121 protein-coding genes, 1 tRNA gene, 1 other RNA gene and 1 riboswitch (2 of these 124 running past the window's edge) are annotated in these 111,692 nt (G+C 60.6%); of the genes, 36 read left to right on the forward strand and 87 right to left on the reverse strand.

Features of this window, described 5'->3' with window-relative positions; translation table 11 throughout:
• The 15 genes from ftsZ to LA321_RS04480 form a co-directional block, all read right to left on the reverse strand.
• Positions 1-656 carry the 5' portion of a cell division protein FtsZ gene (gene ftsZ, locus LA321_RS04410; RefSeq protein WP_026456700.1) on the reverse strand. The gene continues 496 nt to the left of window position 1, outside the view, so only the first 656 of its 1,152 coding nucleotides appear in the window; the start codon lies at positions 654-656; the stop codon falls past the left edge of the window.
• A 39-nt stretch (positions 657-695) separates the two neighbouring features.
• A complete protein-coding gene (gene ftsA, locus LA321_RS04415; protein ID WP_026456699.1) occupies positions 696-1,955 on the reverse strand; it encodes a cell division protein FtsA in 1,260 nt (419 codons plus the stop codon).
• Complete coding sequence (locus LA321_RS04420; protein WP_026456698.1) at positions 1,936-2,688, reverse strand: cell division protein FtsQ/DivIB; 753 nt, start codon at positions 2,686-2,688, stop codon at positions 1,936-1,938. Before LA321_RS04420 ends, ftsA begins: the two co-directional genes overlap by 20 nt.
• 98 nt (positions 2,689-2,786) lie before the next feature.
• The gene (gene murC / locus LA321_RS04425) at positions 2,787-4,241 is read right to left on the reverse strand and encodes a UDP-N-acetylmuramate--L-alanine ligase (protein WP_042070820.1); all 1,455 of its coding nucleotides are present in this window, start codon (positions 4,239-4,241) and stop codon (positions 2,787-2,789) included.
• Between the two features lie 111 nt (positions 4,242-4,352).
• A complete protein-coding gene (murG, locus tag LA321_RS04430) occupies positions 4,353-5,435 on the reverse strand; it encodes an undecaprenyldiphospho-muramoylpentapeptide beta-N-acetylglucosaminyltransferase (RefSeq protein ID WP_042070822.1) in 1,083 nt (360 codons plus the stop codon).
• Positions 5,435-6,616, reverse strand: a complete 1,182-nt coding sequence (gene ftsW / locus LA321_RS04435; RefSeq protein ID WP_042070824.1) for a cell division protein FtsW — start codon at positions 6,614-6,616, stop codon at positions 5,435-5,437. The genes murG and ftsW overlap by 1 nt, the downstream gene beginning before the upstream one ends.
• A complete protein-coding gene (gene murD, locus LA321_RS04440) occupies positions 6,613-7,896 on the reverse strand; it encodes a UDP-N-acetylmuramoyl-L-alanine--D-glutamate ligase (protein ID WP_042070827.1) in 1,284 nt (427 codons plus the stop codon). Before murD ends, ftsW begins: the two co-directional genes overlap by 4 nt.
• Positions 7,897-7,900: 4 nt before the next feature.
• Positions 7,901-8,983, reverse strand: a complete 1,083-nt coding sequence (gene mraY / locus LA321_RS04445; RefSeq protein WP_026456764.1) for a phospho-N-acetylmuramoyl-pentapeptide-transferase — start codon at positions 8,981-8,983, stop codon at positions 7,901-7,903.
• Positions 8,977-10,332, reverse strand: a complete 1,356-nt coding sequence (locus tag LA321_RS04450) for a UDP-N-acetylmuramoyl-tripeptide--D-alanyl-D-alanine ligase (protein WP_042070829.1) — start codon at positions 10,330-10,332, stop codon at positions 8,977-8,979. Before LA321_RS04450 ends, mraY begins: the two co-directional genes overlap by 7 nt.
• A complete protein-coding gene (gene murE, locus LA321_RS04455) occupies positions 10,329-11,813 on the reverse strand; it encodes a UDP-N-acetylmuramoyl-L-alanyl-D-glutamate--2,6-diaminopimelate ligase (RefSeq protein WP_042070831.1) in 1,485 nt (494 codons plus the stop codon). The genes LA321_RS04450 and murE overlap by 4 nt, the downstream gene beginning before the upstream one ends.
• Complete coding sequence (locus tag LA321_RS04460; RefSeq protein WP_042025075.1) at positions 11,794-13,551, reverse strand: penicillin-binding transpeptidase domain-containing protein; 1,758 nt, start codon at positions 13,549-13,551, stop codon at positions 11,794-11,796. The genes murE and LA321_RS04460 overlap by 20 nt, the downstream gene beginning before the upstream one ends.
• A complete protein-coding gene (ftsL, locus tag LA321_RS04465) occupies positions 13,548-13,862 on the reverse strand; it encodes a cell division protein FtsL (RefSeq protein WP_026458062.1) in 315 nt (104 codons plus the stop codon). The genes LA321_RS04460 and ftsL overlap by 4 nt, the downstream gene beginning before the upstream one ends.
• Before the next feature lie 3 nt (positions 13,863-13,865).
• A complete protein-coding gene (gene rsmH, locus LA321_RS04470) occupies positions 13,866-14,804 on the reverse strand; it encodes a 16S rRNA (cytosine(1402)-N(4))-methyltransferase RsmH (protein WP_042070833.1) in 939 nt (312 codons plus the stop codon).
• Positions 14,805-15,263: a division/cell wall cluster transcriptional repressor MraZ gene (gene mraZ, locus LA321_RS04475; RefSeq protein ID WP_042070834.1), complete on the reverse strand. Its 459-nt coding sequence runs from the start codon at positions 15,261-15,263 to the stop codon at positions 14,805-14,807.
• Between the two features lie 237 nt (positions 15,264-15,500).
• Positions 15,501-15,797 carry a hypothetical protein gene (locus LA321_RS04480; protein WP_042070837.1) on the reverse strand — a complete coding sequence of 99 codons (297 nt, stop codon included), beginning with the start codon at positions 15,795-15,797 and terminating at the stop codon, positions 15,501-15,503.
• 105 nt (positions 15,798-15,902) lie between these two features.
• Between LA321_RS04480 and LA321_RS04485 the strand changes: the two genes are divergently transcribed.
• Positions 15,903-16,901, forward strand: coding sequence for a lytic transglycosylase domain-containing protein (locus LA321_RS04485; protein WP_201941460.1), 999 nt, complete (start codon positions 15,903-15,905; stop codon positions 16,899-16,901).
• Here the strand turns inward: LA321_RS04485 and LA321_RS04490 are convergent.
• From LA321_RS04490 to lfgB, 24 genes are all read right to left on the reverse strand, one after another.
• Positions 16,843-17,304, reverse strand: a complete 462-nt coding sequence (locus LA321_RS04490; RefSeq protein WP_026456516.1) for a PilZ domain-containing protein — start codon at positions 17,302-17,304, stop codon at positions 16,843-16,845. The genes LA321_RS04485 and LA321_RS04490 overlap by 59 nt on opposite strands.
• A complete protein-coding gene (gene lafU / locus LA321_RS04495; protein ID WP_026456515.1) occupies positions 17,285-18,238 on the reverse strand; it encodes a lateral flagellar motor protein LafU in 954 nt (317 codons plus the stop codon). Before lafU ends, LA321_RS04490 begins: the two co-directional genes overlap by 20 nt.
• Positions 18,238-19,095: a lateral flagellar motor stator protein LafT gene (gene lafT, locus LA321_RS04500; RefSeq protein WP_026456514.1), complete on the reverse strand. Its 858-nt coding sequence runs from the start codon at positions 19,093-19,095 to the stop codon at positions 18,238-18,240. The genes lafU and lafT overlap by 1 nt, the downstream gene beginning before the upstream one ends.
• A gap of 52 nt (positions 19,096-19,147) precedes the next feature.
• Entirely contained in the window at positions 19,148-19,840 is a 693-nt protein-coding gene (gene lafS / locus LA321_RS04505; RefSeq protein ID WP_407929451.1) for a lateral flagellar system RNA polymerase sigma factor LafS, read from the reverse strand.
• Between the two features lie 27 nt (positions 19,841-19,867).
• The gene (gene lafF, locus LA321_RS04510) at positions 19,868-20,314 is read right to left on the reverse strand and encodes a lateral flagellar basal body-associated protein LafF (protein ID WP_269469380.1); all 447 of its coding nucleotides are present in this window, start codon (positions 20,312-20,314) and stop codon (positions 19,868-19,870) included.
• Positions 20,315-20,363: 49 nt separating this feature from the next.
• Positions 20,364-21,476, reverse strand: coding sequence for a flagellar hook-length control protein FliK (locus tag LA321_RS04515; RefSeq protein ID WP_042070843.1), 1,113 nt, complete (start codon positions 21,474-21,476; stop codon positions 20,364-20,366).
• The gene (locus LA321_RS04520) at positions 21,467-21,763 is read right to left on the reverse strand and encodes a LafX (RefSeq protein WP_156140985.1); all 297 of its coding nucleotides are present in this window, start codon (positions 21,761-21,763) and stop codon (positions 21,467-21,469) included. Before LA321_RS04520 ends, LA321_RS04515 begins: the two co-directional genes overlap by 10 nt.
• 180 nt (positions 21,764-21,943) lie before the next feature.
• Complete coding sequence (gene lafC / locus LA321_RS04525; RefSeq protein WP_042025072.1) at positions 21,944-22,336, reverse strand: lateral flagellar export chaperone LafC; 393 nt, start codon at positions 22,334-22,336, stop codon at positions 21,944-21,946.
• A gap of 42 nt (positions 22,337-22,378) precedes the next feature.
• Entirely contained in the window at positions 22,379-23,662 is a 1,284-nt protein-coding gene (gene lafB / locus LA321_RS04530) for a lateral flagellar capping protein LafB (protein WP_026456510.1), read from the reverse strand.
• Positions 23,663-23,774: 112 nt separating this feature from the next.
• Positions 23,775-24,614, reverse strand: coding sequence for a lateral flagellin LafA (lafA, locus tag LA321_RS04535; protein ID WP_026456509.1), 840 nt, complete (start codon positions 24,612-24,614; stop codon positions 23,775-23,777).
• A gap of 182 nt (positions 24,615-24,796) precedes the next feature.
• Positions 24,797-25,072 (reverse strand): hypothetical protein, encoded by a 276-nt coding sequence (locus tag LA321_RS04540; RefSeq protein WP_042070847.1) that lies wholly within the window; start codon positions 25,070-25,072, stop codon positions 24,797-24,799.
• Entirely contained in the window at positions 25,072-26,355 is a 1,284-nt protein-coding gene (locus LA321_RS04545; RefSeq protein ID WP_042070849.1) for a motility associated factor glycosyltransferase family protein, read from the reverse strand. Before LA321_RS04545 ends, LA321_RS04540 begins: the two co-directional genes overlap by 1 nt.
• Before the next feature lie 43 nt (positions 26,356-26,398).
• The gene (locus tag LA321_RS04550; protein ID WP_224212245.1) at positions 26,399-27,406 is read right to left on the reverse strand and encodes a hypothetical protein; all 1,008 of its coding nucleotides are present in this window, start codon (positions 27,404-27,406) and stop codon (positions 26,399-26,401) included.
• A 13-nt stretch (positions 27,407-27,419) separates the two neighbouring features.
• Positions 27,420-28,319 (reverse strand): lateral flagellar hook-associated protein LfgL, encoded by a 900-nt coding sequence (lfgL, locus tag LA321_RS04555; RefSeq protein WP_026456963.1) that lies wholly within the window; start codon positions 28,317-28,319, stop codon positions 27,420-27,422.
• 11 nt (positions 28,320-28,330) lie between these two features.
• Positions 28,331-29,647, reverse strand: coding sequence for a flagellar hook-associated protein FlgK (flgK, locus tag LA321_RS04560; protein WP_042070851.1), 1,317 nt, complete (start codon positions 29,645-29,647; stop codon positions 28,331-28,333).
• Positions 29,647-30,045 (reverse strand): rod-binding protein, encoded by a 399-nt coding sequence (locus tag LA321_RS04565; protein WP_042070853.1) that lies wholly within the window; start codon positions 30,043-30,045, stop codon positions 29,647-29,649. Before LA321_RS04565 ends, flgK begins: the two co-directional genes overlap by 1 nt.
• A gap of 8 nt (positions 30,046-30,053) precedes the next feature.
• On the reverse strand, positions 30,054-31,166 hold the full coding sequence (gene fgIL / locus LA321_RS04570; protein ID WP_026456966.1) for a lateral flagellar basal body P-ring FlgIL: 1,113 nt from the start codon (positions 31,164-31,166) through the stop codon (positions 30,054-30,056).
• Positions 31,167-31,174: 8 nt separating this feature from the next.
• Positions 31,175-31,843, reverse strand: coding sequence for a flagellar basal body L-ring protein FlgH (gene flgH, locus LA321_RS04575; RefSeq protein WP_042025065.1), 669 nt, complete (start codon positions 31,841-31,843; stop codon positions 31,175-31,177).
• Positions 31,843-32,628 carry a lateral flagellar basal-body rod protein LfgG gene (gene lfgG / locus LA321_RS04580; RefSeq protein ID WP_026456968.1) on the reverse strand — a complete coding sequence of 262 codons (786 nt, stop codon included), beginning with the start codon at positions 32,626-32,628 and terminating at the stop codon, positions 31,843-31,845. Before lfgG ends, flgH begins: the two co-directional genes overlap by 1 nt.
• Positions 32,629-32,691: 63 nt before the next feature.
• Positions 32,692-33,426 carry a lateral flagellar basal-body rod protein LfgF gene (lfgF, locus tag LA321_RS04585; RefSeq protein ID WP_042070855.1) on the reverse strand — a complete coding sequence of 245 codons (735 nt, stop codon included), beginning with the start codon at positions 33,424-33,426 and terminating at the stop codon, positions 32,692-32,694.
• Positions 33,427-33,435: 9 nt separating this feature from the next.
• The gene (gene flgEL / locus LA321_RS04590) at positions 33,436-34,629 is read right to left on the reverse strand and encodes a lateral flagellar hook protein FlgEL (RefSeq protein WP_042070857.1); all 1,194 of its coding nucleotides are present in this window, start codon (positions 34,627-34,629) and stop codon (positions 33,436-33,438) included.
• A 19-nt stretch (positions 34,630-34,648) separates the two neighbouring features.
• Positions 34,649-35,359, reverse strand: coding sequence for a flagellar hook assembly protein FlgD (locus LA321_RS04595; RefSeq protein ID WP_042070859.1), 711 nt, complete (start codon positions 35,357-35,359; stop codon positions 34,649-34,651).
• Positions 35,360-35,362: 3 nt separating this feature from the next.
• Positions 35,363-35,788: a lateral flagellar basal body rod protein FlgCL gene (flgCL, locus tag LA321_RS04600; RefSeq protein WP_042025062.1), complete on the reverse strand. Its 426-nt coding sequence runs from the start codon at positions 35,786-35,788 to the stop codon at positions 35,363-35,365.
• A 2-nt stretch (positions 35,789-35,790) separates the two neighbouring features.
• Positions 35,791-36,180 (reverse strand): lateral flagellar basal body rod protein LfgB, encoded by a 390-nt coding sequence (gene lfgB / locus LA321_RS04605; protein WP_026457765.1) that lies wholly within the window; start codon positions 36,178-36,180, stop codon positions 35,791-35,793.
• 49 nt (positions 36,181-36,229) lie between these two features.
• Here lfgB and flgA point away from each other — a divergent pair, with 49 nt between their 5' ends.
• The 3 genes from flgA to lfgN all read left to right on the forward strand — a co-directional run bounded on the left by flgA (position 36,230) and on the right by lfgN (position 37,821).
• Positions 36,230-37,027, forward strand: a complete 798-nt coding sequence (gene flgA / locus LA321_RS04610) for a flagellar basal body P-ring formation chaperone FlgA (RefSeq protein WP_052445728.1) — start codon at positions 36,230-36,232, stop codon at positions 37,025-37,027.
• A 78-nt stretch (positions 37,028-37,105) separates the two neighbouring features.
• Positions 37,106-37,381 (forward strand): flagellar biosynthesis anti-sigma factor FlgM, encoded by a 276-nt coding sequence (flgM, locus tag LA321_RS04615; RefSeq protein ID WP_026458467.1) that lies wholly within the window; start codon positions 37,106-37,108, stop codon positions 37,379-37,381.
• Positions 37,378-37,821, forward strand: a complete 444-nt coding sequence (gene lfgN / locus LA321_RS04620) for a lateral flagellar protein LfgN (protein WP_042070861.1) — start codon at positions 37,378-37,380, stop codon at positions 37,819-37,821. Before flgM ends, lfgN begins: the two co-directional genes overlap by 4 nt.
• A 23-nt stretch (positions 37,822-37,844) precedes the next feature.
• Here lfgN and lfiJ read toward each other — a convergent pair whose 3' ends face one another.
• From lfiJ to rsmI, 16 genes are all read right to left on the reverse strand, one after another.
• The gene (lfiJ, locus tag LA321_RS04625) at positions 37,845-38,258 is read right to left on the reverse strand and encodes a lateral flagellar protein LfiJ (RefSeq protein WP_026458465.1); all 414 of its coding nucleotides are present in this window, start codon (positions 38,256-38,258) and stop codon (positions 37,845-37,847) included.
• Between the two features lie 6 nt (positions 38,259-38,264).
• The gene (gene lfiI / locus LA321_RS04630; RefSeq protein WP_042025061.1) at positions 38,265-39,596 is read right to left on the reverse strand and encodes a lateral flagellar FliI-like assembly ATPase LfiI; all 1,332 of its coding nucleotides are present in this window, start codon (positions 39,594-39,596) and stop codon (positions 38,265-38,267) included.
• Positions 39,589-40,281, reverse strand: coding sequence for a lateral flagellar assembly protein FliH (lfiH, locus tag LA321_RS04635; protein ID WP_026458388.1), 693 nt, complete (start codon positions 40,279-40,281; stop codon positions 39,589-39,591). The genes lfiI and lfiH overlap by 8 nt, the downstream gene beginning before the upstream one ends.
• Before the next feature lie 12 nt (positions 40,282-40,293).
• Positions 40,294-41,322 (reverse strand): lateral flagellar motor switch protein FliGL, encoded by a 1,029-nt coding sequence (fliGL, locus tag LA321_RS04640; RefSeq protein ID WP_042070863.1) that lies wholly within the window; start codon positions 41,320-41,322, stop codon positions 40,294-40,296.
• Complete coding sequence (gene fliFL, locus LA321_RS04645) at positions 41,309-42,979, reverse strand: lateral flagellar M-ring protein FliFL (RefSeq protein WP_042025058.1); 1,671 nt, start codon at positions 42,977-42,979, stop codon at positions 41,309-41,311. Before fliFL ends, fliGL begins: the two co-directional genes overlap by 14 nt.
• A 77-nt stretch (positions 42,980-43,056) precedes the next feature.
• Positions 43,057-43,383, reverse strand: coding sequence for a lateral flagellar hook-basal body complex protein LfiE (gene lfiE / locus LA321_RS04650; protein WP_026457266.1), 327 nt, complete (start codon positions 43,381-43,383; stop codon positions 43,057-43,059).
• Between the two features lie 3 nt (positions 43,384-43,386).
• Positions 43,387-44,754: a sigma-54-dependent transcriptional regulator gene (locus tag LA321_RS04655; protein ID WP_042070865.1), complete on the reverse strand. Its 1,368-nt coding sequence runs from the start codon at positions 44,752-44,754 to the stop codon at positions 43,387-43,389.
• 142 nt (positions 44,755-44,896) lie between these two features.
• Positions 44,897-44,984: riboswitch (cyclic di-GMP riboswitch) on the reverse strand.
• Between the two features lie 186 nt (positions 44,985-45,170).
• Positions 45,171-47,246, reverse strand: a complete 2,076-nt coding sequence (gene lfhA, locus LA321_RS04660) for a lateral flagellar biosynthesis protein LfhA (RefSeq protein ID WP_042070867.1) — start codon at positions 47,244-47,246, stop codon at positions 45,171-45,173.
• A 3-nt stretch (positions 47,247-47,249) separates the two neighbouring features.
• Entirely contained in the window at positions 47,250-48,386 is a 1,137-nt protein-coding gene (flhB, locus tag LA321_RS04665; RefSeq protein ID WP_042070869.1) for a flagellar biosynthesis protein FlhB, read from the reverse strand.
• Entirely contained in the window at positions 48,383-49,165 is a 783-nt protein-coding gene (lfiR, locus tag LA321_RS04670) for a lateral flagellar biosynthetic protein LfiR (protein WP_026456146.1), read from the reverse strand. Before lfiR ends, flhB begins: the two co-directional genes overlap by 4 nt.
• The gene (fliQ, locus tag LA321_RS04675; protein ID WP_042025053.1) at positions 49,162-49,431 is read right to left on the reverse strand and encodes a flagellar biosynthesis protein FliQ; all 270 of its coding nucleotides are present in this window, start codon (positions 49,429-49,431) and stop codon (positions 49,162-49,164) included. Before fliQ ends, lfiR begins: the two co-directional genes overlap by 4 nt.
• Before the next feature lies 1 nt (position 49,432).
• Complete coding sequence (gene fliP / locus LA321_RS04680) at positions 49,433-50,167, reverse strand: flagellar type III secretion system pore protein FliP (RefSeq protein ID WP_042025052.1); 735 nt, start codon at positions 50,165-50,167, stop codon at positions 49,433-49,435.
• A complete protein-coding gene (lfiN, locus tag LA321_RS04685; RefSeq protein WP_026456147.1) occupies positions 50,167-50,544 on the reverse strand; it encodes a lateral flagellar motor switch protein LfiN in 378 nt (125 codons plus the stop codon). Before lfiN ends, fliP begins: the two co-directional genes overlap by 1 nt.
• An 8-nt stretch (positions 50,545-50,552) precedes the next feature.
• On the reverse strand, positions 50,553-51,431 hold the full coding sequence (lfiM, locus tag LA321_RS04690; RefSeq protein WP_026456148.1) for a lateral flagellar motor switch protein LfiM: 879 nt from the start codon (positions 51,429-51,431) through the stop codon (positions 50,553-50,555).
• 226 nt (positions 51,432-51,657) lie between these two features.
• An RNA gene (gene rnpB / locus LA321_RS04695) (RNase P RNA component class A) lies at positions 51,658-52,043 on the reverse strand.
• A gap of 61 nt (positions 52,044-52,104) precedes the next feature.
• A complete protein-coding gene (gene rsmI / locus LA321_RS04700) occupies positions 52,105-52,938 on the reverse strand; it encodes a 16S rRNA (cytidine(1402)-2'-O)-methyltransferase (RefSeq protein ID WP_041210140.1) in 834 nt (277 codons plus the stop codon).
• 199 nt (positions 52,939-53,137) lie between these two features.
• On the opposite strand from rsmI, the gene LA321_RS04705 reads away from it, so the two are divergent.
• The 4 genes from LA321_RS04705 to dolP are packed head-to-tail and all read left to right on the forward strand — an operon-like array spanning position 53,138 to position 56,421.
• Positions 53,138-54,925: a penicillin-binding protein activator gene (locus tag LA321_RS04705; RefSeq protein ID WP_042070871.1), complete on the forward strand. Its 1,788-nt coding sequence runs from the start codon at positions 53,138-53,140 to the stop codon at positions 54,923-54,925.
• Positions 54,867-55,238, forward strand: a complete 372-nt coding sequence (locus LA321_RS04710; protein ID WP_026456150.1) for a YraN family protein — start codon at positions 54,867-54,869, stop codon at positions 55,236-55,238. Before LA321_RS04705 ends, LA321_RS04710 begins: the two co-directional genes overlap by 59 nt.
• A gap of 9 nt (positions 55,239-55,247) precedes the next feature.
• Complete coding sequence (locus tag LA321_RS04715; RefSeq protein ID WP_026456151.1) at positions 55,248-55,838, forward strand: D-sedoheptulose-7-phosphate isomerase; 591 nt, start codon at positions 55,248-55,250, stop codon at positions 55,836-55,838.
• Between the two features lie 4 nt (positions 55,839-55,842).
• Positions 55,843-56,421, forward strand: a complete 579-nt coding sequence (dolP, locus tag LA321_RS04720; protein WP_026456152.1) for a division/outer membrane stress-associated lipid-binding lipoprotein — start codon at positions 55,843-55,845, stop codon at positions 56,419-56,421.
• Positions 56,422-56,462: 41 nt separating this feature from the next.
• Here the strand turns inward: dolP and LA321_RS04725 are convergent, their stop codons facing one another.
• The 8 genes from LA321_RS04725 to zapE form a co-directional block, all read right to left on the reverse strand.
• A complete protein-coding gene (locus tag LA321_RS04725; RefSeq protein ID WP_042025050.1) occupies positions 56,463-56,888 on the reverse strand; it encodes a ClpXP protease specificity-enhancing factor in 426 nt (141 codons plus the stop codon).
• Complete coding sequence (gene sspA, locus LA321_RS04730; protein WP_026456153.1) at positions 56,885-57,514, reverse strand: stringent starvation protein SspA; 630 nt, start codon at positions 57,512-57,514, stop codon at positions 56,885-56,887. Before sspA ends, LA321_RS04725 begins: the two co-directional genes overlap by 4 nt.
• Positions 57,515-57,601: 87 nt before the next feature.
• A complete protein-coding gene (locus LA321_RS04735; RefSeq protein WP_042070873.1) occupies positions 57,602-58,336 on the reverse strand; it encodes a cytochrome c1 in 735 nt (244 codons plus the stop codon).
• Positions 58,333-59,550 carry a cytochrome b gene (locus tag LA321_RS04740; RefSeq protein WP_042070875.1) on the reverse strand — a complete coding sequence of 406 codons (1,218 nt, stop codon included), beginning with the start codon at positions 59,548-59,550 and terminating at the stop codon, positions 58,333-58,335. Before LA321_RS04740 ends, LA321_RS04735 begins: the two co-directional genes overlap by 4 nt.
• Positions 59,551-59,552: 2 nt before the next feature.
• On the reverse strand, positions 59,553-60,143 hold the full coding sequence (gene petA / locus LA321_RS04745; protein ID WP_042025048.1) for a ubiquinol-cytochrome c reductase iron-sulfur subunit: 591 nt from the start codon (positions 60,141-60,143) through the stop codon (positions 59,553-59,555).
• Between the two features lie 294 nt (positions 60,144-60,437).
• Positions 60,438-60,830 carry a 30S ribosomal protein S9 gene (gene rpsI, locus LA321_RS04750; protein ID WP_005336286.1) on the reverse strand — a complete coding sequence of 131 codons (393 nt, stop codon included), beginning with the start codon at positions 60,828-60,830 and terminating at the stop codon, positions 60,438-60,440.
• 15 nt (positions 60,831-60,845) lie between these two features.
• Complete coding sequence (rplM, locus tag LA321_RS04755; RefSeq protein WP_026456103.1) at positions 60,846-61,274, reverse strand: 50S ribosomal protein L13; 429 nt, start codon at positions 61,272-61,274, stop codon at positions 60,846-60,848.
• A 266-nt stretch (positions 61,275-61,540) separates the two neighbouring features.
• A complete protein-coding gene (gene zapE / locus LA321_RS04760; RefSeq protein ID WP_042070877.1) occupies positions 61,541-62,635 on the reverse strand; it encodes a cell division protein ZapE in 1,095 nt (364 codons plus the stop codon).
• Between the two features lie 139 nt (positions 62,636-62,774).
• Here zapE and LA321_RS04765 point away from each other — a divergent pair, with 139 nt between their 5' ends.
• The 3 genes from LA321_RS04765 to degS all read left to right on the forward strand — a co-directional run bounded on the left by LA321_RS04765 (position 62,775) and on the right by degS (position 65,792).
• Complete coding sequence (locus LA321_RS04765) at positions 62,775-63,155, forward strand: YhcB family protein (protein ID WP_042070879.1); 381 nt, start codon at positions 62,775-62,777, stop codon at positions 63,153-63,155.
• A gap of 81 nt (positions 63,156-63,236) precedes the next feature.
• Positions 63,237-64,598, forward strand: a complete 1,362-nt coding sequence (locus LA321_RS04770; RefSeq protein ID WP_026456105.1) for a Do family serine endopeptidase — start codon at positions 63,237-63,239, stop codon at positions 64,596-64,598.
• A 90-nt stretch (positions 64,599-64,688) separates the two neighbouring features.
• Complete coding sequence (degS, locus tag LA321_RS04775) at positions 64,689-65,792, forward strand: outer membrane-stress sensor serine endopeptidase DegS (protein WP_026456106.1); 1,104 nt, start codon at positions 64,689-64,691, stop codon at positions 65,790-65,792.
• Positions 65,793-65,913: 121 nt separating this feature from the next.
• Here the strand turns inward: degS and npr are convergent, their stop codons facing one another.
• From npr to LA321_RS04825, 10 genes are all read right to left on the reverse strand, one after another.
• Positions 65,914-66,186 carry a PTS phosphocarrier protein NPr gene (gene npr, locus LA321_RS04780; protein WP_026456107.1) on the reverse strand — a complete coding sequence of 91 codons (273 nt, stop codon included), beginning with the start codon at positions 66,184-66,186 and terminating at the stop codon, positions 65,914-65,916.
• A gap of 20 nt (positions 66,187-66,206) precedes the next feature.
• Positions 66,207-67,073: an RNase adapter RapZ gene (gene rapZ, locus LA321_RS04785; protein WP_042070881.1), complete on the reverse strand. Its 867-nt coding sequence runs from the start codon at positions 67,071-67,073 to the stop codon at positions 66,207-66,209.
• 45 nt (positions 67,074-67,118) lie between these two features.
• On the reverse strand, positions 67,119-67,565 hold the full coding sequence (ptsN, locus tag LA321_RS04790) for a PTS IIA-like nitrogen regulatory protein PtsN (protein ID WP_005336322.1): 447 nt from the start codon (positions 67,563-67,565) through the stop codon (positions 67,119-67,121).
• Between the two features lie 2 nt (positions 67,566-67,567).
• On the reverse strand, positions 67,568-67,855 hold the full coding sequence (gene hpf, locus LA321_RS04795) for a ribosome hibernation promoting factor (protein ID WP_005336323.1): 288 nt from the start codon (positions 67,853-67,855) through the stop codon (positions 67,568-67,570).
• 21 nt (positions 67,856-67,876) lie between these two features.
• Complete coding sequence (locus LA321_RS04800; RefSeq protein ID WP_042070883.1) at positions 67,877-69,316, reverse strand: RNA polymerase factor sigma-54; 1,440 nt, start codon at positions 69,314-69,316, stop codon at positions 67,877-67,879.
• A 65-nt stretch (positions 69,317-69,381) separates the two neighbouring features.
• Entirely contained in the window at positions 69,382-70,107 is a 726-nt protein-coding gene (gene lptB / locus LA321_RS04805) for an LPS export ABC transporter ATP-binding protein (RefSeq protein WP_026456111.1), read from the reverse strand.
• A 3-nt stretch (positions 70,108-70,110) separates the two neighbouring features.
• Positions 70,111-70,638 (reverse strand): lipopolysaccharide transport periplasmic protein LptA, encoded by a 528-nt coding sequence (gene lptA, locus LA321_RS04810; RefSeq protein WP_026456112.1) that lies wholly within the window; start codon positions 70,636-70,638, stop codon positions 70,111-70,113.
• Positions 70,625-71,185 carry an LPS export ABC transporter periplasmic protein LptC gene (lptC, locus tag LA321_RS04815; protein WP_026456113.1) on the reverse strand — a complete coding sequence of 187 codons (561 nt, stop codon included), beginning with the start codon at positions 71,183-71,185 and terminating at the stop codon, positions 70,625-70,627. Before lptC ends, lptA begins: the two co-directional genes overlap by 14 nt.
• On the reverse strand, positions 71,182-71,736 hold the full coding sequence (gene kdsC / locus LA321_RS04820; protein WP_042070885.1) for a 3-deoxy-manno-octulosonate-8-phosphatase KdsC: 555 nt from the start codon (positions 71,734-71,736) through the stop codon (positions 71,182-71,184). The genes lptC and kdsC overlap by 4 nt, the downstream gene beginning before the upstream one ends.
• Complete coding sequence (locus tag LA321_RS04825; RefSeq protein WP_042070887.1) at positions 71,736-72,731, reverse strand: KpsF/GutQ family sugar-phosphate isomerase; 996 nt, start codon at positions 72,729-72,731, stop codon at positions 71,736-71,738. Before LA321_RS04825 ends, kdsC begins: the two co-directional genes overlap by 1 nt.
• A 207-nt stretch (positions 72,732-72,938) precedes the next feature.
• On the opposite strand from LA321_RS04825, the gene mlaF reads away from it, so the two are divergent.
• From mlaF to murA, 7 genes are read left to right on the forward strand one after another with little or no spacing between them, the layout of a single operon-like run.
• Positions 72,939-73,739 (forward strand): phospholipid ABC transporter ATP-binding protein MlaF, encoded by an 801-nt coding sequence (gene mlaF / locus LA321_RS04830; RefSeq protein ID WP_026456358.1) that lies wholly within the window; start codon positions 72,939-72,941, stop codon positions 73,737-73,739.
• Entirely contained in the window at positions 73,739-74,518 is a 780-nt protein-coding gene (gene mlaE, locus LA321_RS04835; RefSeq protein ID WP_042025039.1) for a lipid asymmetry maintenance ABC transporter permease subunit MlaE, read from the forward strand. Before mlaF ends, mlaE begins: the two co-directional genes overlap by 1 nt.
• A 7-nt stretch (positions 74,519-74,525) precedes the next feature.
• Positions 74,526-75,017, forward strand: a complete 492-nt coding sequence (mlaD, locus tag LA321_RS04840) for an outer membrane lipid asymmetry maintenance protein MlaD (protein WP_026456359.1) — start codon at positions 74,526-74,528, stop codon at positions 75,015-75,017.
• Between the two features lie 9 nt (positions 75,018-75,026).
• Positions 75,027-75,659: a phospholipid-binding protein MlaC gene (gene mlaC / locus LA321_RS04845; protein ID WP_026456360.1), complete on the forward strand. Its 633-nt coding sequence runs from the start codon at positions 75,027-75,029 to the stop codon at positions 75,657-75,659.
• Entirely contained in the window at positions 75,656-75,928 is a 273-nt protein-coding gene (locus tag LA321_RS04850) for an STAS domain-containing protein (RefSeq protein ID WP_026456361.1), read from the forward strand. Before mlaC ends, LA321_RS04850 begins: the two co-directional genes overlap by 4 nt.
• On the forward strand, positions 75,928-76,185 hold the full coding sequence (gene ibaG, locus LA321_RS04855; protein ID WP_026456362.1) for a BolA family iron metabolism protein IbaG: 258 nt from the start codon (positions 75,928-75,930) through the stop codon (positions 76,183-76,185). Before LA321_RS04850 ends, ibaG begins: the two co-directional genes overlap by 1 nt.
• Before the next feature lie 18 nt (positions 76,186-76,203).
• Positions 76,204-77,460, forward strand: a complete 1,257-nt coding sequence (gene murA, locus LA321_RS04860) for a UDP-N-acetylglucosamine 1-carboxyvinyltransferase (RefSeq protein ID WP_042070889.1) — start codon at positions 76,204-76,206, stop codon at positions 77,458-77,460.
• Between the two features lie 94 nt (positions 77,461-77,554).
• On the opposite strand, the gene pmbA is transcribed toward murA, so the two are convergent.
• A complete protein-coding gene (pmbA, locus tag LA321_RS04865) occupies positions 77,555-78,898 on the reverse strand; it encodes a metalloprotease PmbA (protein WP_042070891.1) in 1,344 nt (447 codons plus the stop codon).
• Positions 78,899-79,011: 113 nt separating this feature from the next.
• Here pmbA and yjgA point away from each other — a divergent pair, with 113 nt between their 5' ends.
• Together yjgA and LA321_RS04875 are read left to right on the forward strand one after the other, a co-directional pair.
• Complete coding sequence (gene yjgA, locus LA321_RS04870) at positions 79,012-79,536, forward strand: ribosome biogenesis factor YjgA (protein WP_026456364.1); 525 nt, start codon at positions 79,012-79,014, stop codon at positions 79,534-79,536.
• Between the two features lie 385 nt (positions 79,537-79,921).
• Positions 79,922-80,701 carry a gamma-glutamyl-gamma-aminobutyrate hydrolase family protein gene (locus LA321_RS04875; RefSeq protein ID WP_042070893.1) on the forward strand — a complete coding sequence of 260 codons (780 nt, stop codon included), beginning with the start codon at positions 79,922-79,924 and terminating at the stop codon, positions 80,699-80,701.
• Positions 80,702-80,707: 6 nt separating this feature from the next.
• On the opposite strand, the gene LA321_RS04880 is transcribed toward LA321_RS04875, so the two are convergent.
• The gene (locus LA321_RS04880) at positions 80,708-81,136 is read right to left on the reverse strand and encodes a hypothetical protein (RefSeq protein WP_156140987.1); all 429 of its coding nucleotides are present in this window, start codon (positions 81,134-81,136) and stop codon (positions 80,708-80,710) included.
• Between the two features lie 99 nt (positions 81,137-81,235).
• On the opposite strand from LA321_RS04880, the gene LA321_RS04885 reads away from it, so the two are divergent.
• Positions 81,236-82,762, forward strand: coding sequence for a mechanosensitive ion channel family protein (locus LA321_RS04885; RefSeq protein WP_042070897.1), 1,527 nt, complete (start codon positions 81,236-81,238; stop codon positions 82,760-82,762).
• A 59-nt stretch (positions 82,763-82,821) separates the two neighbouring features.
• Here LA321_RS04885 and LA321_RS04890 read toward each other — a convergent pair whose 3' ends face one another.
• From LA321_RS04890 to lptM, 6 genes are all read right to left on the reverse strand, one after another.
• Positions 82,822-83,532 carry an HAD-IA family hydrolase gene (locus LA321_RS04890; RefSeq protein ID WP_042070899.1) on the reverse strand — a complete coding sequence of 237 codons (711 nt, stop codon included), beginning with the start codon at positions 83,530-83,532 and terminating at the stop codon, positions 82,822-82,824.
• 77 nt (positions 83,533-83,609) lie between these two features.
• Complete coding sequence (gene xerC, locus LA321_RS04895; protein WP_042070901.1) at positions 83,610-84,566, reverse strand: tyrosine recombinase XerC; 957 nt, start codon at positions 84,564-84,566, stop codon at positions 83,610-83,612.
• Positions 84,559-85,239: a DUF484 family protein gene (locus LA321_RS04900; protein ID WP_042070902.1), complete on the reverse strand. Its 681-nt coding sequence runs from the start codon at positions 85,237-85,239 to the stop codon at positions 84,559-84,561. Before LA321_RS04900 ends, xerC begins: the two co-directional genes overlap by 8 nt.
• Before the next feature lie 106 nt (positions 85,240-85,345).
• Positions 85,346-86,176 (reverse strand): diaminopimelate epimerase, encoded by an 831-nt coding sequence (dapF, locus tag LA321_RS04905; protein ID WP_026457066.1) that lies wholly within the window; start codon positions 86,174-86,176, stop codon positions 85,346-85,348.
• Between the two features lie 134 nt (positions 86,177-86,310).
• On the reverse strand, positions 86,311-87,561 hold the full coding sequence (lysA, locus tag LA321_RS04910; RefSeq protein WP_042070904.1) for a diaminopimelate decarboxylase: 1,251 nt from the start codon (positions 87,559-87,561) through the stop codon (positions 86,311-86,313).
• 20 nt (positions 87,562-87,581) lie between these two features.
• On the reverse strand, positions 87,582-87,758 hold the full coding sequence (gene lptM, locus LA321_RS04915) for an LPS translocon maturation chaperone LptM (RefSeq protein ID WP_082043393.1): 177 nt from the start codon (positions 87,756-87,758) through the stop codon (positions 87,582-87,584).
• 73 nt (positions 87,759-87,831) lie between these two features.
• Here lptM and cyaY point away from each other — a divergent pair, with 73 nt between their 5' ends.
• Complete coding sequence (gene cyaY / locus LA321_RS04920; RefSeq protein WP_026457068.1) at positions 87,832-88,146, forward strand: iron donor protein CyaY; 315 nt, start codon at positions 87,832-87,834, stop codon at positions 88,144-88,146.
• 14 nt (positions 88,147-88,160) lie between these two features.
• Positions 88,161-88,814 (forward strand): alpha/beta hydrolase, encoded by a 654-nt coding sequence (locus tag LA321_RS04925; protein WP_042070906.1) that lies wholly within the window; start codon positions 88,161-88,163, stop codon positions 88,812-88,814.
• An 80-nt stretch (positions 88,815-88,894) separates the two neighbouring features.
• Here LA321_RS04925 and LA321_RS04930 read toward each other — a convergent pair whose 3' ends face one another.
• The gene (locus tag LA321_RS04930) at positions 88,895-91,414 is read right to left on the reverse strand and encodes a class I adenylate cyclase (protein WP_042070908.1); all 2,520 of its coding nucleotides are present in this window, start codon (positions 91,412-91,414) and stop codon (positions 88,895-88,897) included.
• Between the two features lie 324 nt (positions 91,415-91,738).
• Here LA321_RS04930 and hemC point away from each other — a divergent pair, with 324 nt between their 5' ends.
• Genes hemC through LA321_RS04950 form a run of 4 tightly spaced genes read left to right on the forward strand, consistent with a single transcriptional unit; the run spans position 91,739 to position 95,619 of the window.
• Positions 91,739-92,668: a hydroxymethylbilane synthase gene (gene hemC / locus LA321_RS04935; protein ID WP_042070910.1), complete on the forward strand. Its 930-nt coding sequence runs from the start codon at positions 91,739-91,741 to the stop codon at positions 92,666-92,668.
• Entirely contained in the window at positions 92,665-93,399 is a 735-nt protein-coding gene (locus LA321_RS04940) for a uroporphyrinogen-III synthase (protein ID WP_042070913.1), read from the forward strand. Before hemC ends, LA321_RS04940 begins: the two co-directional genes overlap by 4 nt.
• A complete protein-coding gene (locus LA321_RS04945) occupies positions 93,396-94,445 on the forward strand; it encodes a uroporphyrinogen-III C-methyltransferase (RefSeq protein ID WP_042025021.1) in 1,050 nt (349 codons plus the stop codon). The genes LA321_RS04940 and LA321_RS04945 overlap by 4 nt, the downstream gene beginning before the upstream one ends.
• Before the next feature lie 10 nt (positions 94,446-94,455).
• Complete coding sequence (locus LA321_RS04950) at positions 94,456-95,619, forward strand: heme biosynthesis HemY N-terminal domain-containing protein (RefSeq protein WP_042070915.1); 1,164 nt, start codon at positions 94,456-94,458, stop codon at positions 95,617-95,619.
• 67 nt (positions 95,620-95,686) lie between these two features.
• On the opposite strand, the gene LA321_RS04955 is transcribed toward LA321_RS04950, so the two are convergent.
• Both LA321_RS04955 and glpX read right to left on the reverse strand, forming a co-directional pair.
• On the reverse strand, positions 95,687-95,938 hold the full coding sequence (locus LA321_RS04955; protein WP_026457182.1) for a YkgJ family cysteine cluster protein: 252 nt from the start codon (positions 95,936-95,938) through the stop codon (positions 95,687-95,689).
• Positions 95,939-96,096: 158 nt separating this feature from the next.
• Positions 96,097-97,107: a class II fructose-bisphosphatase gene (gene glpX / locus LA321_RS04960; protein WP_026457183.1), complete on the reverse strand. Its 1,011-nt coding sequence runs from the start codon at positions 97,105-97,107 to the stop codon at positions 96,097-96,099.
• 219 nt (positions 97,108-97,326) lie between these two features.
• Here glpX and LA321_RS04965 point away from each other — a divergent pair, with 219 nt between their 5' ends.
• The 5 genes from LA321_RS04965 (at position 97,327) to LA321_RS04985 (ending at position 103,837) form a co-directional block, all read left to right on the forward strand.
• Entirely contained in the window at positions 97,327-98,388 is a 1,062-nt protein-coding gene (locus tag LA321_RS04965; protein ID WP_042070917.1) for a porin, read from the forward strand.
• Between the two features lie 327 nt (positions 98,389-98,715).
• The gene (gene pbpG, locus LA321_RS04970) at positions 98,716-99,627 is read left to right on the forward strand and encodes a D-alanyl-D-alanine endopeptidase (RefSeq protein WP_042070919.1); all 912 of its coding nucleotides are present in this window, start codon (positions 98,716-98,718) and stop codon (positions 99,625-99,627) included.
• A gap of 224 nt (positions 99,628-99,851) precedes the next feature.
• Positions 99,852-100,889: an acyltransferase family protein gene (locus LA321_RS04975; RefSeq protein WP_042070920.1), complete on the forward strand. Its 1,038-nt coding sequence runs from the start codon at positions 99,852-99,854 to the stop codon at positions 100,887-100,889.
• A 220-nt stretch (positions 100,890-101,109) separates the two neighbouring features.
• On the forward strand, positions 101,110-103,152 hold the full coding sequence (locus LA321_RS04980) for a TonB-dependent receptor (RefSeq protein ID WP_042071014.1): 2,043 nt from the start codon (positions 101,110-101,112) through the stop codon (positions 103,150-103,152).
• Between the two features lie 4 nt (positions 103,153-103,156).
• Positions 103,157-103,837, forward strand: a complete 681-nt coding sequence (locus LA321_RS04985; protein ID WP_224212262.1) for a PepSY-associated TM helix domain-containing protein — start codon at positions 103,157-103,159, stop codon at positions 103,835-103,837.
• 229 nt (positions 103,838-104,066) lie between these two features.
• Here LA321_RS04985 and LA321_RS04990 read toward each other — a convergent pair.
• Positions 104,067-104,152 (reverse strand) — tRNA-Leu (locus LA321_RS04990).
• Positions 104,153-104,295: 143 nt separating this feature from the next.
• Here LA321_RS04990 and LA321_RS04995 point away from each other — a divergent pair.
• Positions 104,296-104,829 (forward strand): RDD family protein, encoded by a 534-nt coding sequence (locus tag LA321_RS04995; RefSeq protein WP_042070924.1) that lies wholly within the window; start codon positions 104,296-104,298, stop codon positions 104,827-104,829.
• A 64-nt stretch (positions 104,830-104,893) separates the two neighbouring features.
• On the opposite strand, the gene lptG is transcribed toward LA321_RS04995, so the two are convergent.
• Together lptG and lptF are read right to left on the reverse strand one after the other, a co-directional pair.
• Entirely contained in the window at positions 104,894-105,964 is a 1,071-nt protein-coding gene (gene lptG / locus LA321_RS05000; protein WP_042070927.1) for an LPS export ABC transporter permease LptG, read from the reverse strand.
• Between the two features lie 257 nt (positions 105,965-106,221).
• Complete coding sequence (gene lptF, locus LA321_RS05005; protein ID WP_042025011.1) at positions 106,222-107,334, reverse strand: LPS export ABC transporter permease LptF; 1,113 nt, start codon at positions 107,332-107,334, stop codon at positions 106,222-106,224.
• A gap of 172 nt (positions 107,335-107,506) precedes the next feature.
• Between lptF and pepA the strand changes: the two genes are divergently transcribed.
• The 3 genes from pepA to LA321_RS05020 all read left to right on the forward strand — a co-directional run.
• Positions 107,507-109,015 carry a leucyl aminopeptidase gene (gene pepA, locus LA321_RS05010; protein ID WP_042070929.1) on the forward strand — a complete coding sequence of 503 codons (1,509 nt, stop codon included), beginning with the start codon at positions 107,507-107,509 and terminating at the stop codon, positions 109,013-109,015.
• Between the two features lie 174 nt (positions 109,016-109,189).
• Entirely contained in the window at positions 109,190-109,645 is a 456-nt protein-coding gene (locus tag LA321_RS05015; protein ID WP_042070931.1) for a DNA polymerase III subunit chi, read from the forward strand.
• A 65-nt stretch (positions 109,646-109,710) separates the two neighbouring features.
• Positions 109,711-111,692, forward strand: partial view of a valine--tRNA ligase gene (locus tag LA321_RS05020; RefSeq protein ID WP_042070933.1) — the 5' portion only. Its footprint extends 883 nt past the window's final position; the window shows 1,982 of its 2,865 coding nt (coding positions 1-1,982); it begins with the start codon at positions 109,711-109,713; its stop codon lies beyond the right edge, outside the window.

Consider the following 111,692-nt stretch of genomic DNA (forward strand, 5'->3'; position numbering starts at 1 on the left):
CGCATGACGGTACGCACGTCCGCGAAGTCGACGTTGATCAGGCCCGGACGGGTGATCAGCTCGGCGATGCCCTGTACCGCGCCCAGCAGCACGTCGTTGGCAGCCTTGAAGGCGTCCAGCAGGGAGATACCGCGGCCCAGCACTTTCAGCAACTTGTCGTTGGGGATGGTGATCAGGGAGTCGACATTCTTGGACAGCTCTTCGATACCATGCTGGGCAAAGCCCATCCGCTTCTTCCCTTCGAAGGAGAACGGTTTGGTCACCACGGCCACGGTCAGGATGCCCATCTCGCGGGCCACTTCGGCCACGATCGGCGCAGCACCGGTACCGGTACCGCCGCCCATGCCGGCTGCGATGAAGACCATGTCGGAACCGGTCAGCAGCTCACGCAGTGCTTCCCTGTCTTCCATGGCGGCGTCACGACCCACTTCCGGGTTGGCGCCAGCGCCAAGACCCTTGGTGATGCCACCGCCGATCTGCAGGGTGGTGTTGGCACTGGAGTTGCGCAGTGCCTGGGCGTCGGTGTTCACCGTGATGAACTCTACGCCCTCGATGTTCTGACGCACCATGTGTTCGACGGCGTTGCCACCGCCGCCACCGACACCGATCACCTTGATGACGGCTTCGTCAGTATGGCTATCCATGAATTCAAACATATCGTCTCTCCGCTTTATTTGCTGACTTCAGCAAAATTCTTAGAACTCGCCACGCAGCCAGTTGCTGACCCGTTTGACCAGACCACCGACACTTGCCTTGGCGGCATATTCTTTGTTGCTACCTGTCGCCTGATGAGTACGGCCGTACTGCAACAACCCGACCGCAGTCGAGTAGACAGGCGCCTGCACGTAATCGCTCAAACCACGTATATTCATGGGCTCACCCACCCGGACCTGGCACTGGAAGATCTGCTCTGCGCACTCCACCACGCCTTCGATCTGGGCCGCACCACCGGTCAGAACCACACCGGCAGCCAGTTGATGCTTGACCCCTTGCGCTTTCAATTCGCTTTGTACCCGCACCAGCTCGTCATTCACCATGGAGAGCAACTCGGTGTAACGGGGTTCGATCACTTCAGCCAGTGTCTGCCGCTGCAGGCTGCGCGCCGGACGGCCGCCGACACTGGGTACTTCAATATTGTCTTCCTTGCTGACCAGTCGGCCGAGGGCGCAGCCGTAGCGCACCTTGATCGCCTCGGCGTCCAGCGGCGGTGTGCCGAAGGCGTAAGCGATATCGCTGGTGACAGTGCTGCCGGCATACGGGATCACCTTGGTGTGACGCAGGGCACCGCCGGTAAACAGCGACATGTCCATGGTGCCACCGCCGATGTCCACCACGCAGACACCAAGCTCCTTCTCGTCTTCGGTCAGCACCGCATAGCTGGAGGCCAGGGCGGAGAAGATCAGCTGATCTACCCGCAGACCTACCTTCTCCACGCATTTTTCGATGTTGCGAGCCATGTCGTTGTGGCAGGTCACCAGATGGACCTTGGCCGCCATCCGCACGCCGGAGAGGCCGACCGGGTTCTTGATCCCTTCCTGGTAATCGATGGCGAACTCCTGGGGCAGCACGTGCAGCACCCGTAGCTCATCAGACAGGCGCACCGACTTGGCGGTATGGATCACGTTGTCCACATCCTCCTGGGTCACCTCCTCGTCGGAGATGGGCACCATGCCGGTCTCGTTGCGACAATCGATATGCTTGCCGGACAGACCGAGGTAAACCGAGCTGATCTGGCAGTCGGCCATCATTTCGGCCTCTTCCACGGCACGACGCAGAGACTTGACCACGGAGTCGAGATCGTTGACCCCGCCCTTCTCCATGCCGCGGGATGCGTGACTGCCCATGCCGATGACGTTCAGTTCGCCGTCCGGCAATACTTCCCCGACCAGAACCGCCACCTTGGTAGTGCCGATATCCAGTCCGACAATCAAATTCCTATCTGCGGTGTTGGTCATGCACTTTCTCTTCGCTCTTCTTCCAGCCAACCGCCATTCCGGTGTCGTATCGAAGATCCACGTACGCAACCTGCGAACGGGGTTCGATCACCGGGAAGGCATCGATAAACCGCTGCAACCGGAGCGCGATGTCGTTGCGTCCGAGGAACAGCTTGATATTGCCATCCAGGGTCAGTTCCCAGGCATGGCGGGGAGTCAGATTCACTCCCAGCAACTTGTATCCTTTGGCAGCCAGTTGCGACTCGTACTGCCGGCTCTCTTTCAATACCCGAGCCGCCTGGTCATCCGGTCCTGACAGCTGCATCAGCGCTACCTTGACCCGATCCGGAGCACTGAACACCTTGCCCTGGGTATTGACGAAGCGGTTGCCATTCCAGCGCGCCGCCACATCCTGTTCGGTGAGGTAGACCTTGATCTTGTTCGGCCACTTCTTGCGGACCGACACCGAGGCCACCCACGGCAGGGCATTCAACCGCCCCTGCAATTCGTTCACATCCAGCTCGAAGAAGTTGCGCGACTCGGCGCCATCCAGCACGGCCTGCCGCAACTCCTCTGTCTGCAAATACTGATGTTGCCCCTGCAGCAACAACTCGCTCATGGGCAACCGATTGGCGTCAGTCAGCCAACCTTTAACATCCAGCGCCGTCCGGTAGCAGCCCCATATCACCAGCAGGAAAAACGCCACTCCTGCGATGAAGCCACCCTTGGTGCGCCCCTGTGCCCTTGACTCCACCCGATCGATCCCCGTGTAACGCGCTAAACCGGCCTTTTGGCAGACCGGTTCGCCATTATATAGGCCCCGGCTTGGCGGTCAAAATACTCATTGGGCCCTCAAGCACCAGATTTCATGCTCTCTATGCTCAATTTCATCTCACCGAGACGACGTGCCAGGGCACCGACGTTGCCGGCCCCCTGGGTCAGCACCAGATCCCCCTCGCCAACCAGGTCGGCCAGCACCGCCGGCACGTCATCCGGCGTGGCCACAAAGATGGGTTCCAGGTTGCCACGAGAGCGGATGGAGCGACACAGGGCTCGGCCATCGGCGCCGGGGATCGGCTCCTCACCGGCAGCATAAACCTCCAGCATCACCAGCACATCGACCTTGGAGAGCACATCGGCAAAGTCTTCGTAGAGATCGCGGGTGCGGGTATAGCGATGTGGCTGGAACACCATCACCAGTCGCTTCTCGGGCCAGCCGGCACGAGCCGCGTTGATGGTCACCTTCACTTCGCTCGGATGGTGACCGTAATCGTCCACCAGCATGGCCTTGCCACGACCGGTCTCGAACTCGCCATATTGCTGGAAGCGGCGGCCCACCCCCTCGAACTTGGCCAGCGCCCGGATGATGGCCTCGTCGCTCACCCCGTCCTCGGTCGCGACAGCTATCGCCGCCGCCGCGTTCAGGGCGTTGTGGATCCCCGGCAGATTGAGGGTGACTTGCAGCTCGCCCGCCTCTTTGCGGCGTACCCGGAAGCAGCTGTGATTGGTTGTCTGGACAAAATCCAGCACCTGGACGTCGGCGTCATCCGACAGACCATAGGTCAGGGTCGGACGGGCAATCTCCGGCAGCAGGCCGCGGATCACCGGATCATCGATGCAAACCACTGCCAGTCCGTAGAAAGGCAGGTTGTGGAGAAACTCGATGAAGGTGGCCTTCAGCTTGGCGAAGTCGCCGCCGTAGGTGTCCATGTGATCCGCTTCGATGTTGGTCACGATGGATACCATGGGTTGCAGATGCAGGAAGGAGGCGTCGCTCTCGTCCGCTTCGGCGATCAGGTAACGGCTGCTGCCCAGGCGTGCATTGGTACCGGCGCTGTTGAGCAGGCCGCCGATGACGAAGGTCGGATCCCGGTCCGCCTCGGCATAAATGCTCGCCACCAGGCTGGTGGTGGTGGTCTTGCCGTGGGTACCGGCAATGGCGATGCCATGACGGAAACGCATCAGCTCGGCCAGCATCTCGGCACGGCGCACTATGGGGATGCGCAGCTCGCGGGCCGCCAGCAGCTCGGGGTTGTCCTGCTTGATGGCGGTGGAGACCACCACCACGCTCGCTCCGTCGACATGCTCGGCGCTGTGGCCGACGAAGATGTGGGCACCCAGCGACGCCAGTCGCTCGGTCACTGCATTGCGTGCCAGGTCGGAACCCGTGACCTGATAGCCCTCATTGGCCAGCACCTCGGCAATCCCCCCCATGCCGGCACCACCGATGCCGATGAAGTGGATGCGACGCACGCGGCGCATTTCGGGGATAACGGTACGCAGTTTTGCCAGTTCAACCTTGGTCATAATCGTCTCTTTATTCTGCCGCAAGCCACTTGCATTCACCGGCAACCCGCCCGGCGGCATCGCTATATTCGGGGATCGCACGGCACGACTCGGTCCGTGCAATCTTGTTCATCACGCGTGCTCGCCCTGTTTGGTGGCGAGTCGTTTGCATTCATCCGCAACCCGCTCTGCCGCATCGGTAATGGCGACGCGACGGGCGGCCTGGGCCATGTTAAACAGGGTTTCCCTGCGCCCGGCCAGCCAGGAGAGGCGCGCAGCCAGCGAGGCCGTGGTCAGCTCGGACTGGGGCAGGAATTCAGCCGCACCGCCGTCGACCAGGGTCAGGGCGTTGCGGGTCTGGTGATCGTCCACCGCATGGGGCAGCGGCACGAAAATGGCAGCTACACCGGCAGCGGCCACTTCGGAGACGGTCAGGGCCCCCGCCCGGCAGACCACCAGGTCGGCCCAGGCATAGGCACCCGCCATGTCCTTGATAAATTCACTCACGTCGGCGGTCAGGCCCTCGTTAGCGTAGGCCGCGCTCACTGCCTCGCCATTGCCCTTGCCACATTGATGGCGCACAGCAATGGGGATACCGGCAGCCGCCACCGCGGCAGGCACTTGCTCGTTCAGCACCCGGGCACCCAGGCTGCCGCCGACCACCAGCAGGTGCAGCGGTTCGCTGTCACTGCGCAGTTCGGGATCCGGCAGCGCCACCACTTCGGGACGCACCGGATTGCCAACAACGGCAGTGCGATGGCTCGGCGCAAAAGCCCCGGGGAAGGCCATCAGGACGCGTCTGGCGATGCGAGCCAGCAGCTTGTTGGTCATGCCGGCAGCGGCGTTCTGCTCGTGCAGCAGCAGCGGGATGCCGGCGAGCCAGGCGGCTACACCACCCGGGCCAGAGGCAAAACCGCCCATGCCGAGCACCACGTCAGGGCGCACCGTCTTGAGCACCCGGCGCGCCTGCAGGATGGATTTGATGATGCGATAGGGCGCCACCAGCAGCCGCTTGATGCCGTTGCCACGCACCCCCTGAATATCGATGAAGGAGATGGGGTAGCCATGGGCGGGCACCAGCTCGGCCTCCATCCGGTCGGCGGTACCGAGCCAGTGGATAGTCCAGCCCTGCTCTTTCAATCGATCGGCCACGGCCAGACCGGGGAACACATGGCCCCCGGTACCACCTGCCATCACCAACAGCGTCTTGCTCACTAAACCTCCCGCACGCGCGCCTGGGCAGTCGCCTGGCGCAATTCAAAATCGATTCGGATCAGCATGCTCACCGCCACCGTCATGATGATGAGACTGGAGCCGCCGTAACTGACCAGCGGCAGGGTCAACCCCTTGGTCGGCATCATGCCGCTGGCGGCGCCGACGTTGACGAAGGTCTGGAAGCTGAACCAGATGCCGATGCCGATGGCCAGATAGCCGTCATAGAGGCGGTCGGCCTGCAGGGCGCGATGGCCCAGCTTGAGCGCCTTGACCGCCAGGGCGAAGATGAGGAACAGGGCGCCCAGCACGCCGATATAGCCCAGCTCTTCACCCAGAATCGCAAACACGAAGTCGGTGTGGGCCTCCGGCAGGTACTCCATCTTCTGGATGGAGTTGCCGAGCCCCTCGCCGAACCAGCTGCCACGGCCAAACGCCATCAGCGACTGGGTCAGCTGGTAGCCGCTGCCGAACGGATCGGCCCAGGGATCCATGAAGGAGGTCACCCGGCGCATCCGGTAGGGCTCGACGATGATCAGCAGGATCACGCCCCCCAGACCGCCACCAATCAGGATCATGAACTGCCACAGCTTGGCACCGGCCAGAAACAGCATGCCGAACGAGGTGACAAACATCACCACGGTGGAGCCCAGATCCGGCTGCAGCAGCAACAGGATGGCCAGCACCCCGAACACCGCCAGCGGTTTCAAGAAGCCGAGCCAGGCCTCGCGCACCTCGTTCTGGCGACGCACCAGGTAGCCCGCCAGATAGACGAACAGCGCCAGCTTGCCGAATTCGGCAGGCTGCAGGTTGAACGGTCCGAGCGGTAACCAGCGCACCGCCCCGTTGACGTTGCGCCCCACCAGCAGCACCAGCACCAGCAACAGGATGGCCAGCAACAGCATGGGGCCGTTGTGCTGTTGCCAGCGCGCCATGGGCACCTGCAACACAAACCAGGAGATACCGAGCGCCATCACCAGGAACATGCCGTGACGCTTGACGAACATGAAGGGATCATCGCCCAGGGCAATCCCCTCCGGGATCGAGGCGGAGGCCACGATCACCACCCCGACCGCCATCAGCGACAGCGCCAGCAGTACCAGCTGCCGATCGTAGAGACCGGCGGGTCGCGCCGGCAACAACCAGCGCAGGAACAGGCCTGCGACTGCGCGAAGGGCGTTCATAGGGCCATCACCATTTCGGTGAAGCGGTCGCCACGCACTTCGAAGGATTTGAACTGATCCAGGCTGGCGCAGGCGGGCGCCAGCAGCACCCAGTCACCGGGCCTGGCATCGGCGGCCGCCTTGGCGACGGCGGCGTCAAGGTCCACCACCCGCTCGGTCTGCTCACCCAGGGCCAGCAGCACCTCGGCATCCTGACCGAAGCAGTACATGTGATCGATCTGGTTGCCGAGCAGCGCCTGGATGGGGCCGAAATCCTGCCCCTTGCCCTGGCCACCGGCCAGCAGCAGCAGACGCCCTTTTACGGATTCGCGCACCCCGGCCACAGCAGCCAGGGTCGCCCCCACGTTGGTGGCCTTGGAGTCGTTGATCCAGCGTACCCCGTTCACCTCGCGCACGAAGCGGGCACGGTGCGGCAAACCTTCGAAGCGGCGCAGCACGGTGAGCTGGGCATCGCGGGGGATGCCGACCGCATCGCACAGGGCCATGGCGGCCAGGGCGTTGGCCTGGTTGTGGGCACCGACGATCTTCATCTCGTCGACCGCCAGCAGGGGCTCACCATGGAGGGTGAGCCACTGACGGCCATCCAGCAGGCAGCGGCCGTAGCCGTTGCAGTCGAGGCCGAAACTCTGCCACACCTGACCCACATCGGGCAGAGTCTGGGCATCGTCACGGTTGACCAGAATGTGTTGGGAGTGCTGATGGATCTCCATCTTGGCGGCGCGATAGTCGGCCATCCCCTGATAGCGATCCATATGATCTTCGGAGAGGTTGAGCACCACGGAGGCCGCGGCGCGCAGGCTGTAGGTGGTCTCCAGCTGGAAGCTGGAGAGCTCCAGTACGCAGAGATCCATCGGCTGCTTGAGCAGCTCCAGCGCCGGGATGCCGATATTGCCGCCCACACCGACCTTGAGCCCGGCCTCGGCGATCATCTCGCCCACCAGGGTAGTCACCGTGCTCTTGCCGTTGGAACCGGTGATGGCGATGACCGGCACTTCGCTGTCGCGCACGAACAGCTCGATGTCGCCGATGATCTGCACGCCGCACTCGGCAGCGGCTTTCAGCTCGGGAGTCGCCAGCGCGATGCCCGGACTCGCCACTATCATGTGCGCCTGCTTGAGCAGCTCTGCATCGAGCCCCTGGACCAGCTCCACCCCGGGTGGCAGCTGATCCTTGCCCGGCGGGTTGGCGCGGGTGTCCATCACCAGCGGCGTGACGCCACGACCGAGGAAGTAATCGATGCAGGAGAGTCCGGTTTTACCCAATCCGATGATGATGACCATGGCCTTATCTCACCTTCAGGGTGGCAAGACCCAGCAGCACCAGCACGAGGGTGATGATCCAGAAGCGCACGATGACGCGCGGCTCCGGCCAGCCCTTCTTCTCGTAGTGGTGATGGATCGGCGCCATGCGGAAGATCCGCACGCCGCGCAGCTTGTAGGAACCGACCTGCAGGATCACAGAGACTGTCTCCATCACGAAGACCCCGCCCATGATCACCAGCAGGAACTCCTGGCGCACCAGCACGGCGATGGTACCGAGCGCGCCGCCCAGTGCCAGGGAGCCCACGTCTCCCATGAACACCTGGGCCGGATAGGTGTTGAACCAGAGAAAGCCCAGACCGGCCCCGACGATGGCGGTACAGACGATCACCAGCTCGGAGGTGTAGGGCACATAGGGGATATGCAGATAGCTGGCGAAGTTGACGTTACCGGTCGCCCAAGCTATTAGGGCAAAGCCCCCCGCCACCATCACGGTCGGCATGATGGCCAGGCCGTCGAGACCGTCGGTCAGGTTGACCGCGTTGGAGGTGCCGACGATGACGAAGTAGGTCAGCAGGATAAACATCAGGCCGAGCTGGGGCATCACATCCTTGAGGAAGGGTACTACCAGCTGAGTCTGGCCATCGTGGGTCGCCGTGGTATAGAGGACGACAGCCACGATCAGCGCGACCGCCGACTGCCAGAAGTACTTCCAGCGGGCGATCAGACCGTCGGTATTCTTGCGCACCACCTTGAGGTAGTCATCGGCAAAGCCGATGGCACCATAGGCTCCCAGCACGAACAGCACCAGCCAGACATAGGGGTTGTCGAGGCGGCACCAGAGCAGCACGGAGGTGAAGATGGCGGCCAGGATCATCAGACCGCCCATGGTGGGGGTGCCACGCTTGCTGAGGTGGGACTCGGGACCGTCGTTGCGGATCACCTGGCCGAATTTCAGGATCTGCAGGCGGCGGATGAGACGCGGCCCCAGCCAGAGCGCGACCCCCAGACCCGTGATGATCGACAGGATGGCGCGAAACGTCAGGTAGGAGAAGACATTGAAGAAGGTGAAGTGCGGGGTGAGCAGTTCCGCCAGCCAGACTAGCATGAGGCTGACTCCTGACGGTCTTTGACCATCTCGACGATATCTTCCATACGGGAGCCGCGGGCCCCCTTGACCAGAATTGAAATTTCCTGCTTTTTATCAATCATTTGCGCAAGCACTTCGAACAACGACGCCTTATTGTCAAAATGTCGGCCAGCCGCGGCATCTGCGGTATGGCGACTATGTTCCCCTACTGTCAGCACGGCATCCAGACCGCACTCGCGGGCATGACGGCCGACCCGGGCATGTTGCTCGGCAGACTCCTCACCCAGTTCCCGCATGTCACCGAACACCAGCACCTTGAAGCCACCCATGGCGGTCAGGGCATCGATGCCCGCCAGCACGGACTCCACGCTGGCGTTATAGGTATCGTCCACCAGGGTGAGGCCACCCCAGCGCAGGGCGCAGAAACGCCCCTTGACCGGCGCCATTTGCTCCAGGCCCGCCTTGACGGAGGCCAGTGATGCACCCAGCGCCAGGCAACCCGCCGCCGCCGCCAGGGCATTGGCCACGTTGTGGCGGCCCGGAATGGCCAGGGTCAGTGCCACTTCACCCTGTGGTGTCACCATCACGAATTCGGCACAGCCCTGCCCGTTGATCAGCAGATCGCGGGCATGGAATGGCTGGCTCTGATCGTCGATGGAGAAGGCACAGGTAATGCCGCGCTCGCGCCACTTGGGCCAGAACTCGTTGTCGGCATTGACGATGGCGGTGCCACCCTCGCCCAGCCCCTCGAAGATCTCGCTCTTGGCGTGAAACACCCCTTCCAGGGAGCCAAAACCCTCCAGATGGGCGGCCGCCACGTTGTTGATGAGGGCGGCGTCGGGTCTGGCAAGGGAGGTGGTCCAGGCGATCTCGCCCGGGTGGTTGGCGCCCAGCTCCATCACCGCGAACTGGTGTTGCGGTTCCAGGCGCAGCAAGGTGAGCGGTACCCCCACCTCGTTGTTGAAGTTGCCGGCGGTGGCCAGCACCTCCCCTTCGTGGCGCAGGATGGCGGTCGCCATCTCCTTCACCGTGGTCTTGCCACAGCTGCCGGTGATGGCCAGCACTTTCGGATTGATGCGCTCGCGCACCAGCTTGCCAAGTAGCCCCAGCCCCTTGAGGCTGTCGGCCACCACCAACTGGGGCACGGCCAGCGGCAGTTCACGCTCAACCAGCAGGGCGGATGCCCCGGCGGCAACGGCCTGCTCACAAAAATCATGGGCATCGAAACGCTCGCCACGCAGGGCGACAAACAGGGCTCCGCTACCCAGAGTGCGGGTATCGGTACTGACTGCGGTGATCTCACCATCTTCACCAATCAGACGGGCATCGAGCGCCTGCGCCAAGTCGGCAAGCCTGAGGGTCATCATGTGAATGACTCCAATAATGTATGCAAGGCGGCGGCGACGGTTTCCCGGTCGCTGTAGTGCCGCTTGTCGGTTCCAATAATCTGATAATCCTCGTGGCCTTTGCCGGCCACCAGGATGATGTCCTGCTTGCTCGCCTGTCCAAGTGCCAGGTTGATGGCCCTGACCCTGTCGTGTTCCACCGGCACCGTCGCGGGATCACGAAGACCCGCTACCATGTCGGCCATGATCCGGGCCGGATCCTCGGTGCGGGGATTGTCGTCGGTCAGGATCACCCGATCCGCAAACTGTTCAGCCACGGCGGCCATCATGGGACGCTTACCGCGATCCCGGTCGCCACCACAGCCCACCAGACACCAGAGTTGGCCCTTGCAGTGCACCCGCAGGGCCTGCAACGCCTTCTCCAGGGCATCCGGGGTGTGGGCATAATCGACCACGGCAAGCGGCGCATCGCCACCGCCGAAACACTCCATGCGGCCAGTCACTGGCTGCAGTTGCGACGCGGTGGCCAGCAGGGCGTCGAAGTCGTAGCCCAGCACCAGCATGACCCCCATGGCCGCCAGCACATTGCTGACGTTGAAGCGGCCGAGCAAGGGGGCGGATAATACACCATCCCCCCAGCTGGAGTTAATCCGTGCACGGAAACCTTGCTGATGAAAATCGAGTTGCTGCGCCGTTAACTGACGGCCAGGATGGTTCTCAACCGGGCCATGGACGCTGAAGGCGACTGCATCCGGGTATTTCGCCAGCCATTGGGCACCCAGTTCATCGTCCCGGTTGATCACCGCATGACGTTCATCCACCAGTTGCAACAGCAGCTCCTTGGCGGCGCCATAGGCCTCCATGGTGCCGTGGTAGTCCAGGTGATCCCGGCTCAGGTTGGTGAACACGGCGGCAGCAAATGGCAGGGCCGCGACCCGATATTGCACCAGACCGTGACTGGAGACCTCCATCGCTGCCAGATCCGCCCCCTGCGCCTGCAGGTCAGCGAGATTGGCCTGCACCTGGACGGCGCTGCCTGTGGTGTTTTCCGCCTCAATCAGCTCGCCAAACAGCCCGTTACCTATGGTGCCCATCACCCCGGCCTTGCCCCCCAGCAGGGTGCGCCAGTTGGCAACCAGCAACGCAGTCGTGCTCTTGCCGTTGGTGCCGGTGATCCCCACCAGTTGCAGCTTGTTCGCCGGCTGATCGTAGAAATAGCCCGCCAGCTCGGAGAGACGGGCAGGCAGATCCACCATGCCGATGCAGGGGATTGACGTCGCAGGAGCGACGAATTCACCGTCCTCCTCATACACAACAGCGGTCGCTCCCTGAGCCACCGCTTGTTCGATAAACCGTCTGCCGTCGACCTGATGCCCGCGAATGGCGATGAAGAGAGAGCCCGGGCCGACCCGCCGACTGTCCAGCTGGATGTCGGTCAGGGGAAGCGCCGGCGCCTCGATTCCGAATGGGCGCAGCAACAGATCAAGTGCGCGGGACTGCATTGTTAGCCTCCGTACGGGCAAGTTTGGTGGGAACTGATGGCGGTACTGCATCGGGACGAATATTGAAGAGCTGCAGCACCCCTCCCATGGCCTCGGCAAAGGGCGGCGTCGCCACGGCGCCACCATAGTAGGCCTTGCCTTTGGGTTCGTTGATCACCACCACCATGACGAAGCGGGGATCGCTGGCCGGGGCAAACCCGGCAAACCAGGCCATGTAATCCTTGCCATAACCGCCAGCCACGGCGACCTTGGCGGTACCACTCTTGCCGCCGACCCGGTAACCCGGGATCTTGGCCTTGGGAATGGCGTTGTCGACCACGTATTCCAGCGCCTGCAGCATGGCGGCGGCGTTGTTGTGATCGATGACCTGCTCACCCTTGGGCGGCTTGGTCACCTTGACGATGGAGATGGGTACCCGCTTGCCCTTGTTGGCCAGGGTGGCATAGGCGGACGCCAGTTGCAGCGGAGTGACCCGCAGACCATAGCCGAACGACAGGGTCGCCCGCTCGATATCGGACCAGCGACGACGCTGGGGCAGCATGCCGCTGCTCTCCCCCATCAGGCCGCTGCCGGTATCCATGCCGAAGCCGAACATGCTGAGGGTGTTGATCATCTCCTGGGCCGGCATCCGCAGGGCGATGCGTGACATGCCGATGTTGGAGGAGTAACGCAGGATGTCGTACAGGTTGGTCGCCTTGTGGATACTCACGTCACGGATTTGCTTGGCCCCGATATAGAGCGGCCCGCCCGGAATGAAATCCTTCCAGCTGGTGACGCCTGCCTGCAATCCACTCAGCAAGATCAATGGCTTGATGGTGGAGCCCGGCTCGTAGGTATCGGTCACCACCCGGTTGCGCACCCGGAAGCTCTGGTACTGACCGCGGTTGTTGGGGTTGTAGGAGGGGGTGTTGACCATGGCGAGCACTTCGCCGGTCTTGATGTCCAGCATCACCATGGAGCCGGAGGTCGCCTTGTTCTCGTCAGTGGCGCGCTTGAGGGCGCGATAGGCCAACGCCTGCACCCGCTGATCGATGCTCAGCTGCAGATCGTTGGCGTTCTTGCCCTCCTTGACGATCCCCAGCCGCTCGATGACCCGGCCCTGCCTGTCCTTGCGCACCCGCATCTCGCCCGGGGTGGCGGTCAGCCACTCGTTATAGCTGCGTTCGATCCCCTCGATGCCGCTGCCGTCGATGTTGGTCACCCCCACCAGATGGGCACTGATCTCGCCGGTCGGGTAGAAACGGCGTGACTCGGGACGCAGATAGACGCCCCCCAGCTTGAGCCCCTTGATGTACTCGGAGACCGCTGGCGTCACCTGCCGCTGCAGGTAGACGAAACGCTTGTTGGGGTTGGCGATGCGCCGCTTGAGAGTGTTGATGTCGAGCTTGAGCACGGCGGAGAGCGCCAGCCAGGCCCGCTCGTTGTTGATGGCGCCGGATTCGTGCACCGTTTTGGGATCCGCCCAGACCGCCTCGACCGGCACGGAGACAGCCAGCTGTTCGCCGTTACGATCGGTGATCATACCGCGCACCGCCTGGGTGGAGGTGGTACGCAGGGAGCGCATGTCCCCCTCCTGGCGCAGGCGATCCGGATTGATCACCTGGATCCACGCCAGGCGCAGGATCAGGCCGACAAACGCAATGCCGATGAAGACCACCAGAGTGCGAAAGCGCCATGGATAGATGGAGGGCGCCTTGATATTCGCTTTGGCCGATTTGGCTGTCGCCTTGCGTTTCATGGTTGGGTTATTACCTTCTCGGTGGTCACCAGCGGGCGAGCCATCTGCAACTTGTCCATGGCCAGACTCGCCACCCGGGAATGTTCCGCCAAAGTGCCCTGCTCCAGCAGGAGGTGACGCCACTCGATGTTGAGGCGATCCTCTTCCGCCATCAGATCGTTCTGCTTGGCGGTCAGGCCGCGAGTCATGTTGGTCACCAGGATCACGGCAAAGGCGGTCACCAGCACGGCGACCGACAGAAAAATCTGCAGCTTGTGCCGCCAGAGATCGCTTGCGATCTCCTTGGCCAGATGAACGCGCACCTCACTCATGGTTTAATCCGCCAGGCGCTCGGCCACTCGCAGCACCGAGCTGCGTGACCGGGTGTTTTCAGAGACTTCATGATCGGAAGGCTTGAGCGCCTTGCCAACCGACTTCAACTTGCGGCCACCCGCCAGCTGCGCCTCGGTGAGCGGGATACCGTGCGGCACCTCCGGGCCTTTCTCGTGCTTGCGGATGAAATGCTTGACCAGCCGATCTTCCAGAGAGTGAAAGCTGATCACCGACAGGCGGCCATGAGGTGCCAGCACCTCCAGCGCGCCATTCAGCGCAGTTTCAATCTCGTCCAGCTCGCTGTTGATATAGATGCGAATGGCCTGGAAGCTGCGGGTTGCGGCGTGCTTGCCCTTCTCCTTGCTGGGATTGACCCGGGCAATCATCTCCGCCAACTGGCGGGTGCGCACATAGGGTTCGGTGACCCGATCGTGCACGATGGCGCGGGCGATCTTCTTGGCAAAGCGCTCCTCACCGAAGGTCTTCAATACCCAGGCGATGTCATCCACGTCGGCCTTGGCCAGCCACTCGGCAGCGCTCTGGCCCGTGGTGGGGTCCATCCGCATGTCGAGGGGGCCATCTTTCATGAAGCTGAAGCCGCGCTCGGCGTCATCCAGCTGGGGAGAAGAGACACCCAGGTCGAGCAGGAAGCCGTCGACCTTGCCCAGCAGGCCACGCTCGGCCAGATAGCCGGTGATGCCGGAGAAGGGGCCATGCACGATCTCGAAGCGGGGATCCTGGATCTTGGCCGCCTCGGCGATGGCCTGGGGATCACGGTCGATGGCGATCAGCCGGCCATTGGGGCCCAGATGCTGAAGGATCAGACGGGAATGACCACCACGGCCAAAAGTACCGTCGACGTAGACACCGTCCGGCTTGATGGCCAGACCTTCGACGGCTTCGTGCAACAGCACTGTGATGTGTTCAGCAGCTTGGGTCATTTATAAAGAGAAATCCTGTAGTCGTGGCGAGCTTGCCCAATCGTCCCCGGGCAGTCCCAAGATGTCGTCATTGACCTGTTGTTGCCAGCGGGCTTCATCCCACAACTCAAACTTGTTGAGCTGGCCCACCAGCATGATCTTCTTGTCCAGCCCGGCGTGGTTGCGCAGCGGCTGGCTGAGCAGCAGACGGCCATTGCCGTCCAGCTCGCATTCAGTGGCATGTCCCAGCAGCAGGCGCTGCAAGCGGCGCTCCTGGGGGTGCATGCTGGAAAGGGTCCTGAGCTTGCGCTCGACCTCTTCCCATTCGGTCAGGGGATAAAGGAGCAGACAGGGGTGGGCAATATCGATGGTGCAGACCAGCTGGCCGTCGCACTCGGAGCGCAGCCAGTCACGAAATTTGGTCGGAATCGCCAATCGCCCTTTGCTGTCCAGGCTGATGGCGTGAGCGCCACGCAACAAATTGAAGTCCCTGAAAGGTAAATGAGTGGCTGGATGCCCCTCTAAAAACCACTTTGATCCACTTTTCCCCACCCTGAAGTTTAAGGACGTGCAGGGGGCTTTTCAAGCAAGGAGATGGGACAGGGGGAACATATTGACGCGGCGTTTCCGTAGTGCCGATTAAATGAGTTGATTTTTCACAAGTTATTTATTTGGAAACCGGTGAAGATTAATTTTTGCCAAGGAAGTCGCGACCACTCATGGCGCAATAATGAAGCGGAACAATACGACTGCACACAAAATAATGCTTACGCCTACGACCGGATAAATGATGTAACTATCACTGAGACGGCGGGCTCGCAGGCACACCAGCTGGCAGAGCAACAAGTTGTACACAATCAGCAGCAGGGTGAGCAGGATATTCACACCCAGAGTCAGTTCACCGGCATGCCAGATGTACAGCCCCATCAATACAAAATTGGCGAGGATCAGGTAGAGCAGGAACTTCTGGATTATTTTCCCCGCTTTGGGTGACTTTTTGACTCGTGCTATCATGTTTTACATCCTTGACTCCACATGACCTAGCGACTAAACCCATCAAAAACTGTTGAGATATATCATGTTTTTTCCATTATGCCTGCATTTCCCCGGCAACAGAAAATGACATTCCCAAGATTGTATCTGGCCCTGGGACTATTTTTATTCTCTTCAGTTTGTCTCGCTTACGATAAATATCACTGGCAAAGCGGCTTTCCTGCCCCGATCCAGGGGGAAGGAGCGACTCTGGTTGCCCAGCAGCACGAATATCTGCTGAAGCAGAAATCCTATTTGCAGCGCCGACTGGCGGACAACCAACCCGTGATCCGCTGGATATCCGAGCAGGTCAAAAACCGCCATCTTCCCCCCTTGCTGGCGTTTGTTCCCCTGATTGAGAGCAGCTATCGCCTCGATGTCGTCTCCGCCGCCGGCGCAGCGGGCCCATGGCAGTTGATGCCGGACACGGCGACCCGTTTTTCCGTGCCCATCACCCGCGAGTTCGATGGTCGCTACTCGCTCCCGCTGGCTACCGAGGCAGCCCTCACTTATCTGGGCTGGCTCTATCGTTTCTTCGGTGAAAACTGGCTGCTGGCGCTGGCAGCCTATAACGCCGGCGAGGGGCGTGTCTTGAAAGCGGTCATGAGGGCGGAGAGCCGCAACGTCTGGGAACTGGACCTGCCGACCGAAACCCGGCTATATGTGGCGCGGTTCGTCGCGCTCGCCAATCTGCTCGACCGGGCCGAACGTTTCCAGTTGCAACTGCCGCCCTGGCAAGCAGGAGCCGATGTGCAGGTATTCCAGAGAGTCGCCAATTGCTCTCTCATGGCGTGGGCTTCGGCAAAAGGCATCTCGATGAACCAGGCACTGCGCTGGAACCCGGCCTGGCAACTGCCAGAGGCCAGCGGCATCGGCAACTGTCCTGTGGTATATCGCAAGGAAGAGAAAGTCATGGTCGCCGGACAACCAGTCCGGCCGCAGGAGAGAAAGGCGGTCTCCCTCGAGAGCCTGCACGATCCCTTGTTGCTGCGGGCTGCCCGGGGATTGGACATGACCCGCAGCGAGATCAGGCTGCTCCCTTCTCCGGATCCGTTGGGGATGGGTCAGACGCGGCCTCTGTTCTGAGCGCCCTGAAGCAATGGCGCCAGTGGCTGAGCAAGGGAGCCAGATCCACCTGTTCGGGCTCGCTCCAGCGAGCGCCATAGAAACGCAGGTAGCGGCCGATACCCCGGCGATGAGTGATATGGCAGGTCAGGGTCATGGCGGGAGCCAGCTTCAGGGTCACCTGTTCGGGCAACTCGAAGCGGGCCGGCGCAAGAAAACCGACGCCTCCCGGCCCCAGATCCTTGATCACCGCCCGACCTATGCTGCGGTCAAACAACAGGCCCGATACCAGCAGACGGGCCGCGATACCGCAGCTCTGTGACTCCAGCGGCGTGGTGCCGTCGTGCAGGTACCAGCGCGGCAGCTTGCGTCTGGGATCATCACTGCTGTTTTGAAACAACAGATCAGTTTCTTGAATTTCCATGGTTAAGGGCATCCTTGGCCTGCTGGGCAGCAGCCTGGGTTTGGGAACTGAACAGTTGTTTCAGGCTGTTTTCCGCCTGGGTTGTCATGATCAGCAATTCGATACGGCGATTCTGGCTGCTGTGGGGATTCGCCCGATCTTCCAGCATGGTATCCGACATGGCGCTTACCTGGCCAACCCGATCGGGTGGCATGCCGCCTGCCTGCAGTACCCGTCTCGCCATCATGGCGCGATCCGACGACAACTCCCAGTTGCTGTAGTTGTCGCCCGCAAAGGGGGTGCTGTCGGTGTGGCCCGAAATCATGATCTTGTTCTCGATGCGCTGGAACACGGGCGCCAGCGCCAGCAGCATGTGGCGGAAGAAGGGGGTGATACGCGCGCTGCCGCGGCTGTACATCTCCCGCTGCTCGTCGTCCCGGATCAGGATCCGCAATCCCTGTGGCACCAGCTGCAGTTCAAGGTTGTTCTTGGCCTGCACCTCATCCGCCAGCGAGCCGATGAAACCGGCCAGCTGTTTCATCTGTGCTTCCCCTTCGATCTTGCCGACCAGCAGGCTCTCGTAGCCGTTCTTGCCTTCATCCGAGAAAATGCTCCTGTTGCCCGAGATATGTCTCGGCATCGGCTGGCCTTCGGTCTGGTATTTGGGCATGACTTCGTCAAGCACGGAGGGATTGCCCCCGAGATCGACCGGGTAGGGGCTGTTTCTGATATCGAAAGGGTTCGCCTCGCTGTCCATGATGCTGTAGTCGCGCAGACGACTGGCCACCACTTCCCGCTCCTCCTGGTTGGAGACGGCCAGGATCCAGAGCACCATGAAGAAGGCCATCATGGCCAGGGTGAAATCGGCGAAGGCAACCTTCCAGGCGCCCCCGCTCTTGGGACCGGTGTTGCGACGCTGCTGGCGCTTGACGATGATCTGTTCGTGATTGCGCATTACATCGCCCTGTTGGTCACCCAGTCTTCCAGCTCAAGGAAGCTGGGCTTGACCTCAGGCTCCAGGATCTTGCGACCGGAATCCACCGCCAGCAGGGGAGTCTTGCCGCGCAACTGGGCCAGCAGAATGGACTTGATGCACATCAGCAGGCCGATGCGACGCTTGACCATCTCCTCCATGGCGTTGCTGAGGGGTTCGAGCAGACAGTAACAGAAGAAGATGCCGAGGAAGGTGCCGACCAGTGCGGCAGCCACGTGCACGCCTATGTTGCTGAGCGGACCGTCCAGCTGCTGCATGGTGATTATGATCCCCATGACCGCCGCCAGAATGCCAAAACCCGGGCATGCCTCGCCGGTCTTGTGCAGGGCATGGGCCGGCTTGAGCATGTCTTCCTCGATGGCCATGATCTCCTGCTCCAGCAAGGTATCGAGCTCGTGAGGAGTGATCTTGCCCATCCCCAGCAGGCGCAGGTTTTCGACGATGAAGCCGAGCAGCTGGGGATCTTCAGAAACCTGGGGATACATCAAAAACACCGAGCTCTGCTGGGGATTCTCAATGTGTTCATCGAGGGCCTTCATTCCCTTGCTGCGGGTCTCTTCCAGCAACTGGTGCATCAGGGTCAGCAGCTCGCGGTAGACCTCTTTCTCTTCCTTGTTCGGCTTGAAGCACTGTTTGATCTGCCGCCACATCTCATGCATCACCTCCTTGGAGTTGCCCAGAAACATGGAGCCAGCCGCCGCGCCAATAATGATGATGAGTTCCGAAGGCTGCCACAGCGCGATCGGGTTGCCCCCGGCCATCATGAAGCCTCCCAGCACACATATTAAAGTGACACCGATGCCGATCTGTTTTTGCATGAATGCTCCCGCACAATTGAACGAACCCCACCCGCCAGGGGAAAGAGACTACTTATATGGAGTCGACCAGTCTCTGCTTTAGCTGAAGCACGCATTGCTTGTGCAGCTGACAAACTCTGGATTCCGTGAGCCCGAGCACCAGCGCAATCTCTTTCATGTTCAGTTCGTGCTGGTAGTAGAGGGAGAGCAGCAGCTGCTCGCGCTTGTCCAGCGACTTGAGCACCTTGCTGATGGTCATGGCGAGATCCGTGTCATCCGACTCGGCGGCCGGAGCCCGGCCACCGTTTTCGAGCCAGTCCTCGAGGCTCTGCAGAGCCTCCGCCTGACTGGCATAAGCCAGCTGGCGCACCTCGTCGACGGAGCAGTCGAGGGCCTGTGCCAACTCCTGTTCCGTCGGCACGCGCCCCAGGCGGTTGTGCAGCTCCCGCTGCATCTGGTTGTGGCCATGAACCTGCTGGCGCAGCTGGCGAGGGCGCCAGTCAAGTCTGCGCAATTCGTCCAGCATGGCGCCACGAATCCGTTTGAACGCATAGCTCTCAAACTGGGCATCCGGCTCACTGCCGTAGCGACGCCAGGCCTCCAGCAACCCCATCATGCCGACCTGCTCCATGTCTTCCTGGTCGAAGGCGGCCGTCACCTGACTGCGCAGGTGGCTGGCGGCACGCTTAACCAGCGGCAGATAACGGGTGAGGATGGTCTGTTCGCTCGTGGCCGGCGCACTGCTGGTGCCGAACTCGTGCTGCATATCCCAGGCGGAGTCGATCATGAGGGGTTACTGCACCAGTACCTTGGTGATCAGCACCTCGTCGAGATAGGGCTTGTAGCCATAGCTCTGCAGGGTTGTGACCAGTTTGCCCAGCAGGGAGGTCTGCAAGGCAGTGATATCCTTGAGCTCCTTCTGGACATCGTCATTGGAGCGGTGACTGAAGTACTGCACCATGGCGTTGCGGATAAGCGGGTTGAGCATACGCAGCTCCTCCAGCTGGGCGGGATTATGGGTCACCAGCGCCAGCTCCAGCACCAGGTAGTGGGACTGGGAATCCCCCTCCAGGCTTATCACGAACCGATCCAGCGGCTTGAACAGCGGCTTTTCGCTCAACTCGGGTTTGGGCTCTTCCAGCCCCAGCCAGACGGCGATCAGATCGCGCTTGAGATAAGCACCATAAGCCAGGGCGGCCAGCAAGACGATCGCCAGCACGACTATCATCAACCACTTCATCACTCGCCGAATCATATCAATCCACTCTCTCTTTGCCTGAAGGCAACGGTTACACCAGGGTATTCAACCAATCGGGACGGCTCTTGCCGCTCTGCTCCAGCTCATCGCGCCACTGCTGGCGTCCGGCCAGGATCTCGTCTCCCTGCCAGCGCTGTTTGGGGTTCTGCTCCCCCCCTTGCCCGACATTGACGTCGACGCCGCCAGAGTGGTGGGGAGCCAGGCTCATGCGCAGCCGCTCCATCGACTGGATCAGGGCATCGCGCACGGCGGGGTTGGTCGCATTGAGCTGCACGTTGAGGCGATCGCCCTCGACCCGCACGGTCAACTCCAGCCGACCCAGTTCGGGAGGATCGAGCCGGATATGCGCCTGCTTGACCTGCTGGTTCACCTGCAGCTCGACCTTGTCATGAAGCAGGCTCATCAGTTGCTGCCCCCACTGGGCCTGATTGTCCGGCAGCTTGACCGGGGCCCACTGGTATTCGGCAGGCTTGCTCGGCGCCAGCTGGCCAACCGGCAGCACCATGAGTTTCGGATCAAGCGCCACCGACTCCCGCTCGCCGCTCTGGGGCTGGGCATTGAGCATGGGTTGCAGGGTGCTGATCAGCCTGGCCTGTACTCCTTCCCGTACAGCCCCCTTGCCATCCCCTGCGACGCGAGCCTGCTCGGCCACGGGGGCTGCAGAGGCATCCTGACCGGGCAAGGCACTCTCCTTGAGCTGGGGAGCGGCATTGCTGAACACGACGCTCCCCTGTTCAGCCAGCAGGGTGCGCTGCGGCAGGCCACGAAACGAGAGCGGTGGCAGGGTCAGGGCAACCTCTTCCGCCATCTGTGCCGACGGCACGGCTCCCTGGGACGGGATCGGAGACGCGGCTCCGTTTGCCGACTGCTGGACACGCTCTTCCAGCAATAAGAAGGAGGGCAACATGCGGCTGAATGCCTGCAACTGTTCGCTCGCCCCCTCCAGCTGTTCCCCTTGCACTTCATCGGTCACTGGGGCCTGTACGAAGCCAGTCACCGGCTCCGCCTGCAACTCTTCCTGCGCCAGGGCATCCGCCTGCAGGTAGGAGTCATCCCCCTCCTGCGACGACTGGTTCAGTCTGTGTTTCGCAAATGATTCTCGGGTCGGTGCGAGTTCACCACCCGCCAGCGGGATCATTGCCATTGTTGTACCTCGTCATAGGCTGCCAACCCCTCGCGCTGACCATTGAGCGCCTGCCACGCCCCCTTGAGGCGATCGGTCTCGTGCTGGCAAAGGGTGATGGCACTCTGATAGAGGGTTCTGACCTCTGCTCTCGTGGTGGCCATCGCCGCCCAGCTTTGCGGGTGCTTGTCCGCCATCTGGCTGGCAAAACGTGCCAGCCTGGCATCCGTCTCTTTCAGGACTTCCCATTCCCCTGCCTGCGCCTGCTGCAACAGCAGACGCGCCAGTCCGAGCACTTGCAATGACAACCGCTCCTGTTCCTGAGGGGACAGGGGTCGTGCTGTATCAAGGGACATAAATGGGTACCAAATGAGATTCTTTTGCTGACATGCCCAGAGCTAAGCAAAGAGCACGCCAGAATGATATTGCGCCCCGCATCGCGGCGGAGCGCAAGATCCGGGGAACAGGCGGGAAACTGCACTTCCGCCTTAACGGGGTTGACGGGCCATGACTTCCCATCCGTCCTTCAGTTCACCCAGAATGCTGCGCACTTCGGCAAAACCGGCCACATTGTTGGACACGCTGATCTCGAACAGCTTCTGTCCGCAATAGTCATAGAGACGATGCAGATTGGCGGCCAGCTCACCCCCCTTCTCCATGTCCAGAGCGCTGTCGAGCCCTCCCAGGATCTGCAGGCACTTGCTGATCGCCTGTCCCTTGCGCTCAAACTGCTTGGCCAGAATGTGCCCCTCAGCCCTGGCAATCTCGTCCAGCAGGCCATCCATCAGCATCAGCACCAGCTGGTGCGGATCAGCGCTGGCCGCCTTGGCCTGGGTGGCAGCAAACTGGTAAGCATCATAACCATCTTGAGGTTCAAACATCTCGGACTCGCTCGATTAAGGTTCTGCGACAGAGTGGTGACGTCAGAACGCCCCCATGCTCTGCAGCATCTGGTTCATAGTGGTGAACTGGTTGAGGTAGCGTTTATACGCGGCTTCCATCTTGCGATCCAGCGCAGCCATCCGGTCATTGACCCGTTTTTCATTGGCATCCAGACCGGCGTTGCGCGACTTGAGCACGCCATCACGCTTGACGTAAGGGTCGAGATCCGTGCTCATCCGCTTGAGCAGACCATCATCCCCCAGCAGAGCCTTGCCCAGCAGCTCAGGATCCTTCTCCAGCGCCTTGTTGAAGTCGGTCTCGTTGAAGGAGAGTTTGCCGTATCGGTCGGTCTTGATCCCGAGCGAACCCAGGGTCATGCCGTTGGGCAGATCCCGCACGCTGTTTCCCAGCATGCTCTTGAGGCTGCGGATGCCGCTGTCCGAGGCCAGCGCTCCCGGTGATTTGGGGTCGCTCGAGGTCATCTTGGCCAGCTCGTCCACCAGCTCGTTGTAACTGTCGACAAACTTCTTGAGTGAACCGGTGACCGCCTCCTTGTCCTGGGCGACTACCACCTGCAGCGGCGCCTCCCCCGGCTTTTGCGCTTTGGTCAGCTCCAGGGTCAGGCCGTCGATGACATTCTCCACCTTGTTGCTGGCGGAGACTATGGTCAGCGGGTTGTCCCCCCCCATCTGCAGCTTGGCATCCTGCGCCTTGGTGATGTCGCGCTTGCCGGCCAGAGCCGTGCCCAGCATGTCGCCCGCATCGCCGGAATAGTTGATGGCGATGGCGTTTTCGGTACCGGTTTCGGTGCTGGTCAATACCAGGTTGACCTTGCCATCGGAGCGCACCAGGGTGGCCTTGACCCCGGGATTGTCCTTGGCGTCATTGATTTCGGACACCAGGTCCTTGACGGTGGAACCGGCGGGCAGGCTGGCCAGATCGATCTCCAGCTTCTTGCCCTTCACCTCCAGCGAGAGGGTGCCGGTGGCGGGCAGCTGGGCGCTCTCGCTATCCAGGGAGAGGCCGACCTGATGGGCCTGGGCAAGCTGTTCGACGAAGAGGTTGTACTGGCCTGAGCTGGCGGTGCCATCGCTGGTCACCTTCATGAACCCTTCTTGCGAGACCGTCCCCTTCTGGGCCTGCAGGTTGGAGGCCTTGTTGAGATCCTTGAGCATGGTCTGGAAGCTGGAGAGCTTGGTGTGCAGGGCTGTGAGCGCCTTGCGCTGACCCGTGATGCTGTCCATCTGCTTTTTCAGCAGCTTGTCCATGTTCTGCCGCTCAAGGGCGACCAGTTGCATCGCCGTGCTGGCGGGATCGATCTGCATTCTTCATACCCTTCTTGAAAGCTTGATGGCATGTCTGTGGCAAAAGGCCGGTTTCCCCTTTGCCCCAGACACGGCAAGAAAACGGGCCACCCGCAGGCGGCCCGCCACACCATTAACGCAGCAGGGAAGTTACCATGCCGGTCATCTGGTTGGAGTTGGACAGCACGGACATGCCAGCCTGCATCAGCATCTGGTTCTTGGTCATGCTGGTGGTTTCCTGGGCGAAGTCGGCATCCATGATGCGACCGTTGGCCATGTCGGTGTTCTCTTTCATGTTGGAGAGGTTGTTGATGGTGTGGTCCAGACGGTTGATGTTGGCACCGAAGGTGGAACGGGCTTCACCAATCTTCTCCAGCATGCCTTCCATCGCGGTGATCTGGGCAGAGGCAGTGCCAGCAGTCAGGTCGGCAGCGGCAGCGGTACTGATGGCGGTGTTGACGCTCTGAACCTTGGTGGAAGCGTCCATTTTCAGCACTTCATCCTTGCTGCCACCGATCTGGAAGGAAACGGCTTCTTTCTCGAACTTGCCATCTTTCTTCAGCAGAGCAGTGCCACCGAAGGTGGTGTTGTCACGGATGTTTTCCAGCTCTGCGCCCAGCTCTTTGAACTCGGCGTTCATGGCTTCGATGTCTTTGGTGCTGTTGGTGCCGTTGGCAGCCTGGGTAGCCAGATCTTTCATGCGCTGGGTGATGTTGGTCATCTCGTCCATGGCGCCTTCGGCGGTCTGCATCATGGAGATGGCATCCTGGGCGTTGCGCATACCGACTTTTTGACCGTTGGACTGGGCCTGCAGACGGGTGGCGATTTGCAGACCGGCTGCGTCATCGGCGGCGGAGTTGATACGCAGACCGGTACCCAGACGCTGCATGGCGGTGCCCAGCATCTTGTTGGTGCTGTTCAGCTGGCTCTGGGTGGTCATGGATGCGAAGTTGGTATGAATGGACAAGCCCATGGTGATTTCCTCTATGTGGGGCTGCGCAGCAGCTTGTTTGGTTGACAAAGAGTAAGGACGACCATGGCCCGCCAAAAATTGAGAATCCGGACCAGTTTTTTTTCACCCTGCGGCCGCACACGGCCTTCCAAATAAAAATGCCGGCACCGGGCCGACATTTTCTCTTCTTTGCCAATCCGTCCCTATGACAGCTCGGTGGCCAGCCGGTCCAGCAGCACCGGCAGTTCAAACTCCAGATAGTCGCACAGACCGAACCAGTCATGGCGCTCCTGACACTGTAGTAGCTGCTTGGAGAGGGCCAGCATCTCCCCCTGCACATCGGCAGACATCTGGGGCATGAAGGGGATCAGCAGTTGCAGCATGCGACCGCACTCATAGCAGGCGGCCTCATCCTGACCGGCCCGCAGCATGCCCGCCAACGCATCCGCCCCTGACTTGAAGCTCTCGATATCCAGCATCAGGCGAACTCCTCGTTATAGGTGGTACCCAGAATGCGGGCCCCTTCCCGGCTGCTGTTCATAAAGCGCACCCCGGGCTGCATCTTGATGTAGAGCTCCATATAGTTCAGATAGATACAGAAGCTCAGCAGGGTTTTTACCGGTGCACCATGACCGTTTGGTACGGTACGACGACCGTAATGGGACTGGGCCCCCAGCTGCCCCTCATCCCAGCCGGTGTGGCTCTTGTCTCTCGGATAGGCAAAGTCGGCCCCGAACAGGGTGATCTGCCGGGCTCCCATCTTCACCGCCAGATCGGTGGCGGGATGGATCACGCTGCCACCGGTAAACAGAGTGGCCCGTGGAGCGACCTTGTTGAGCTTGGCATAGCTATCCAGCTGTTCGTAGGCGCCGTAACGCGGCCCCTTCCAGCCGGAGAGTACGGCCTTGCTCACCATGGGGATGTAGACCAGGGCAATATCGTCAGACCATTCGGGGTGCAGGATCCCCTGATGAATGTTGATATCCACGCTGACCACTATGTCGGGCCGGATCCCGTGCTCCAGCAAGGGACGCAGGGCAGTATCCACGCTGATGAACAGGGGGCGGTTCGCCTGCTCCCTAATTTGCCTGAGCCTGGGCAGATGATCCGCCAGGGTGGGGCCGGTCGCCAGAACATAGACTTCCCGTCCCTTCAGGGTGTTGAACAGGCTGGCCACATCCCGATCCTGGCGCAGCAACTCGAGGTTGTCGTGCAGGCGATTGACGATCCTGTCGCTGGCATATTCGGCGTTGAACAGCTCGCGACGACTCTGGATCAACACCCGATCCCGGATCTTGGCGCTCTGTTCGTCGGCCAGCTCCAGCTCGGAGGCCAGGAACAGGAAGGGGGACATCACCAGCTCGTTCTCTTCCGGCAGCATCAGCCGTACCCTGGGGTCGGCCAGCCAGTCCCCCTGATCCGTCAGGTGCAGCACCAGCGCAAAGACGGCGGAGTTCATCACCTTGATGTTGAGCTGGCGCAGCCGTTTGCGGCGCAGCAACACCCTGGGCAGATCTCCGAGTCCGGTCCCGTACAGGGTCAGCTCGCCGAGATCCTCGGGAGCACCTGCGGCAATTTTTTCGGCCTCGCGTACCCTGTCATGACGGCTGGTCAGCTGGATGCCATTGATGACGAGGGTGGAGCTCAACCCTTCAATGAGTTCGGCCGGTACGGCATTGATGTCACAGCCTTGCAGATGGGCCAGCAGGCGCGGCCAGCGTCTGGCCAGCACCTCGGCGTGCTGCGGGAAGTAGTCAATCATGGTTTTGCTGCCACTTGATATGAGGTTTCGGAAGAGCGTCTCTTCAGCTCAGGAGTGCCACTACGTTCTGGCGGGAAACATTGGCCTGGGCCAGCAGGCCCGACATGGTGCCGGCAAAGCCCCCTTCCCTGAGCTGGCTGGCCAGCAGCGACTGGATCTGTTCCAGCTCCGCCGGGGTGGCCGACTGGGTGCGTGCCTTGACCTGAGCCAGCTGCTTGACCATCTTCTGGCGAAACTGCTTGAGATCGCGCACCGAGTGTTCGATCTCCGCCAGCATCCGTTGCAGCCGTTGCCGCTCCTGGCGCAGCTCACCCTGACTGATCCCCTCTCCCAGCCGGGTCAGCTGACCCGCGGCAGCCTTGAACTGGATTGGCACAGGGTTGCCCGCCGGGATGCGGATCCCTTCGCCACTGATCAGCACGGGTTCATCGAGCTTGCGCCGCTGGTTGTCGGCGATGGAGAGCTCCAGCTTGCCCAGCTCGTTGAGCCGGGCCTGGATATGCTCCTTGCGCAGCGCCTGATCGAGGCGACCGACGGCCTCCTTCTGGCTGGCGCCGGCAGGCAGTTGCACTTCCACCGCACTGCCACTCTGGGGAAAGGAGAAGACCAGTCGTTCGTTGCCATTGCGGGGGGAGAGCAGATCCAGCTGATCGGCACTGTAATTGATCCGGCTTTCGTTCGCCGACGCCAGCAGGCGCGGCTTGAGTTCTGCGGTCAGCGGCCCCTGGGGCTGGATGAGCTGGGCTTCCATCTGCTTGAGACGGCTGGCGATATCGCTGCCGGCCACGCTGCGTTGTGACAGCTGCTGCTCGACCCGCTTGAGCTCGCCCCAGATACGGCTGAGGGCCTGTTCGCCCCCCTGGGCATGGGCGATCCTTTGCTGGGCCACGCTCATCAGGGCCCAGCGATCCAGCTTGGTGACATCGGGGGCCCGAAAAGAAGATTTCTTGCCAGAATGAAGGGGTTGCTCAGCCTCCGTCCGCCCCTGTAATCTGGGGTGCGCGGGGGTCTCTGCTATCCCGCCGGCTCGGGTGGCCTGGATCTTCATCATGGTTTCTCACTTGTTACGGCATGTAGTTGAACAGGCTGAGCCCGTTCACTTTGACAAACGCCTGCTGCTGTACTTGCAATGCCATCAGGACATGAGCCTGCTTGGTCACCGCACTGGCATAGTCAAGGGACTCAATCTGGTTGCTGAGTTCCTTGCTGTAGATGCCCTTCTCTTCATGACCTTCATCGACCTGATCGAGCAAGTTCATGCGGGCGCCTATATTACTCACCATGTCGCTGATGTCATCCTGCAGGGTGGCACTGCGATCCAGCATGGCACCCGCTTTCTCTCCCGCATCCGGGGCACCGCTCTCCAGCGCCGCCACCGTCTCATCGAGCTGCTTGAAGAAGTCGCCATCATCGATGAACAGCTTGTCGGCGGTCTGGTTCAACCCTATGGTGACCCCCTTGGCGATAGTCACCTCGCGCACCAGGCCATCACCCTTGTAGCTGTAGCTGCCATCGGCCTCTTTCACTATGGTGGTGTTGTTCACCTGGCTGCCGGCAAACAGGCTGGAGCCACTCTCGTTGCGCGCGTTGGCCAGATCCAGCAGGCCATCCTTGATGATGGCCATCTCGCTGGCGGCGGCCCGGCGGTCCTCATCGGACATGGAGCCGGTGGCCGCCATCTGGGTCAGATCCCGCAGGCGCATCAGCATATTGGTCATGCTGTCGAGCTGGATCTCCCCCTGGGAGAGCTGGCTCTTGGCGTTGGCGATGTTCTTCTGGTACTGCTCCATCGCACTCTGTTCCTTGTGCAACCCCAGCAGGCGCACGCTGCCGACCGGATCGTCGGACGGCTGCAGAATCCGCTTGTTGCTGGCGATCTGGCGATCGAGGCGGGCATAGTCCCCCAGTCCCCGTTGCAGGTTGTCGAGCATGCCAAGCTGGATCTGGTTGGTACTCACGCGCATGACGATGCTCCTTAGAACAGGCTGAGGATGGAGCCGAACAGCTGGTCGGCGGTGCTGATCACCTTGGCATTGGCCTGGTAGAGCTGGGTGTAGGACATGATCTTCATCCCCTCTTCATCCAGGTTGACGCCACTGACGCTGCTGAGGTTGCGAGCCAGCTGCTTCTCCATGTTGGCGTCCGCCTCCATGGTGGCCTTGGCCTGACCGCTCTTGACCGCCAGGTCCCCCAGCAGGGAGCTGTAGGCGTCGTACTGGGCGTCCTTGATGGTCAGCATATCCTGCAGGTTGCTGTTGTCCCCCGCCCCGCCGGTCTTGGCGAAGGCCAGATCCGAACCGGTGAAGCCATCGGCCAGACGCAGGGTCCCGGCAGGATCCAGCGGGTCATAGACGAACATCGCCTTGCCCGGCTTGCCGTTCAAATCCACCCCGGCGATCTGCACCTTGTTGAAATCATCCGCCAGCTGCTTGGCGATCTGGCCGATCTCGTCCCGCATCGGGCGCAGGGTGTTGGCACGATAATCGAGGATGCCCGCCAGGCTTCCCCCTTGCAGGGAGGGGATCTCGAAGGTTTGTCCGGCAAAATCCAGCTTGAGCTTGTCGCCGGTCAGTGCGAGGCGGCTGGCGCTGCCTCCCACCACCAGCGGCTGACCTTGCGGCAAGCTGAGGGCATAGGAGCCATCGCCCTGGCGGTTGACCCGCACTTCCACCAGACCGGAGAGTTCGCGCACCACCTGATCCCGGCTGTCTTCGAGGGCCGAGGTGTTGACCCCCTTGCTCTGCTGATCGGCGATCTGCTGGTTGAGTTCGGCAACCTGGTTCAGGTAGCTGTTGACCTGCTTGACCGAGCTGCCCAGCTGGTCGTCGATCTGCTTCTCCTGGGTCAGCAGACTCTCGTTGAGCTGGCCGAAGCGGTTGATCAGGGCACCCGCCGAGCTGACAATCTGGCTGCGCTGCGCCGGGGTTTCCGGGCTGTCCACCGCGGCACTCAGGGCCGAGAAGAAGCTGTCCAACCCCTTGGAGATGTTCATCGACTCGCTGCCCAGCAACTGCTCGGCGGTGTTGATGTACTGGTAATGAGAGAGGGAGGAACCGACGGCAGACATGCCACGCCAGTGCTGGGTCACCATGTAGGCATCGGTTATCCGTCGAACACCGTTGACCACCACTCCCATGCCGTTGTCCATGCGGCCGAAACCGGCCAGAGTGCCCATGGTGGCCTCCTGGCGGCTGTAGCCGGCGGTATCGACGTTGGCAATATTCTGGGCGGAAACGTTGAGGGCTATTTGGGCCGCGCTCAAACCGCTAAAACCGATATTGATCAGTGACATCAGTCAACCTTCTTCATTTTTGCCGAATTCAGAGGCTGGCTGAATGCAGCCAGGGTCTGGGAGTCTGAAGCGACCACGGGCTCGACATTCTTTAGCGCGCCCCCCAACTGGCTGACCATATGTTCCTTGAGCCCCAGACCGCCGCGCTTGACCATGCTCATGGCCAGCTGGCTGTCGTACATGTCGCGGTAGAGGCTCTCTCCCTTGATCAGCTTGTCCTCTTCATCCTGCATGGCATCACTGGCCGAACGCATGTGCTTGAGTACGGTTTGCAGAAAGCTCACCTCGAATTGGCCTGCGGCCGCCTCGAGGGCGGCCCGCTGGTCCGGATTGCTTTTGATCTGCTGAAGTTCGTTGAGATCCTGATAGAAGCCAGGCTCGCTCGTAATTCTGGTCATATGAATCCTTAAATAACCACCAACTCCCCTTCGAGAGCACCCGCTTCGTCCAGCGCCTGCAGAATTGCCATGATGTCATCCGGCGTGGCGCCAAGGGAGTTGACTGCCTTCACGATCACCTCGAGGGAGGTGCCTTCCGGCCAGACAAACATGTTCTTGCGTTCCCGATCGACCTGCACCCGGGAGTTGGGCGTGGTAGTAGTCTGGCCGTTGGAGAAGGCATTGGGCTGGCTGACCGTCTTGCTCTCGCCTATGGTCACCGTCAGGCTACCATGGCTGACAGCAGCCTTGCGCACCTTGACCCCCTGCCCCATCACCACGGTACCGGTTCGGCTGTTGAACACCACCCGGGGACGCTCTTTGCCCGTATCGACCTGGATATCCTGCAGCAGGGCCATGAAGGAGACCCGCTGGCTCTCGTCCTTGGGGGCCATCACCTGGATGCGCCCCGCACTCACCGCCCGGGCGACCTGCCCCAGCTGCTGGTTGATGGCACGCTCGACGTTACGGGCCGTCTTGAAGTTCGGCTGATGCAGGTTGAGGGTCACCTCCGGCTTCTCGGTGAAGCTGCTCTTCACCTCCCGCTCTATGGTGGCCCCGTTGGGGATGATGCCTGCGGTCGGCACATTGATGGTCACCGACGAGCCGGACTGGCCTTCCGCCTTGACCCCGGCCACCACCAGGTTGCCCTGGGCGACCGCATAAACTTCGCCGTCAATGCCCCGCAGCGGCGTCAGCAGCAGGGAGCCCCCGCGCAGGCTCTTGGCATCACCGATGGACGTGACGGTCACGTCCACCAGCTGCCCCTTGCCCGCCAGCGCCGGCAGGGTGGCCTGTACCGAGACCGCCGCCACGTTCTTGAGCTTGGGATCTATGTCTTCCGGCAGCTGGACCCCGAACTGCTTGAGCATGTTGGTCATCGACTGGCCGGTGAACTTGACCTGCCCCTTGTCACCGGTACCGGACAGGCCGACCACCAGGCCGTAACCCACCAGCTGGTTGGTACGCATCCCCTGCACATCGGCGATGTCCAGCAACGGCCGCTTGGCCGGCGCCGGTGCAGCCGCCTGGGCCAGCCAGGGCAGGCAGAGACAAATCAGGGGAATAAACCACTTTTTCATGTCAAACCTCAAAATGGCGCAAAGGCCGAGCTGAAGAACCTCGCCAGCCAGCCCATCTGGTTGCTGTCGGCCAGGGCACCGCGTCCGGCATAGGTGATCCTGGCGTCGGCGATGCGCTGGGAAGAGATGCGGTTGCTCTGGTCGATGTCTTCCACCCGCACCATGCCCCCGAGGCGGATATATTCATCCCCCTGGTTGAGGCGGATCCACTTCTCGCCGCGGATCTCGAGCACCCCGTTGGGGTAGACATCCGCCACCGTCACCGTGATGGCCCCCGCCAGGGTATTCTGCTGGCTGGAGGTGGCGCCGCCATCGAAATCCCGATCGGCACTGACGCTGGCCCCCCAGTCCGGCCGCAAGGTACCACCGATGGAAGGGGCAGGCACATTCATGCTGCTGTTCTTGCTCATGCTGGTGTTGGCCTTCTTGCTGGACTGGGTCCGCTCCTCCAGCATCACGGTCAGGATGTCGCCCACCCGGTAAGCGCGGCGATCCTGGAACAGGGTCATCATGTAGTCGCCACGGTAGAGCCCGCCGTCTTCACCCTGGACGTTGGCGATCATCTTGGATCGGGAAGGGGCCCACTTCTCGTCACCGGGCTCGGGCGCCTTCAGTTCATAGGTGGCACAGCCCCCCAGCAGCAGTACCAGCCAGATATAACGCAGCAACGCCATCATCAGAGCGCCTGGGTCACGAACTTGAGCATCTGATCGGCCGCAGAGACCACCTTGGCGTTCATCTCGTAGGCACGCTGGGTAGTGATCATGTCGACCATCTCCTCCACCACGTTGACGTTGGAGCTCTCCAGGGTGAACTGCTTGATGGCTCCCATTGCCTCCTCGCCCGGCACCCCTTCGATGGCCTCGCCGGAGGCACCGGTGGCACGGTACAGGTTCCCCCCGAGGGCTTCCAGACCCGCCGGGTTGGCGAAGTTGGTCAGGGTGATGCGACCCAGTTCGACGTTCTCCTGCTGGCCCGGCAGGGTGGCGCTGACGGTACCGTCCGTACCGATCGACACCTTGGTGGCGTTGTCCGGGATCTCGATCTGCGGCACCATCGGCAGGCCGTCGGCGTTGACCAGCAGGCCATCGGCATTGCGGTGCCACTGGCCGTTACGGGTATAGGCCGTCTCGCCGTCCGGGCGCTCAACGCCGAAGAAGCCAGCCCCCACGACTGCCATGTCCAGCTCCTGGTTGGTGTTCTGGAACTGGCCGGAGGTGAAGACCTTCTGGGTGCCGACCACCCGCACACCATTGCCCATCTGGATGCCGATCGGGGCCTCGTTCTGCTGATCCTGCTGGGCTCCTGGTTGGCGCTGAACCTGATAGAACAGATCTTCAAACGCCACGCGATCGCGCTTGAAGCCGACCGTGTTGACGTTGGCCAGGTTGTTGGAAATGCTGGCCATCTTGGTATCTTGCGCGGCCAGACCCGTCTTGCCGACCCACAGTGCTGCGTGCATCTTGTCTCTCCATTCGTTTGCTGGCCGCCAGACCCTTGCCCGACGACCGGAATAATCCGGCTATCAGCCTTGACCCGAGATGAGGCGTGCCCCCTGGCGGGCCTGATCATCGGCGCTCTTCATCAACTTGACCTGCAACTCGAAGTTGCGGGTCAGCGCCATGCTGCTGACCAGTTCGTCCACGGCATTGACGTTGGCCCCTTCCAGAAATCCGGAGGCCATCACCACCTCGTCACTCATCTCGGCATCCTCGCCCTGACGCTGGCGGAACAGGCCGTCCGGCCCCTTCACCAGTTCACGGGTGTCCGGATTGACCAGCTTGAGCCGGCCGACTTCGAGGCGGGCACCGCCCCCCGGCGGGGTGACGCTGAGGATACCGTCCTTGCCGAAGTGGATGTCGCGGTAGGCGGGCAACACCAGCTCACCGCCATCACCCAGCACGGGGCGACCGTTGAGGGTGAGCAGGCCGTCGGCATCCTGGGTCAGGTTGCCGGCCCGGGTGTAGGACTCCTTGCCATCGGCGGACTGTACGGTGAAGAAGCCATCGCCACGGATCGCCACGTCCAGCGGACGACCGGTCTGCATCAGGACACCGGCCTTGAAGTCGGTACCGGCCAGCTCTTCCCGCGCCATCACGCGACTCTGGTAGCCGTCGCCGGTCAGGGCAAGAGCCGAGACGCGCTCGAAGTCGGCCCGAAAACCGGCCGTGTTGACGTTGGCCAGGTTGTTGGCCCTGATCTGCTGTGCCATCAGGGTGTGTTGCGCCCCCGACATGGCGGTATAGATAAGCTTTTCCACGGTTCAGCCTTAGAAGGAGTTGAACAGGACCTGGGTCATCTTGTCAGCGGAGCTGATGGTCTTGGCGTTGGCCTGATAATTGCGCTGGGACGTCATCAGGCTTACCAGTTCACCGGTCAGATCCACGTTGGAACCCTCATAGGCACCGGCAGTCAGGTTGCCCAGGGTGCCCGAACCGGGAACGCCCAGCACCGGCTGGCCGGAGCTGAAAGACTGCTGCCAGGTAGTGTTGTTGGTCTGCAGCAGGCCGTTGGGGTTGGCGAAGTTGGCCATCACCACCTGCCCCTGCAACAGGCTCTGCCCGTTGGTGAAGGTGGCATACACGCCACCATCGGCATCCACCCGCACGCCGGTCAGATCCCCGGCGGTATAGCCGTTGGACTGGTTGCGGGTCGCGTTGAAGTCGGATGCGTACTGGCTCACCTTGCTGATGTCGACGGTGAGCTCAAGGGGGTTGGCACCCGGCGGGGTCAGGGCCAGCTTGGGCATGGCGGTAGGCGTGGCCAGGGTACCATCCTTGTTGAAGGTCAGCGCGACCGGCGCCTTCAGATCGGTGCCGTCGAAGGTGTAATGCACGGTCCAGCTGTTGTCGCCTGTCTTGACGAAATACTGGGTCACGCTGTGTTCGCTGCCGAGGGAGTCGTAGACCTTGCTGGTCTGGGAGTAGCTGTAGCTCTCGCTCTTGGCCGGATCGAACGGGTTGGCAGTCGGGTCGATCACGCTGGCATCAGCCTTCAGGTTGGCGACGAACTCCAGGGTATCGGAGGCCTTGGCGGGCAAGCTGCCGGCCTGAACCTGGATATCCCCGATCACCCCGGCCTGCAACTCGCCCGCCGCGTTGGTGGAATAACCCTGCAGGCGGGCGCCGTTGGCAGCCACCAGATGGTTGCTGGCATCACGCTGGAACATGCCGGCGCGGGTGTAGGAGCTCTGGCCGTTGGCCTCTTTCAATACGAAAAAACCGCTGCCGGAGATGGCCAGATCCAGTCCGCGCCCGGTGCGCATCAGGTCGCCGTTGCGCTCGAAGTTCTGGGAGACGTTGTTCATCTCCACCCCGCCTGCCTGGCCACCGCCATAAATGGCGGCGAATTCGGCACGGCTGGATTTGAAGCCGGCGGTGCTGGCGTTGGCCACGTTGTTGCTGATGACGCTCAGCTCCTGGTTTACGGCGCGCAGGCCGCTCAATCCGATATTGAAAGACACGGGTTCAATCCTCTGTTAGTTACGCCGACTTGCCAAACTGAACTGCGCTGAAGAGGGGAACTTCACCCACCCCGGCGACCTGCAACATGATCTCGCCCGTTCCCGGTAGCGACACGCGTTCCACTGTGCTGGCAACATAATTCTTGGTAGTGACCGCGGCCCCATCCATGGATGCCTTGACCTCGAAGCTGTACTTTCCGGGCGGCAGCGCGGGCAGCTCATAGTCGATCGCCCCCGGTTTGCTCTCGCCCCAGCTCTGGCTGGCCACCTGCTGGCCATGCTCGTCGAACACCTTGAGCTCGATCTGGTTGGCTGTGCTGGGCAGTTCGATCTGGCCGCGGATCGCCTGCTCTTCGGAGAGCTCCAGCGTACCGCTGGGTACCATCACTTCCTTGTCGATAAGGTCGGTGCTCTGCAGTACCTGCTGGGTGTCCATCATGGCGATGGACTGCTGCTGCAGGATCTTCAACCCTTCGACCCCCTCCACCATGCTGAACTGGGCCAGCTGGGTGACGTACTGGGCGCCGTCGAGGGGATTGGTCGGATCCTGGTTCTGGATCTGGGCCACCATCATCTGGAGAAATTCATTGCGCAGCTGAACGCCCTGGCTGCCTTGGGAACCCTGATTTCCCTCGGTTTGTCCCGCATTGTTTGAGGCTATCTCCGGGGTGGCGCCAGCGCGCTGGCTGCCCCGAGCACTGTCCAGATTGCTGACTTGTGGCAGGCTCATCGGTTAGACCCCCTGACCAAGACGCAGCAGCCCCTGCTGCATGCTGTTGACTCGGTTGATCACCTCGACCGAGGTCTCGAAGCCACGGGAGGCGCTCATCATGTCGGCCATCTCTTCCACCACGTTGACGTTGGAGTAGTAGACATAGCCATCTTCATCGGCGAGCGGGTTGGTGGGCTCCATGCGCTTCTCGACCATGCGGTCGGACTGCACTATGCCGGCGACCTGTACCTGGGCCGCACCCAGTCCTTCAGCGTCCTGAACGCGCTGGTAGAGGGTGGAGAAGACAGGTTTGATCGCACGGAAGGCGCTCTCTTCGCTGCTCGCAGCGCTGTCGACGTTGGCCAGGTTGGAGGCGACGGTGTCGAGTCGTACCGTCTGAGCCCGCATGGCGCTGCCCGCGATGTCATAGATCTTGTTGAATGACATGATTAACGTCCCTCGATCGCCTTGGCGATCCCGGTGATTTTCATATTGAGAAAGGTCAGGCTGGTCTGGAAATCGGTGGCGTTGTTGGCAAACTTGCTCTGCTCAACGCTCAGTTCGGCCGTGTTGCCATCCATGGATGGCTGATAGGGAATGCGGTATAGCGGGTGACGCATCTCGTCGGCCATGCTGCCCTGAGTGATGGCGGCGCTTTCGTCACCGCGCGCAACTTGCCGTGCGACCCCGTTCAAAATCGTCTTATAATCCACATCCCGCGCCAGATACCCCGGGGTATCCACGTTGGCCAGGTTGCCAGCCAGAATACGGGCGCGATCCGCTCTGACTTCAAGCGCATAGGGGTGCACGCCAAGGGCGCGGTCAAACGAGAGGCTCATGTTTTATCCTTTTCCATCAATCGGACCGATGCGGGTGTTATCAAGAGTCATGCCAATCCTGACAATCCACGCCAAGGGCGGCCTCGCGCCGGTCCGGGGGCAAACCGGCAACCAAGAGGTGGAAGCCAGACTTCCTGCATGGAAATCCGGGCTCGCTCTCTTCCTGCTGCTCGGCAGCGTTAATGCACACGCGGCCCAGACTCTGGCTGATGAGCTGGAGGATGCCCTGATCCGGGACGCCCGTACCACGCTGGAGGAGTACGTCACGCAGCAAGGCTGGCCCACCCCGACCGCTGACTATCAGGTCTGGCTCTCGTCGGCGGTGGCCCACCTCCCCCCCTGCGAGCAGCAGGTGCAGTTGCAGGCGGGCGGTCAGTATCGCCAGCCCTGGGGACGCCGCCCCTATCTCATCACCTGCCTGAGCCCGAGCTGGCAGTTGCGGGGCCGGGTGGAGGTCAATCTGACCCTGCCGGTCTGGGTGGCCGCGCAGGACATCCAGCGCGACGTCCCGATCACCGCAGCGGACGTGCTGGTGCAGGAGCTGGACGTCAGCCGCCTGCAGCGGGGATTCATCCCCGCCAACCAGTCGCTGCAGGGTTACAAGAGCAGCCGCCATCTCAGGGCTGGCCATCTGCTGGGGGAGCTGGATTTGCAGAAACCCTGGGCCATCGAGAAGGATCAAGGGGTACTGATCCGGGCCAGCGATGGCTCCTTCTCCGCCACCACCCGGGGCGAGGCGCTGGAAAACGGGGCCATCGGGGATGCCATCAAGGTCAGAAACAGCCGCTCGGGCAAGGTGATCCAGGCCTGGGTCGTCGGCCGGGGGGAAGTGGAAACCCGTTTTTGACCTTCCGCCACGATTCGATTCAAGTTCAGCGTGACTTGGGTCGCCTATTTCAGGGTAAGACCATCAGGAAGCCAGATTATGAAGATTACTCGCACCGATCCGCTCTATAGCCAGCCCCAAGCGGCCCGCAAGCAGGAAGCACCGGCGACCCAGGCACCGGCCAGCCAGCCCCGGAGCGATGCCAAAATCAGCGCCACCGCGCAATCCGTGACCCAGGCCAGTGCGCTCCTGAGTACCACCTCGGATGTGGACATGGACAAGGTGAACCAGATCCGCCAGGCCATCAGCGAAGGCCGCCTGGAACTGGACATGGACGCCCTGAGCCAGGCCATTGTGGACATGCACCGCCGATGAGCCTGACAGCCAAGGAGCGGGTACGTGAGCTGATCGTCGGCATCCAGCAGGATACCGGACGCTATCAGGAGCTGGAGCAGGTGTTGCAGCGCCAGCACGCCCTGTTGGCAGCCCATGACGTGGACAGTCTTGCCACCCACAACCAGCAGCAGAACCGGCTGATGGCCCAGGTGCAGTTGCAGGCCCAGCAGCGCTGCCAGCATCTGATGGCGCTGGGGCTCAAACCGGATGAAAAGGGGATGGCCAAACTGATCGCCAAGCTGCCCGACAACCTGCAGCGCCAGGTCGGCGCGCAGTGGCAGCAGCTGGAGCACTCCCTGAAACGCTGCCTGCACCAGAATGAACTCAACGGCCGCCTGCTGGCCGGACAGATAGAGACAATCCAGACCCTGCTCGGCCAGGAGCCCGGCTACGGTCAACCGGACGATTTTCGCGACTGAGCAACCCTTCCTGATGTGAGTGCTCAGCCTCCCCTGGCGAGATAACGCAGGCTGGCCAGCTCGTCGAGCTGATGCTGATCCCGCTTCTCCTGCTGTTGCTGCCCCTGCGCCGCCCGGCGCGCCAGCAGCAGCTCAAGTCCCTTGACCCGGCCCACCTGCTGTCGCATCACCCCTTCATGATGATCCAGGTCCATCCTGGCCAGAGTCGACTGCTGCACCTGATGGGAGAGCATCTTGCGCAGCTGGCCATCCATCTGCTGACGGTTCTGCCACAGCAGGGGATGAAACGGCTCGGCACCGGGACGCAGGGCGGCGATCACCTCCTGCAGCTTGTGCGCCCGTTGCTCTTCCTGCAACGCAATCTCGCGCAGCCGCCGCCGCTCCTGACCCAGCTTCTCCAGCTCATCCTGTTGCAATCCAAGATACGACTTGAGCATGACGACTTACCCCTGTCCCAACACCTGCTTGAGGCCCGCCATCACCTGCTGGAAGGGCACTTCCTCATGAAGCCCCTGTTGCAGGAAGGCGGCGATGGCCGGATAGCGCTGCACCGCCTCATCCATCTGCGGATCGGCGCCGGGCTGGTAGCCGCCCAGAGGCAGCAGTTCGCGCACCTGCTGATAGCGCCCCCACAGCTGGCGCAGCGTTACCGCCAGTTGCTGCCACTCGCCCGGCACCACCTGGGGCATCACCCGGCTGACCGAGGCGCCGATATCGATGGCCGGATAGTGCCCCTCCTCCGCCAGACGGCGGGTCAGCACTATGTGACCATCCAGGATGGCCCGGGCGGCATCCACCACGGGATCCTGCTGATCGTCCCCTTCCGCCAGCACCGTATAGAAGGCGCTGAGGCTGCCATCCGGATGGGTGCCGTTGCCGGCCCGCTCCACCAGCTGGGTCAGCATGCCAAAGACTGAGGGGGGATAGCCGCGGGTCGCGGGGGGTTCCCCGACCGCCAGCGCGATCTCGCGCTGGGCCTGGGCGTATCGGGTCAGGGAGTCCATCAGCAGCAACACGTCCTGCCCCTGCTCCCGGAAGTATTCGGCGATCCGGTGGCAGAGCTGGGCAGCCCGCAGCCGCATCAGGGGAGACTGATCGGCCGGCGCGGCGATCACCACGGCCCTGGCCAGCCCTTCGGCCCCCAGACTGTGCTCGATGAACTCGCGCACCTCCCGGCCCCGCTCCCCAATCAGCCCCACCACCACGATCTGCGCCGCCGTGTTGCGGGTCATCATGCCGAGCAGCATGCTCTTGCCCACCCCGGAGCCGGCAAACAGGCCGAGGCGCTGGCCCTTGCCCACCGTCAGCAGGCCATTGATGGCACGGATCCCCACATCGAGGGGCTCGCGCACCGGCACCCGCAACAGCGGGTTCGGAGGCATGGCAAACAGGGGAACCGGCTCCCCCGCCTCGGGCAGGGGACGACCGTCGAGTGGCTGGAGCAGGCCATCGAGCACCCGCCCCAGCAGATGGGAACCGATGCGCACCGTCTCCTCCCCCTCGACCGGTTCGACCCGGGCGCCGGAGTAAAGACCGCTAATCGGCTGAAGAGGCATCAGGAAAGAGACGTCGCGGTTGAAGCCGACTACTTCGGCCAGCAAGGGAGCCCCGCCGGCCGTGCTGACCCGGCAACGCTGCCCCATCACCAGCTGGCAGCCCACCACTTCAAGGGTCAGCCCGGTGACTCGCACCAGGCGACCATAACGACGAAAGGAGGGCAGCTCATCGAGGTTGTCGAGCGCCGAGGTCAGCGCCCGCTGCAGAGCGTCATGCATCCTGGGTGACGCTCAGCGAGCTGTTGACCTGCTCGATGCAGGCCGTCAGACGGGTGCTGGTACTGACTTCCACCACGGCAGCCCGGGTCTCGATGCGGGCGTCGCCCACCGCCAGGGCCGGATCCACCTGCAGGGGCCACCCTTCGCAACGGGTCACGCCCTGCTCCAGCAGACGTTCGCGATCCCCTTCGTTGAGGTAGATCACCAGCTCTTCGGGATCGGCTGGCAGGGTCGCCAGCGCCTGTTCCACCTGATGCAACACCTGCTGCGGGTTGAGGGTGAACTCGGCCATGATGACCCGCCTCGCCACCTGCTCCACCAGCTGGGCGATCAACGCCTTCTGCTGCTGCATCTTCTCCTGGGTCAGGGCGCTCCACTGCTCCTGCAGTTTGGCAAAGGGAGCCATCGCCTTCTCGAACTCGGCACGCCCCTCTGCCAGCCCCTGGGCAAAGCCCCGGGTCTGTCCCTGTTGCAGTCCCCGACTCTCCCCCTCCTGCAGGCCGCTGGTCAGGCCCTGCTGATAGCCGGTCTGATAGCCTTCATCATGGCCCTGCTCCAGCCCCTGCTGATAGCCGTATTCGAACTGTTCCTGCTGGTTCTGGGCCTCTTCGCCACTCTGGCCCAGGGCCGGAAAGCGGTACAGACGGGTCGCCCCAGGCTGCAACTTGCGCAGATGGTGACTCATGGTTGCCTCCTGTTAGCTGACCGTGGGCTCTTCGAACAACATGAACTCGATCTCGCCCTGCTCGACCAGTTCGCGCACCAGTTGCATGACCTCGGTGCGGGCCTGTTCGACCTTGCGCAGGGAGACGCTGCCCTGATTCTGGATCTGGTCGTCGAGCGCCTGGGCCATCCGCTTGGGCATGGCGCCCAGCACCACCTTGCGGAAGCTGGCCTCGGTATTCTTGAGCGCCAGGGCCAGCAGCTCGCTTGGCAGCTCCTGTACCAGACGCTGCAGGGTTTCGTCGCTCTGGCGGCGCAACGCCATGAAGTCGAACATGTTCTTCTCGATCTCGATGGCCATCTCGCCATCGTGTTCGCGCAGCAGGGAGAGCATCTGCTCCTTGTTCCCCTGATAACGGTTGAGAATATCGGCGACCTGGCGAACCCCGTTGACCTTGGCACCGGCCTGATCGGCTACATAGGCCAGGCAGCGCTCCAGAGTCAGACGCAGCTCGCCCAGCACATGCTCGCTCACCGTGCTGAGGCCGGCGACCCTGACCAGCAGGTCGTCGTGAACCGAGCCCGGCAGGGCATCGAGTACGGCCGAGGCGGTCTGGGGTGGCAGGAAGGCCAGCAGTACCGCCTGCATCTGGGGGTGCTCGTTGCGAAAGAAGCGGGCCAGCACGTCGGCCGGCACCCACTGCAGACGCTGGATATCCTGGCTCATCACGTCGCCATACAGGCTGTCGAGCAGGCTGCGGGAGAGAGACTGGCCGAGGGCCAGATCCAGGGTCTGTTCCAGATACTCCCGCGATGCACTGCCGATACCGCTCTGCTCGCGGTACTGGTTGAAAAACTGCTGCAGGGTCCAGCGCGCTTCCATCGAGCTGACGCCGGGCAGCCCCGCCATCTTGGAGATGAGGCGCTGCACCTCGTCCCGGGAGAGCTTCTGCATCACCTTGGCGGCCGCCTCCGTGCCCATGCTCAGCAGCAGGATGGCGGCCTTCTCGAGGTCGTCGATGTCAACATCGACCGCATTCTGGTTCAGGTTAACGTTGTTCATTGCCACTCACCCATGTTCTGATCACTTCCGCCACTCTGGCGGTGTCCTTCTCAACCAGCAGCTGGAGGTGCTTGAGCTGGACCTCCAGCTCCGAGCCAGGCTCGGGCAGCGAATCCATGTCGACGGCGGCGAAGTGCGGCTGGCCGGCACCTTCCGAGCGGATCAGGCTGTTGGACATGGCCGTCGCCGCCTCATCCTCTTCATCGCCGCTGCGGCGCATGGCGAGACCGACGGTCGGTTCCTGCTCCTCTTCCTGTTCCACCGTCTCATCGACCGGCTGCTGGGTACGCACCAGATGCTTGACCAGAGGACGGATGCCGAAGAAGACCAGTGTCAGGCCCAGCAGACCGCCAACCAGATAGCGCAGGGAATCCTGCCAATAGGGGGTTTCCCACCAGCTGGACTCGGGGATGGTGACCGCCGGGGCGCCGGTGAAGCTGAACACCTGCAGGCTGATCTGGTCACCGCGCGTCTGATCGAAACCGACGGCGCGTTCCACCATCTGGCGGATCTGCTCGAGCTGATCGGCATTCCAGCCCTCCTTGGGGGCAATCTGCTGGTTAAGCAGCACGGAGACGTTGATCTTCTCCAGCCGGCCCTGCTGATAGCGGGTATGTACTATGGTGCGGCTGTTCTCGTACTGCTTGGTGACTTCCTGACGCTCGGTACGCGCATCCCCCTTGGAGGGCGCCTCCTTCTCCTTGCCATCCTCGGCCGCATTGGCGGTCGTCTCCGGCGGACGATTGGAGAGGGCCCCCGGAATGCCGAGTGCCAGGGAGTCGATGGTCTTGTCGGACTTGCTGGACTCACGGGTCAGCACGCCGGACGGATCGAGCTGCTGCTGGGTCTCTTCCACCGCATTGAAATTCACATCCGCGGCGATCTGCACCCGGAAGTTGCCGTTGCCCAGCATGGGGATCAGCATGTCGTTGGCCCGCTGACGGATGTATTGCTCCAGCTTGCGGGTGTACTCCATCTGCTGCACGCTCTGCTTGCCGAACGTGGCCTTGTCGCCCACCTCGGCACTGAGCAGCTGGCCGGCCTGATCGACCACGGTCACGGCGCCGGGCTTCATGCCGGAGATGCTGCCCGCCACCAGGTTGGCGATGGCCTCGACCTGACCGGGCTCGAGGGACTGGCCCGGCTGCAGATCCAGCATCACGGAGGCGCTGGGCTTCTCTTCATCCCGACCGACGAACAGGGTCCGCTTGGGGATCGCCAGATGTACCCGAGCACTGCGGATCGCATCGAGAGAGATGATGGTTCTGGCCAGCTCCCCTTCCAGGGCATGGCGATAGCGTGCCCCTTCCATGAATTCACTGGTGCCGAGACCCGTCACCGCATTGAGCCCTTCCAGCCCGGCGGGCATGGCGGCACGCACCCCGCGCGCGGCCAGCGCCATGCGCACAGGAGCCAGCTGGTGTTCAGGCACCAGGATCTGCCCTGAGCTCTTCTCCAGCCGGAACGGTATCTGCTCCTTTTCCAGCATCTCCATGATGTTGGCGGTGTCGTACAGTTCCTGCTTGCCGTAGAGCGGGACGTAATTCTTGCTGGAGGTCCAGAGGATCACCACTATGGTGCCGGCGACGATGGCAGCCAGCAGCGCGATGGTCAAAATGGATTTGTTGTCGCGGGATAGATTGCGCCAATGCCGCAATCCCTCTTGCAACCTGTCTTTCAGCGAGCCGTCCTGTTCCCCCGGCCTGGATGTCACGAGTTCAGTCATCTGTTACCTCAGAGCGGCATGCGCATGATGTCGTCAAACCCGGTCATCAACTTGTTGCGCACCTGCATCAGGGCGGAAAAGCTGAGGCCGGCCTTTTGACTCGCCACCATGGCACCCACCAGATCATCGCTCTGGCCGGTATCGACAGCAGCCATCAAGCGGGACGAGACATTCTGCTGCTCGTTGACGCGACCGATGACATCCTGCATGGCGTTGCTGAAGGAGACTTCCGGCGTGCCGTTTGACTCGATGGAAGGCGCCTGGCTGGCGACACGCTGCATCTCCTGCATCTGCTGCAGTAGTGTTACTTGTGATGACATCATTTCAATCTTCACTCTTTATCCCTCTGCTTGAATCTGCCGTTCGATATCAATGCCTTGCTCACGCATTGCCGCCAGCTTGTATCGCAATGCCCTGGTCGTCATCCCGAGCGCATCCGCGGTACGGGTACGATGGCCACGAAAGCGACGCAAGGTTTCCAGTACGAATTGAAATTCCGCATTGCGGCGGGTCTCGCTCAACCCGTCGCATGACCCCACCAGGTCAACAGGCGCACTCTCGTCATCCTGCTGATCGATGGGCAACATCAAATCGATCGCCTGTATATGCAAACCCCGAGCCATGATCAACGAACGCTGGATGACATTGTCGAGCTCGCGCACATTGCCAGGCCATTGATAAGTAACCAGTTGCCGGGCGGCGGCCTCGCTCAGACGGTAGCCCTGACCGGGGGCATGCTGCTCGATGAAAAAGCGGGCCAGCGGCAGGATATCTTCCGGCCGCTCACGCAGGGCGGGCCAGCTGATGGGCAGCACATCCAGCCGATAGAAGAGGTCTTCGCGGAACTGTCCTTCCGCCACCAGGGTGCGCAGTTCCTTGTTGCTGGCGGCGATGATCCGCACGTCGAGGGAAATGGTCTGGTGGCTACCGAGGCGCTCCACCTCTTTCTCCTGCAGAACGCGCAGCAGCTTGGTTTGCAGGGGCAGGGAGAGTTCGGAGATCTCGTCCAGCAGCAGGGTCCCCCCCTGGGCCAGCTCGAACTTGCCGGGCTGGGCACTGGTGGCGCCGGTGAAGGCCCCCTTGTTGTGACCAAACAGGATGGATTCCAGCATGGCTTCGGGGATTGCCGCACAGTTGATGGCGACGAAGGGCTTGCCCGCCCGGCAGGACATGTCGTGGATATAGCGGGCGAGGCACTCCTTGCCTGTGCCCGACTCGCCGCCGATCAGGATGGTGGCACAGGTCTTGGCCGCTCGCCGTGCCAGCTGGAGTACCTGCAGGCTCTTGTTCGAGACGGCGACCAGGTTCGGGATCTTCTGGCGCAGGCGCAGGCCACACTGAATGGTTTCCAGCAGTTGTTGGGCACTGAAGGGTTTGACAATGTAGTCGATCGCGCCGGCACACATGGCTTCGGCAGCCAGATTGGCCTGGTTCTCGTTGACCAGAATAATAGAATCAACACCGGCAAACGATTTCAATATTCCGGGGCCAGCTTCCGTCATGGCATCCATGTCAAATAAGATGAGACCCGTGCGATTTTTATTAACAAAATCGCCAACCTTATTTACTGAATTAACCCTGACTACCGGATATCCATGCCCTGACAATATGTCTGCAGTGTGACAAGTTGCAGCAAATTCCGGCTGCACTAACAAAATAGGCAGGTTCGAGACATGATGTTCCCGTATTTCATCAAATACGGGCATATTATTATCATTCATTAATGTCAGACACCCTTGCTGATGGATTTAGCAATAAACCAAGCATGAGTCGTCAAAACGCGCACCCACAGTCCAAAAAAGGACCGTGTTATTAAAGTAAAACCATGATAACCAAGATGATTGGCTGTCTGGCAACCCCGCTGTCATAAGCATTACTGCTGTTAGACCGGTAGCTTTGCGTCCTGACTTTTCAGTTCAGTTTGCCCTTGTCCTGTGACAACCCTTTCAGGGATGAGGCGCCTGGAAGAGGCGAATCCATTCAGTGTCGGACACTAATGATATATTAGTGTTCAACACGACGAAAATTGTCAAAAGCTGTCACATAATAACTTCTTTAAATTGCATAGCAAGTAAGCATGCGGAAAAAAAACTTCCCACAGGAATCCCTTCCTGAACATAAATTATCCAAGAGTGCCTATTACTTCGACTCTTAAATCTTCGGGAACCTCATTATATGAGAGTACTTTGAGGCCTTTGGCGAAAGAACGGGCATATCGGGCCATTAATGGCCTCAATTGCGGCATGACTACCAATACGGGGGCATGACCCAGCTGCTGCAACTGCTCCTTCACCAACGGCATGTTTTGCTGCAACTGGCCAAGCAGCTGGGGATCGACCGGGAAGCTGTCCAGCTGGATCTTGCCCTGCTGCTGGGCCTGGTTCATGGCGGCCAGCAGGGTCTGCTCCAGCCGATCGTCGAGGGTGAAGGTAGCCAGCACGTCCCGCGCGCCGATCGACTGGCGGACGATCTGCCGTTTCAGGGCGCAGCGCACATCGGAGGCGAGCAGAACCGGATCCTTGGTCAGCTCGCTGGCGTCGAGCAGGGTGGTCGCTATGGTCCGGATATCGCACAGGCTGACCTGATCCTTGAGCAACTGGCGGAAAACCCGCAGCTGCTGCATCTGGGTCAGCGCCTGATTCAGCTCCTCTGCGAGACGGGGAGACTGGTTGGCCAGGAACTGGCCCAGCTTGCCCACCTCGTCATGACCAAACAGGGTATCGAGCTGCTCGCGCAGCAGCTTGCTGGCGTGGGTCGCGATCACGGTGGCCGAGTCCACCACCGAATAACCCAGGTTGAGGGCCTTGGCCTTCTGTTCCGGCGAGATCCAGACCGCACTCATGCCATAGGCAGGATCCTGGGTCAGCTCACCATCCAGAGAGCCATAGGTCTCACCGCTGCTGATGGCCATCAGCCGCTGGCAATCCACATTGCCCCCGGCCAGCGACACGCCGGAGAGCTTGATGCGGTATTGATCCGGCTGGAGCTGCAGGTTGTCCCGCACCCGGATCTCCGGCAGCAGGAAGCCATACTGTTCGGAGAGGGTCTTGCGAATGCCCCTCACCCGGGCCAACAACTCGGCCCCCTTGTCCTGCTCGGCCAGCGGCACCAGGCGATAACCCAGCTCGATGGCCACCGCATCCACGGTCGGCAGATCGCTCCAGTCCAGTACCTGCTGTTCAGGCTGGGTCAGCTGGCGACTCAGTTCCTGGACGGCGTCCAGATCCGGTTGCTGCACACGGCGCTTGCTGACACTCCAGCCTGTCCAGGCCAGCACGGCAGCAAAGCTGAGGAAGGCCAGCATCGGCATGCCCGGCACCAGACCCAGGATCAGCATGATGGCGGCGGCGGTATAGATGACGCGGGGGGACGCCAGCACCTGCTGTCCCACCTGCTCCGACATCTCACCCTCATCGCTCACCCGGGTCACTATGATGGCGGCAGCCGTCGACATCAGCAGGGACGGGATCTGCGCCACCAGACCATCACCAATGGTCAGCAGGGCGAAGCGCTGGAACGCCTCTCCCACCGGCAGCGCATGCTGGAAGATACCGATGGCCAGACCGCCCACCAGGTTGATGATGAGTACCAGCAGGCCGGCGATGGCATCGCCGCGCACAAACTTGGAAGCACCGTCCATCGCACCGTAGAAGTCCGCCTCGCGGGCGATCTCCTCGCGGCGGATCCTGGCCTGATGCTGATCCAGAATGCCGGCATTGAGATCCGCATCGATGGCCATCTGCTTGCCGGGCATGGCATCCAGGGTGAAACGGGCCGACACCTCCGAGATCCGCTCGCCCCCCTTGGTGATCACCACGAAGTTGATGATCATCAGGATAACGAACACCACCAGACCGACCACATAGTTGCCGCCGATCACCACTTCACCGAAGGCCTGGATGACCTTACCGGCGGCATCTCCCCCCTCGTGGCCATGGAGCAGCACGACACGGGTAGAGGCCACGTTGAGGGACAGCCGCATCAGGGTCGCCACCAGCAACACGGTCGGGAAGACCGAGAAGTCCAGCGGACGGCGGGCCGATACCGAGACCAGCAGCACCAGCACAGCCAACACTATGTTGAACGTGAACAGGGCGTCCAGCAGCCAGCCCGGCAGAGGCAGGATCATCATGGCCAGGATGGCCAACAGCATCAGCGGGATGGCTGTGTAGGATTGGGTCAAGATACGCCAGTTCAAAACTTACCTCTCAGGTTGACGTAATTCGGGCGGCACATGCAGGGGAGCAAGAGGTCTTGGCTTCTTGCCCTTGCCTGCCTGATAGGCCCGCAGCTGCAATACATGGTTCAATACATAGGCCACGGCGGTGAACAGGCCGGCCGGAACCTCCTGATCCACCCGGGTGGAGTAATAGATGGCCCGGGTCAGGTCCGGCAGGCTCATCACCGTCTTGTCGTGTTGTTTGGCCACTTCCCGGATCCGCGCTGCCATGCTGTCGACCCCCTTGGCAATCACGAAGGGGGCATTGGCCCTGGCGGGATCATATTTGATGGCGACCGCATAGTGGGTCGGGTTGACGATCACCACGTCGGCCTGGGGCACCCGCTGCTCGATGCGCGCGCGCGCCAGCATCCCCTGCACCTGACGGATCTTGGCTTTGATCTCGGGCCGCCCCTCGCTGTTGCGGTGTTCGTCCTTCACCTCCTGCTTGGTCATCCGCAGCTGCTTGTTGAGGGACCAGCTCTGGTAGGGGACATCCAGCACCGCGATCAGCAGTTGTACACTGCCGAGCAGGATAAAGGCCTGGGAGAGGATCCGCAGCGCCTGCTCCATCGCCAGCTGGGGCGGCATCCGGTTCATCATCAACAAATGGGGCCACTGGTGTTCCAACATCATGGCCAGGGTGCCGCCGATGAGCAGCATCTTGAGCAAGGATTTGACCAGCTCCATCAGGCTGTGATGGGAGAACATCCTGCCCAATCCTTTGATCGGGTTTAGCTTTTCGCCACTTGGCAGCAGTTTTTTCCAGGTCAGCACCAGGCCGCCCGGCACTATGCTGAGCAGGATCAGCATCAGGGCAAGAAACCCAAACAGCGGCAGCAGCACCCAGAGCATGTTCAGCAAAGCCTGTGCCAGCCACTCGGTCATCATCGCCGGGCTACGCTCCCCCCGCCAGTCGAAGCGAATGGGCTGGCGCATCAGCTGTGCAAAAAACTGGCCAAAGGCAGGCACCATCCACTGCATGACCAGACCGCCAAGCAGCAGCAAGCCTGCCGAGCTCAGCTCCTTGGAGCGGGCGATCTGCCCCTCTTCCCGTGCTTTCTGCCGTTTCTGGCCGGAGGCCTCTTCGGTTTTGTCCTGGGCACTGCTCTGGCTCATGAGGGAGTCAACGCCTTCAGTTGTTCCAGCACATAGGTCACCAGATCAAGGTAACGGGCGGGGACGCCGCCAATGGAGAGCGCCATGGTCAGCAGCCCCAGCAACAGGGTCATGGGAAAACCAAGCGAAAATATATTGAGAGAAGGGGCGGTACGGTTCATCACCCCGAAGGTAAGGTTGACCATCAACATGGCGACCACAGCGGGCAGGGTGAGAATGAGCGCCGCCCCGATCGACCAGCCAAGCAGGCCGACGACCCCCTTGATGTCGAGCAAATCCAGGGAAGAGCCGGGCGGCCAGCTGCGCAACCCCTGCACCAGGATATCCAGTGTCACCAGATGACCATTGAGCCCGAGAAACAGCAGGGTACAGAAGATCAGCATCAGCTGGCTGACGATGGGGGCCGTATCCCCGTTACTGGGGTCATTCATCACCGCCATCGCCAACCCCATCTGCATGGAGAGGATCTGCCCCGCCATGGTCAGGATCATGAACAGCATCTGGACACAGAGTCCGAACAGCAGGCCAAACATCAGTTGCTCGATGGTCAGCACGATTGCCCCTGCACTGAAGGGATCGATCACCGGCAGGTCGTGCATCATGGGGGCCACCAGCAGGCTGAGAATAAAGGCGAGCAGCAGACGCACCTGGGGCGGGACGCGGCCATCTCCGAAGAAGGGCATCACCCAGAAGGCGGTCGCGATGCGGATGAAGGGCCACCACCACTGCCCCAACCAAGCCGTCAGCTCGGCCGCACTGAGGGACAGCAGCGAGTTCATCCTATCAGCCCGGGGATCTTGAGGAAGAGTTCATGAAACAAAGTGGTGATCTGCGACAACAGCCAGTTGCCGGTAAACATCAGGGTCATCAGGGTCACGATGAAGCGGGGCAGGAAGCTGAGGGTCTGCTCCTGGATCTGGGTAGCGGCCTGAAAGATGCTGACCACCAGGCCGACGATAAGGCCGGGCACGATCAGCACAGACACCATGGTCACCACCAGATTGACGGCCCCGCCTACCAGGGCAACGCTCTGCTCCGCCGTCATCTCAACCCCCTCCCCCGAAACTGGCAGCCAGGGTGCCCACCGTCATGGACCAGCCATCCACCAGAACGAATACCATCAGCTTGAATGGCAACGAGATGATGAGAGGAGAGAGCATCATCATCCCCATCGCCATCAACACGCTGGCCACCACCAGATCGATCACCAGAAACGGAATAAACAGCATGAACCCGATCTGGAACGCCGTATTGAGTTCGCTGAGCACGAAGGCGGGCAGCAGTATGCTGAAGGGCACCTCGGATTTCGCCATCTTGGTCGGCTCACCGGCGATCCGCATCATCTGCTCCAGGTCCGGCTCGCGGGTCTGGGCCAGCATGAAGCGACGCAGTGGCTTCTCGGCGCGGGCGACCCCCTCAGACAGGGTGATCTCGTTCTGATCGAAGGGAACGAAGGCATCCTGGTAAATCTCGGTCCAGACCGGCCGCATGATGAGCAGGGTCAGGATCAGGCTGATGCCGATCAGCACCCGGTTCGGTGGACTCTGCTGCAGACCCAGCGCCTGACGCAAAATGGCCAGCACTATGATGATCCGGGTAAAGCTGGTCATCATCAGCAACAGCGTCGGCAACAACCCGAGCAGGGTCATGAAGAAGAGGATCTGCAACTTGATGTTGTAGTCCTCCCCCCCGCTGGCGCTCGGCGAGACCGAGAACAGCGTCATGTCGGCACCCCATCCGGGCAGTGCAAACAGCAGCAGGGTCAGCGGCAGATAGCGCATCAGTCGTCGACGCCACCCAGCAGGTTGGTGTCGATTACGTCGACCAGACGCAGGCCATACTTGCCGTTGACCACCACGACTTCGCCCTTGGCCAGCAGGCGGCCATTGACCCGCACATCCAGCGGTTCGCCCGCCAGCTTGTCCAGCTCGATCACGGCCCCTTCCTCGACTTTCATCAGATCCCCCAGCGGCACTTCAGTACTGGCCACTTCCAGGGTGACCTTGACCGGGATCTGCCGGAAGAAGGAGAGATCCCGCTGCTTGCTGTTGCTGGTCGGCGCCATGTAATCCGCCGCACTCGGCATGCTGATATCGTCGCCAAACAGCTGATCCAGTCCATCCAGGTCCAACGGGTCATTCATCGTTTGCTCGCTCATGATTCGGTTTACTCCTCTACCACCGATGCAACCTGGTAGACCAGGCTGCCTTTATGTTCTGCAATCCGCCCGCTGAAACAGGGACGAGCACCAATCAGGGCCGGAACGACCTCGGGCAATTCCAGTGACAAGACATCTCCCACCTGGAGACACTCCAGATCGGCCAAAGTCATAGAGAGCTGCCCCATTACCACCCGCAGTTGCACGGGAACATGAGGCAGGACGCGGGACAGCTGCCCCTCCGGCAAGCTGGAAGTCGCTGGCTGCACCGACTCTTCGGCGGGCAACAGCCACATCTGCCATTCGTGCGCCATGTTGCCGGCCTGCATGGAGGCTCTGGTCACCAGCAACGGATGGGAAGGCAGCGCGTCCGGCTGTACTACGTTCAACTGCCACTTCAGATCTCCCAACCCCAGGCAAGCGGACCAGATATCGGTCTGGTATTGGCACAGGCGCAGCAGCAGGCGTTGTTCGGTATCTGTCACCCCTCGCGTGGCTGAGAGGGGAGTCTCTTCTTTTTGCGGTTGCAGGGTACCGCCAAAAAACAGCACCGCCAGGCGGTAGAGCACCTGATGGGAAATGGAGAAATAGACGATGCGTTTCGAATCCAGCGGCGTCTTCGCCTCGACCCAGATCAATGGCGCCGCGCCACGGGCCGGCGCCTCGGCCGCAAACTCGCTGTACGCCAGCTCGCAGTCGGCACTGTTGAACAGCTGGGCCATGCAGCTCGCCGCCTGGAGCGAGAAAGTGCTCAAGGGGGCATTGACCTGTTTCAGCCGGGCCTGATTGACCCGCTCTATGCCCAGCAAATCATAACGAGGAAGGGCTCTCCCCTGCTCCGCACTGAGCAGGCGGGAAGGTGTGTGCGCTACGCCGCTTGATGTCATTGAAAATCCACCTTAACCATTTCATCTCGCTTCACAGATCCCGGCTCGTTCATCAAACCAGCCCACGATAGATACTTGTTCGTTCACGCGGATCATTACGACTAAAAAAAGTTGGAACTTTAATCGAAAGTTCAAAAATTCCGCTATGACAGGAGACAAATTTTTAAGCAATAAAAAATCCCGATGCCGCAGGCATCGGGATTGTCGTGACGCATCACGGGAATTGGGTCGGAGTCGGCCTGTAAGCCGGGTTCTGTACCGGGTTGCCCCGGTGGCAATCATTCCTCTAGGCCAGCAATCGCTCGCTGGCTCAAGCAACCTACCCGCCCCCAACGCGGGCCGCGCCAATGGGGGCCTATTTGGTCTTGCTTCGGGTGGAGTTTACCGTGCCACGAACTGTTGCCAGTCGCGCGGTGCGCTCTTACCGCACCCTTTCACCCTTACCTGATCCCTTGCGGGCCATCGGCGGTCTGCTCTCTGTTGCACTGGTCGTAGGCTCGCGCCCCCCAGGCGTTACCTGGCACCCTGCCCTGTGAAGCCCGGACTTTCCTCCCCTCCGCCCGTCTGTCCCGAGGGACACAACGACGAAGCAGCGACTGCCCGGCCAACTCCGAGGCGCGGATTATAGCCTCGTGACGGAGTCGGGTAAACCGGCAATTCCCGTTAACCGGAATTAATAGTGTTCGAGACCGTATTTGTAGAGGGCGTTCTTCTTCACCCCGTGGATCTCGGCGGTGAGGGCCGCCGCCTTCTTGAGCGGCAGCTCGGCCACCAGCAGCCCCAGGGTACGGATCGCCTCGGCCGGCAATTCCTCTTCTTCTTTATTGGCACCTGCCACCACCAGCACAATTTCGCCACGACAGCGGTTCTCGTCTTCGCCGAGCCAGGTCAGCATCTCGGAAGCAGGCAGGCCGTGGATCGACTCGAAGGTCTTGGTCAGCTCGCGGCACACCACCACCTGGCGTTCACCGAGGATACGGGCGATCGCCTCCACCGTGTCCTGCACCCGGCGCGGGGATTCGTAGAACACCAGGGAGCGGGTGTCTTCGATGACCGCCTGCAGCCGATCGTCACGCCCCTTGCTCTTGGCTGGCAGGAAACCCTCGAACGCGAAACGGTCGGTAGGCAGGCCGGCGGCGCTCAGGGCCGTGATGGCGGCGCAGGGGCCAGGTAGCGGCACCACCTTGACACCCGCTTCGCGACAGCGGGTGACGAGATGGTAACCGGGATCGCTGATGAGCGGGGTGCCGGCATCGGAGACCAAGGCGACGCTCTTGCCCTCCTTGATACGACCGATTAGCACATCGGCCTTCTGCTGCTCGTTGTGGTCGTGCAGGGCGAAGGTCGGCACCGAGATCTGGTAGTGGCTGAGCAGGATGCCGGTATGACGGGTATCTTCTGCGGCCACCAGGTCGACACTGCGCAGGGTATCGAGGGCCCGCTGGGTGATATCCGCCAGATTGCCGATCGGGGTGGGGACTATATACAGGGTTGGGATGTCACTCATGGGATCTCCGAGTGCCCCGACAATTGTGTCGTCATATTGGCCCGTTTACACTAGGGGGAATTTCAACACTGGTCGGGGAATGAACTTGAACCGGGTTACAAAGCAGCTAAGTGTATCACGACTCTTCGGCATCATACTCGCGGCAGTCCTGCTTGCCGCCTGTGCGTCGGAGCCCAATCAATCTTCCGGACAGCCGGGCATGCCGTCCGCCTTCTCGGAAATCACCAAGAACGCCCAGTGGTATCTGGAGCAGGTGGACCCGGCCAAGCCGGCTGAAGCCTTCACCTGGCAGATGCTGGCGGCGCGCAGCTATCTGGCGCTCGGCCAGAGCAAGCCGGCTGCAGCCCTGTTCCAGCAGTTGCAGAAACAGGCGCAAAGTCCAGAGCAGAAGGCCCAGCTGCAACTGCTGCAGGCTCATCTGTTGCTGGCCCAGGGGCACGCCAATCAGGCGCTGATCCTGCTGGAAGGCAAGCCGGATGTCGCGCTGGATGCCGATACCCAGAAGAACTGGTATCGCCAGCGAGTCGTGCTGCAACTGGACATCAACAACAAGTTTGGTGCCGCCAAGTCTCTCATCGCCATGGAGCCCTACCTGGCCCAGAGCGAGCTGGCCACCAACCACCAGCAAATCTGGTCGTTGCTGAAAAGCATGACCCCCTCCACCCTGCAGGCGCTGGAAGAGGCCCCTGCCCCCGACGTGACCACAGGCTGGCTGCGACTGGCGGCCCTGGTCAACGAATTTGGCGCCCAGCCGAACCTGCTGGCCCGCCAGCTGGATGGGTGGAAGCGTGACTTCCCGAACCACCCTGCCCAGAGTGACATGCCCGCCGGCCTTGGCGATCTGGCCTCCACCAGCGGTGGCACCGTGCAGCAGATTGCAGTGCTGCTCCCCCTCTCCGGCAATCTGGAGCCGCAAGGGGCTGCCATTCGCAACGGCATGCTGATGTCCTACAAGGAGAACCAGGGTCAGTTCACCCTGAACTTCTACGACACCCAGCTCAAATCGACCGCAGAGCTCTACAAGCAGGCGATCCAGGAAGGGGCGGACATGATCATTGGTCCGCTGCTCAAAGATAGGGTCGCCGAGCTGCTCAAGGCCAACCCGACCGTGCCCGTGCTGGCGCTCAACGAGCTGGATCAGCCGATCGTTAATGACAGCACCTACTACTTCTCCCTCTCGGCCGCAGCCGATGCCGCCCAGGCCGCCCAGTACCTCTATGGCCAGGGCTACCGCAAGCCGTTGCTGATCGCCGCCCAGGGGCGGATCGGCTACAGCAGCATCAAGGCGTTCGAGCAGACCTGGGCCACCCTGAGCCAGGACAAGCCCGTGGTCGCCACCTTTGGCGCCCGCAACGAGGTGCAGGGCATGGTGAAAAACGCCCTGAGCGGCCGTTCCACCGCCCGCGCCGGTGAAGTGGTGCAGCTCTCCGATGCGGCCCCGCGCAGCATCGATGCCGTCTATGTTGTGGCCAACAGCCTGGAAACCCGGATGATCAAGCCCTACGTGGACATCTCGGTCAATCCGATGGGCAGCCTGCCCATCTATACCGGTTCCCGTGGCTATGACAGCGCCGCCACCGAGGTCGCCTCCGAGCTCAACGGCCTGCATATCGGCGAGATGCCGCTGCTGCTGGGCGGTTTCGAGAAGGAACGCGAGCAGATCGCCCTGCTCTGGCCACAGACCCAGGGAGACCTGCTGCGCCTGTTTGCCATGGGCTATGATGCCATCAGCCTGGCTGAAAACCTGCCGCAGATGCGCAAGCTCGGCACCATGCAGCAAGCAGGCATGAGCGGACAGCTGAGCGTGGATGCCAAGGGCAACATCATCAGAACGCTGAACTGGGGCACTTACCGGAATGGCAAGCTGGTCGATGACAACGCAGCCCCGCAACTGGAGGCCCCTTCCAATGAAGAGAGCATTGGCGTGGATGAACCAGCAGTGGCAGAACCTGTTCCCGTCAGCGACGAGCAAGGGACAGTACTTTGAACAGCAGGCCGAGCGCTGGCTGACCGCGCGCGGCCTGCAACTTGCCGCGCGCAACTACCGCTGCCGTGGCGGCGAGATCGATCTCATCATGCACCAGGGCCAGACCCTGGTGTTTGTTGAGGTAAGATACCGCGCCACCACCAGCCATGGCGGGGCCGCCAGCTCGGTCACCCGCACCAAGCAACAGAAGATCAAGCTGGCCGCGCGCCACTATTTGAAGCAACATGCCATCAACGAGGCCAACCAGGCCTGCCGATTCGATGTGATTGCGTTTGAGGGCGACCAGCCCGACTGGTTCCAGAACGCATTTTAAGAGGACCCTATGACTGACCGCATCAAAGAGAACTACACCGAAAGCATCCAGACCAAGATTGCCGCCGCCGAGGCGCTGCCGGATGCCATCCATACGGCAGCCCAGATGATCACCATCTGTCTGCTCAATGGCCACAAGGTGCTGGCATGCGGTAATGGTCCCTCTGCCGCCCTGGCCCAGCTGTTCATCTCAGAGCTGGTCAACTGCTACGAAACCCAGCGCCCTTCCCTGCCTGGCATGGCGCTCACCCCCGACATGGCCACCATCAGCGCCATCGCGACCGACCACGGCTTCGAAGAGGTGTATGCCAAGCAGATCCGCGCCCTGGGCCAACCAGGCGACATCCTGGTCGCCATTACCACCTCGGGCCACAGTCGCAGCCTGATCAAGGCCGCCGAAGCCGCCCTGTCACGAGACATGACTATAGTGGTGCTGAGCGGGGGCGATGGCGGCGAGATGGCCGGTCTGCTGGGGCCCAATGACGTGGAGATCCGGGTGCCATCTGCCCGCCGTCCTCGCATTCTGGAGGTGAACCTGTTGACCCTGCACTGCCTGTGTGATCTCATCGACCAGACTCTTTTCCCGCAACAGGAAGATTGAAACCATGAACAAGAAGTTACTCATGCTGGGTCTGCTGACCGGCTCCCTGCTGCTGCAAGGTTGTGCTGCCGTCGTCGTCGGTGGTGCCGCGGGTACCGCCAAGGTGTCCGGCGACCGGCGCACCCTGGGTGCCCAGTGGGATGATCAGACCATAGAGCTGAAAGCAGCCAACCTGCTGGCTGACAACAAGCCACTGAGCGCAGCCAGCAAGATCAGCGTCTACAGCAACAATGCCCGGGTGCTGCTGGTTGGTCAGACTCCTTCCGAAGCCTACAAGCTGGAAGCCGGTAAGATCGTCGGGCGCATTGACGGCGTTCGCCATGTCTACAACGAACTGCGTCTGGGTGAGCCCGCCAGCTTCACTACCCGCAGCAACGACTCCTGGATCACCTCCAAGGTGAAAGCCGACATGTTTGCCGCCAAAAACTTCGACAGCGCCAAGGTCAAGGTCGTGACAGAGAATGGCGAAGTGTTCCTCATCGGTCTGGTGACCCGCGAGGAGGGAGAGCAGGCGGTCAATATCGCTCGCCATGTCAGCGGCGTGAAGCGCGTCATAAAGGCATTCGAATACGCCCAGAACTGATACCGTGCCCATAAAAAAACGCAGCCAGTTGGCTGCGTTTTTTATTTGATGACTTTCAGCGTCGGCTTGCCGCTCGGGCGTGGCGGCTCAGGGTCCGGCTCTACCGGCTCCTCGGCCTGCTCCAGCCAAAGATCATAGCCAGGCTCCGGCGGGAACAGAGTCCCCACACCGTTTTCCCGGGCATGAATGGCCAGTACGGCCGCCATCGGGATGTAGACCTGCTGGGCTACGCCACCGAAGCGGGCACTAAAGCTGATGGCATCATTATCCATGTGGAACTGCATCACGGCACGAGGCGCGATATTCAACACAATCTGGCCATCCTGGGCAAACTGCATCGGCACCATCACATGGGGAATATTGACGTTGACCACCAGATGAGGGGTCAGATCGTTGTCCAGCAACCAGTCATAGAACGCCCGTAACAGGTACGGGCGGCTCGGCGTCATTGTCGGTTCCATGCTCATACGCCGGCACGGATCTCGCGCTCGGCTTCGGTCAGGGAGGCCTGGAAGGACTCACGCTCAAACAGGCGGACCATGTATGCTTTCAGCTCCTTGGCGCCACGACCGGTCAGATCGATACCCAGGCTCGGCAGACGCCACAGCAGCGGGGCCATGTAGCAATCCACCAGACCGAACTCTTCGCTCATGAAATAGGGCATTTCACCGAAGATCGGCGCGATGGCCAGCAGGTTGTCCCGCAGCTCGTTGCGCGCAGCGTCAGCATCGGTACCGGCCATGATCTTGTCGGCCAGAGAGTACCAGTCCAGCTCGATGCGGTGCATCATCAGACGGCTGTTACCGCGGGCAACCGGGTAGACGGGCATCAAGGGCGGATGCGGGAAACGCTCGTCCAGATACTCCATGATGATGCGCGAGGTATAGAGCGCCAGCTCACGGTCTACCAGAGTCGGTACTGAGTTGTACGGGTTCAGCTCGGCCAGCTCATCCGGCAGATTGTTTGGGTCAACCTGGCAAATATCCACGCTAACACCCTTCTCCGCCAGGACAATACGCACCTGATGGCTGAACATATCGTTGGCACCGGAAAACAGCGTCATAACCGAACGCTTATTGGCAGCTACAGCCATTGAACCCTCCCCTCATTTAAAAGCAGAAACGGCAATGAAGCATCTTGGACTTCATTGCCGTGCATTATATTACCCGTATCTGGTCGCTTAGTGAACGTCGCGCCAGAATTCCTTCTTCAACAGCACAGTGAAGATGAAGAAGATCACGATGAATCCAAGCACCCAGAAGCCCATGCGTTCACGCTCCTGTTGTACCGGTTCAGCCGAGTAGACCAAGAAGTTTACCAGATCCAGCACCGTCTGATCATACTCTTCGTTATCCATTTCACCATTGCCGTCAGATTTGATGCTGACAACCTGCTGGGTTTCGACGCCATCGACAGTATGTGTCGTAAACTCGGCGCGCGGTGTGCCCTGCAGCGGCTCCAGCACATGGGGCATGCCCACGGACGGGAAAACTGCGTTGTTCACCCCGAACGGACGGGTCGGATCGACGTAGAAGGAGCGCAGATAGGTGTAAATCCAGTCTGCCCCGCGAACACGGGCCACCAGCGTCAGATCGGGGGGCGGGGCACCAAACCACTTGGCAGCATCTTTCTCGGACATGGCGCTCTTCATCAGATCACCGACCTTGGCATCTGTAAAGATGAGGTTGGCTTTCATCAGATCCTCGGGGATCCCGAGATCCGCGGCAACCCGGTTGTAACGCTGGTACTGGGTAGAGTGGCATCCGGCACAGTAGTTCATGAAGGTGGCGGCACCACGCTGCAACGAGGCCTTGTCATCCAGTTCGTAATGGGCCTTGTCCAGCGGGAAATTGCCCCCTGCCGCGACCGCCAGGCAGGGTAACAGGGCCAGCACTGCAAATATTATTTTTTTCATTTGAATGTCACCCTTTCCGGCAGCGGCTTGGTGTGTTCGTTTTTGCTGTAGAAGAACAACAGGACGAAGAACCCGAAGTAACCCAGGGTACAGATCTGGGCAACCAGTGTCAGAGTCGGGGTCGAGGGCAACACACCCAGTACACCCAGGATGATGAAGCAGACCACGAACTGGGCAATGTTCAGCTTGTGCAGCTTGCTGCGGTAACGCACCGAGCGCACCTTGCAGCGATCCAGCCAGGGCAACAGGAACAGCACCACGATGGAAAGACCCATCATGATGACCCCGAACAGCTTGTCAGGAACCGCACGCAAAATGGCGTAGAAGGGGGTGAAATACCACACCGGAGCGATATGCGCCGGGGTCTTCAGACCATTCGCCACTTCAAAGTTCGGCTTCTCAAGGAAGTAACCCCACATATCCGGCTTGAAGAAAATGATGGCGCAGAAGAAGAACAGGAAGCCCGCCACACCGATCATGTCCTTGACGGTGAAGTAGGGGTGGAACGCCACCGCATCCAGCGGCCAACCGTTGGCATCCTTGTGCTTCTTGATGTCGATGCCATCCGGGTTGTTGGAGCCAACTTCGTGCAGCGCCAGGATGTGCATCGCCACCAGCATCACCAGTACCAGCGGCAGGGCGATGACGTGCAGCGCAAAGAAGCGGTTCAGGGTGGCACCTGAGATGACGTAGTCACCACGGATCCACAGAGTCAGGTCGTCACCGATGACCGGAATGGCACCAAACAGCGAGATGATGACCTGGGCTCCCCAGAAGGACATCTGGCCCCACGGCAGCAGATAGCCCATGAAAGCCTCGGCCATCAGCACCAGGAAGATCAACATGCCGAAGATCCACAGCAGCTCGCGCGGCTTCTGGTAGGAGCCGTAGATCATGCCACGGAACATGTGCAGATAGACTACCACGAAGAAGGCGGAAGCCCCGGTGGAGTGCATGTAACGCAGCAACCAGCCATATTCCACATCCCGCATGATGTACTCAACGGAGGCAAAAGCACCTTCCGCCGAGGGGTTGTAGTTCATGGTCAGCCAGATGCCGGTGATGATCTGGTTGACCAGCACCAACATGGCGAGGGAGCCGAAGAAGTACCAGAAGTTCAGGTTCTTCGGTGCCGGGTACTTGGCCATGTGATCGTTGTACATGGCAGTGAGCGGGAATCGATAGTCGATCCAGCCCATCAGTTTACTCAACATGATCAGGCCTCCTTGCCATCGGCACCGACCAGGATGGTGGTGTCATTAATGAATTGATAGGGCGGCACGACCAGGTTGAGCGGTGCGGGTACCCCCTGGAACACACGACCGGCCATATCGAACTTGGAGCCGTGGCACGGGCAGAAGAACCCGGAGGTGACGCCCTGCACCTGTTCGCCAAAGCTGTCAGGCAAGTAGGTCGGTGAGCAGCCGAGGTGAGTACAGATCCCGACGGCCACGAAGATCTCGGGTTTGATGGATCTGTAACCGTTGTGGGCATAATCGGGCTGCTGAGGCTCATCAGAAGCGGGATCGCGCAACTTGTCATCATGAGCGGCCAGGGCATCCAGCGTCTGCTTGGTACGGTTGACCACCCAGACCGGCTTGCCACGCCACTCGACACGGATGAGCTGGCCCGGTTCCAACTTGCTGATATCGACTTCGACCGGAGCACCGGCGGCTTTTGCCTTGGCACTCGGGTTCCATGATTTTATAAACGGCACTGCGGTAAAAGCAGCTCCTACCCCACCAACGGCAACCGTTGACCAGGTAAGAAATCTGCGGCGACCGGTATCAACTGGCGCATTGCTCATCCAAAAACTCTCCCATGTGGACTCCGCGCATTCTTATAGTGTCCCTGTTCCCCATTTCTCCGTGACAACAGCGGCGGAAGCTGGAGTTACAATTGCCACAGAAAACAGGGGAAATTTTAAAGAAAAGATAACAACTTGACAAGAAAGAGCGGTGAGCAATGAAAACAATAAAGAAACAATTTTTTGTCTTTTGTGACCTGTGGTTAGCATTGATATCGGTAATATTACCAATAAAAAAAGCCTGGCAATCGCCAGGCTTTTTTGACACTCGAAAGAGTGAGTACCAGAAGCGAATTAACGCTTGGAGTACTGCGGACGCTTACGAGCTTTGTGCAGACCAACTTTCTTACGCTCAACCTTACGGGCATCACGAGTAACAAAGCCAGCTTTACGCAGTTCGGAACGCAGGGTTTCGTCGTACTGCATCAGAGCACGAGTGATACCGTGGCGGATCGCACCAGCTTGACCGGAGATGCCACCACCGTTAACGGTGATGTACAGATCCAGTTTCTCGGTCATCTCAACCAGTTCCAGCGGCTGACGAACTACCATGCGGGCAGTCGGACGGCCGAAGTACTGCTCCAGGGAGCGCTGGTTGATTACGATCTTACCGCTGCCCGCTTTGATGAATACGCGAGCAGTGGAGCTTTTGCGACGGCCGGTACCGTAGTATTGATTTTCTGCCATGTTGCCAGTTCCCGATTAGATATCCAGTACTTGAGGTTGCTGAGCAGCATGAGCGTGCTCGGCGCCTGCGTAAACTTTCAGTTTACGGAACATGGCACGGCCCAGAGGACCTTTCGGCAGCATGCCTTTAACAGCAGCTTCGATTACCATTTCCGGTTTACGCTGAATCAGCTTGTCGAAGCTGATGGACTTGATACCACCCGGGAAACCGGAGTGAGCGTGGTACATTTTATCGGTAGTTTTGTTACCGGTTACACGTACCTTCTCGGCGTTTACAACGATGATGTAGTCACCGGTGTCAACGTGCGGAGTGTACTCAGCTTTGTGCTTACCACGCAGACGAGCAGCGATCTCGGTTGCGATACGACCCAGAGTTTTACCTTCTGCGTCCACAATGTACCAGTCACGTTTTACGGTTTCTGGCTTGGCAACGAAAGTTTTCATTAAGTTAAACCCAATTACCTGTTACAGACCCAATTGCTTATGGGGGCTCTCCCACAAACAACAAACGATGGCCTACCTGTACCCCTTCGAATACAAGTAAAGCTTAAAGTGTTGCTGTCTTATCGACAGCTGTAACGTGGGCCGGGCGATTATAAGTGAAGTTGCCTTAAATATCACCTGCTAATTTCACTGCCATGAAGCTAGCAAATGTCGCCCGGCCCTACCTGCCGCAGATGCCCATCCGACTGGCAGGCGCGGTATTGTGACTAAGGAAGGTGCACTCTTGCAAGGTATTCGTGCGATTGCATTTCCTGAAGCCGTGAAAGACAGCGTTGGAATTCGAAATTCAGCAGCCCTTCACCATAGAGATCCGCCATGGGAACAGCTGCCGACATGATGAGCTTGACGTGCCGTTCATAGAATTCATCTACCATGGCGATGAAGCGGCGGGCCGCGTCATCCGTACCAGCTCCCATTGGCTGAACGTTGGCCAGCAAGACGGTGTGAAACAACTTGGCCAGTTCTATGTAGTCGTTCTGGGAGCGGGGAGTACAGCAAAGTTGCTCGAACTCCATGTAAAGCACCCCTTCCCCCATCCCCAGCGACACCAGCTGGCGATGATTGATCTCAAGATCCCCCACCCGGGCCTCGTGACCACCTGTTAATTGCTGGAAATAACGCTCAAGGTTCGATTTTGCCTGTAGATCCAGCGGACAGTGATAGATCTCGGCCTGCTCCAGGGTTCGCAAGCGATAGTCGATGCCGCCATCCACATTAAGTATCTCGCAATGACGCTCGATCAGCGCGATGGCAGGCAGAAAACGGGCTCGTTGCAGTCCATTGCGATATAACTCTTGCGGAGGAATATTAGACGTAGCGACCAGCACTACGCCGTGGCCAAACAGTTCCTGAAACAGGGTGCCCAGCAACATGGCGTCTGTAATGTCGGAGACGAAAAACTCATCGAAACAGATGATATCCGTCTCGCTGGCGAGCTTGCTGGCAATCTGCTTGAGTGGATCGGTCTGGCCGTTCAATGCATTAAGTTCATCGTGGATGCGGTGCATGAAACGGTGAAAATGGCAGCGCAGTTTACGCTCACCCGGCAGGCTCTCGAAAAAAGTATCCATCAGCCAAGTCTTGCCTCTGCCGACACCGCCCCACATATAGATACCCTGGATGGGCTCGGGCGGTTTCGGCTTTTGCAGCCAGCCCAACAGTCCGCCGGATCTGGTCGGAGTCGGGCGCCGCTGCAAATCCTGATACAGTCGCTCCAGCCTGCTGATCGCCATACGCTGGGCGGGGTCGGCCTGAAAACCCGGACGCAGCAGATCCTGCTGATATTTTTGCTGCGGTGTCATCCTTGATGTGCCTCTCCAAGTCCCTGAATAGAGGACAAAATGGTATCACGGCCTCGGGACGCACGGTATAGTGCCAACCAGGCATGGCGGTTTGTTCAACCGAATCAACACACTGTTTTAGCTGTAACAAGGAGCATCTATGAGTCTGTTAACTGGGATCCTGCTGGCTGTCGCGGCCCTGATCATCGGTATCATCATCGGCCGTTTCTCGGTACGTAGCCGTGATGCCGGCCGTCTGGAACAGGAACTGAAGAAGGCCCACAAAGAGCTCGAAAGTTATCAGGGCCAAATCAATACCCACTTCGCCGACAGTGCGGCGCTGATGGAGCAACTGGCCGAGCAATATCAGACCCTCTACCGCCACATGGCAGAGCAGAGCAAGTTCCTGGCCAAGGCTCAAGAACCCCTGTTCCGTGAGCCGCCGGTAGAAGAAACGCAAACCAGCACCGAGACTGAACCCGGCATTCCTCCCCGTGACTATGCCGGAGCCTCTTCCGGTTTGCTCAAGCAAACAAGCTAGTGCCTCGCGGAACTAATCCGCCAGCCCTGTGGTCTGACCTTGACGATTGCAATGCAACTTTTTCTGGGAGCTGTTTTTCATATGCGTAAACCTCTTTCCATGCTCAGTGTGCTAGCCCTCAGTGTCGGTATCGCCATGTCTGCGGCCCCTGCACAGGCTGCAATGCCTTCCCTGTTCGAATCTAACCAGGAGATGCCGAGCCTGGCACCGGTTCTTGAGCAAGTTACCCCTGCCGTGGTCAATATCTCCGTCTCCGGCAAGAAAGTGACCCGTCAGCGTCTGCCGGAACAGTTCCGTTTCTTCTTTGGCCCCAACATGCCTGACGAGCAAGTGAGCGAGCAGCCGTTCCAGGCGCTGGGCTCCGGCGTCATCATCGATGCCAAGAAAGGCTATGTCATCACCAATGCTCACGTGGTACACGAAGCGGACGAGATCAAGGTCAACCTGAAGGATGGCCGCGAGTACGCCGCCAAGAAGATTGGTGAAGACAAGCAGTCCGATATCGCTCTGCTGCAAATCAAGGCCGACGATCTGGTGCAGATCAAGTTTGCCGACTCCGACGAGCTGCGAGTCGGCGACTATGCGCTGGCCATCGGCAACCCGTTTGGGCTGGGCCAGACCGTGACCTCGGGTATTGTCAGCGCCCTGGGCCGTAGCGGCCTCAACATCGAAAATCTGGAGAACTTCATCCAGACCGATGCGGCCATCAACTCCGGCAACTCGGGTGGCGCCCTGCTCAACCTGCGTGGCGAGCTTATCGGTATCAACACCGCCATCCTGGGCCCCAACGGTGGCAACATCGGCATCGGCTTTGCCATTCCGTCCAACATGGTGCGCAACCTCTCCGAGCAGATCATCAAGTACGGTGAAGTGCGTCGTGGCCAACTGGGGATCACCGGCACCGAGCTCACTTCGGAGATTGCCAAGACCTTCGGTTACAACAAGAAAGATGGCGCCTTCGTCAACCAGGTCATGCCTGACTCTGCTGCAGCCAAGGCCGGCATCAAGGCTGGCGACATCATCGTCAGCATCGATGGCAAAGCCATCCGTTCGTTTGGTGAGCTGCGCGCCAAGATCGCGACCATGGGTGCCGACAAGCAGGTTGCCCTCGGCCTTATCCGCGACGGAAAAGAGCAGACCGTCAAGGTTACCCTGAAGAAGGCAGATGATAGCGAGATCCTGGCCAGCGCCCTGCATCCGGCACTGGAAGGGGCCAAGCTGAGCACCACTACAGAACCTGTTTCCGGCGTCGCCGTGGCCGATATCGACCCACGCTCGCCTGCGGCGGCTTCGGGCTTGCAGAAAGGTGACATCATCATCGGAGTCAACCGCCTGCGGATCAACACACTGGGCGAGCTGACCAAAGCACTCAAGAACAAACCTGACGTGCTGGCACTCAATATCCAGCGGGGTGACTCTTCACTCTATCTGGTGATCCGCTAATCCCTCCCCCACCCGCGGCATTCGCCGCGGGTGATTTTTATCCACCGATGATGTTATTCTCTGCCCGCAGCCTGTACGGATGAGAATGACATGAAAATCCCCCCTTTAGTCAGTTACTTGGGCAAGTCCATCGGCTTCGGTTTGACCGTCGCGGCGCTGCTGCTTGTGTTGTTTCCCAATTTTCGTGGGGGGGCCCAGCTACCCGGTCTCATCACCAATGCCCGCGAGTTGAGCTTCTCCTACGCCGCCCATCGCGCCGGCCCTGCCGTCGTGAATATCTACACCCGCAGCTTTGCCGCCAATCAGGGGAATCAGGGGGAACTGCGCCCACAGGGGCTGGGCTCCGGCGTCATCATGACTTCCCGCGGTTACGTGCTGACCAATTATCACGTCATTGCCGATGCCGACCAGATCATCGTCGCACTGCAGGATGGCCGGGTATTCAGCGCCGAGCTGGTCGGTACCGATCAGCTGACCGATCTCGCCGTACTCTATATCGAAGCGGACAATCTGCCGGTGATCCCTCAAGATCCGGAACGGCAGCCTGAGGTGGGGGATGTGGTGCTTGCCATCGGCAACCCCTACAACGTTGGCCAAACCATCACTCAAGGCATCATCAGCGCGACCGGGCGCGCCGGGCTCTCCAGCATGGGACCCGACAGCAATGGCCGCCAGGATCTGCTGCAGACCGATGCCGCCATCAATGAGGGCAACTCGGGCGGGGCTCTGGTCAATGGTCGTGGCGATCTGGTGGGGATCAACACCGCTACTTATCACCTCAACGGCAATCAGGAGACTTACGGCATCAGCTTCGCCATCCCCTACCGGCTGGCCAAGCGGATCATGGATGAGCTGATCGCCAACGGTCGGGTCATCCGTGGCTACCTCGGTGTCTCCAGCGTCGAGATCAACCCCATCGTCGCCCGCATGATGAACCTGGGCGATCTGCGAGGCCTGGTGGTGGAGAGCCTGGATCCCAACGGCCCGGCCAGCAAGGGAGGTCTGAAGCGGGGAGATGTACTGCTCAAGATCAACGGCGAGGCCATCAGCGGCGTTCGGGCTGCCATGGACAAGATTGTCGAGAGTCGCCCGGGCACCAAGCTCACCATCTCGGTATTTCGTGAGGGCAAGCCGCTCGAAGTCGTGGTCACCATAGAAGAAGACCTGCGCTACCAGAAGCGGGCAACCCGCTAGGGTGCTGTACACGCAGGATGTCGACGGCAGGAGATAGCGGAGTGGGAAGGAGAGAGAATACCTGAGAAGCCGCAGGTATTCTCCTTATGCGTGGCGTCTCATACGCCAGAAGACTGAGCGATTACTCTTCGTTGAAACCGGACGTAAACAACGCGACCACGGCAGCTAGGGCCTCCACCTCGTCGGGGCCCTCCACCTGAACCTCCACTTGGCGGCCCTGGGCAGAGTCCAGCATCAGCAGGCCAATCACACTGTCGGCATCAGCCTCCACACCGTCCTCATTGCGCAGCAGCACATGGGCATCAAAACCCTGTACCAGCTCGAACAGCATCATGGCTGGCCGAGCGTGGATACCCAGCTTGTTCTTCACTTCAACCGAGGCGGAAACTGTCATCAGGTCGTCCTATTGGGGCATCACGCTTGGGAGCTGCTCTTGTCGAGGGTGCGGTGGCGAATTTGCACGTTCTTGCCGAGCTGCCGGAAGGAGTTGGCCAGGCGTTCGGCGATGAATACCGATCTGTGCTGGCCCCCGGTACAGCCGATGCCGACCGTGAGATAGCTGCGGTTGTTACGCTCCAGATGGGGGAGCCAGGTCACCAGCATGTGTTCGATTTGCTGGGTGAATAGCATCACGTCCGCCTGGGCCGAGAGGTAGCTGGCCACCGGCTCATCCTTACCGGTAAAAGGCTTGAGCTCGGGGATCCAGTGCGGATTGGGCAGGAAGCGAGCGTCGAACACGAAATCGGCATCCTTGGGTATGCCATATTTGAAACCGAACGACTCGAACACCAGCACCAACTCGTTCTCTTTCTTGCCGAGCACCCGGGTCTTGATGAGCTCGCTCAAGTCGTGAATGCTGAGGCTGGTGGTATCGATACGCAGATCGGCAGTTGAGGAGATCGGCGCCAGCAGATGGGTCTCTTCCCGGATCGCCTCGTCCAACGACAGTTTGTTGCGCGACAAGGGGTGCAGACGGCGGCTCTCGCCATATCGTTTGAGCAGCGTGGTGTTGTCGGCATCGAAGAAGAAGCTGGCAAACTCGACCCTGCCCTCGTTGCGCACCTGAGCCAGCAGATTCTCCAGTTTTTCCGAATCATTCGGCAAGTTGCGCACGTCTATGCTGACTGCCAGCTTGTCGTACTGGCTCTCGACCGAAACGATCAGCTGGGGCAACAGGTTGACCGGCAGGTTGTCCACACAGTAATAACCCAGATCTTCCAATACCCTCAGGGCTACGGTTTTACCGGAGCCCGAGCGTCCACTTACCACGATTAACTGCATCTTGTTCCCTCACGCCAAAACGGGTGTGTGATCCTGGCCTGTATATCAGGCTGAGGTCATGATCTGATAGAGCTCTTCATCGCTGGTTGCCTGGCGTAACTGGCGGCATACCGCCTTGTCACCCAGCTTGGAGGCCATCAGGGAAAGGGTCTTGAGATGCTGTTTGCACTCGCTTTCCGGTACCAGCAGAGCAAACAGCAGGTCAACCGGTTGATTGTCGATGGAGTCGAAAGGGATGGGATCGGCAAACGTCATCAGAATAGCGGTGGGCGGAAATTCATCGTCGATACGACCATGAGGGATCGCGATACCGGCACCGATCCCGGTACTGCCCATTTTTTCGCGGGCCAGCAAGCATTCAAACAGCGCCTGGCGTGAGGTGCCCAGGCGCTCGGCGGCCAGCTCGCTGATGATTTCGAGGGCCCGTTTCTTGCTAGTACAAGGGACTGCACTCTTGGTGCAGTCCCGACTCAGTATGTGTTCAAGTTGCATGGTTATTTTTTATTTAACTTGTCTTTATGCTTGATGATCTGCCTGTCCAGCTTGTCGAGCAGGGTATCTATCGCGGCATACATATCGGCATGCTCGGAGTTGGCGAAGACCTCACCGCCACTGACATGCAGTTTGGCTTCGGCGATCTGGTTCAGTTTTTCCACGCTCAGCACCACATGCACGTTGTTGATGTGGTCGAAGTGACGCTCGAGTTTGGCAAATTTGTTATTCACATAATCACGCAGAGCTTCGGTAATCTCGACATGGTGTCCGGTCAGGTTAATTTGCATAACGTCATCCTTTTGTTTTGCCTAAACCAGGCGTTTGCGCTGATTGGAAGGTGGGATAAACAGGGATTCGCGGTACTTAGCGATCGTGCGTCTAGCCACCATAATACCCTGTTCGGCCAGCAAATCCGCGATCTTGCTATCACTTAGCGGCTTGGCGGGGTTCTCCGCCGTCACCAGCTTCTTGATGAGCGCACGGATTGCGGTCGATGAGCACTCTCCTCCTCCTTCTGTATTCACATGGCTGGAGAAAAAAAACTTCAGTTCGAAAATACCGCGGGGGGTATGCATGTATTTCTGGGTTGTTACACGGGAGATGGTCGACTCGTGCATTTCCACCGCTTCGGCGATATCGTTGAGCACCATCGGCTTCATCGCCTCTTCACCATATTCGAAAAAGCCCTGTTGCTGCTCGACGATGCAGCTGGCCACTTTCAACAGGGTGTCGTTACGGCTCTCAAGGCTCTTGATGAACCACTTGGCTTCCTGCAAGTGGGAGCGGATAAACTGGGTATCCGTGCTGCTACGGGCATTACGTGCCATAGCGGCATAGGTCTCGTTGACCCGAATGCGCGGGGATGAATCGGGATTGAGTTCAACCACCCAGCGATTCTGCCGTTTGACTACGGAGACGTCCGGGATCACGTACTGGGAGTCGCTCTGGATGATGCCGTTGCCCGGCCGCGGCTCCAGCAGCTGGATCAGATCCAGCACCTCCTTGAGGTCGCTCTCCTTGAGCCGGGTCTTGCGGGCCAGGGTGCGGTAATCGCGATTGCCAAGCAGATCCATGTGCTCCTGGATCACCTCCTTGGCCTCACTGATCCAGGGAGTCTCGGGGTCGTACTGTTCCAGCTGGATCAGCAGACACTCCTGCACCGAACGGGCGGCAATTCCCACGGGATCGAAGTGTTGCACCCGCTTGAGCACGACCTCGATTTCATCGAGTTCGACCTCCACTTCGTCGCTGCTCACCGCCGCCTGAATATCTTCCAGCGACACTGTCAGATAACCGGATTCGTCGATGGCATCTATGATGGCAAGCGCGATGGCGGCATCCACATCGCTGAACGGGGTGAGGCGCATCTGCCACAACAGGTAGTCCTGCAGGTTCTCGGTGGTCTCCCCCTGGTAGACGGTGTCATCCCCATCATGGATGGGTCCGGCACTCTGGGCCGTCCCCGCGGAATAGACCTCGTCCCAGGTCGTATCGACCGGCAACTCGTCCGGCATCTGATCCTGGGCCATGGCATCGCTGGAATCCAGCTGGCTGGCATCAACCTGATCTTGCGGGGATGTCTCCTGCACCTCGCTCTCTTCCTGCTCCAGCAGGGGATTGTTTTCGAGCGCTTGCTGAATTTCCTGCTGAAGTTCCAGAGAGGAGAGCTGGAGCAGACGAATCGCTTGTTGTAATTGCGGCGTCATGGTCAGGGATTGACCGAGACGCAACTGTAATGTCGGCTTCATCTACGTCGGGATATCCTTATGTTCAGCGAGGCACGCGGCAAAGGAAATGAAGGCATGCCCCCTTACTATAGACTGAATTGATCGCCCAAATAGACGCGCTTGACCTGCTCATCGGCGAGGATATCAGCCGGCGCACCTTCAGCAATCATCTGGCCGTGGCTGACGATATAGGCCTTCTCACATACGTCCAGAGTCTCTCTGACGTTGTGGTCGGTGATCAAGACGCCCAGCCCCCTATCTTTCAGGTGCTGGATGATCTTCTTGATGTCTATCACAGAAATGGGATCCACACCGGCAAACGGCTCATCCAGCAGGATAAAGCGCGGCTCCGCCGCCAGGGCGCGGGCAATTTCGACCCGGCGCCGCTCGCCACCAGACAAACTCTGACCCAGGTTGTCGCGGATGTGGGTGATGTTGAACTCTTCCAGCAGCTGTTCGACCTTGTCTTCCCGCTCCTCGCGACTCAACCCCTTGCGAGTCTGCATGACTCCCATCAGGTTGTCGAACACCGAGAGACGGCGGAAAATCGAGGCTTCCTGCGGCAGATAGCCGATGCCGTTGCGGGCACGCACGTGCATGGGCTGCAGGCTGATATCCTGATCATCGATGGTAATGAGACCAGCGTCCCGCTGCACCAGACCGACGATCATGTAAAACGAGGTCGTCTTGCCGGCACCGTTGGGCCCGAGCAAGCCGACGATCTGGCCTGTGCCAACCTCCAGACTCACATCACTGACCACCATGCGGCGCTTGTAGCTCTTCTGCAGGCCCACTGCTTTCAATACTGCCATGGCTTATTTTCCCTGGGTCTGCTGATCGGCCGGCTTGTCGAAATTCTCTACCTGATCTGGCAGGAAGACGGTTTTGACCCGCTGGTTCGGTGTCTTGCTCTCGGCGATCATCTTCTGTTTAACGATGTCGTAGCGGATCAGGTCACCATTGACCTGACTATCTTCCTGCTTGAGCTGGCCATTGCCGGTGATGGTCACTAGGCGCTTCTTCAACTCGTAGCGAATGCTGTTGCCGTGGGCGTTAACCGGCTTGCCGTTGTCCAGGATCTGGAAGAAGGTAGCGGGCTTGCCATAAGCGGTCATCACCTCGGCCCCTTTCTCGCCGGAGCGGGTCACAACCACCTTGTCGGCCTTAATCTTGATAGTGCCCTGAGTGATGATCACATCCTGCTCGAAGGTGACGCGATTATCCTGCATCTCGGCCACCTGTTTGATGGCATCGACATAGACCTTCTCGGCAAAGTCGGACTCTTTGGCGGTCACAACACCGCAGAACAACAGGGCTGCGAGGGCCAGATTAACGTTTTTCATTGAAATAGATGGCATGACCTTGATCCAGTAACTCAAAATATTTGCGGTCCAGATGGCCTTTCAGGCCAACCCCTTCGGTCTGGAAATCCTGACCCAAAATCTTCACTTCCCGGTTGCTACGCACATCCTGGGTCACCAGGTCCAACTCCAGATAGGGAGTATCGAGCGTGGAGATGAAGGAGGTGGGCAGCAGACCGTCCAGATGCACCTTGTCCCGCATGATCACGTTGTCATCGGTGTTGAGCACACCAGTGTCGGCTGTGACTTTCCATTCAGCCTCCCCCTTGTCATCGAACATGTAGACGACGGGCTTGTCGAATGTCGCCTGCTCGATGATCTGGTAGTACTCGGCATAGGCCGACTCCAACCGTTCGGTACGCTTGCCGTTCACATCGAAACGGGTGGTCACCAACTCTTTGGCGACAAAATCCGGCTGATAATGCTCGGTTTTTACCGTGCTCTCCGGCACCAGCTCCACCTTGCTCAACTGCCAGGCGACCAAGGCAACCAGAAACAGCAGGGCAAACAACAGGGTCTGTCTGTTCATACCGATGCCTCAGGCTGGTAATCTTCGTGCCCCTGGGCCTGCAGGATCAGGTCGCATACCTCGCGCACCGCACCTGTGCCGCCAGCCAGGCGGGTCACCATGTCGGCCCGGCGCAAGACCAGAGGATGGGCATCGGCTACCGCAATACCAAGGCCACAAGCCTCCATCACCGGCAGATCTATGGTGTCATCACCCATGTAGGCGGCCTGCGACGCATCCAGGCCCAGCTTGGCCAGCAATGCCTCGAAGTGGGGCAATTTCTTGTCCGCCCCCTGCACCACGTGATTCACTCCGAGACTCTTCATCCGATCACTGACGATGCGGGAATTGCGCCCCGTGATGATGGCGATCTCGATCCCGGCGTTGAGCAGCGCACGCATGCCTGCACCATCGCGGGTACAGAAGGTCTTCAGCTCCTCGCCGTTGTTACTCATATAGATGAGGCCATTGGAGAGTACCCCATCCACATCGCACACCAGCAGGCGGATTTGCGCCGCCTTGTCATACTGGCTGCGCGTCACCGGACCATAAAGGGTCGGTACGTTTTGCATCAAATTACTCCGGCTTTCAGCAGGTCGTGCATGTTGAAGGCACCCAGCGGGCGCTTGTCTCCATCCACCACCAGTAATCCGTTGATCTTTCTGGTTTCCATCAGTTTGACGGCTTCCGCCGCCATCATTTCCGGCCCTACGGTAACACAGTTGGCGGTCATCACGCGGCTGATCGGGGTGTGATGGATGTCCACCTGCTGATCGAGAATGCGGCGCAGGTCGCCATCGGTAAAGAGTCCCGCCAGCAGACCGTGCTGATCGACCACCGCCGTCATGCCGAGTCCTTTGCGGCTCACCTCCAGCAACGCCTCGCTGATGGTGGCATCAATAGAAACCTGGGGCAACAGATCACCACTGTGCATCAGATCGCCGACCCGCAGCAACAAGCGCTTGCCCAGCGACCCGCCCGGATGGGAGAGAGCAAAGTCATCGGCGGTGAAACCGCGCGCTTCCAGCAGGGCCACCGCCAGCGCATCCCCCATCACCAGCGTCGCGGTGGTGCTGGAGGTGGGGGCGAGTCCGAGCGGACAAGCCTCTTTTTCCACCTTGATGCACAGGTGCACATTGGCCTCCTTGGCCATGGTAGAAGCGGGGTTGCCGGTCATGCAGATGAGCGGTATGCCGCGGCGCTTGAGCACCGGCAGCAGGGCCAGGATCTCGTCGCTCTCGCCCGAGTTGGAGATGGCGATAATGAGGTCGCCTGTGGAAATCATCCCCAGATCCCCATGGCTGGCTTCCCCCGGATGGAGGAAGAAGGCGGGAGTGCCGGTGCTGGCCAGGGTCGCGGCAATCTTGCTGCCGATATGGCCAGACTTGCCCATCCCTGTGACCACTATCTTGCCACCACAACGCAGCACCATCTCGCACGCCTTGTCGAAGGCGTCATTCAGATACTGGTAGAGTCCATCAATCGCTTGCTTTTCCGTGTCCAGCACCGCGCGGGCACTGCGACGAAAATCGAACAGTTTAGACACTTTCTCAGGCTTTACAGACATAAAGACACAGCTCCGGGCCGAAATTAGCTGCGGGATTATAAAAAAGTCTGTCCGGATAAGCGAATCGGATGGTGGATCCCCGGCAGGATGACGCACTTTGTTACACAAATTTGGCGTACAAACGGGCTGCCAGCCTGTTCAATAGTTGTTCCTTGATGTTGCTTAGACCTAGACTAGCCCATAAAATTCGCTCCTCATTTGCACCGGATGGACAATTGTTTGAACAATGACCTGATCACCATCTCCGACCTGACTTTCAGTCACGGAGATAGGCTGTTGTATGACGGGATCAACCTGACCATTCCCCGTGGCCAAGTCACCGCCGTCATGGGCCCGAGCGGCATCGGCAAGACCACCTTGCTGCGGCTGATCGGTGGCCAGCTCAAGCCCGAGTCCGGTCACATCCTGTTTGACGGGGAAGATATCCCCAGCCTCTCCCGTTCGCGCCTCTACGAGGTGCGCAAGCGGATGAGCATGCTGTTTCAGAGCGGCGCCCTGTTCACCGGCATGACGGTCTACGACAACGTGGCCTTCCCGCTGCGGGAGCACTCAGGTCTGCCGGAAGAGCTGATCCACACCATCGTCATGATGAAGCTGCAGGCCGTGGGGCTGCGCGGGGCGGCGAAGCTGATGCCATCCGAGCTCTCCGGCGGCATGGCACGGCGCGCGGCGCTGGCACGGGCCATCGCGCTCGACCCCGACCTCATCATGTATGACGAACCCTTCGTCGGTCAGGATCCCATCACCATGGCGGTGCTGGTGAAGCTGATCAAGGAGTTGAACAATGCCCTCGGCATCACCTCCGTCATCGTCACCCACGATGTGAAGGAGGTGCTCGGCATCGCCGATTACGCCTACATCATTGCCAACCGCCAGGTAGTAGCCCACGGCACGCCGGCGCAACTGCGCGAGGAGCACAACCCCGAAGTCGAGCAGTTCCTGAAAGGATTGCCCGACGGTCCTGTTCCGTTTCATTTTCCGGCAGGCGACCTGCTACAGGATCTCTGATGTTGACAAGCCAAATAAGCAAGCTGGGACGACGCGGCGTACGTTTCATTACCGCCATCGGCCGGGCAACCATCATGTTGTTCCATGCGCTGGCGGGCAAACCCGAGCCGCGCAAGCACTTCCCGCTGCTGATCCAGCAACTCTATGTGGTCGGGGTGCAGTCGGTGGCCATCATTCTGGTGTCGGGTCTGTTCATCGGCATGGTGCTCTCCTTGCAGGGTTACAACGTACTGAAAGACTTCGGTGCCGAGCAGAGCCTGGGCCCTCTGGTCTCTCTCTCCCTGCTGCGGGAACTGGGTCCTGTGGTGACCGCCCTGCTGTTTGCCGGCCGCGCGGGTTCTGCCCTGACCGCGGAAATCGGCCTGATGAAGGCCACCGAACAACTCTCCAGCCTTGAGATGATGGCGGTAGACCCCCTGCGCCGAGTGGTGGCACCCCGCTTCTGGGCCGGGGTCATCAGCATGCCGCTGCTGGCCTTCATGTTCAGCCTGATCGGCATCTTTGGTGGCAAGCTGGTCGGCGTGGACTGGCTGGGAGTGGATGAAGGGGGCTTCTGGTCCGCCATGCAGGCCTCCGTCGACTGGCAGGATGACATCATGCAAGGTGCCATCAAGAGCCTGATCTTCGCCCTTGTGGTCACCTGGATTGCCCTTTTCAACGGTTATGATGCCAAGCCGACCTCGGCCGGGATCAGCCAGGCCACGACCCGCACCGTGGTTCACTCATCCCTGGCCGTGCTCGGTCTGGATTTTATACTCACCGCAGTCATGTTTGGATAAGGTAAAGATGAAGTTCAGCAAAGTAGAATTCCTGGTCGGCCTCTTCATGCTGGCTGGCATCGGTGCCATTCTGGCACTGGCTCTGCAAGTGGCCGGTTTGAGCTTCAAACCGGAGGGAGAAACCTATACCCTGCACGCGCATTTCGATAATATCGGCGGCCTGAAAGTACGCTCTCCGGTCAAGGTCGGTGGCGTGGTGGTCGGTCGGGTGAGCGACATTACACTCGACCCGCAAACCCAGGTTCCCGAAATCACCCTGCAGATGCAAAAGAGTGCAGGCGAGTTTTCCGAAACCAGCTCTCTCTCCATCCTCACCTCCGGCCTGCTCGGCGAGCAGTACATAGGTCTGACCCCGGGCTTCACCGATGAGGATATGGGCACCGGCATGCTCAAGGATGGTGACATGATTGAAGACACCAAATCCGCCATCGTGCTGGAAGATCTGATTGGCAAGTTCCTCTACAGCCAATCCTCCGACAGCAAATCAGACAGCAAGTAAGGAGTAACCATGTTCAAGAAGATCGCCCTGCTGCTGGGCCTGATGACCAGCATGCTCTTTTCCCTGTCCGCCCAGGCCGCGGTGGACGCCACCGATCCCAATGCGCTGGTCGACATGGCCGCCAAGCAGACCTTCGCTCGTCTGAAGGCCGATCAGGCACAGATCAAAAGCAACCCTGACCACCTGCGCGTCATCATCCGCGAGGAGCTGCTGCCCTACGTGGATAACCGCTTCGCCGCCTACAAGGTGCTTGGCAACCAGATCAAGCAGACCACCCCGGCCCAGCGCGACGCCTTCGTCGAGGTCTTCACCGAGTACATGGTGAGCTCCTACGCCGATGCCCTGGCCCACTTCGACAAGCAGACCGTCAAGGTCGAGCCGGGCAAGGCACCCAACGGCAACATCACCGCCGTCAACGTCAGCGTGAAAGAGGCCGGCAAGCCGGACATCTTCCTCGAGTTCAAGCTGCGCAAGAACAACAAGACCGGCGAATGGAAAGCCTTCGACATGGTCGCCGAGGGGATCAGCCTGCTCTCCGCCAAACAGAGCGAGCTAGGTGGCCTCATTCGCCAGGACGGCATCGATGCAGTGATCGCCCAGCTGCGCGAGCACAACGCCAAGCCGCTGGTGATCAAGTCATGATCTTCAGGGGCGAGCTGCAGGCGCCACAGGTCAATGACCTGTGGCAACGCCGCGCCGACTGGTGGCAGGATGACAAGCTGGAGCTGAGCCAGGTCACCACCCTGGACTCCGCCGGCCTGGCCCTGCTGGTCAAATGGGCAAAAGCCGCCCTGGCACGAGGCGCCACACCGCAACTGGTGGGCGCCTCCACTGATTTCTATACCCTGGCCAACCTCTACGGGGTGGCCAGTCTGTTTCAATCAACCCCGCTCACAACTGAGGACGCATAATGCAAGTCTCTGAAATTGAAGCGATACTCCTTGAGGCTCTGCCATTGTCCGAAGTCCATGTCAAAGGGGATGGCAGCCACTACCAGGTGATTGCCGTCGGCGACATGTTTGACGGTATGAGCCGAGTCAAGAAACAGCAGGCCATCTATGCCCCACTGATGGACAAGATCGCCAGCAACGCCATTCACGCTCTCTCCATCAAGGCCTTTACCGAAGCCGAGTGGAAGCGCGAACGTAAATTCCTATTGCCCTCCTGATTTGGTAACGAAGTAACCATGGACAAATTCAAGATCACCGGCCCCTGCACCCTCTCCGGTGAAGTGACCATCTCCGGCGCCAAAAACGCCGCCCTGCCGATCCTGTTCGCCACCCTGCTGTGCGACGAAGAGGTTCAGCTCTCCAACGTGCCGCGTCTCAAAGACGTGGGCACCACCATCAAGCTGCTGGAGATGCTGGGCGCGACCACCAAGGTGAATGGCAACGTCACCGTGCTGGCCGGTGCCGTGAACAATCACGTGGCCCCGTACGAGCTGGTCAAAACCATGCGCGCCTCCATCCTGGCCCTGGGCCCGCTGGCTGCCCGCTACGGTGCCGCCGACGTCTCCCTGCCCGGTGGCTGCGCCATCGGTGCCCGCCCGGTCAACCTGCATGTGCACGGCCTGGAGCTGATGGGTGCCAAGATCGCCATCGAGGATGGCTACATCAAGGCCCGCGTCGACGGTCGTCTGAAAGGTGCCCACATCCTGATGGACATGGTCTCCGTCACCGGTACCGAGAACCTGATGATGGCCGCCACCCTGGCTGACGGTCGCACCGTGATCGAAAACGCCGCGCGCGAGCCGGAAGTGGTCGATCTGGCCAACTTTCTCAATACCCTGGGCGCCAAGATCCAGGGGGCGGGCACAGATACTCTGGTCATTGATGGCGTCGAGCGTCTGCACGGTGGCAGCTACAGCGTGCAGCCTGACCGCATCGAGACCGGAACCTTCCTGGTGGGCGCTGCGGTCACCGGCGGCAAGATCACCTGCCGCAAGACAGACCCGACCCTGCTGGAAGCAGTACTGGTCAAGCTGGAAGAGGCCGGCGCCCTGATTGAGAAGGGTGAAGACTGGATCACCCTGGACATGACAGGTCGCACCCTCAAGCCGGTTACCATCAAGACTGCCCCCTACCCGGCGTTCCCGACCGACATGCAGGCCCAGTTCACCGTGCTGAACGCGGTGGCCAAAGGCACCGGCATGGTCACCGAGACCATCTTCGAGAACCGCTTCATGCACGTACCCGAGCTGGTACGGATGGGTGCCGACATCGAACTGCAGGGCAACGTCGCCATCTGCCGCGATGCCCAGCAACTCAAGGGTGCCCAGGTGATGGCCACCGATCTGCGCGCCTCCGCCAGCCTGGTACTGGCCGGCTTCGTGGCCGAAGGGGCCACCATTGTCGATCGCATCTACCACATCGACCGTGGCTACGAAGACATCGAGCAGAAGCTGCAAGGCCTGGGCGGTTGCATCGAGCGCATCAAGGGCTGACTGCCGCCCCTGATCACCGGCTGACAAAAAGGCCCCCTCGCGTTGGCGTGGGGGCCTTTTTCATGCCGGCAGATTGGGCCAAACGGGCGGAGGATTAATGCCCCGCCAGCTTCATGTTCTCGACCAGCACGGAGCCGGTCTTGAGGCTGGAGCGCTCATCCTCGTCGCAACCCACCGCCACTATATGGCTGAACATCTCAGCCAGATTGCCGGCGATGGTGATCTCCTCGACCGGGTAGGCGATTTCGCCATTTTCAACCCAGAAACCGGCGGCGCCGCGGGAGTAGTCACCATTGACGATGTTGACCCCCTGCCCCATCAGCTCGGTCACCAGCAGGCCGGTGCCCATCTCCTTGAGCATGCCCTGGAAATCCTGACCGGTATTGGATACCTGCCAGTTGTGGATGCCGCCGGCGTGGCCCGTGGTGGTGAGCCCCAGCTTGCGGGCAGAGTAGGAGGTGAGCAGCCAGCTCATCAGCTCGCCGTTGCGCACTATATCCATGTCGCGAGTCAGCACTCCTTCCCCGTCAAACGGGGTACTGGCCAGGCCTCCCAACAGATGGGGGAACTCTTGAATGGTGAGCCACTCCGGCAGGATCTGCTTGCCCAGCTTATCAAGCAGGAAGCTCGACTTGCGGTAAAGATTGCCACCGCTGATGGCCATCACCAGATGACCCCAGAGACCGGCCGCCGTATCGGGATGAAACAGCACGGGGGCATGGCGGGTGGCGATCTTGCGGGCGCCGAGGCGGGAGATGGTACGCTCCACCGCCTCGTCGGCGATGCGCTGCGGACTCCACAGTCCCTCGAGGGTACGGCTGGAGGAGTAGCCGTAATCGCGCTGCATGTCGCCATCCTGCTCGCCGATCAGCACGCAGCTCAGGGAGTTGCGCGACGCCGCATAGCCTTTGACGAAGCCGTGACTGTTGCCATAGACCTTGATGCCGAGGTGGCTGGAGAAGCCGGCGCCATCGGAGTGCTTGATGCGCGCATCGCGCCCCAGCGCCAGCCGCTCGCACTCGATGGCCAGTTCGATGCCATGCTGGGGATCGAGGGTCACCGGATGGCACAGCTGCAGATCCGGGGCATCCCAGGCCAACAGTTCGGCGGGCGCCAAGCCGGCACAGTCGTCGGGAGAGGTGTGACAGGCAATTTCCATCGCCGCCTCAACGGCGGCACGGATGGCCGGCTTGCTCAGGTCCGTAGTCGAGGAGGAGCCCTTGCAACCGTCGCGATAGACGGCGATGCCCAGTGCCCCATCCTTGTTGAATTCGATGCTTTCCAGTTCACAGCCCCGGGTGTTCACCGATAGCCCGGTCTGCTTGCTGATGGAGACTTCGGCCAGCGAGGCGCCCAGTCCTTTGGCTATCTCCAGGGCCTCGGCAACCACGGCCTCGAGATGGGCTTGATCCTGGCGGATTTGGTCTTGCTGATCCATAACTCACATCTGTATGAAGGAAGGAAAGGGGCTAAGCATATCAGACCCCTGCGCCCAGCGGGAGAAGCTGGTAACATATCCGCCAAACGTGAAAGACAGGAATCAAGAGACCGATGAGTCACTATCAAGACGACAACGAGTGGGAAGACTGGGGCCCCAGCAAGAGTCAGCTCAAGCGCGATGCCGAGGCCTTGCAGAAGATGGGTGAGGAGATCGTCTCCCTCAGCCACAGCGAACTGGAAAAGATCCCGCTGGATGAAGAGCTGGCCGAGGCCGTCGAGCTGGGCCGCAAACTCAAGCCGAAGAAGGATGAATCCTTCCGCCGCCATCTGCAGTTCATCGGCCGCCTGATGCGCAGCCGGGATGTGGAGCCCATCGCCGAAGCGCTCTCCATCATCAAGAATCGCCACTCCACCGTGAATGCTCGCCTGCATCGTCTGGAGCAGTGGCGGGAACGGCTGATCAGCGAAGGGGACAGCGCCCTCAACGAACTGATGGCCCAGTTCCACGAGCTGGACCGCCAGAAACTGCGCCAGCTGATCCGCAACGCCAACAAGGAGCGGGAGCTGAACAAACCGCCGGTTGCCTTCCGCGAGATTTACCAGTATCTGCGCGGTGAAATCGAAGATCTGCTGTGATCCCCGCAACACGCCTCCCCTGCGGAGGCGTGTTTGTCATTGCCCCCTTAACATCCCCTTCTTCTCTGCGTTTAATATATCCACCACAGATTCTACTGGGCAGGCTACCTATACACACTGAACGCCCATAAAAAGGGGCACTCAAGCGATGCTACTTTTATTTTGTTAACAATATCGCATCATTTTGTTTGACATATTGAACGGCATTGGCAGACTGGAAAGAAGATCCCGGCTGTTGCTGTCCGCTCCGATCGACGATGCTGACCCCATGCAACACGGGATTGCGAGATCATGCCTTCGGCATGCCTTTGCCAAACATGGAGTTGCAAGGGCTTGCCCAAGGCACAGGACGAGACTTCACCGCCAAGGATAGCCAAGGTGCCCTATGCCCAATCCCACAACCTTTACCAATCGCAAACCTGTCGTACTGATGACCATGGGCGCCCAGCCCCGTAACGGTCACGCCTATCAGGTCATGACCCACAAATACATTGCCCCGCTGGTGGAGATCAGCGGTTGCGTCCCGCTGCTGGTACCCACCTGTTGCGGCACCGCCGATCTGGAGCAGTATCTGGATCTGGCCGACGGGGTCTACCTGAGCGGGGCTGGCTCCAACATAGATCCGGCGCTCTACGGTCAGGAGAACCTCACCCCGGAGAAGCAGCAGGATCGGGAGCGCGACCTGTTCGATCTGCCGTTGATCAAGGCTGCGCTCCGGCGGGGACTACCAATCCTCGGGATCTGTCGCGGCATGCAGGAGATCAACGTGGCACTGGGGGGAAATATTCATCAGAAGGTGTACTGCGAACCTGGCTACGACGATCACCGGGAAGATGCCGACGATCCGGTCGATGAGCAGTATGGCGAAAGTCACCCCATCAATCTGGTGCCAGGCAGCTGGTTTTCCCAGCTGATGGGGGAGGAAAGCATCCCGGTCAACTCGCTCCATGGACAGGGGATCGACCGGCTGGGTGAAGGTCTGGAGCCGCTGGCTCACGCAGAAGACGGGTTGATAGAGGCGATCCACGCCCCGACCATTTCCCCCTTCCTGTTGGCGGTGCAGTGGCATCCGGAGTGGAAGGCCAGCGAAAACCCCCACTCCATCAAGATATTCCAGGCCTTCGGCGATGCCTGCCGCCAACGCAGCGCCCGCCTCGCAGCCTAAGGAAAGTTACTCGTCGAAACCACGCGCCTTGAGCTTGGGCAGCGCGCCCCGCTGAAGGCGCATTTCGCGGCAGCTATCCAGCCCCTTAAGCCCGCGCTGGATATAGTCCGGGGAGTGGCCAAATACCATGCCGTTGCTGCGATAGAGCTTGTTGTCGTCGAGCTCGAACCGCTCGCCGCCTATCAGCAACTGCTCCCGGCCATTGACGACGTCCCCCCGTTTGAGCGGCAGCGCCATGTCGCTCAACACCTCGCCGGTGGCGCACCCTTCACGCCAGTGAACCTCGTTGGAAAAGGGCATGATGGCGATCTCGCGCCAGGAACCGTCCCTGAACTCGACCCTGTATCTGTCCACCAGCAAATCACAACCCGCCAATGGCCATGCCGCCATCAAGCAGATGATTTTCTTTGATAATTGCACAAGATTGCACTCCATTGACTTGTTCGGCACAGCATAAATAAATTGCCCCGCCGCTGCACCATTTACCCTCACAACTCCAACTATGCTGGATGTAAATAGTCACAAGGGGCTGTTATGTCTGGCGATAATCTCATCATGCTGCCGACCCTGATCTGGATCCTGGAACACCCGTTCTGGATCCTGCTCACCCTGTCACTCCTGCTGATCCACTTCTGGCGCAACCCGGGGCAACGGCGAGAGAAACTCTCCGAACTCGGGTTCGTGATCATCAGCCTGGTCATCATACTGCTGATCCAGCTGGAGGGAGGCTGGTTTCGCCTGCCACTGCCCCGCCACTGGCTGATCGAGATCTCCACCTTGCTGGCGGGTCTGGTGCTGGTCAAACTCTGGGGGATCCTGCTGTTCGAGCTGCTGCTCCCCCTCTGCCAGGTGAAGATCCCGCGCATCATCGCCGACATCGTTATCACCATCGGCTACATCGGCTGGGGGCTGTTCAGGCTCTATGCCTCCGGCATGGCGCTGGGAGAGATAGTCACCACCTCGGCGGTGATCACCGCCGTCATCGCCTTTGCCATGCAGGACACATTGGGCAACCTGCTGGCTGGCGTCTCAATTCAGCTCGACAACTCCATCGCCATCGGTGACTGGTTGCAGGTGGACACCACCCAGGGCCGGGTGGTAGAGATCAACTGGCGCGCCACCACCATAGAGACCCGCAACTGGGAAACCGTGGTGATCCCCAACAGCCATCTGCTCAAGCAGCGCTTTACCGTACTAGGGCGCCGTCGCGGCCAGCCCCTGCAACTGCGGCGCTGGGTCTGGTTCGATCTGACGCTGGACACCCTGCCGACCCAGATCATTGCACTGATCGAGAAGGCATTACGGGAAACCAAGCTGCCCTGCGTCGCCAAGTCACCGCCCCCCGACTGCCTGCTGATGAACGTGGAAGGCGGAATAGCCCGCTATGCGGTGCGCTACTGGCTGACCGATCTGGCGCGTGACGACCCGACCGACTCCATGGTACGCAGCCTGATCGATGCCGCCCTGCGTCGCAACGATCGCCGCCTCACGCCCCCCATCTTCAACGTCTTCATGAGCAAGGAGAAACAGCATCAGGATGCGCGCCACAAGCGGCATACCGCCGAACGCACCGCCACCCTGCGCAAGCTGCCGCTGTTTGCCATGCTGCAGGAGGAGGAGCTGGCCCAGCTGGCGGATCAGGTGAAGTTCGCCCCCTTCGTGAGCGGCGACATCATGCTGGAGCAGGGGGAGGTCTCGGGCTGGCTGTTTGTGCTGGTGCGAGGCGAGGCCGAGATGCTGGTCCATCTGGAAGGGCGGGAGCTGCGGCTCGGCGCCCTGCAGGCCGGGGACTTCTTCGGCGAGCTGAGCATGCTCACCGGCGAGCCCAGCTCGTTTACCGTACGCGCCCTGGGGGCCGTCGAAACCTACCGCATCAATCAGGCCATGTTCCAGGCACTGGTGCTGCAGCGCGAATCCCTGGTCGAGCCGCTCTACCAAGTGTTGAGTGAGCGCCAGCAAGAGCAGCAGGCCTTGCTGGCACGGGAGGCAGAGTCAATGAAACAGCTGACCCCGCCGCGCGACCTGCTGGACAAGCTGATGACCCTGTTCAGGGGCCGCTAGCCGCAAACCAGCCCTCTTTTGGAACCGAACCCCGCATATGGCGGGGCTCGTGATCCGCATCAGAGCAGCAGCTCGCCCAGCTCATCCAGGGTCGCCAGCTCCACATCCGGCAATAGCTTCAACTGCCGCCAGGGCTGCTGCCGCTCGTTGAGCCAGGCGGCGCGAAAACCGTGCAGGCGCGCCCCCAGCACATCGGTCTCAGGGTGATCCCCGACGTGCAGTATCTGCTCGGGAGCAAGGCCGAGGTTCTCCTGTACCTGCCTGAACATGTCCGGCGCCGGCTTCATCCTCGCGCCCTCCCCGGCCTTGCAGACCAGACTGAAGTAATCGGCCAGCCCGGCCTGCGCCAGGTCCAGATTGCCATTGGTGATGACCGCCAACGGATAACGCTCCGCCAGACGGGCCAGCAGGGCATGGGTCGATGCGCTCACCTCGATCCGCGAGCGCTCGGCCAGAAAAGCGGCGAACACCGACTCAGCTTCCTGCGCGGCCTTGGTCTCGGCCATGCCTCCCGCCATCAGCGCGGCCTGGATGCCGTGCCGGCGCGCCAGGCTGACGTCGTGACGCAGCGCCGGTTGTTCCAGCAGCAGGTTGCGCTTGAGCTCCAGCCAGCGCGGCTTGTCCAGCATGGCGGTGGCCAGGTATTCAGTGCGCAAGTGAGCCAGCATCCACTGTTCGGCCCGCTCGATGGCGGGACCGTTGTCATAGAGGGTATCGTCGAGATCGAACGAGATGGCAGCAACCGGCTGCCAGCGGCGATAAAAATGCATGCACACTCCTCAATCAGGGCCGGTGTGGACTCACGCCCTACCGGCTGGCCAGACGGCAAGAGGCGCCCGGCAACACGTCATTCATCATCCCCTGACCCGGATCCACGTTTGGCCCTGGGATGGGCACTGTCATAGACCTTGGCCAGATGCTGGAAGTCGAGGTGGGTATAGATCTGGGTGGTGGAGAGATCGGCGTGCCCCAGCAGCTCCTGCACCGCCCGCAGATCGCCGGATGACTCCAGCATGTGGGTGGCGAAGCTGTGACGCAGCTTGTGGGGATGGACATGGGCATTGAGCGCCTGCTTGTTGCCCCAGCCATCGAGCCGCTCCTGCACCGAGCGGGCGGAGAGCCGCTGCTTGCGCCTGGAGACGAACAGCGCCTCGGCCTCGTCGCCAGCCAGCAGGGGACGCATCTTGAGCCATTTGTGCAGCCACTCCACCGCCATCCGTCCCATGGGCAGCACCCGTTCCCGCGATCCCTTGCCGGTCACCCTGAGCTGGCGCTCGTCAAGCTTCACATCCGCCAGATTGAGCCCCACCAGCTCGGCAAGGCGCAGGCCGGAGGAGTACATCAGCTCCATGATGGCGCGATCCCTCACCGCCAGTGGATCCTGCTCGTCAGTGATGTTGAGCAGCTGATACATCTCGTCCACGTCCAGGTTCTTGGGCAGCGGCCTTCCCTGCTTGGGGGTCACTATGCCGCGAGCCGGGTTGGCGACGAGTCGTCCCTGGCGCACCTGCCAGTCGCAGAAGCTGCGCAGGGCGGAGACCTTGGTGGCAAGCGATCGGGGCGCAAGACCGGCCTTGTGCATCCGGGTCACCAGGCTGCGCACCTGGCTAGCCTCAAGCCGACACCAGTCATCAAGCCCCAGTTTCACCAACTCGGCCGTCATGGCCTCCAGATGGGCCTGATAGTTGCTTCGGGTGTGAGGGCTGAGCTGGCGCTCGACCCTCAGGTATTCAATAAAGGCCGCCAGCTCCTCCGCCAGCGCGGGAGGCAGTGGCTCGCTGGCGGAAACAGGCCCCTTAGCCATGCGCCAGCTCGGGCAGCCGCAGCTGCAACAGGCGGCCCAGCTGGCCCAGCAGCAGGGTATCGTTATGGGGAGTGAAGTGGCTGGGATCCGAGCTGGCGAAGGCCAGCACGCCGAGATCGCCGATCCGCATCAGGGCCACCGAGTTGACCAGCACGTCGTGGCCAAACAGCGTCTGTTTCTCGCTCTGGCTCAGACGGCCGAAGTAATAATCCTGCCCCGGCAGGCGCTGACCCAGCAGTTGCTCCAGCTGTTTGCCCTCGGCCAGAAAACGTGCCTCCGGGCCGCTCAGGAGGAACTTCTTGGGATTGAGCCAGAGGCGCAACCCGGTCAGGCGCAGGCGCTGCACGAATGTCTTGCCCATCACGGCGCTCATTTCAAACAGGGTCTGACAACCATAGAGGTCGCCATACAGATCGGCATAAATCCGGAAGATCCGCTCATTTTCGCTGGCGATCCCCATCAGTTCGGTGATCTCCTGCTCCAATTGCTCGATCCGCTCGCGCTGCCTGTCAAGCTGGCGCTCCACCAGCGAAACCGAGCCCTTGCGCTCGTGGGGAATGCGGATCCGGTCCAACACGGTAGCGTGACGTTGGAAAAACTCGGGGTAACGGGCCAGGTACTCCAGCACACAGGCTTCGTCCACCAGTGGCTCCTGCCGTTTGAGTTCACTCATAAATTGTTCGATCCATTGCAAAACAGGGCCTCTGGCCCCGATATCATGGGCAAAGGGGGACATAGCCCCCACATCCCAACCGCATCTGCCAGAAACTGGCAACTGCCTACACCTCTATCTGACCGTCAAACACATGCTCGGCCGGCCCCGTCATATAGACAGGCTGACCCGGCCCCTTCCAGGCGATGGTCAGCTTGCCCCCCGGCAGGGTAACGGTGACCCTCTCCTTGAGCTTGCCCTGGCTCATGCCAATCACCGCCGCCGCACAGGCGCCGGTGCCGCAGGCGAGGGTCTCCCCCACGCCACGCTCGAATACCCGAAGCTTGATCTCGGTGGCGTCGACCATCTCCATGAAGCCGACGTTGACCCGCTCGGGGAAACGCTCGTGCCGCTCCATAATGGCTCCCAGGGTCGTCACCGGCGCATCGGCCACCGAGGGCACCTCGATGACGCAGTGGGGGTTGCCCATGGAGACGGCGCCGCACATCACTGTGTGTTCCTGTGCCCGCAGCAGATAAGTCTTCTCCGCCTTTTGGGCGCGAAACGGGATCTTGCCCGGCTCGAACTGGGGTACCCCCATGTTGACCGTGACCTGGTTCTCCCCCTCCAGTTGCAGCACAATGCGGCCACGGGCCGTGCTCACCGCGATGCGATCCCGGTTGATCAACCCCTTGAGACGCACGAAACGGGCAAAACAGCGGGCACCGTTGCCACACTGCTCCACCTCGCTGCCATCGGCATTGAAGATGCGATAGTGAAAGTCGAGTTCAGGGTCATAGGGCGGCTCCACCAGCAGCAGCTGGTCAAATCCGATCCCGAAGTGGCGATCCGCCAGCTTCTTGATGACGTCATTGCTGAAAAACACCTTCTGGGTGACGCCGTCCACCACCATGAAGTCGTTACCCAAGCCATGCATCTTGGAAAAATCTATCAACATCGTGCATTCCTGTGCCGTTAGGGCGTAAATGCTCACCGAACCCAAGCTCGACAAACACAGTGAAGTCGTTATCCAAAGCCCCGGCATCCCGAAGAGCGCGCTCAGGATCGCGCTCTTCTATTCAGGGCACGGCGTCAGGGCACCAGGTGCTCACCACGCCAGAGATCGGCCAACTGTTCACGCTCCCTGATGAGGAACGATTGGGTGCCATCCACCAGCACCTCAGCCGCACGGGGACGGGTGTTGTAGTTGGATGACATGGTAAAGCCATAGGCACCGGCCGAACGCACAGCCAGCAGGGAACCCTCGGCGATCGCCAGGGTGCGCTCCTTGCCGAGAAAATCGCCGGTCTCGCACACCGGGCCCACCACGTCGTACAGCGCGGGGGCATGGCCGGCGCGGCTGTCCACTTCGATGATGTTCATCCAGGCGCCGTAGAGGGACGGACGCAGCATGTCATTCATGCCTGCATCGATCAGGGCGAAATTGCGGGTCTCACCCGGCTTGAGGTACTCGACCCGGGTCAGCAGCACGCCGGCATTGGCGACGATGGCACGGCCCGGCTCGAACAGCAGGGTCAGGTCACGACCGGCCAGCTTCTGCTTGAGCGCCTCGGCATACTCGGTGGGATGAGGTGGCTGCTCGGCGCCATAGTTGACCCCAAGGCCGCCCCCCACGTCCAGGTGATGGATGCGGATGCCGTCTGCCGCCAGCCCGTCGATCAGCCGCAGCAGCTTGTCCGCGGCCTCCATAAAGGGATTGAGCTCGGTGAGCTGGGAGCCGATATGGCAATCCACCCCGACGATCTCGATGTTGGCCATGGCCGCCGCCTTGCGATAGATGGCGGGAGCCTGCTCGATGGGAATGCCGAACTTGTTCTGCTTGAGGCCGGTGGAGATATAGGGATGAGTGCCGGCATCGATATCCGGATTGACCCGCACCGACACCCGGGCCTTCTTGCCCATGCTGCCCGCCACCCGGTTCAGACGCTCCAGCTCGGCTTCCGATTCCAGATTGAAACAGAGGATCTCTTTATCCAGCGCGAGGCGCATCTCGGCTTCGCTCTTGGCCACCCCGGAGAAGACCACCTTGGCCGGATCGCCCCCCGCCGCCAGCACCCGCGACAACTCGCCGCCGGAGACGATGTCAAACCCTGAGCCCAGGCGGGCCAGCAGGTTGAGCAGCGCCAGGTTGGAGTTGGCCTTGACCGCATAGCAGATCAGGTGGGGAATATCGCCGGCCGCCTTGTCGAAGGCATGCCAGTGACGCTCGAGGGTCGCGCGGGAGTATACGTAAAGCGGAGTGCCGTACTGCTCGGCAAGGTGTTGCAGCGAGGTTTGTTCGGCCTGAAGCTGGCCGTCGGCGTCGTAGTTAAAGTGATCCAAGGGGCGGTTCCTTCCTGAATTTAGTGCGGTGCGGCCTCGGTGGCAGCCTCTGAGGTCGCAGGCGGTGCCGTTTGCGGTGTACTCTGGCTCTGGGGCTGCTCGGGGGGCGGCATGTAGAGCGGCCCTTTCAGACCGCAGGCGGCCAACCCGAGAGAGAGAAGAGTGGCAAACAGACACTTGGTGAACTGGGTAATCATAATGGTTCGCTGCGAAAAAATTTTTGGCCCTCTATAATCGCACTCACATTGTTAAAAGCAACAGGATAAACCGATGAAGGATCACGAGTATCACGCCCTGACCGACGCCTTTTTTCAGTATGTGGAAGACACACTCGACGAGGGGTATCCGGATATCGACTGCGAACGCAACGGGGGCGTCTTGACCCTGTCGTTCGAGAACAAGACCAAGGTCATCATCAACAAGCAGGAGCCGCTGCACCAGATCTGGGTGGCCACCCGCGAGAACGGCTTCCACTTCGAGCTGCAGGGTGAAACCTGGATCGACAACCGCTTCGGTCACGAGCTCAAGGCCCTGCTGAGCCAGGCCTGCAGCGCCCAGGCGGGCGAACCCGTCCAGTTCCCATGATGGCGCAACCTGCCATGATCGATCTCCACCCCGAGGGGGCTCGTCATGCGGTGATCTGGCTGCACGGCCTGGGGGATTCCGGCGCCGGGCTCGCCCCGCTGGTGGATGCCCTGGATCTGCCCACCGATCTGCCGGTGCGTCACCTGCTGCCCGATGCGCCCGAACGCCCCATCACCATCAATATGGGGTACAAGATGCGCGGCTGGTATGACATCAGGAGCTTCGAAAATCCGGCCGAGCGGGCCGTGGAGTCCCATGTGCGCGAATCCGCAGCCCAGATCGCCAGCCTGCTGGACCAGCTGGTGGCCGAGGGGTTTGCTCCCGAGCGGATCGTGCTGGCCGGCTTCTCCCAGGGCGGGGTGATCGCCTCCTTCACCGCCTTGCGCTATCCGGCGACGCTGGCGGGCCTGCTCTGCATGTCCACCTATCTGGCGGTGCCCGATGCACTGGCCGGCGAGATGAGCGAGGCTGCCCGCACCCTGCCGATTTGCTACATGCACGGCATCTATGACGATGTGGTGAGCCTGTCGCTGGGTTGGGATGCCAAGAACCGGCTGGAAGCGGCGGGGCTCTCCCCCGAGTGGCACGAGTACCCCATGCGCCACGAGATCTGCCGACCGCAGCTCGATGATATCCGGCACTGGTTGCTAGCCCGTCTCGGTGCCTGACGTCAGTTCACTCCCGATAAAAACGGCCTGCATCAGCAGGCCGTTTTTATTGGTGTCGTGCGATGAGGAACTCACCCGCATCAACCCACATCCCGGGTCGGCGGGGTCTGTTCCCGTCCCGTTCCCTGGCTGCGATAGGGGATCACAGCAAGCTCGCCACCCTGCTGTACTATCTCGTAATACTGGGGCAGGTTGAAATTGATGAACTGGCCATCGTCGCTGAAGCGCTCGTGGCTGGAGGTATAGAAACGGTTGACCCCGGTCACCAGCTCATCCTTGTTGCCGGCAAAGTGCTGGTACACCTCCACCCGGTTCGCCTCGTCCAGGATGTAGATGTTGGTGCCCGCATCCCGGGTATCGAAGAAAAATTGCACCAACCCCTCGCTGGCATAGGCATCGACGATGCTTGGCAGATGCTGGCTGTGGGTCTTGTCGAGCCGTAGCGGCAGGTGATCCAGCTTGTTGTGGGAGATGTGGCGGTAGAAGTCGATGGCGTTCTCCAGCTTCTTGACCGACACCCCGCGCCGCTCGAAGAAGATGCCGTACTTCTCCTTACCCAGCGCCATGGTCTTGACCAGTTGCTGCTTGTCGCGGGCGAGTCGTAGCTCGATGCACTCCGCCACCAGACTCTGGAAGCGGGAGCGAACAAGGGAGCGGAAATGCTGGCTGTAGCAGAACACCTCGATCATCTCGGGGGCGGCGGCATCCTGATGCATCTTGCCGAGGATAGTGGTGAGTGCGTCCACCACAGCCTCGTCGCCCTGGAAATGCAGGGTACGGATCTCGCTCCAGGAGTTGCGATAGACCAGATCCACCGAGCCCACCAGACACTCCTGATTGCGGCCAAAGGAGAAGACATCCACCGTATTGGCGTCGAACTCGATCACCTGTCCCACCCAGTGACTGGAGGGATCCACTTCCAGGTTCAGGAAAATGGATAACTGGCGGATCTCGCAGGGGCGACTGAGGGCCAGGTTGGTGGCGAGCGGATACTTCTCGGGGAAGCAGCCGGAGAGATCGCGACAGAACTGGTGCAGGTTGTCGATGTGCAGATCCGAACCCTGATTGAACAGGTGCACCCGGGATTGCGGCGTCAGCAGATCGTTGAAATAGGCCCAGGCCACCAGCTTGCTGATGTAGCTGTTGAACTCAAGCGGCGCCCGCCCGATGATGTCCACCGGCTCCAGCGAATGCTTGTAGAGGTACCAACCGGCGCGATTGAGGCGGCCATGGGGCACCTGTACGAAGCTGAGATCCTGCTCGCTGAGATCCGGCGCTATCTTGAGGTTCACCCGCTGCACCTTGCCCGGCAGGCTCTCGAACGCGGCATAGAGCTTGCGCGACAGGATGCCGATATCTTCCGGGTTGATCGACTCGCTGATGTTGTTGCGCCGGGCGAACTGGATCAGGTTGCGATAGCTCAGCATCAGGGCTTCCAGCAACTCGGCGTGGGCTATCTTGACCTCTTCAACCTTCCACTCATGACGATGGTCCAGCTGATACAGCTTCTCGTGACTCCATCCCCAGTAGGCCACCAGCTGACTCATCTGTTCACGACGCCAGTCCGGCGAATGCTCCTCTTTGGGATGGCTGAGGCCGTCACACACCTTGAGGTAGAAGCAGCGGCGCACCAGATCGAGCCGGGCCATGTCGCCGATGGACTTGAGGTAGTTGGTCACCTTGTCCAGCATCAGGCAGTAGTTGTCGAGCCGGTAGTGCATCCCCTCGTTGTGCTGGAACCAATCGCGACCGATCATCGACAGCAGTCGGGTATTGGGGTACTCGTGGGAGTAGGCCTCCATCAGCACCGACTTGAGCACTGCCTTGTAGGGGGAATCGATCCCCTTGTAGAGCTGCCACAGGGCCGAGCCGAAGTACTCCTCGGCCGGAATCCGGTTGAAACTGCCCAAATCGAGCCAGTCATCCTGATTGAGCTGACCGCTTTCAAACAGACCGTTGACGTACTCATCGTAGTGATCGTCGTATTCGGCAGGCACCAGATACCAGAGCAACCGCTTGCCCGCGATCATCATGGCACTGCGATAAAACTCGTCGAGCAGCAGCAGGTGCTGGGCACTACCGCAACTCTCCCCCTGCACCTGGGCATCGTTGCGCTGGCGGAACTTGTCTTCGGGGATCAGGAAGAAGTTGAGATCGACCCCCCGCTGCTCCGCCCATTTCGACAGGTGCTGACACTTGAGCTCCAGCAAAGCGAGTCGCTCACTCGACAGACCGGCCACATGACAGACCCAGATATCGAGGTCCGAGTGACAGCACTGGCCGATGGACGAGGTGCTGCCCATGGAGTAGAGCCCCTGGATCGACTTGTCATGGGTGGCGAGGCCATTCTGGCAGTTGGCGTTTTGGCAGAGATCCTGGATGAAGGCCTGCTGGGCCTCGTTAGCAGTAAAACTCCAGATGCCATGAGGCACATCACCCGCCACATAACTGGGCAGCAGGGGGTGATTGAAGTGCAGCATGACGGGTAACAGCTGGAAGACCTGCTGTCCGTAGCGACTCATGAGACCTAACGCCCGTTGCGTCTTGAGACGATTGAGTTCGTCATAACGCGCCACCAGCGTATCGAGTTTTGCCAGCAATGACCTGCCTATATCGAGATGGGAAATGACGCACCAAAATGGGGAGACGTCAAAAAAGTGTGATCATGTTAACAATGCAAACAGCAGTGGTAAACAAGCCCGCATGTAATCCCGGGATTATTTATTAGATGTCGCTAAACAGTATCAGGAGAAAACAATAAATTAATTAATATTCAAATATTTAGAATGCACAACCAACTTAATGAAAATCATTTTCAGCGGTCCTTTTTGAGCTTGCCCCCGCTTTTGGCGGCTCCGCCATGAAAGCCCGGGCAAAGGGTGGTAATATCGATTTCCTTCATAAAGATAAAACAACTGATTGATATGGCAGCCCGAACCCTGAAAATTGCCACTCGCAAGAGCCCATTGGCCCTGTGGCAGGCCAACTTCGTCAAAGACCGGCTGGAAGCCCTCTATCCCGAGCTAAGGGTCGAGCTGGTTCCCATGAGCACCCAGGGCGACAAGATCCTGGATACCCCGCTCGCCAAAGTCGGCGGCAAAGGGTTGTTCGTCAAGGAGCTGGAGACTGCCATGCTGGAAGGACGCGCCGACATCGCCGTCCACTCCATGAAAGACGTGCCGGTGGAGTTCCCGGCGGGGCTCGGCCTGCACACCATCTGCGAGCGGGAAGATCCCCGCGATGCGTTTGTCTCCAACCGTTTTCAGGCCATCGACGAGCTGCCGCAGGGTGCTGTGGTCGGTACCTCCAGCCTGCGCCGCCAGTGCCAGTTGCGCGCCGCCCGCCCGGATCTGGTGATCCGCGACCTGCGCGGCAACGTCAACACCCGCCTCGCCAAGCTGGATGCCGGCGAATACGACGCCATCATCCTGGCCGCCGCAGGCTTGAAACGGCTTGAGATGGATCACCGTATCACCGCCTTCATCGAACCGGAGCAGAGCCTGCCAGCCAATGGCCAGGGCGCGGTCGGCATCGAGTGCCGCCTCGACGATCACGAATTGCACGCCCTGCTGGCACCGCTTGAGCACAGTGAGACCCGCGCCCGGGTGCTGACCGAGCGTGCCATGAACCGCGCCCTGCAAGGGGGCTGTCAGGTGCCTATCGGTGCCTATGCGCTGGTGGAAGGAGAGCAAATTTGGCTGCGGGGCCTGGTGGGTAGCCCGGATGGTACCCAGGTGATCCGCGACGAGATCCGTGGCGCCGTGAGCGACGGGGAAGCCCTGGGTGAACAGTTGGCCCAGCGCCTGCTGGCTGCCGGTGCCGACGTCATCCTGGCCGAGGTCTACCGTACATGATCCCGCTGGTGGTGCGCCCGGCCGCCCAGGCCACCGAGCTGGAGCAGTTGCTGCGCCAGCACGGTCACGCACCGCTCTGCTGCCCGCTGCTGGAAACCGTGGCGGGCAGCGACCTCCCTCGCCTGCCCGAACTGCTGGCACAGGCAGACATCGTTATCGCCGTCAGCATTCATGCCGTTCATTTTGCTCACGATTTTTTGTTGCAAACTGGTCTGACCTGGCCACATATTGAGTACTTTGCGGTCGGCCAGGCCAGTGCGGATGCGTTCACCGAGGCGGGCATCAGCGCAAGTTGCCCGCACGATCCCCGCAGCGAGGGGCTGCTGGCCCTCCCTGCCCTGCAGCAGGTGAGCGGCAAGCGGGTGCTGATCCTGCGTGGCAATGGCGGGCGGGATCTCATCGCCAGCACGCTGGCCTCACGCGGTGCTCTGGTGCACTATTGTGCAACCTATGAACGGCATTACCCCGACTTTGACGGAGAGACATTGACGCGCCACTGGCAGGCAGCCGGGCTGGACAGCCTGCTCATCACCAGTGGCGAATTGTTGCAACGGCTGCTGGCGCTGGTTCCCGAGCGTCAGCACCCTTGGCTTTTTGACCGCCATCTGGTGGTCCCCAGCCCCCGCGTGGCCGAGATGGCCAGTGCTGCGGGCTTCATCCATATCACGATTGCCCAAGGTGCATCCAACCAGGCCCTGATGGCCGCACTGGAACTGAGGAAGATGGAATGACAGAACAACAAGAATCCCAGGTGACCCCACAGCCGGCCGCTGCGGCCAATGGCAGCAAGAACCGCTCCGGTGCCGTGCTGGGTAGTGTTGCCATCCTGCTGGCGCTTGGCCTGACCGGCGGCCTCTATCTGCACGGCCACAAGAATGCGGTCGCCCAGCAGGCCGAGCTGGCCCAGCTCAAACAGCAGCTGGCCAGTGCCATCAGCAAGATTGACCAGAGCAGCAACAAGGATGCCGAACAGCTGACCGCCCTTGAACAGACCCAGCAGCGCTTGCAGGGCGAAATGCAAGGGCTGCAGAACCGGGTGCTGGATCTCAACGACAAGCGCCCCAACGACTGGATGCTGGCCGAATCGGAATACCTGGTGCGCATGGCCGGCCGCAAGCTGTGGCTGGAACATGACCTCGTCTCCGCCATCACCCTGCTGGGCAACGCCGACGAGCGCATCGCTGCCCTCAACGATCCCAGCCTGATGCCGATCCGCAAGGCGCTGGCCGAAGACATCGCCAAGCTCAAGGGGATGCCGCGCATCGACCGCGAGGGGCTGACTCTCAAGCTGGCCGCTCTCTCCGATCAGATCGAGCTGCTGCCCCTCTCCACCGTCAGCATGCCGGAAGCGAAAGCCGAGCCCGACCAGGCGGTCAGCACCAATCCGGACGAGTGGGAAAGCAACCTGAAAAAGAACTGGGTCAAGTTCACCGAGAATTTCATCACCATCCGCCGTCGTGACGGTGCCGTGGAGGCCCTGCTCTCCCCGCAACAGGAGATCTTCCTGCGGGAAAACCTCAAGACCAAGCTGCTGCAGGCCCAGCTCGCCGTTTACCGCGAGCAGCAGGCACTCTATGAAGACAGCCTGGACAAGGCCCAGCGCTGGCTGAACCAGTATTTCGACACCGAAAACAGCGCCACCCATTACATGCTGGGCGAGATCGACAAGCTCAAGGGTGAGCAGATCCAGTTCGACTATCCGGATCAGTTCAAGACCCAGGCCATGCTGGAACAGGTGCTGACCGAGCGTCTGCAACGCATTCTGGCCGGCAACTGAGGAGGGCACCATGATCCGTATAATCATTCTGGTTGCCGTGATGGTCGCAGGGCTGATGTTTGGCCCGGAAGCCTCGGGTAACAAGGGCTACGTGCTGATTGCCCTTGGCAACTACACCATCGAATCCTCCGTCACCAGCGCGGTGATCCTGGCGATCCTCTTCTACGGCGCCCTGCTGCTGGTGGAGTGGATCCTGGGCCGGGTGTTCGGTCTGCGCCGCAAGACGCTGGGCTGGTATGGCTCCCGTCGCCGTCGCAAGGCCAACCAGCAAACGATAGCCGCCACCCTGGCGATGGCCGAGGGCCAATACAGCCAGGCCGAGAAGCTGCTCATCAAGGGCGCCAGCAACAGCGACACCCCGCTGCTCAACTACCTGAGCGCCGCCAAGGCGGCCCAGGCCAGGGGTGACGATGCCCGCCGCGACCAGTATCTGCAAAAGGCTCAGGAGGAGAACCCCAAGGCCGAGCTGGCACTGACTCTGACCCAGACCCAGCTGCAGATCGAACAGGGCCAGTACGACACCGCGCTGGCGACCCTGGAGTCCGTCTATGCCCTCAACCCGCGCCACCCCATGGTGCTGGATCAGCTGCGTCAGGTACACCAGGCGCGCCAGGACTGGAGCGCTCTATGCGATCTGATCCCGGTACTGCACAAGGTCGGCAAACTGACGCCCAAGCAGGAAGAAGATCTGCTGCAACAGGCCTGGAGTGGCCGCCTGCAGCAAGCCGCCGAGTCCCTCGATACCCTGAAGGCGACCTGGCAGGAGCTGCCCCGCAAACTGCGCCTGGAGCCCGAGCTGCTGGTGCGCTACGGCGACATGCTGTGCCAGCTGGGTGCCGATGGCGAGGCAGCCACCCTGTGGCAGGAGGCACTGCGTAAACAGGCCATGCCGCAGCTGCTGGTTCGACTGCCCAGGCTCAAGCTCGACAACTACCAGCCGCTGCTGGCGCAACTGCAGAAAATGCAGGGCCAGCCCGAGGTCGACACCGCGCTGGCCCAGCTCTACCTGCTGTCCGGCCAGCTGGACGAGGCCCAGAAGCTGCTGGAACAGGAGGTGGCCCGGGCTCCGAGCGCTGCCGCCTACCATGCCCTGGGTCAGCTGATGGACAAGCGTCGCCTCACCAACAAGGCCAACGAGTACTACCGTCAAGCCCTGGCACTGGCCGGGATCTGATCAGCAAAGAGCAACGCAAGAGGCCGCATGATGCGGCCTCTTTTTTATCTGCGACTCTGTTCAGAACTCAGCTCGTCAGCCGCTCCAGCTCGCCGATCAGCCAGATGGCCTCGGCCCTGTGGCTGCCGCACACATCCGCCATCGGGCGAAATCCACCGCACACGGCAGGGCGCTCCGGCGACTCGAAGATCTTGCAACCCAGTTGCTCGTCGAGCTGTACGCAAGGCACTCCGGCCGGCTTGCCGTCAGGCATGCCCGGAATCGCGCTGCTGATGCTGGGGGCGATGCAACAGGCAGCGCAACCGGCACGACACTCCATATCACCACCTCCCGTGGCCATTAACCCGGCACCATGCCAACTGGCCCGTGCCGTCACCATAGCCCAAGCCGATCGACAAGAGTAGCTGGCAGACATGAAAAAGCCCGACCGTTCGGCGATCGGGCTTGCAGCAAACCAGTCGGCTCAATGCATCGGCATCACAGAATGATGTCACGCACCACGCTGTCTTTACGCTCCAGATAGTGGATCGATTTGATACGACGGATGGTACGGGACTTGCCGCGGATCAGCAGGGTCTCGGTGGTCGCCATGATGCCGTCGCTGGTGATGCCTTCCAGCAGATCCCCCTTGGTGATGCCGGTGGCGGAGAAGATGACGTTGTCATTCTTCGCCATGTCTTCCAGCTTGAGCACCTTGTTCACATCGATGCCCAGGGCTTCGCAGCGGGCAATCTCCTGCTCGCCCAGCTCGCGCACGTCCGGGCTGTCGCCCTTGACCCGGTGACGGGGCACCAGGCGAGCCTGCATGTCACCATCCAGGGCACGGATCACCGCCGCGGAGATCACCCCTTCCGGTGCGCCACCGATGCCGTACAGCATGTCGACTTCGCTATCTGGCAGGCAGGTGAGGATGGAGGCGGCCACGTCGCCGTCAGGGATGGCGAACACCCGCACGCCCAGCCCCTGCATCTCCTTGATGGCCTTGTCGTGACGCGGCTTGGCCAGGGTAATGACGGTCAGGCGGGAGAGCGGCTTGCCCAGCGCCTTGGCGACCGCTTTCAGGTTCAGCTCGAGAGCCTGATCCAGATCGATCACGCCCTTGGCCTTGGGCCCGACGATCAGCTTTTCCATGTACATGTCGGGGGCCTTGAGGAAGGATCCCTTGTCACCGACCGCCAGCACCGCCAGCGCATTGGCCTGCCCCATGGCGGTCATGCGGGTGCCCTCGATGGGGTCGACCGCGATGTCCACCGCGTCACCGTGACCCGTGCCCACCTTCTCGCCGATGTAGAGCATGGGTGCTTCATCGATCTCGCCTTCGCCGATCACAATCTCACCATCGATCTCGATCTGGTTGAGAATGTGGCGCATGGCCGCAACGGCCGCCCCGTCAGCGATATTTTTGTCACCACGTCCGAGCCACTTGTAGCCAGCCAGTGCTGCCGCTTCCGTCACTCGGGAAAACTCGATTGCCAGTTCACGTCTCATCGCATATCCAACCTATGGAGCTCGAAAAACGGGCGGCATTCTACCACAAGGGCAAACCTTTGCGCATAAAAGTGGCGCCTATGCCACGAAAAGGGGGTGATTCATCCAGGTGACATCAAACTGACACCGCCTCTTCATCTCTTCGTCACCTCGCTGTCACGCCACCTCCCTAGCATGGCCCCGTCTTTAAAACAAAAGCTTGCAACACAAGGGATTAAGATGAAAAAGCTGACTGTAGTGGCCATGGCGCTGACCGCCGCGTTCCAGGCTCAAGCCGTTGAAGTGTACAAAAACGACACCACCATGGTGGATCTGTATGGCCGCATCTATGCCGGCCACTTCTTCGGGGACAAGAAGGAAGGTGTCGACGCCGCCAACCCGAACGGCACCAAGGATTACAGTGCCAAGCAGGGCGCCAACCAGTTCGTGCGCTTCGGCGCCAAGGCCGAGACCCAGATCAACACGGGTCTGAAGGCGCTGGCCCAGTACGAAGTGCAGATGTATATCAACGACAGCGAGAAGACCATCAGCGAAAACTCGGACAACCTGCGCACCCGTCTTGCCTTTGCCGGGGTGGGGGCTGACTGGGGCAGCGTCACCTTCGGTCGCCAGAAGGGGGCACCTGGCTTCCTGGCCGACTGGACTGACGTCTCCCTCTCCGATGGCTATGGCAACGATGCGCTGGGCGCCAAGACCGATACCTTCGCCACCAACCGTGCCGGCTCGGTGCTGAAATACTCAGGTCTGTTCAACGGCTTCCAGATCGATACCAGCTACAAGTTCGATGGCGGTGACACCGAAGAGACCACCAGCAAGGATAGCGATGCCGCCTATGGCGCCGCCCTGGCCTACACCTTCCCGTTCAATCTGTCGCTGGGTACCGCCTACAACGTCGGCCTGCGCGACAAGAGCGGTGAAGAGGATGCCAAGCTGTGGCTGATCTCCGCCAAGTTCGACAACAAGGCCGCCTATGCCGCCCTGAGCTATGCCGATGGCAGCGACTTCCTGGCCACCGGCACCGACCACACCGGCTGGGAAGCCGCACTGGGCTACAACTTCGAGAACGGCTTCGGTCTGATGGCCCTGTGGAACAAGCAGGAGCAGGACAAGGCCGGCACCAAGAAGGACAACGTGGACTACTACACTCTGGGCGCCCAGTACAAGTTCAACAAGAACCTGCGGGTGATCGGCGAGTATCGCATGAACAACCTGGACAGCGTGGCCAACAAGGCGACCGCCAACCAGGATGACTTCCAGCTGGCGGCCCGCTACGACTTCTGATCGAGCCTCCCGGTAAAAAGCGCGATGGCCTGCCATCGCGCTTTTTTATTGCGCGGCATTTATCTCAGCTCCCTCTCGTCCCTCTATCCGGATCCTTGCCAAAAACTCTTCTTGTTCGGCAATACCGCCAGTGACCGCAAGAGCATCATGAGGTCCCTTTTTCGCATCATTTCCGCCAAGAAAAGACTCACTAAAATCCGTCCAAACCCTGAACGGACGGCTTAAAGCAGTAAATTGTCAGGATCAAGGCAAGAAGCATTGTGAAGCGTCAATTCGCGACATATAACTTAGCGAGTTATCCCTGAATTTCGTCCGGTAGAGCAGATCATGATGATGCGTTCCCTCCTTCCCCTGTTGCTTGGCGCAGCGATGCTGCCGGCCACTATGGACAGTGCCCACGCCAACCCTTTTTCCGCCAGCGGTCACGGTAGCGGCGGCTTTCTCGAACGACGGGACATTCCCAACCTCAGCTCGGCCGCCTTCGTGGTGGCCAATCACAGAACCGGCGAGGTGATCTCCGAGCGCAATGGCAACCGGGTCATGCCCATCGCCTCCCTCACCAAGCTGATGACCGCGCTGGTGGTGCTGGATGCGAACCAACGGCTCAACGAGACGTTGACGGTCACCAATGCCGACATAGACCGCATCAAGGGCACGGGCTCACGACTGGCCATCGGCACTCGCCTCAGCCGGGCCGAAATGCTGCACATCGCCCTGATGTCGTCAGAGAACCGCGCCGCCTCGGCCCTCGCCCGCCACTATCCGGGGGGGCAGCGTGCCTTTATCGAGGCGATGAATGCCAAAGCCCGCATGCTGGGGATGTGGAACACCCGCTACGCCGACAGCACAGGCCTCAATCCGCGTAACGTCTCCACCGCCCAGGATCTCGCCAAGCTGGCCGTCGCCGCCTCCGCCTATCCACTGATCCGCCAGTATTCCACCGACGATCAGAGCTATGTACGTACCAACAAGCGCCAGCTGCACTACCTCAATTCCAACCGACTGATCCGCGAGGGGCAGTGGGAATTCACCCTCTCCAAGACCGGTTATATCCGCGAGGCGGGCCGCTGCCTGGTGCTGGGGACCAGGGTCAATCATGAACCCGTGATCATGGTGTTGCTCAATGCTGAAACCACCAACGATCGGGTTGCCGATGCCAAGCGGATCAGGACCTGGCTGGAGACCTCTGGCCGCACCACGCTGGCTTCCAACAGCAATGCCATGCTGAGCAACCAATAAGATCCCCATGACGACATCAGGAAGCGAGGCGAATGCCTCGCTTTTTTATGCCTGACGCTCGCCCCCCTGACGGGATCCGGGTCTTATCACGGGGGACACCAGCCCCCTTCAGGTTACAAAACGTAACGACTCAACAACGGGATTCACACTAGTAAAATCAACTGGTTGAAAATATGGATAGGCTCTTTTAGCGTACCGGCACAACCCTGTGATGCCGAGCAAACATGCGAATATCCAGTATCGAGTGCGGGCGGGTGCTGGCCATCCTGGCCGTGATGACCATCCATGTCTCTCCCTTCGCCCATCCGTTCAACCCCGACTTGTGGGGGAGCGCTCCCTATTCCTGGCTCAGCGCGCTCATCAATCAGCTGTGCCGCTTCGCCGTGCCTCTGTTCTTCCTCTGCGCCGGTTATTTCCTGCAACCCAAGCTGACTGGCGCCGCACCGCTGAGCGTGGCCTGGCGCTACTGCCGCCCCCTGCTGCTGCTCTGGCTGGCCTGGAGCCTCCTCTATCTGCTGCTGCCGTTCAATCCCGTGGAGGCCGTCAATCAGGGCTATCTGGCGTCCCTGCGCGGGCAGTGGCAATTCCAGCTCGGCGATCCCCTCAACGACTGGCTGGTCGGCGGCATGATCCACCTCTGGTTCCTGCCCGCCCTGGTGTTGGCCGTGGGCATTCTGGCGCTGTGCCAGTGGCTGGGCAAACCGGCGCTGGCACTCTATTTAGGCGCCCTGCTCTATCTGCTGGCGCTGCTGGGCGGTTCCTATGCCAAGCCCTTGCTGGGGGCCGAGTGGCCCATCCTGACCCGCAACGGCCCCTTCTTCTCCCTGCTGTTCGTCGCTCTGGGGGCCTGGCTGCGCGCGCGAGCCTGGCAACCCACGACCCGGATGAGCCGCCGACTGTTGGTCATGGGGCTGGGGCTCTATGCGCTGGAGGCTATCGCCCTCAATCAGCTGGCGCAGGTACCGCTCACTCGCCACGATTTTCTGCTCGGTTCCGTGCCCTGGGCTCTCGGTCTGTTTGGCCTGCTGCTGGCCAACCCGGATTGGGGACGTGGCAGCTGGCTGGAACGCCAGGCCCCCAAGGTGCTCGGGCTCTATTGCCTGCACATGATCCTGGTGGTGTGGCTGTTCGTATTCGGCCCGCAGGAGGCGTCCCTCCTGTGGGAGATCACCAAGGTGCCGCTGCTGCTCGGCGCTTCTCTGCTGGCCTATGGACTGTTATCCAGCAACGTATTCATCGCCCGCTTGCTGCATATCCGTTGACCCTCGGCATCCGGCCTCCTGCGCAGGGGCTGGATGCACCTTTCCTTTTTATCCACTCATCTCGCCCTTCGTCGAACACCCCCGCTATCTCCCCAAATTCACTTGCCACACAAATGAAAATCAATATCATTGCGATCCCATTTATGTGGGTCAAAATTAATTACAACTAAATCAACAAGTTCAGGCCGTTCGGTCGACATTTAGAGAATCAACATTGAACATGCAGCACCCTCATTTTCGCAGAACCCTGGTTTCGCTGGCTCTGTTTGGCTCTGCGTTTCAGGCTCAGGCCGCCGATGAAACCCTGACAGTGGTAGGCAAACGCACCCAGCATCAAGAGGTAGCCACCGCCACCCGCACCAATACCCCGGCCAAGCTGGTCCCCCAGACCATCGACAGCGTCTCGGCCAGCGAGCTGACCGCCTTTGGCCAGCCCACCCTGAGCGAGGCCCTGAGCGGCATTCCCGGGGTCAACGCCAGCGGCGACACCCGCTTCGACAGCGTCAATATCCGTGGCTTCAGTGCCAGCAACGACTTCTATCTCGACGGTTTTCGCGATGACATGCAGTACACCCGGGATCTCGGCAACATAGAGCGGGTAGAGGTCCTCAAGGGGCCGGCGGCCGTGCTCTACGGCCGTGGCAGCACGGGGGGCATCATCAACCGGGTCAGCAAGACGCCGCAGAAGGGACAGGCATCCAGCGTCACCGCCAGGGTGGGCAGCTTTGACAGCCAGCGTCTGGCCGCTGACCTCAACGGAGAAGCGAGCGAGCGGGTGCAGCTGCGCCTCAACCTGGCCCAGGAAGATACCGACAGCTTCCGCGATGGTGTGGAGGGTAAACGCACCCTGCTGGCCCCCTCCGTCAACTGGGAGATCAGCGACAACCTGAACTGGCTGGTGCAATACGAGCGCAACGAGCACGATCGCACCCCGGATCGCGGCATCCCCGGCGTCAACGGCCGCCCGGCCGATGTACCGCGGGAGTTCGTCTACAGCGACACCAGCCGCGACTTCATCGACGACGTGGCGCAATCCACCCGCTCCCGCCTCACCTGGGATATCAACGAGCAGTGGCAGCTGCGCCAGCAACTCGGCTACAGCACCCTCGACAGCCAGTTTGACAACACCTATGTCACCAGCGTGAAAGGGGACAAGGTGACTCGCGCCCGCTGGCAGCAGGATCTGCAGGCCAGGAGCCTCATCAGCAACACAGAAGCGGAAGGCCAGCTGCAGACTGGTCCCGTCGGCCATCGTCTGCTGGTCGGCCTGGAGCAGAGCTGGCAGGAGCGCACCCCCAAGCTCTACCAGAATGCGACCCCCATCTCGGCGGGCAGCCTCTACCATCCATCGGCCCTGCCCCGCCATGACGGCGCCATGAAGCTCGCCAGCGATGCCAGCCACAAGGTGCACGGAGTCGGCCTTTATTTGCAGGATCAACTCACCCTGGGCGACTGGCATCTGGTCGGTGGCCTGCGCCGTGACGACTTTACCGTCACCAGCCGCCGCAACGACCTCAACAAGGAAGAGACCCGCTCGGTCACCAGCCTGAGCCCGCGCTTGGGACTGGTATGGAATCCTCTCGAGGAGCACGCCTTCTACGCCTCCTACAGCAAGACGTTCACTCCTGTGGGTGGCGAGCTGATTGGGCTGACGCCGGGAGACAAGAACAACAACCTGGATCCCCAGAACACCCGCCTCTATGAGGGTGGCGTGAAGAGCGACTGGCTGAATGGCCGCCTGGCAACCACCCTCTCCCTCTACCGGCTGGAGATGTACAACAAGCGCAGCAAGGATCCGCTGGATCCCACCAGGGTGATCCTCACCGGTCTGCAGCGCACCGAAGGTGTCGAACTGAGCGCCCATGCCCGCCTGACGGACGAGCTCTATCTGCGCGGCGGCGTCGCCATCCAGGATGCCGAGCAGGTCAAGGCGGACGCGGATCTGCAGGGCAAGCGCCCGAGCAACGTCTCACGCCAGAATGGTCAACTGTTCGTCGGCTATCAAAGCGGCAAGCTGGGCTGGTTCGGCGAAACCGGGGTGACGGCCGTGGGTGATCGCTTCGCCGACAACGCCAATACCACCATCCTGCCCGGCTATGCCCGCTTCGATGCCCGCGTTGGCTATCGCTGGCAACAGTGGGAGGCCCAGCTGAGTGCCGAAAACCTGACCGACCACGACTACTTCGTCAGCGCCACCAGTGCCAGCCAGATCATGCCGGGCACGCCGCGCCAGCTGCACCTGACCGGCAGCTATCGCTTCTGATCCCATCACCCAGACCCACTGGCCGGCGTATGCTGGCCAGTTTTTTATGACGCGCCACACCATGAAACGACACCGACTTCCCCTTCACAACAACAAATGGGTGCGCCGCCTGCATGCCTGGGCCGGCTTTTTCACCCTCACCCTGATGCTGATCTACGGTCTCACCGGCCTCTGGTTGCAACACAGGGCCATCCTGCCCATTCCGGGCCCTCATACTGAGAAGTCGAGCGAAGAGATAGCACTGGACACGCCGCTGACCAACCCGGAGGCGTTGCAAGCCCTGCTGCGCCAGCGTTATCCGGACGGCTTTGACGAAGGGCGCGCCATGATCACGCCGGCCCAGACCCTGCCCACCCCGACCGGCTCGCTCACCCTGCCCGCCCGCTGGGAGATGCGCGCGGTCACCCTCACTCAAAGCGTCACCGCCAGCTATGTGGAAGGTACCCTGCTGGTGCGCACCGAATTGCAGCAGGCCAACTTTGCCGCCAGCCTCAACCGGCTGCATCGGGGCATGGGCACCGGCCTCGGCTGGCAGCTGTTTGGCGATCTGGCCGCACTGGCCCTGCTGCTGCTCGCCCTCACCAGCCTGTTTATGTGGACCAAGCTCCATGGCAAGCCCGGGATCCTCGTCCTGATGACGCTGGTCGGCACACTCGGCACCCTGCTGTTTGCTCTGCTGGGGTGATAGTTGTGAAAAAAGATAAAGTGACGGGATATTGCGGGTAAATGTCGCTATTTATCGGCAATTCGAGGAGCGATGCAGGAGATACGAAAGGTCGGGATAACGGGATAACGGGATAACGGGATAACGGGATAACGGGATAACTCACCATGGTGCTGGCGGCATGGAACAAACTCGGAACACAAAAAAACAAAAGGCCATCATTGCTGATGGCCTTTTGTCATGAATTTGATGGTGCCCGGGGTCGGACTCGAACCGACACGGTTATTCACCGGCGGATTTTGAATCCGCTGCGTCTACCGATTTCGCCACCCGGGCAACTGCGGGGAATTATACGAATGGCGCGATACCATGCAAGGTGTTTTTCTATTGCCCGCACCTATTTGTTCATTTATTCAACGCCTTGCCGATGCAGGATCAGTTACATAGAATGCCGCCATCATCTTAATGGAATAAAAACGATGGCCAAGCGCAAACAAGTCCAACAAACGCCCCCCTCTTCCACCACACTAGGCTACCCGTCTGCCGGGCTGCTGCGCCGTCTCGGCGCCCTGATCTATGACTCCCTGGTGGTGACCTCCTTGCTCATCATTGCCGGCTTTATCGGCATGGCAGTGGCCAAATTACTGCTGGTGACCGGCATGGCCAGCGTGCCGGCAGGGGAAGATTCCCTCTGGTTGCTGACCCGCCACCGCTACAGCCTGATCTACACCCTCTGGCTCGCCTTCGTCATCTGCGGCTTCTACACCTGGTTCTGGACCCGTGCCGGCCAGACTATCGGCATGCGCGCCTGGCGTCTGCGCATCCAGAATGAAGATGGCAGCAACATTCGCATCACCCAGGCGCTGATCCGCCTCGCCACAGCCGCCTTCGGTCTTGGCAACCTGATGTGCCTGTTCAACCGCAAGGAGCCGCGCGCCTTCCAGGATATCTGGGCCGAATGCAGGGTCGTGGTGCTGGACAAACAGGCCAACCTGGAGCTGCTGAACAAGTAATTCACACCGGCAGCAACGAAAGAGGGCACCCGATGGGTGCCCTCTTTGCATTTCAAACAGCGCGTTACTGCTTGCGACTGAGGATGTAAAAGGAGATACCGCCAAACAGCAGGCTGGGGGCCACGGCCGCCAGAATAGGGGGCACCGAATAGACCAGGCTGACGGGACCAAACACCCGATCGCTCACGTAGACGGCGAAGCCAGTCATGATCCCCATCAGCATCCGTGCCCCCATGCTCACCGAGCGCAGCGGGCCGAAAATGAAAGAGGAGGCCAGCAGGATCATCGCCACCACGGAGAGAGGTGACAGCAGCTTGCGCCACAGCTCCAGCTTGTAGCGACCGGCATCCTGCTTGTTGGCATCCAGATAGCCGATATAGTCCTGCAAACCGGAGACCGAGAGATTCTCCGGATCGACACTCACCACTCCCAGCTGCTTGGGCGTGAGTTCGGAGCGCCACTCCATCTTCTCATGCTGCTCGCTCTGGACCCGGGTCGGGTCATCGAAACGAGTCACCTGCGTTTGCTTGAGCAGCCAGTGGTGTTGCTCGAACACCCCTTCCTGCGCCTGGATGACATCGATCAGCTTGCGATCCGGAGTGAAGCGATAGAGGGTGATGCCGGTCAGGGCGCCATCGTTGCGTACCCCGTTGATATTGACGAAGTTGTTGCCATCGCGAGCCCAGACCCCGTAGGCCGAGACGGTCAGGCGCCCTTCCGACAGGGCTCCCGCCTTGATGTCATCTGCCATTCGCTTGGCGATGGGCGCCACGTATTCACCCATCAAGCCCACCACTATCATCAGCGGGATGGCCGTCTTGAGGGCCGCCATAACGATGCTGATCTTGGAGCGACCCGCCGCCTGCATCACCACCAGCTCGGAGCTGGTAGCGAGCTGGCCCAGACCAATCAGACCGCCCAGCAGGGCCGCCAGCGGGAAGAAGAGCACGGCCTCTTTCGGCATGGAGAGCAGCACAAAATAGAGCGCATTGACCATGTCGTAGTTGCCGTCCCCAACCGACTTGAGCTGCTCCACATACTTGATGAGCGCAGCCAGGCCGACCAAGGTCACTTCGCACAGCAGGATCGACATGAAAATGATCCGGCCGATATATCTGTCGAGAATGCCAAACATCAGCAGAGACTCCCCTGTTGTAGCATCATGCTGATTTTTCCCTCAAATACAGGCGCATAGAGCGGGTGCGACATCAAAGTGATCCGGTCGCCATGTCTGTCGAGAATACCAAACATCAGCAGAGACTCCCCTGTTGTAGCATCATGCTGATTTTTCCCTCAAATACAGGCGCATAGAGCGGGTGCGACATCAAAGTGATCCGGTCGCCATGTCTGTCGAGAATGCCAAACATCAGCAGAAGTTCCTATGTTGCAGCATCATGCTGATTTTCTTTTGAAATACTGACCCTTCACCCGGTTCCACCAGCTGGTGCCCTGCAGGTTGAGAGGCAGGCCGATGAACAGCAGGTAGGCGAGCGGCACCAGGAACATCCCGGGCCAGTGGGGCAGACGGCCGCTGTCGATGGCCGAACGGGCGGCACTGAGCAGCAGGAAATAGGAGAGATAGAGCAGGATGGCCGGCAACAACTTGGCATAGCGCCCCTGACGGGGGTTGACCCTGGCCAGCGGCACCACCAGCAGGGTCAGCACCGGAATGGAGAGGGGCAGCGAGATGCGCCACTGCAGCTCCGCCATCAGGCTGTTGTCCTGGGTCCCCAACAGCTCCACGGTCGCCTTGGCGGCCGCCTTGCGATTGGAGTGTTCCATCTCCTGCTGGCGGACGACCAGCCCATACTCGCGAAAATCGGAGATCTGGAACTGCTTGCCGGAGAAGTGCCCCTCGTAACGGGAACCATCCTTCAGAGTCAGCCATTGCAGCCCGTCATCATCAACGCTCACTACACCTTCGTCCGCAACGACCACTGAAGGAGGCTTGTTCCCCTCAGCCCGCTGCAACACGAAGACTTTCTGCAACTTGGAGCCGTTTTCGTTCAAATCCTGGATGTAGGCAACCAGGCGCCCCTTGTCGAGCTCCATGAAGCGGCCGGCCTGCAGGAAGGAAACCCCGGGATCGGCCTTGAATTCGTCGATCACCTGGTATTCCCGCTCCTTGGCCAAGGGGGCTACCCAACCGGTATTGAAGGCGGCCACGGCAGCGGTCAGCAGGGCCAGCAACATGGCGCTGCGCATCACGAAACGGTGGCTGAAACCTACCGCATGCATCACTGTCATCTCGCTTTCTGCGTACAGACGACCGTGGGCAAACAAGATGGCTAAAAACAGGCTGATTGGCAGCATCAACAAGGCCATGTTCGGCAGGTTGAGCAGCAGCAGGGTGGAGACCAGGCGCGTCGGCACCTCACCATCGGCGGCATCGCCAATGATCTTGATGAATTGTTGGCTGACAAAGATAAGCAGCAATACGAATAACACTGCCAGCTGGGTTTTCAGGGTTTCCCTGAACAAATATCGGAAAACGATCACAGTCATTCCCAAGTAAACTTGTGTTTTTAGTCGAATGCCTGAAAAATAGGGCCGTATACTGGATTTTTACCAGTTTGAACTGCGGAGCCAGTGGCTGTTCGCTCCGCCTCTGATACCCCAACAAGCACCGCATTATTCAATAAAAGGTGCCTTTTGTCTTTAGGATGTAGGAGATTCCATGGAGTTCAGTGTAAAGAGTGGCAGTCCTGAGAAGCAACGCAGTGCCTGCGTCGTCGTCGGCGTCTTCGAACCCCGTCGTCTCTCTCCGGTTGCCGAACAACTGGACAAGATCAGCGATGGCTACATCAGCTCGCTGCTGCGCCGTGGTGACCTGGAAGGGAAACCGGGTCAAATGCTGCTGCTGCATCAAGTTCCGGGCGTGCTCAGCGAACGTGTGCTGCTGGTGGGCTGTGGTAAAGAACGCGAGCTCGACGAGCGCCAGTACAAGCAGATCATCAACAAGACCATCACCACCCTGAACGAAACCGGCTCCATGGAAGCGGTCTGCTTCCTGACCGAGCTGCACGTCAAGGGTCGGGATACCTATTGGAAGGTGCGCCAGGCGGTGGAAACCACCAAGGCGGGCCTCTACAGCTTCGATCAGTTCAAGACCAACAAGGCCGAACCCCGTCGCCCACTACGCAAGCTGGTGTTCAACGTGCCGACCCGTCGCGAGCTGACCATAGGCGAAAAAGCCATAGCCCACGGTCTGGCCGTGGCGAAAGGGGTGCGGGTCTGCCGCGACGTGGCCAACATGCCGCCCAACGTCTGCAACCCGGCCTATCTCGCCTCCCAGGCCCGTCGTCTGGCCGATGCCTTCGACAACATCACCACCAAGGTGGTGGGCGAGCAAGAGATGGCCGAGCTCGGCATGAACTCCTACCTGGCGGTGGCCCGCGGCTCCGACAACGAAGCCATGATGGCCATCATCGAATACAAGGGCCATCCGGATGCCAAGCCCATCGTGCTGGTGGGCAAGGGGTTGACGTTTGACTCCGGCGGCATCTCCATCAAGCCGGCGGACGGCATGGACGAGATGAAGTACGACATGGGTGGCGCCGCCTCCGTGCTCGGTACCATGCACGCCCTGGCCCAGCTGCAGCTGCCTATCAACGTTATCGGCGTGCTGGCAGGCTGCGAGAACATGCCGGGTGGCAACGCCTATCGTCCGGGTGACATCCTTACCTCCATGTCCGGCCAGACCATCGAAGTGCTCAACACAGATGCGGAAGGCCGTCTGGTACTGTGCGATGCCCTCACCTATGTCGATCGCTTCGAGCCGGATACAGTGATCGACGTGGCGACCCTGACCGGTGCCTGCGTCATCGCCCTGGGTCACCACACCTCGGGTCTGCTGGCCAACCACAACCCGCTGGCCCACGAGCTGCTCAACGCCTCCGAACAGGCCGGTGACCGAGCCTGGCGCCTGCCCCTGTTCGACGAGTATCAGGAACAGATCGACAGCCCGTTTGCCGACATGGCCAACATCGGCGGTCGTCCGGCTGGCACCATCACCGCCGCCGCCTTCCTGTCGCGCTTCACCAAGAAGTACAACTGGGCCCACCTGGATATCGCCGGGACCGCCTGGAAGAGTGGCAAGGAGAAGGGTTCCACCGGTCGTCCGGTGCCCCTGCTGACCCAGTTCCTGCTGAACCGGGCCGGCGTGGATATCGAAGAGAAAGAGTAACTCTCCTGCCCCATCTGATGCGTGCATCAATGGGGTTGGCGTTACCCCGAACCACAAGGAAGAGGCCCGCCTCTTCCTTGTTTCATTCTTGTGTCAGTGAGCCGCCGACAGGACAATGCCCTGTCAGCCTCGGCGACGGTCAATTTTCCGTCACCGCAAAACGGGATCCACCTGATGAGCCAAGTGACTTTTTACCTGATGAGCGAACAGGATGACGAGCGGGGCAGTGCCGTCGAGCGATTCGTCTGCCAACTGGCGGCCGACTCCTGGGGCACGGGCCACCTCTACCTGTTCTGCGATGACGAGGCCCAGGCCCTGCGCCTGGACGAACTGCTGTGGCAACTGCCGCCGGATCGCTTCGTGCCGCACCAGCTGCAGGGCGAGAGCGGCCAGGCACCGGTGGAGATAGGCCACCAGCCGCCGAAGCGGCGCTACGTCCGCCTCGTCAATCTGGCCAGAGAAACACCTTTGTTTGCAGGACACTTCGCTCAAGTGGTAGATTTTGTCCCCACTGACGAAACGCAAAAGCAGCAAGCCCGCGAGCGCTACAAGCACTATCGCCAGGCGGGCCACACCCTCGAGATGAGGGATCAGCCCGTCCTTGCCGCACCGGATCCGGCGCAGCCCTGACTGCGCCGCCTGTGATCCACGACGAATCAACACCAGAATCCATCCATCCAGAATACGGCGAGACCATGGAAAAGACTTTTAATCACAACGCCATCGAACAGGCGCTCTACCAGCACTGGGAATCTCAGGGCTACTTCAAGCCCCACGGTGATACCAGCAAAGACTCCTTCTGCATCATGATCCCGCCGCCGAACGTCACCGGCAGCCTGCACATGGGTCACGCCTTCCAGCAGACCCTGATGGACACCCTGATCCGCTACAACCGCATGCAGGGCAAGAACACCCTGTGGCAGGCGGGTACCGACCACGCCGGTATCGCCACCCAGATGGTGGTTGAGCGCAAAATCGCCGCAGAAGAGGGCAAAACCCGTCACGATTACGGCCGTGATGCCTTCATCGACAAGATTTGGCAGTGGAAGGAAGAGTCCGGTGGCACCATCACCCGCCAGATGCGCCGTCTCGGTGATTCCGTGGACTGGGAGCGCGAGCGCTTCACCATGGATGAGGGTCTCTCCGCCGCCGTGCAGGAAGTGTTCGTCCGTCTCTACGAAGATGGCCTGATGTACCGCGGCAAGCGCCTGGTGAACTGGGATCCCAAGCTCAACACCGCCATCTCCGATCTGGAAGTGGAAAATCGCGAGATCAAGGGCCACATGTGGCACCTGCGCTATCCGCTGGCCAACGGCGCCAAGACCGCCGAGGGCAAGGATTACCTGATCGTCGCCACTACCCGTCCGGAGACCATGCTGGGTGACACAGCGGTCGCCGTGAACCCGGAAGACCCACGCTACAAGGCGCTGATCGGCCAGCACATCCTGCTGCCGCTGGTGAACCGCCTGATCCCCATCGTCGCCGATGAGCACGCCGACATGGAGAAGGGCACCGGTTGCGTGAAGATCACCCCGGCCCACGACTTCAACGATAACGAGGTCGGCAAGCGCCACAGCCTGCCGATGATCAACATCTTCACCCTGGACGCCCACGTGCGTGCCGAAGCCGAAGTGGTCGACACCAACGGCAACCCCTGCACTGCCTACGACGCCGCCCTGCCGGCCGAGTTCGCCGGTCTGGAGCGCTTCGCCGCCCGCAAGGCGATCCTGGCCAAGCTGGAAGAGCTGGGCCTGCTGGACGAGATCAAGGATCACGTGCTGCAGCAACCTTACGGCGATCGCGGTGGCGTGCCCATCGAGCCGATGCTGACCGACCAGTGGTACGTACGCGTGGCGCCCATGGCCAAGACCGCCATCGAAGCCGTCGAAGATGGCCGCATCCAGTTCGTGCCCAAGCAATATGAAAACATGTACTTCTCCTGGATGCGCGACATTCAGGACTGGTGCGTCTCCCGTCAGCTGTGGTGGGGTCACCGCATCCCGGCATGGTATGACAACGCCGGCAACGTCTACGTTGGCCGCAGCGAAGAGGAAGTGCGTACCAAGCACAACATCCCGTCCGTGACCGTGCTGCGTCAGGACGAAGACGTGCTCGATACCTGGTTCAGCTCCGCCCTGTGGACCTTCTCCACCCTGGGCTGGCCGAACAATACCGAGGCGCTCAAGACCTTCCACCCGACCGACGTGCTGATGAGCGGCTTCGACATCATCTTCTTCTGGATCGCCCGGATGATCATGATGACCATGCACTTCATCAAGGACGAAAACGGCCAGCCACAAGTGCCGTTCAAGACCGTCTACATCACCGGCCTCATTCGTGACGAAGAAGGCCAGAAGATGTCCAAGTCCAAGGGTAACGTACTGGACCCCCTCGACATGATCGACGGCATCAGCCTGGAAGATTTGCTGGAGAAGCGCACCGGCAACATGATGCAGCCACAGATGGCCGAGAAGATCGCCAAGCGGACTGCCAAGCAGTTCCCGGAAGGGATCGGCGCCCATGGCACCGACGCCCTGCGCTTCACCCTGGCGGCGCTGGCCTCTACCGGTCGTGACATCAACTGGGACATGAAGCGCCTGGATGGCTACAACAACTTCTGCAACAAGCTGTGGAACGCCTCCCGCTACGTACTGATGAACACCGAAGATCAGGATTG

The sequence above is a fragment of the Aeromonas enteropelogenes genome, assembly GCF_020097295.1.
In the GTDB taxonomy this organism is placed as follows: domain Bacteria; phylum Pseudomonadota; class Gammaproteobacteria; order Enterobacterales; family Aeromonadaceae; genus Aeromonas; species Aeromonas enteropelogenes.

Bases quoted from the DNA above. Each gene is read 5' to 3' on its own strand.
- lptB (WP_026456111.1), bottom strand. From the start codon at position 70,107: ATGGCAGTATTGAAAGCAGTGGGCCTGCAGAAGAGCTACAAGCGCCGC.
- LA321_RS04890 (WP_042070899.1), bottom strand. From the start codon at position 83,532: ATGCATTTTTATCGCCGCTGGCAGCCGGTTGCTGCCATCTCGTTCGAT.
- LA321_RS04965 (WP_042070917.1), top strand. From the start codon at position 97,327: ATGAAAAAGCTGACTGTAGTGGCCATGGCGCTGACCGCCGCGTTCCAG.
- LA321_RS04460 (WP_042025075.1), bottom strand. From the start codon at position 13,551: ATGAAACGCAAGGCGACAGCCAAATCGGCCAAAGCGAATATCAAGGCG.
- lptA (WP_026456112.1), bottom strand. From the start codon at position 70,638: ATGAAAAACGTTAATCTGGCCCTCGCAGCCCTGTTGTTCTGCGGTGTT.
- LA321_RS04995 (WP_042070924.1), top strand. From the start codon at position 104,296: ATGGCCAAGCGCAAACAAGTCCAACAAACGCCCCCCTCTTCCACCACA.
- lfiM (WP_026456148.1), bottom strand. From the start codon at position 51,431: ATGACATCAAGCGGCGTAGCGCACACACCTTCCCGCCTGCTCAGTGCG.
- murE (WP_042070831.1), bottom strand. From the start codon at position 11,813: ATGCAGTCCCGCGCACTTGATCTGTTGCTGCGCCCATTCGGAATCGAG.
- lafC (WP_042025072.1), bottom strand. From the start codon at position 22,336: ATGTTTGAACCTCAAGATGGTTATGATGCTTACCAGTTTGCTGCCACC.
- yjgA (WP_026456364.1), top strand. From the start codon at position 79,012: ATGAGTCACTATCAAGACGACAACGAGTGGGAAGACTGGGGCCCCAGC.
- npr (WP_026456107.1), bottom strand. From the start codon at position 66,186: ATGACAGTTTCCGCCTCGGTTGAAGTGAAGAACAAGCTGGGTATCCAC.
- LA321_RS04770 (WP_026456105.1), top strand. From the start codon at position 63,237: ATGCGTAAACCTCTTTCCATGCTCAGTGTGCTAGCCCTCAGTGTCGGT.
- LA321_RS04705 (WP_042070871.1), top strand. From the start codon at position 53,138: ATGCCGTCCGCCTTCTCGGAAATCACCAAGAACGCCCAGTGGTATCTG.
- LA321_RS04725 (WP_042025050.1), bottom strand. From the start codon at position 56,888: ATGAGCATGGAACCGACAATGACGCCGAGCCGCCCGTACCTGTTACGG.
- kdsC (WP_042070885.1), bottom strand. From the start codon at position 71,736: ATGCAAAACGTACCGACCCTTTATGGTCCGGTGACGCGCAGCCAGTAT.
- lptF (WP_042025011.1), bottom strand. From the start codon at position 107,334: ATGACTGTGATCGTTTTCCGATATTTGTTCAGGGAAACCCTGAAAACC.
- LA321_RS04880 (WP_156140987.1), bottom strand. From the start codon at position 81,136: ATGGAGTGCAATCTTGTGCAATTATCAAAGAAAATCATCTGCTTGATG.
- ftsA (WP_026456699.1), bottom strand. From the start codon at position 1,955: ATGACCAACACCGCAGATAGGAATTTGATTGTCGGACTGGATATCGGC.
- lptC (WP_026456113.1), bottom strand. From the start codon at position 71,185: ATGAACAGACAGACCCTGTTGTTTGCCCTGCTGTTTCTGGTTGCCTTG.
- LA321_RS04715 (WP_026456151.1), top strand. From the start codon at position 55,248: ATGACTGACCGCATCAAAGAGAACTACACCGAAAGCATCCAGACCAAG.
- LA321_RS04950 (WP_042070915.1), top strand. From the start codon at position 94,456: ATGATCCGTATAATCATTCTGGTTGCCGTGATGGTCGCAGGGCTGATG.
- lfiR (WP_026456146.1), bottom strand. From the start codon at position 49,165: ATGAACTCGCTGCTGTCCCTCAGTGCGGCCGAGCTGACGGCTTGGTTG.
- flhB (WP_042070869.1), bottom strand. From the start codon at position 48,386: ATGAGCCAGAGCAGTGCCCAGGACAAAACCGAAGAGGCCTCCGGCCAG.
- flgM (WP_026458467.1), top strand. From the start codon at position 37,106: ATGAAGATTACTCGCACCGATCCGCTCTATAGCCAGCCCCAAGCGGCC.
- cyaY (WP_026457068.1), top strand. From the start codon at position 87,832: ATGAAGGATCACGAGTATCACGCCCTGACCGACGCCTTTTTTCAGTAT.
- lafA (WP_026456509.1), bottom strand. From the start codon at position 24,614: ATGGGCTTGTCCATTCATACCAACTTCGCATCCATGACCACCCAGAGC.
- rpsI (WP_005336286.1), bottom strand. From the start codon at position 60,830: ATGGCAGAAAATCAATACTACGGTACCGGCCGTCGCAAAAGCTCCACT.
- mlaE (WP_042025039.1), top strand. From the start codon at position 73,739: ATGTTGACAAGCCAAATAAGCAAGCTGGGACGACGCGGCGTACGTTTC.
- lfiH (WP_026458388.1), bottom strand. From the start codon at position 40,281: ATGAGTCACCATCTGCGCAAGTTGCAGCCTGGGGCGACCCGTCTGTAC.
- flgCL (WP_042025062.1), bottom strand. From the start codon at position 35,788: ATGTCATTCAACAAGATCTATGACATCGCGGGCAGCGCCATGCGGGCT.
- pbpG (WP_042070919.1), top strand. From the start codon at position 98,716: ATGATGATGCGTTCCCTCCTTCCCCTGTTGCTTGGCGCAGCGATGCTG.
- mlaD (WP_026456359.1), top strand. From the start codon at position 74,526: ATGAAGTTCAGCAAAGTAGAATTCCTGGTCGGCCTCTTCATGCTGGCT.
- lafF (WP_269469380.1), bottom strand. From the start codon at position 20,314: ATGAAGTGGTTGATGATAGTCGTGCTGGCGATCGTCTTGCTGGCCGCC.
- lfiJ (WP_026458465.1), bottom strand. From the start codon at position 38,258: ATGCTCAAGTCGTATCTTGGATTGCAACAGGATGAGCTGGAGAAGCTG.
- pmbA (WP_042070891.1), bottom strand. From the start codon at position 78,898: ATGGATCAGCAAGACCAAATCCGCCAGGATCAAGCCCATCTCGAGGCC.
- flgK (WP_042070851.1), bottom strand. From the start codon at position 29,647: ATGTCACTGATCAATATCGGTTTTAGCGGTTTGAGCGCGGCCCAAATA.
- rsmH (WP_042070833.1), bottom strand. From the start codon at position 14,804: ATGACCCAAGCTGCTGAACACATCACAGTGCTGTTGCACGAAGCCGTC.
- LA321_RS04565 (WP_042070853.1), bottom strand. From the start codon at position 30,045: ATGACCAGAATTACGAGCGAGCCTGGCTTCTATCAGGATCTCAACGAA.
- flgA (WP_052445728.1), top strand. From the start codon at position 36,230: ATGCCAATCCTGACAATCCACGCCAAGGGCGGCCTCGCGCCGGTCCGG.
- sspA (WP_026456153.1), bottom strand. From the start codon at position 57,514: ATGGCTGTAGCTGCCAATAAGCGTTCGGTTATGACGCTGTTTTCCGGT.
- lfgG (WP_026456968.1), bottom strand. From the start codon at position 32,628: ATGCACGCAGCACTGTGGGTCGGCAAGACGGGTCTGGCCGCGCAAGAT.
- LA321_RS04595 (WP_042070859.1), bottom strand. From the start codon at position 35,359: ATGAGCCTGCCACAAGTCAGCAATCTGGACAGTGCTCGGGGCAGCCAG.
- mlaC (WP_026456360.1), top strand. From the start codon at position 75,027: ATGTTCAAGAAGATCGCCCTGCTGCTGGGCCTGATGACCAGCATGCTC.
- rapZ (WP_042070881.1), bottom strand. From the start codon at position 67,073: ATGCAGTTAATCGTGGTAAGTGGACGCTCGGGCTCCGGTAAAACCGTA.
- rsmI (WP_041210140.1), bottom strand. From the start codon at position 52,938: ATGAGTGACATCCCAACCCTGTATATAGTCCCCACCCCGATCGGCAAT.
- lafU (WP_026456515.1), bottom strand. From the start codon at position 18,238: ATGCGCAATCACGAACAGATCATCGTCAAGCGCCAGCAGCGTCGCAAC.
- LA321_RS04925 (WP_042070906.1), top strand. From the start codon at position 88,161: ATGATCGATCTCCACCCCGAGGGGGCTCGTCATGCGGTGATCTGGCTG.
- LA321_RS04800 (WP_042070883.1), bottom strand. From the start codon at position 69,316: ATGAAGCCGACATTACAGTTGCGTCTCGGTCAATCCCTGACCATGACG.
- LA321_RS04490 (WP_026456516.1), bottom strand. From the start codon at position 17,304: ATGGAAATTCAAGAAACTGATCTGTTGTTTCAAAACAGCAGTGATGAT.
- LA321_RS04550 (WP_224212245.1), bottom strand. From the start codon at position 27,406: ATGATGAAGATCCAGGCCACCCGAGCCGGCGGGATAGCAGAGACCCCC.
- lfiI (WP_042025061.1), bottom strand. From the start codon at position 39,596: ATGCATGACGCTCTGCAGCGGGCGCTGACCTCGGCGCTCGACAACCTC.
- LA321_RS04900 (WP_042070902.1), bottom strand. From the start codon at position 85,239: ATGAGTGAACTCAAACGGCAGGAGCCACTGGTGGACGAAGCCTGTGTG.
- LA321_RS04450 (WP_042070829.1), bottom strand. From the start codon at position 10,332: ATGATGACCCTCAGGCTTGCCGACTTGGCGCAGGCGCTCGATGCCCGT.
- xerC (WP_042070901.1), bottom strand. From the start codon at position 84,566: ATGGCTAAGGGGCCTGTTTCCGCCAGCGAGCCACTGCCTCCCGCGCTG.
- LA321_RS04980 (WP_042071014.1), top strand. From the start codon at position 101,110: ATGCAGCACCCTCATTTTCGCAGAACCCTGGTTTCGCTGGCTCTGTTT.
- hpf (WP_005336323.1), bottom strand. From the start codon at position 67,855: ATGCAAATTAACCTGACCGGACACCATGTCGAGATTACCGAAGCTCTG.
- fliQ (WP_042025053.1), bottom strand. From the start codon at position 49,431: ATGACGGCGGAGCAGAGCGTTGCCCTGGTAGGCGGGGCCGTCAATCTG.
- LA321_RS04885 (WP_042070897.1), top strand. From the start codon at position 81,236: ATGTCTGGCGATAATCTCATCATGCTGCCGACCCTGATCTGGATCCTG.
- ibaG (WP_026456362.1), top strand. From the start codon at position 75,928: ATGCAAGTCTCTGAAATTGAAGCGATACTCCTTGAGGCTCTGCCATTG.
- LA321_RS04765 (WP_042070879.1), top strand. From the start codon at position 62,775: ATGAGTCTGTTAACTGGGATCCTGCTGGCTGTCGCGGCCCTGATCATC.
- LA321_RS04545 (WP_042070849.1), bottom strand. From the start codon at position 26,355: ATGATTGACTACTTCCCGCAGCACGCCGAGGTGCTGGCCAGACGCTGG.
- LA321_RS04710 (WP_026456150.1), top strand. From the start codon at position 54,867: ATGAACCAGCAGTGGCAGAACCTGTTCCCGTCAGCGACGAGCAAGGGA.
- mraY (WP_026456764.1), bottom strand. From the start codon at position 8,983: ATGCTAGTCTGGCTGGCGGAACTGCTCACCCCGCACTTCACCTTCTTC.
- pepA (WP_042070929.1), top strand. From the start codon at position 107,507: ATGGAGTTCAGTGTAAAGAGTGGCAGTCCTGAGAAGCAACGCAGTGCC.
- LA321_RS04875 (WP_042070893.1), top strand. From the start codon at position 79,922: ATGCCCAATCCCACAACCTTTACCAATCGCAAACCTGTCGTACTGATG.
- LA321_RS04940 (WP_042070913.1), top strand. From the start codon at position 92,665: ATGATCCCGCTGGTGGTGCGCCCGGCCGCCCAGGCCACCGAGCTGGAG.
- glpX (WP_026457183.1), bottom strand. From the start codon at position 97,107: ATGAGACGTGAACTGGCAATCGAGTTTTCCCGAGTGACGGAAGCGGCA.
- lfgL (WP_026456963.1), bottom strand. From the start codon at position 28,319: ATGCGCGTGAGTACCAACCAGATCCAGCTTGGCATGCTCGACAACCTG.
- lfgN (WP_042070861.1), top strand. From the start codon at position 37,378: ATGAGCCTGACAGCCAAGGAGCGGGTACGTGAGCTGATCGTCGGCATC.
- rplM (WP_026456103.1), bottom strand. From the start codon at position 61,274: ATGAAAACTTTCGTTGCCAAGCCAGAAACCGTAAAACGTGACTGGTAC.
- dolP (WP_026456152.1), top strand. From the start codon at position 55,843: ATGAACAAGAAGTTACTCATGCTGGGTCTGCTGACCGGCTCCCTGCTG.
- flgH (WP_042025065.1), bottom strand. From the start codon at position 31,843: ATGATGGCGTTGCTGCGTTATATCTGGCTGGTACTGCTGCTGGGGGGC.
- ptsN (WP_005336322.1), bottom strand. From the start codon at position 67,565: ATGCAACTTGAACACATACTGAGTCGGGACTGCACCAAGAGTGCAGTC.
- mlaF (WP_026456358.1), top strand. From the start codon at position 72,939: ATGGACAATTGTTTGAACAATGACCTGATCACCATCTCCGACCTGACT.
- LA321_RS04740 (WP_042070875.1), bottom strand. From the start codon at position 59,550: ATGTTGAGTAAACTGATGGGCTGGATCGACTATCGATTCCCGCTCACT.
- fgIL (WP_026456966.1), bottom strand. From the start codon at position 31,166: ATGAAAAAGTGGTTTATTCCCCTGATTTGTCTCTGCCTGCCCTGGCTG.
- lfgB (WP_026457765.1), bottom strand. From the start codon at position 36,180: ATGAGCCTCTCGTTTGACCGCGCCCTTGGCGTGCACCCCTATGCGCTT.
- LA321_RS04850 (WP_026456361.1), top strand. From the start codon at position 75,656: ATGATCTTCAGGGGCGAGCTGCAGGCGCCACAGGTCAATGACCTGTGG.
- fliP (WP_042025052.1), bottom strand. From the start codon at position 50,167: ATGCGCTATCTGCCGCTGACCCTGCTGCTGTTTGCACTGCCCGGATGG.
- lptM (WP_082043393.1), bottom strand. From the start codon at position 87,758: ATGATTACCCAGTTCACCAAGTGTCTGTTTGCCACTCTTCTCTCTCTC.
- ftsW (WP_042070824.1), bottom strand. From the start codon at position 6,616: ATGAACGCCCTTCGCGCAGTCGCAGGCCTGTTCCTGCGCTGGTTGTTG.
- degS (WP_026456106.1), top strand. From the start codon at position 64,689: ATGAAAATCCCCCCTTTAGTCAGTTACTTGGGCAAGTCCATCGGCTTC.
- LA321_RS04655 (WP_042070865.1), bottom strand. From the start codon at position 44,754: ATGCCCGTATTTGATGAAATACGGGAACATCATGTCTCGAACCTGCCT.
- hemC (WP_042070910.1), top strand. From the start codon at position 91,739: ATGGCAGCCCGAACCCTGAAAATTGCCACTCGCAAGAGCCCATTGGCC.
- lfiN (WP_026456147.1), bottom strand. From the start codon at position 50,544: ATGAGCGAGCAAACGATGAATGACCCGTTGGACCTGGATGGACTGGAT.
- ftsL (WP_026458062.1), bottom strand. From the start codon at position 13,862: ATGAGTGAGGTGCGCGTTCATCTGGCCAAGGAGATCGCAAGCGATCTC.
- fliGL (WP_042070863.1), bottom strand. From the start codon at position 41,322: ATGAACAACGTTAACCTGAACCAGAATGCGGTCGATGTTGACATCGAC.
- petA (WP_042025048.1), bottom strand. From the start codon at position 60,143: ATGAGCAATGCGCCAGTTGATACCGGTCGCCGCAGATTTCTTACCTGG.
- LA321_RS04480 (WP_042070837.1), bottom strand. From the start codon at position 15,797: ATGATAGCACGAGTCAAAAAGTCACCCAAAGCGGGGAAAATAATCCAG.
- lafT (WP_026456514.1), bottom strand. From the start codon at position 19,095: ATGCAAAAACAGATCGGCATCGGTGTCACTTTAATATGTGTGCTGGGA.
- murC (WP_042070820.1), bottom strand. From the start codon at position 4,241: ATGACCAAGGTTGAACTGGCAAAACTGCGTACCGTTATCCCCGAAATG.
- LA321_RS04540 (WP_042070847.1), bottom strand. From the start codon at position 25,072: ATGCTGGATATCGAGAGCTTCAAGTCAGGGGCGGATGCGTTGGCGGGC.
- LA321_RS04735 (WP_042070873.1), bottom strand. From the start codon at position 58,336: ATGAAAAAAATAATATTTGCAGTGCTGGCCCTGTTACCCTGCCTGGCG.
- murD (WP_042070827.1), bottom strand. From the start codon at position 7,896: ATGGTCATCATCATCGGATTGGGTAAAACCGGACTCTCCTGCATCGAT.
- LA321_RS04515 (WP_042070843.1), bottom strand. From the start codon at position 21,476: ATGGCAATGATCCCGCTGGCGGGTGGTGAACTCGCACCGACCCGAGAA.
- LA321_RS05015 (WP_042070931.1), top strand. From the start codon at position 109,190: ATGAGCCAAGTGACTTTTTACCTGATGAGCGAACAGGATGACGAGCGG.
- LA321_RS04975 (WP_042070920.1), top strand. From the start codon at position 99,852: ATGCGAATATCCAGTATCGAGTGCGGGCGGGTGCTGGCCATCCTGGCC.
- murA (WP_042070889.1), top strand. From the start codon at position 76,204: ATGGACAAATTCAAGATCACCGGCCCCTGCACCCTCTCCGGTGAAGTG.
- lafB (WP_026456510.1), bottom strand. From the start codon at position 23,662: ATGCAGATCGATCCCGCCAGCACGGCGATGCAACTGGTCGCCCTTGAG.
- dapF (WP_026457066.1), bottom strand. From the start codon at position 86,176: ATGTTGATAGATTTTTCCAAGATGCATGGCTTGGGTAACGACTTCATG.
- LA321_RS04945 (WP_042025021.1), top strand. From the start codon at position 93,396: ATGACAGAACAACAAGAATCCCAGGTGACCCCACAGCCGGCCGCTGCG.
- lptG (WP_042070927.1), bottom strand. From the start codon at position 105,964: ATGTTTGGCATTCTCGACAGATATATCGGCCGGATCATTTTCATGTCG.
- zapE (WP_042070877.1), bottom strand. From the start codon at position 62,635: ATGACACCGCAGCAAAAATATCAGCAGGATCTGCTGCGTCCGGGTTTT.
- LA321_RS04825 (WP_042070887.1), bottom strand. From the start codon at position 72,731: ATGTCTGTAAAGCCTGAGAAAGTGTCTAAACTGTTCGATTTTCGTCGC.
- LA321_RS04485 (WP_201941460.1), top strand. From the start codon at position 15,903: ATGACATTCCCAAGATTGTATCTGGCCCTGGGACTATTTTTATTCTCT.
- LA321_RS04955 (WP_026457182.1), bottom strand. From the start codon at position 95,938: ATGGAGTGTCGTGCCGGTTGCGCTGCCTGTTGCATCGCCCCCAGCATC.
- lafS (WP_407929451.1), bottom strand. From the start codon at position 19,840: ATGCAGCACGAGTTCGGCACCAGCAGTGCGCCGGCCACGAGCGAACAG.